Below are 115,343 nucleotides of genomic sequence, written 5' to 3' on the forward strand. Positions count from 1 at the left end.
TTCTTTCTTTCTTTCTTTCTTTCTTTCTTTCTTTCTTTCTTTCTTTCTTTCTTTCTTTCTTTCTTTCTTTCTTTCTTTCTTTCTTTCTTTCTTTCTTTGTGTCCAACTCTTACGAGACGCTGCGCGAATGCGGTTCGTTTTTCTTTCTTGTATTTAAATGTGGTTTAGTTTAGCGCATCTTCATACAGCATTGGTATTAATCAACTGAGAATCCTATATAAACCATATCTATCTTGAAACCTGTAGTTTTTCCCTGATGAAAAGGATTTGCCCTCATCCCCCAACCCCTTCTCCCATATCTGGGAGAAGGGGAGCCAGAATTTCAAAGTCCCTCTCCCAGACATGGGAGAGGGATTTAGGGTGAGGGCGAAAACTACGGTTCTCAACTTAGATGAGGTTTAGTATGGGCAATACCCGCTATTTTATATGGTAGATATTGCCCAAACACTAACTTTTACTCACCAGTAATCGACAGTTCATTAACCCAGATTTTTGGGCAAACTCCCCCTGGCGTTAATTCTGGCTCTTTTTCTACATAAATAATTGACTTCAAGAGTTCCAAGAAATCGCCAGCAACTGTTGCTGATTCAATACTGGTCCTCACACCCTTGTTAACTAGCCAACCATCAAAGGGCAAAGAAAACGAACCTTGCAAGGCTTTAACTCCAGCGTGAAGAGCTTGTAAATCATCGATAAAAATCACATTTTCAGCCGTTTCTAAGCTAAACTCTTGCTCAGGAGTTGCTGTTGAAAAAACGTGATAAAAATTGGGACTTACGCTGACTTTTGCACCGATACTAGCATTACCCGTTGGTTGGGTATTGAACCTTTTGGCAGTGCCTGCACTGTGGAGAAAGCTTGTTAAAACACCATTTTCAATCAGCGAAACCTGACGAGTGGGAGTTCCTTCACCATCAAAAGTTTCTGCGCCTATGTTAGCTGGGTGAAGGGCATCATCATAAACTGAAAGTAGAGGAGAAGCAATTTCTTTACCTAAATCATCAGGAGTAGATAAGCTTTGATTGTCCAAAATACTTTGGGCATTAAACAAGTTAGAAAAACCACCCAGCAGACTTAAGAAAGCTTCCGGTGAAAAAACAACTCGATATTTACCAGTTTTGATTTTTTCATAATTCAAGTGGCTGATAGTTTTATCGGCGGTTTCTTTGATGCAACCATTAATATCTAGATTATCTAAACTCTGGTTGATTCTAAAAGCGCCGGCACTGCGCGGTTTTTTCCCTTCTTCCTCAGTTTTGCTGTAAAGATAAACTGATGCCAAAGAGTGAGATTCAGTTCTCACCGCGCCGTCGCTATTGAGATAGAATCTGTCAACATCCCTTTGTGACAAACCGTTATAAGGTACACCTTTAATTGCTGGATGAGCGGACAATAATTCTTTTTCAGCTACCAACAATCTTTCTATGAGTTCAGCAACAGGTGCTTGGGGTGTCTTATCTTGAGGTTTATTTGGGATAGGAGTAGTAGCTTCTGGACTAAAATCAGGAACATTTTCTTTAACACCAAAGAAACTGGCTTCGTAAGCAGTTTTTAAAGCTAATTCTAGTCCTTTGGGGTCTACATCTGTGGTGCTGGTGACACCCATTGTATTCTCTTCATTCCAGACACGAACAGTAACACCAGAGCGATTTGAAGCTTTGACTTGTTTTGGCTCACCTTGGTCTACTTGTACGCTAGTATCATCTACTGTTGAGCCATAAATGTCGAATTTCTTAATACCAAGCTTATCAGCATTGTCTTTGGCAGAATTTGCAATCTCATTGATATTTGGCATAGTCAATTTTTGATTTTTGATTTTGGATTGGAAGCGATTGTATTTTGAATATTAGATTTTGGATTTTGGATGTTATTGCTTGTTCTTCTCTCGTGGAGTTCTGACTGAAGTAACAGTCAAAAAATTTGGTATTTTAGGTTTTAGATTGAACCCACGAAACAATCCCGGAAATTGAGCATTTTGGATTTTGAATATTGCAATCCAAAACCCAAAATCTAAAATTTTTATCGTCCACCTAGGGTAATAGAATCAACCTTGATGTGGGGTTGTCCTACTGTGGTGTAAATACTGCCACTGACGGAACCACAAAAGCCTGGTGCAATTTCCAAATCTTGGGAACACATAGAAATTTTGTTCATAATTTCCTTGGCTTCACCGATGAGAATTGCTCCCTTTAGTGGTTTGGTGATTTTGCCATTTTCAATTAAATAAGCTTCATCAACACTAAAGTTAAATTGACCTGTAGCACCAACGCTACCACCACCCATCTTTTTACAGTAAACACCTTTATCAATAGAGGCAAATAATTCATCAATGGTGTATTCGCCTGAATCAATATAGGTATTACGCATCCGGCTAGCGGCGGCATAGGTATAATCTTGGCGGCGTCCACTTCCAGTTCTAGGGTGTCCGGTGCGTGCAGAACCTGTTCTATCTGCTAAGAAGTTTTTGAGAACGCCTTTTTCTATTAATAGGGTTCTTTGAGCGGGCATACCTTCGTCATCCATGTCAATTGTGCCGAAGGCATTTTCAGAGCGCCCTTCATCCCAGGCTGTCAGACTTTCGTGGGCAATTTTTTCGCCTTTTTTGTCAGCAAAGGGAGTGGTATTGCGTTCAATTTGAGTGGTTTCTAGCAGGTGTCCGCAAGCTTCGTGGAAGATTACGCCGCCAAAGTGATTGGCCATAATGATGGGGTAAGTTCCCGATTCTACGTAATCTGCGTAGAGCATTTTCCCAGCCGATTCTGCTATTTTCTCTGCTGCTTGTTGAGAATCCCAAGTCCTCAAGAAGTTGGCATCGCTAGTGTTACCTGCGCGATCGCCAATTGAGGTACGATTAGCACCATCAGCACACAATAGGTTAAATCCTACTGACTGGGTGAGGCGAATATCACGAGCAAAAGTACCATCACTGGCGGCGATTAAAACTTCTTGCCAATCCCGGAAATAGCTAGCACGGCGCGATTGGACGTGGCTAGCTTTTTGCTTCAGGTTGGCAGTACCATCAAGGAGAACTTCTCCCATTTCTCGGATAGAGCTACACACTGGTAGCCATGCATCTTTACCTCTTTTGGTGGCGTAATCTCTCAGTAATTCCAGGTTAATTTCTGGGATGAAAGCTTTCGCGGTGGGTAGTTGCAATCCCAAGATAGAAAGACCTTTTTCTAAGGCTGCTTTCAAACCAGAAAAGGAAAGGTCATTGGTGCTAACGTAGCAATCGGCTTTGCCGCGAAATACTCTGACTCCCGCACCTGTAGACAGACTGGGTGAAATACTGGTGATGGAGTCGTCTTCTGCTAGACAACTAATATAGTTGCGACGCTCTAAAAATAATTCGATGAAGTCAGCACCGGCGGCGCGTCCTAGTCCCAGAAGGGTAGCCAGGGGAGCTTCCCAGGTTTCATCGAAACGCTCTGGTGTGGAGGAATATTGGAGAGTAGGAAGTTGATTCGAGAGAAGTAGCGTACTTGTAAGCATGGGTAGCCTCGTCTGCTGGCGTAGTTCAGAGATTTGACTGAAAAATCCTGGTGTGTGTCCAGTCTAACAAATGAGCGAAAGCCAGGGTTGCTAGAAAGGCGTGTGGATTTCCCTCCTCTTGGGCAAGGTTATACACCCTGTAACCACAAGTATAGTCTGTTACATTTTCTATACGGGCTGCAATTCTAAAAAGCCAGTGTGAGGCTTATGAGACTTCCAAATTAAAAAACATCCAAAAATCTCATCCAACCGTTAAAAATTCATTTACCGGAAACAGAGCTAAACAAAAACTTTGTAAAAAAATTACCAAGTCGGTATAGCAAGGGACTTGGAGGTTAGGACATTAAGCGATGATAAAACCTATATACAAACAGACTTTCAACCCAGTCCCCAGTCCCCAGTCCCCAGTCCCCTGCTATATCTGGAAAACCTCACTTCTATTTCTCTCTCTTAAGAGTCTACGGTGTACACACAAGTCTTCTAACATTATTCCCCAGGCTTATGATCCCCCCAACCCCCCTTAAAAAGCAGGGCTGATTCATTCCCCAAAAGACCTTAATTTACAAGCGTATCAGTCAAAAAAATCAGGTTTTTAAACACTCTAATTGGGTCAAAAACCAGGCGATCGCACTTAAATTTACCGATTGAAACAGTAATTTTTCGATTACCAACTCACTAAATTTTCTGGTTGATACTCTTGACAAAATTCTGATCTGAACGAATGAAACAGCCCTGCCTTAAAAAGGGGGGCAAAAACTTCTCAAAGTCCCCCAATTTATCGGGGTATTTAGGGGGATCTTCAACAGTTTTGGTTTTGTACAAAGATGTGTGTACACCGTAGCTCTTAAGAGTAGAGAGACTTGGAATTTTCCCCCTTCCCTCTCCAGCGAAGGGAGTTAGGGGGTTAGGTGAATCGTTAGCTTTTCCACATAACGTGAAAACTCAGGGATATTACTGGGTTAGCTCTGTCATAGTTTCCAGCAGTTTGAAGTTAAGAATAATTATTAGTTCGACGTGCTTGGATTATTCAGGTTCTCTAGATTGTTTTTCTATTGTTTGGACTGATTCTTTTGCAAAAGTCTGTTGGTAACAATAAAGACGAAGATTAACAATCCAAACTGGATTTGCCAAGGTGCTAAAACTAAACTTAAAATAAAGCTAATAGCTGCAAATACACCGGCAAGATATGAAATTTCATCAGTACTCTTTTTAAATAAGTAGCCAGTAGCTAAAGCCGTACATAGTGGTATCAAGAAAAACAAAGGCATTATAATAACCTCTGAACTAACTAAAAGTTGTTGTGGTGGTCAAACAAGTTGGAATTGTGGTTAATTCTACATCCAATAAGGTTTTAGCCACAACAGTCGATTGAAATAAATATTATACAAAATCTAGATTACGCAAGGTTGTATATTACAACAATTGGAATAATTCTGGCGACAGATGAAGGACTCAAAAGCTTAGTGAATAACTCCTTCTTCTGTGGTAAATGGTGCGCGTAGTCAGCTTTACTTGTTCCCCTACGCGGATTGAAACGCTTTAAAACTTGCGTAGATGGGTTTTGTCTATTTCGCCAAATGCCTTATTGTGAGCAATCATCTGGTAAATTAGTTTAAAACTTTCCCCTTGCGCCAGGATCAGGATCTAGCATATTACCTTTAGAAGTACATTTTCATTTTAGACACTCAATGCTGAACATTCCTCAACTACTGGCAACTGAAATAAACCTCAAACCCCATCAGGTGCAAAACGCGCTGGAACTTTTGGCGGAGGGTGCAACAATTCCCTTTATTGCACGTTACCGTAAAGAGCGCACCGATGAGATGAATGAAGTGCAACTACGTGAACTGGCTGAACGATATACTTATTTAACAGAACTGGAAGAACGAAAATCGGTAATTTTAAGTGCGATCGCCCAACAAGGTAAACTCACAGATGAACTCAAAGCCAAAATCTCATCCTGTTTACAAAAAACTGAACTTGAGGATTTATACTTACCCTATCGCCCAAAGCGACGCACCCGCGCCACCATCGCCAGAGAAAAAGGACTCGAACCATTGGCGGAGTTCATCAAGTCGTTAAACACCAAAAATACTGTAACTGCTTTATTAGAAGAAGAAGCGGCTAAGTATATTTCTGAAACCAAGGGAGTAAAAACAGCAGAAGAAGCGCTCAAAGGTGCTGCTGACATTTTAGCGGAAGAAGTGGCTGAAAAAGCGGAGTTACGCGCATATATCCGCGACTATCTTTTAGAAGAAGGGGTATTTGTCTCCCGCATTAAAGATGATTATCCCGAAGGTACAACGAAATTTGAGATGTACCGTAACTATCAAATTAGGGTAAAAAATATTGCACCTCATAATATGCTGGCGTTGTGTCGGGGTGAAACGGAAAAAATATTAAGCTTTGAAATCGCTTTTGATGAAGATACAGTGCTTTACTATCTGGAGTCGAAAGAAATTAAAACCAAAGTTCGGACAATTCGGGATTTTTATCAGGCGATGTTGAAGGATGCATTCAACCGTTTGATGAAAATCTCTCTCATGGGAGAGGTGATTTCGGAGAAGAAAGTTTACGCAGATGTTGAGTCAATCAAGACATTTGAAACTAATCTGCGAGAGTTGCTGCTATCTGCACCAGCCGGGATGAAACCAACGCTAGCCATAGACCCTGGTTTTAGAACTGGGTGTAAGGTTGCAGTCCTCGACCAAACAGGGAAATTTTTGGAATACCAAGCGGTATTTCCCCACCAAGCGGCTGAACAAAGACTCAAAGCTGCACAAACTGTCAAAAATCTGATTGAAAAGTACAAAATTGAGTTAATCGCCATCGGTAACGGTACCGCGTCCCGCGAGACTGAGGAATTTGTCACCCAAATATTGCAAAGTATAGAACGCAAACCAGTTAAGGTGATGGTAAATGAGTCGGGCGCATCTATATATTCTGCAAGTAAAGTAGCGCTAGAAGAGTTTCCCGATTTAGATATTACCGTGCGCGGTGCCATTAGCATCGGTCGCCGTTTGCAAGACCCTTTGGCGGAACTGGTGAAAATTGATCCCAAATCCATTGGTGTGGGACAATATCAGCACGATGTCGATCAGAAGTTGTTAAAAAAGAAATTGGATGACACCGTAGAAAGCTGCGTGAACTACGTAGGTGTAGACTTAAACACGGCCTCCAAAGAACTTCTGACTTCCGTCTCTGGGATTACGGCAACAGTTGCCAATAACATTGTCGCCCATCGCAACCAGAATGGAGCCTTTAAAAATCGCCGACAACTGTTGAAAGTTGCCAAGCTAGGGCCAAAAGCCTTTGAACAAGCAGCAGGTTTTTTGCGGATTCGCGGCGGTGACAACCCATTGGATAATACAGCAGTGCATCCAGAGAGTTATTCTGTAGTAGAAGCGATCGCATCTGATCTTAGTGTGCCATTAAATCAGGTGACACTAATTGCCGAAAAACTCAAAAAGACCAATCTGAAGAAATATGTTACCGATAGCGTCGGCGAACCCACACTGCGGGACATCCTCAGCGAACTGGAAAAACCAGGTAGAGATCCTCGTGCTGAGTTTAAGTATGCCACCTTCAGGGAAGGAATTAAAGAAATTAGGGACTTAAAGATGGGAATGGAACTAGAGGGAATCGTGACGAACGTCGCCAACTTCGGCGCATTTGTGGATATCGGCGTACATCAAGATGGCTTGGTGCATATATCCCAACTTGCTGATAGATTTGTAGACGATCCCAACAAAGTTGTCAAAGTCGGACAAGTAGTTAAAGTTGAGGTGTTAGAAATCAACGAAAAACTCAAGCGGATTAGTTTATCGATGAAAGCAGTTAAACAATAATTAGAGACAGCAGATGGCAGTTTATCAAGTTCGATTCATCAATCCTACACTTGGATTAGATCGTACTATTCCAGTACCAGACGATCAATATATTCTGGATATGGCGGAAGATGCTGGTATCCGCCTACCATCTGGGTGTAAACAAGGCGAATGTTCTGCTTGTGTCGCCAAACTTATTAGTGGTGAAGTTAATCAAAGTGAGCAAAAATTTCTACGTCCAAGTGAGATACAGGCGGGTTATGTTGTTACTTGTATAACTTATCCTTTGTCTGATTGCACTTTAGAAACCCATCAAGAACAAGTCTTATATAAGTCAGCCCTTTACTATAAGCCTGAGTCGGGAAAATCTGAGTGATTTTTGCCTTGTGACATTACTTGTGACATTAAATTAATTATAGCAATCCTAAATGAGTTGTGAAAATGCGCGATGTCCAGATCCCCGACTTGTCGAAGAAGTCGAGGATCTAATTTTTCACGAATGATTTAGGATTGCTATAGTTTGAGTTTGTCAATGAGACCTTTCCTGCGGAACGCTACGCGAACAACGCCCACCACTAGTTGTCCATAAGCTAACAGGACTTACGCACAGGTAACGGAAAATCGAACCACAGAGAAGCCAGTGCGCCCTTGCGGTACCCCTCCGGGGATCTTGCTACGCGCAGCGTCTCCCCCTGGGAGAAGCAACTGGCGCGACGCAGAGTACAGGGAGGAATAGGAGTTTAAGAAGTTTCTTGCGTAAGTCCTAACTAAGAAAGGAAAAAGGTATAGGATATTACATCAATTGTTGGGGATTTGAACAAATATCATATTTTAGTTGGCGATCGCTAAAATTAAGTAACCAGAAATCTCTTAACACGAGATAATGATAAACTCACACCACCCTCAGCTGTTCTCCCATCAACCATTACAGAACTTGTTCTAGCTTGGTTTAGGTAATTCAGTTCACAGTCACAGGGTCGAATTTTGCAAGCTGTTCTGAACCAAATCATGAAAACATCTACCAAATTGCTAACTCGCCTAGACTATTACTACCAGCAAATCAAAACGATCATCCTGACTCGGCAAAATCCGATTACTGGTTTACTACCTGCCAGTACAGCGATTACAGCCCACGGCGATTATACTGATGCGTGGGTGCGAGACAACGTTTACAGCATTTTGGCAGTTTGGGGTTTAGGACTTGCATACCGCAAAATTGACGACGACGAAGGACGCACTTATGAACTAGAACACAGTGTCATCAAATTGATGCGTGGGTTGCTTTTTGCGATGATGCGACAAGCTCATAAAGTAGAGACATTTAAACATACTCAGTCGCTACTAGATGGACTGCACGCCAAATATAATACAGCGACCGGTGACATTGTTGTTGGTGATGATGAATGGGGACATTTACAACTTGATGCCACATCTATATTTTTACTGATGTTGGGGCAAATGACTGCTGCGGGATTGCAAATAATTTATTCAATTGATGAAGTGAATTTCGTCCAAAATTTAGTTTATTACATTGGACGAGCTTACCGCACACCAGATTACGGCATTTGGGAACGTGGGAATAAAATTAATCGTGGTAGTGCTGAGTTAAACGCCAGTTCTGTAGGTATGGCAAAAGCGGCTTTAGAAGCTATCAACGGACTGGATTTATTTGGTGTACGTGGTAGTCAAGCATCGGTGATTCATGTGCTACCAGATGAAATCGCCCGCGCCCGGATTACCCTAGAATCACTATTACCGAGAGAATCTGGTTCCAAAGAAATTGATGCGGCGCTGTTGAGTATTATTAGTTATCCTGCCTTTGCAGTGGAAGATTTGGAATTACGCGATCGCACTTTAAACGATATTATCAATAAACTCGCAGGCAAATACGGCTGCAAACGCTTTCTGCGTGATGGACACCAAACCGTTTTAGAAGATCATCAGCGCTTGCACTACGAACCGTTAGAACTTAAGCAATTTGAGCATATCGAATGCGAATGGCCGTTATTTTTCACTTATTTAGTTCTAGATGGATTATTTCGCGGCGAACAAGAACAAGTTAAAAAATACCAAAATCTTTTAGAATCATTATTTATAGAACAAGATGGTTTGCGTTTATTGCCAGAACTTTATTATGTTCCCGCCGAAAACATAGAAGCTGAAAAGTTAGCACCTCAAACGCAACCACGTTTGCCTAATGAAAATATTCCCTTGGTGTGGGCGCAGAGTTTATATTTTCTCAGTCAAATGTTAAGTGAAGGTTTGCTAGCTGTTGGAGATATCGACCCTTTGGGAAGACATTTATGTGTGGGCAAACAGCGCGATTCATTGGTACAAATTGCCTTATTAGCAGAAGATGAAGATTTACAAAATAAATTAGAAGTTCACGGAATTGAAGCACAAACGCCTACCCAAGTAGAACCGATTCAGGTGAGAAAAGCTGGAGAAATTTCAGCTATTTATACCCAAATTGGACGTAACGATAAACTTGGTTTAACTGGGCGTCCAGTGCGGCGGCTGCGGAGTTTAACAACATCTAGAATCTTTCGGATTAGCGGTGAAACAATTGTATTTTTGCCTTCATTTTCCGACTCTCAGCAGTTTTACTTAACCCTTGATTACCATTTTCTGCTGGATCAAATTAGAAGTGAACTAGCTTACATTCAAAAATATTGGAGCGATTTAGGGCGTCCTACCTTGACTTTGATGTTGACGCACACCATGTTAGAAGTCGGTTCCGAAGCATTATTGGAATTGATGCAAGAACTGAAAGATGGTGTTTGTAACGGCGTGCGGGTGAAATTAGGGCGGCTAAATCAGCTAATGCTAACAGCCGGAATCCAAAGAATTGATTTTCTTCCAAATGCAGAATTTTGGCGATCGCCACTGAAAAATGCTAGCCCACGTTGCTATTATCTAGCTTATCATCCTGAGAAAAACTGGCGCTTAGGACATAGCCAAGAATTTCAAATGGAGTGTGAAACCAACTTTGGATCATTACTTTCTCGTTTGCGCTCATCAGAGAATATCTACGAGCAAATTGAGTTATTGCAAACTTTAACTCGCTTGCAGGGAATGCAATTTGATACGGGGTACGGTGGTCCAGGATATCCTGTCACCGTAGGCGATTTACTCGATGAAGTTTACACTAAAGCTGGAGATTTAGGTATTTGGGCAGTAGTACGTCGGGCTGCGGGGTTACGGCTGATGGTTGATATCAGCTTATCAGATGCAGTCACGAGTATTTTGGTGCGAGGTAAGCAAATTGCTGTGGGTAAAGCTTACAGTGAAGCGTCCTTGATTACCGTACCTATGTCTCACGATGAAATTGCCGATAAAATTAATCATTTTTGTCGTGAAGATATCCGCGATCGCGTCCTCACCCAAGAAATTTTAATCTATCTTGGCATCTTAATTCGCTCAGAACCCGAACTATTTCAGGGACTACTAACTCTGAGAGTCGGCTATCTTATTTTATTGATCACCAGCGAACTAGCGCGGGAATTATACGTTACTCAAGATGAAGCTTATGATTACTTAATGCAACTTTCACCCTTTGATGTGAAAATGCGCTTGCGTCAGGTATTAACTGGATATACTGGCATGAGTAACCTGTTACGCCAGCAAGAATCACTGCATGTCAAACAAAAAGAAAGTGATATTGCTTGGGTGGTGTTACCAGCAATAGCAGAAGGAATAGAAGTTCCTCCGGGCGGTTGGCGGCGGTTTCGTCAAGCTGAGGGTGCGACGGGGCGCGTACCAAAAGAATTTTTTAAGCAAGTTTGGCTATTAATGCAACATTGCAAAGGTTTAGTAATTGGCGATAAACTAGAGCGCCGCAATCGTTTAGATAGTGAGATAATGTTGTCAGAAATGACAGCAGGTGAAAGAAATTTTGCTCTGTTAGTTGAGCATTTGCTGAATAAAATCGAAGCTCCAGAATATCGCCAAGTTAATATTGAAGCATTAGTAGAATTAGCTGCGATCGCATCTAATAATCCCAACCTGCAAATTGAAGAATATATCGTGTTAGATGTGTTAGTCGGTCATGCAGTACGGTTAGCTTGGCTAGAAAACCATAGTCAACGCAGCGATCGCTATGATGAAGATAAGGCGAGTGCGTGGCGATCGTTTTACAACACCTCGCCTAGAGATTGCGCCAATTATATTTTGAAGGCATTCAGGTTCTTGACGGAATTTGTGAAGGATTTTTGACATCCTCCCCACCCTATAGAGGGATGGGGATTCCAAAGAATTACTTCTTGGATTTCCTGGTTTTTCCCTTTCGAGATTTCGACACTTGCCTAGCCATTACTGACCCCGGTAGTACGCCTGCACAGACAGTTTCCATTCCCCGATTGTCCACGGGTACTGTCTGGGAAAATCGCTCCTCTTGGGGGAACCCCATCGCTTTTAGCGTCTCCCCTTGGGAGAAGACCGCGTTTTCCGCTTGATTAAGTCCACGCAATAACACCATCTCAGCAGCCGCATGATCTCGATGAGTTTGATATCCACATTCAGGGCAATGATGTTCTCTTTCTGCCAAGGGTTTACGTACTGTTGCGCCACAATGCGGACAGGTTTGAGATGTGCCGTTTGGATTGACGCGCATAAAGAACGCGCCTCGTTGAGAGCAAATCCATTCCAGCAAACTCAGAAATTGTCCAAAGGAAGCATCAATACAATCTTTACGAAGCATTCCCCGGTTGAGTCCAACCGTGTTGAGGTCTTCAGCGAAGATTGTTTCTGCTTGGTCACACAGTCCCTTAACTCGCCAAGGCGATCGCGGCATTCTGTCCACCAAAGCCAAAACTCAAACATAATACCTGCCTAATTTTACTTAGACGGGCTGCTGTAACTATATCTAAATCAAACTCTGGCTCCTGCAATCCTATACAAGGTGGTAAAGTTTGATGCTTTAATGCCATAAGAGAAAAAGCTACACCTAAAGCTCCAGATGCTCCTAGTGTATGACCTGTGCTTCCCTTGGTGGAACTAAGCGCCACGCCTTGAGGAAACAAACGCTGGATTACCATACTCTCTATCTGGTCATTTAGCTGAGTTGCTGTGCCATGAGCATGAATGTAATCAATATCACTTGGTGTCAAACAACTACGTTCTAGACATTGTTTGATGGCTGCGATCGCACTTTTCCCTTCTGGTTCTGGTGAATTACTATGATATGCATCGTTAGTTAAGCCAAAACCGAGAATTTCACCATACACTTTTGCTTGACGCTGCTTTGCCAACTCTGCTGATTCTAAGACAAACACAGCTGCGCCTTCGCCCAACACTAAGCCTTCCCGGTGCAAATCAAAGGGATAAGCCCCAGTTTTTGCCAAAGCACCCATCTGCTGAAATCCAGCTAAAGTTAAGGGTGTAATTGGTGCTTCCACTGCACCTGCGATCGCTTGTTGACATTGCCCACTTTGGATCAGTAAAGCTGCTTGGGCAATAGACCAAATTCCAGTAGCACAAGCTGCCATCGGTGCCAAAACTATCCCCGATGCACCGATTTGTCGCGCAGCTGCGATCGCATTTATATGAGGTAATGTATCTAGCCAATTGCCAAAAGAGGACAGGGGTAAATTCTCCGCCTCAGTATACATTTGCCTTGCCAACTTCTCCCAAGACCCTTGATAAGAGCGACTCGATCCAATGACTACAGCACAATCAGCTAAAGGTGGAACTAACCCAGCATCTTGCAAAGCAGAAGCAACAACCATCTGAGTTAACATTGTCAACTCAGATGGTTGTTGAGCAATCAAACCTAGAGGAAGTGGTTTCAGTTCTGGAAATGGTTGATGTAACACAATTCCAGATTTACCCGCGATTAAATTTCGCCAACTATCCTCTAAGCTTCCACCCAAAGCGGAAATTAAACCAATACCAGTGACAACAACCTTTACCAATTTAGAAGTTAGGAGTTAGAAGTTAGTAGTTATTCTCCCCCTGCTCCCTGCTCCCTGCCCTCTTCCTCTACTTCCCTGGTATTTTTAGATTTTCAGCACCTTGGGTGACTTTAGCGGAGTCAATGCGATCGCCTTGCTGAATTTTGTTCACGACATCAAAGCCTTGAGTAACATTCCCAAAGACGGCGTAGTTACCATCTAAGAAGGGTAGATCCGCTAAAGCAAAGTAAAACTGGGCAGAAGCGGAATCTGGTGGTTGCGATCGCGCCATCGCTATTGCACCCTGCTTATGGGGCAATACAACGGGTTGAGCAGTGGCATCAAACGGTTTATTGTAAATCGGAGTATCTGAACCTTTTACCTTAACTTCTAAAGGTATATAACGAGCATTTCCCGTTTTTGGGTCAATATAACTACCTGTTCCCAGACTATCTACAGGAACTTTCGGGTCTTTACTTTTGGGATCTCCCCCTTGAACTACAAAGGGTTGGGGTTCGCGCACAACTCGATGGAAAGCCAGACCATCGTACACACCCTTTTGCACTAAATCTACGAAGTTGCCAGCTGTAATGGGGGCATCAGTACCGTCTACTTCGATAGTAATGGGCGAGCCTTTAACCGTCATTACCACAGTAGCCTTGCCATCGAGCCTTGGTAAATCTGTGATTCCAGGAATACTCTCACTACTAGTTTGAGATACAGAAGTTGCTTCAGTAGTTGTCTTGCTGCTTGCCTCGCTTGTAGTCGAGGTAGCTGTCGAGGTTGGAGAAGAAGTATTAGAAGCGGCTTGCTGTGTTGAACATCCTCCCAACATCAAGGCACTAATGAGCACAAGAGAAAGCAAAAATTGTGAAATTTTTAACTGCATTGTCACTTACTGATTCAACCAGAGTATCTTATCGTCTCAAGAGGGAATGGGGAATGGGGCATTGGGAATTGCGGATTGGGCATTGCGGATTAGGAAGTGGGAACAAGGAGGACAAACCAAGGGTTTTCCAACGCCCCATGCCCAATGCCCACTCCCTTACAATCCTTCTAAGGACACTCCCAAAAAGCGGGCTAACTTTGCGCCATCTGTTTCCAACTCTGTTAAAGATAAGGGTTGTCCAACCCGTGTTAAGGGTATATCTCGACGGCCTTTAATGCGTAGATAGAGGGCGCGACGGGGATTAAGACCTTCTTTGACATCTATTCGCACAGATTGCACATCTTCTATGCGGCTATCAATTTCAATTCGGCGATTTTTGCCAGGAAACCCCCAACGGAAGATTTTGATTGCGCCAGTTTCCTGATTAAATTCGTTGTAACCACCTCCAACATCTAATAAAATCACTAGCCAGAGGTATGTGGCTAATAGCAAACCAGCAGCGCCATATAACCCCATCACCAATCCTTGGGGAACGAATACCAGTTGAGTTGGATCGGAGACTATGAGTAAATTAACTTTTAGATAACTGGATATACCAGCCAATAAAAAGCCGCTTGCTCCCAGGGTAACGATAGTTGCCCACCAGTAGTTACTGAACCGACGAGAACCGAGAACATTTTGATGCAGGAGGCGATCGCCTTTGTTAACCGTTGTTGATGTCGTCATTAAACTACCTTGGCTCGTAACATACTCGCACACTGAATGTTTTTGCATTGAGTGGTGGCTCCTGTGTATTTTACCAAAGATTGTTGACAAAAACTCAACTGCGCTCCTCCCTGTTGCTGCTAACCATATAATTTTTTAACCGGTTACATCAAAATTCTTTCTACCCTGCCCCTCTGCCCCCTTGCTCCTCTCTCCCCGCCTCTTTTTAACCTCTTGGAAATAAATTACCTAGATACGTCCATCTACATTAAATTTTTTCAGATTTCTGAGAAAACTTGTGTCAAATTGTAAAATTTCTGATATTCATATTATTTATAAGGTTCGTGTTTCATACCTCATTTGCTTCTGCGTATCAGGCAAAAACCCTTACTAGTGTGATAAATTAAGAATCATTAAGTTACCACAAGCTAGATTACTAGCCGATGGTACGTGTAATGGCATAAAGAAAGAGAAATGGTGACTTCACTAGTCAGCAAGCTCTCAGAATCTCAACTGCTTTGATGCTATTGAGATTGTCAAAAAAACGTTAATTCCTCACGGCAGTCGGTTACATTGGCTCTCCGCACCGCCTTAGGAACGTTTGCAATTTTAGTAAAAAAAGAGGATTTTAGTCCGATGACCATCGCAGTTGGACGCGCCCCCAGTAGAGGGTGGTTTGACGTTCTCGACGACTGGCTCAAGCGCGATCGCTTCGTATTCGTAGGTTGGTCAGGGATACTATTATTTCCCTGCGCCTTCCTAGCACTAGGCGGTTGGCTGACCGGCACCACCTTCGTCACCTCTTGGTACACCCACGGATTAGCCTCCTCCTACCTAGAAGGCGCTAACTTCCTGACAGTGGCAGTATCCACCCCCGCCGACAGCATGGGACACTCCCTATTGCTGTTGTGGGGACCAGAAGCCCAAGGCGACCTCACCCGTTGGTTCCAATTGGGTGGTTTGTGGCCATTCGTGGCCCTACACGGAGCCTTCGGTTTGATTGGCTTCATGTTGCGGCAATTTGAAATTGCCCGTCTAGTAGGTATCCGTCCTTATAACGCTCTTGCCTTCTCCGCTCCCATCGCCGTATTCGTCAGCGTATTCCTGATGTACCCCTTGGGACAATCAAGCTGGTTCTTTGCACCCAGCTTTGGCGTAGCGGCAATTTTCCGGTTCCTGCTATTCCTGCAAGGCTTCCACAACTGGACACTCAACCCCTTCCACATGATGGGTGTTGCTGGTGTATTGGGTGGTGCTTTATTGTGTGCCATTCACGGTGCAACAGTCGAAAACACCTTGTTTGAAGACGGTGATGGTGCTAACACCTTCCGCGCCTTCAATCCCACCCAGTCGGAAGAAACCTACTCAATGGTGACGGCAAACCGTTTCTGGTCACAGATTTTCGGTATTGCTTTCTCTAACAAGCGCTGGTTACACTTCTTCATGTTGTTTGTGCCAGTTACAGGCTTGTGGATGAGCGCCGTCGGCATCGTCGGTTTAGCACTCAACCTGCGGGCTTATGATTTCGTTTCCCAAGAATTGCGGGCGGCGGAAGACCCAGAGTTTGAAACCTTCTATACCAAAAACATTTTGCTGAACGAGGGTATCCGCGCTTGGATGGCTCCTCAAGATCAACCCCACGAACAATTTGTATTCCCTGAGGAGGTATTACCACGTGGTAACGCTCTCTAATAGACCAACTATCTTAGGCGGCGCTGGACGCGACCAAGAATCCACTGGATTTGCTTGGTGGTCTGGTAACGCACGTTTAATCAACCTATCTGGCAAACTACTGGGTGCTCACGTTGCCCACGCTGGTTTGATTGTATTCTGGGCTGGAGCGATGACTTTGTTTGAAGTCGCTCACTTCGTTCCTGAAAAGCCCATGTACGAACAGGGCTTAATCCTGTTACCTCACCTCGCCGCTCAGGGTTGGGGTGTTGGTGCTGGTGGTGAAGTCATCGATACCTTCCCCTACTTTGTTGTCGGTGTACTCCACCTAATTTCCTCAGCCGTCCTTGGCTTTGGCGGTATCTATCATGCTGTCCGTGGCCCAGAAACCTTAGAAGAATACTCTTCTTTCTTTGGTTACGACTGGAAAGACAAGAACAAGATGACCAACATCATCGGGTTCCACCTGATTATTTTGGGATTCGGTGCATTGCTGTTGGTTCTAAAGGCAATGTTCTTTGGTGGGTTGTATGACACCTGGGCACCAGGCGGTGGTGATGTTCGGATTATTACCAATCCGACATTGAACCCAGCAGTTATCTTCGGTTATGTAATCAAGTCTCCCTTCGGTGGCGAAGGCTGGATTGTCAGCGTTGATAACTTGGAAGATGTCGTCGGCGGTCACATCTGGATTGCCTTTATCTTAATTGCTGGTGGTGTCTGGCACATCTTCACCAAGCCTTTTGCTTGGTCACGTCGTGCATCCATCTGGTCTGGTGAGGCTTACCTCTCCTACAGCTTGGGCGCTCTCTCCCTGATGGGCTTCATTGCCTCAATCTTTGTTTGGTTCAACAACACCGTTTACCCAAGCGAATTCTTTGGCCCTACCGGACCAGAAGCTTCTCAAGCTCAGGCTTTGACCTTCTTGATTCGTGACCAACGCTTGGGTGCTAACGTCGGTTCTGCCCAAGGCCCTACAGGTCTAGGTAAATACCTGATGCGCTCTCCAACTGGTGAAATCATCTTTGGTGGTGAAACCATGCGCTTCTGGGATTTCCGCGGCCCTTGGTTAGAGCCTCTACGTGGCCCCAATGGTCTTGACCTGGAAAAAATCAAGAATGATATTCAGCCTTGGCAAGCTCGTCGCGCTGCTGAATACATGACCCACGCTCCTCTCGGTTCTCTAAACTCCGTGGGTGGTGTGGCTACCGAAATTAACTCCTTCAACTACGTATCTCCTCGCGCTTGGTTGGCGACTTCTCACTTCGTACTAGGATTCTTTTTCCTAGTTGGTCACTTGTGGCACGCCGGTCGCGCACGGGCTGCGGCTGGTGGTTTTGAGAAAGGAATTAACCGTGATACTGAGCCAGTGATGTTTATGAATGACCTCGACTAGGTTGTAAAGTTTATTTCATCACTGATAATTAAATAGTTTAGAGGCTCTTGCATAAAAGCAAGGGCTTTTTTATTGATTGCGCTTACCCACAGGAAGTCTAGGCAACATCCTGGTAATTTTTTCCTGAAAATCACCTAAGCGTTTAAGATATTGGCTAAAATAAATTGACTTTTTCATCGTATTAGGTGTGGTAAAAAATCAGCTAAGTGACCTGAAGCGACAAGCGTGGAAACCGATTATTATAGATGGGGAAAGCACTTTAGACGCTTCCAAAACTTCGGGTAAAGTCTGGTTTTTTAATGGAGAGACTTGGCCTGTTTGTCATAATTGTCAAAACCCAATGAGGCTGGTTCTTCAGTTAAATCTTCATGAGTTACCTGGGAGCCTAGAAGAAAAGTTCGGCTCTGGTCTTCTTCAGCTTTTCTGCTGTGAAAGTAACTTTGAAATCAAAACTGGGAGCTTTACTTTAAGAGAGCCTATGGGAGGCTATTCTGATATAGTTATATCTGTAACTGCTTATGAAGATGAGTTTGGTGAGACAACAGTTATAGAAACATCAGAACTCTATGAGGAAGAATCAGAGTTAATTCTTGGCAATCCAGAACCGGAAGCGATCATTGAAGAGTTAATAGATACTTGCTGGATGCAAGCCTGTAAAGCATTTTCAACATCTCAGGTTATTAGGATCATTCAACCGAAGGGCGAAGTAAATCATGTTGAAGTTCCCGATATGGAAAAGACTTTTCCTACTAAGTTGATCGTAGGTTGGGAAGAAATTGAGGATTACCCCCATCCTGATGAAGTAGAACAATATGGGACTTTATTTAATGATAGGAAGAAGGTTTGGAGTGAATATATTTTATTAAACAATCTAGGAGACAAATTGGCAGGTTGGCCTTGCTGGGCACAAGATATTGAATATCCCAAATGTCCTGTCTGTAACCAAAAAATGGATCAGTTTATTTTTCAGCTTGAGGAGTGCGAAACTATAAATTTTCCTTACCCGCATTCTGGTCTGGGTGTAGGGTATATCGTGCAATGCTCAACTCACAAAAAACAAGTCGCTTTTTTTTGTCAATTCACCTAATGGGGTAAAACTATCGAGACTGCTTTTTGCCCTCATGCTAGATATTATCTTAGCTACGGTCGCGCATTTTAATAACGAACAATGTTTAAACTTTGTTTCGCCCACGAGGGGCAAGGTTTTAAACCAATATTCATCAAAGAACCGTACAGAACTCATGCTGAATTCTGACTCCTGAGTTCTGAATTCTTCTTTATAAAATATTCTGGAGGTCGTAACAATGACAGTCGCCAAGAATCGAGCAGACCGAGTAATACTTTACGACATTAGCTGGCAACAGTTTGAAAATCTTCTAAAAGACTTGGGAGAGCATCGGGCAGCAAGGTTAGCTTACGATCGCACTACTTTGGAAATTATGACACCTTTACCTGAACACGAACATTACAAAGAGGTAATTAGTATTGCAGTTCAAGACATCGCTGAAGAGTTGGCTATAGACTATGAAAGTTATGGCTCGACTACTTGGAAGCGAGAAAGCCGAATGGCAGGGGTAGAATCAGATAACTGCTTCTATTTCCAGAATGAAGCTGCGATTCGGGGTAGATTGGATCTGGACTTGAGACAAGATCCACCGCCTGATTTGGCACTGGAAATTGATGTTACCAGTAAGTCTCTAAATCGGTTTCCCATTTATGCACGCCTGGGAGTACCAGAACTCTGGTGTTATGACTCCGGTGAACTCAAAATTTACCAACTACAAGATGGGGAATATATCGAATCAGAGAACAGTTTAGTATTTCCTACTTTAGCAATTCGATATCTGCCGAAACTGATTGAGCAAAATCGGGCAAATGGCAGACGAGCAATTCGTCAGGCGGTTCGGGAATGGGTGAGAGAAGGCGGGAAGAGTAAAGATTGAACTACCTACTCAACCTAATTCATAATTACGAATTACGAATTAGTATCAACTTCCTCCCACATTCATTGCTGCTAAAAAAGACTTTTGACTCACATCTCTGTAAACTGTATTCAAAGACTTCATTACCACATCACTCGAAGTTGAATTTACTGTATTTTCCTCTTCCTTCGCTAGGGGGATTGCTCCTAATACATCTAAAACCATCTCATTAGTGGACGGTGCAATCACTACCAATGATGACTCTAGTGGCTCATTATATTGCCAGAAAGAGTCAATTTTTACTGAGTATTTGTTATTAGGAATTGACGGTTGAATATCGGGCGTTTCTGTGGTATTATGTTGAATTTTGGCACTACGTAACTGACGTAAATCACTGATGATTTGCTCTTTGGTACGTCCGCGCAATTGAAATAGTACAAAGGGGTCTTCACTGAAGCGATCGCCTAACTGATAGTATATCGCACCAATATGTTTACAGGGATTTGCTTTATCAGGACAAGAGCATTTACTCTGGACATCAGTCAGGGTAAAAGGAAATATAGAAAGACCATTAGCTGTGAACACTTCTTCTATATTTTGTGGCATTTCTCCTGCTAGTAGCTTGGCAGCAAAAATTGCCCTTTGGGACATGGTTTCAATTACATAACCCCACTGTTCATCACTAAAAGGTTCAAGGGAAAGGGAAACTTTATAAGGTTCAATTTCACTCCCTTGCACTCTAGCCAATACTTTCGCACCTTTAAATTCGATGCTCAAAACATTTCCTTGACGAGCATAATTTCTCGCACGTTCTAAGCGCTTTTTAAAGCGATAGGAATCTAGCAAATCTAGCCATTGTTGTGACCACCATTCTCGACTTGCTTGTAATGTGTAATTAGTCATAATCAATTCCAAATTCAAAATTAACAACGCACAACCTAATACGGTTCAGTTAAGGCTTAACTCTTTGTCAAAGTCAATTTTTTAACGTAGACGCTTCGGCTTCCCGCAGGGTACCGCATTCGCGCAGCATCTCGTCAGAGTTGGACGCAAAGGAAGAAATAATTATAGGTTTGTAGTGAGCGCTAAAGCACTCAAATCAAGGACTAAAGTCCTGACTACAAACTTATTCTGCATCATCGTCAATTACTGCACTACGATCGAGTAGTAGTAAGTTGCGAAGTTGATTTGTATCCATTTCAGTTAACCATTCTTCACCAGCACCCACAACTTGTTCAGCTAGTTGTTTCTTACTTTCAATCATGTCATGAATTTTTTCTTCTAAAGTGCCAGTGCAAACAAATTTATGTACTTGTACATTCCGGGTCTGGCCAATCCGAAATACTCTATCTGTGGCTTGATTTTCTACGGCTGGGTTCCACCATCTATCAAAGTGGAATACATGATTTGCTCGTGTTAAATTCAATCCTACACCACCCGCTTTCAGAGAAAGAATCATAATCGGTGGACCTTGGGGGTCGTGTTGGAAACGGTCGATCATTTCCTCACGTTGTTTTTTGCTGGTGCTGCCATATAAAAAGAATATTTCTCGCCCAAGCTGTTTTTCTAAATAGGGTTTAAGTAATTTACCCCACTCAGCAAATTGTGTGAAAATTAAAGCTCTATCGCCTTCTGCTAAAACTTCTTCTAACATTTCTTCTAGCCGCAGCAGTTTGGCTGAATTATGTTGCTCTAATGTCGCCTGTTTCAAATATTGGGCTGGGTGATTGCAGATTTGCTTGAGTTTTATTAGTAAAGCCAAAATCATCCCCCGACGTTGCAATCCTTCAGCAGATTCTATTTCTACTAAAGATTGTTCTACTACTTGTTGATAAAGTGCAGCTTGTTCACCAGTAAGACCACAAAATACGGTCATTTCTTGCTTATCTGGTAAATCTTGAATGATGTCGCGATCGCTTTTCAATCGCCGCAGTATAAATGGTTGCACTAATGAACGTAATTGAGTCAAAGAAGCAGTATCACCATACTTTTCTATTGGCATAGCAAACCGACGCTGGAAAAATTGCTTATTGCCTAAATATCCTGGATTGAGAAAATCCAAAATAGACCAGAGTTCTTGCAGTCTATTTTCTACTGGTGTCCCCGTCAACGCAATCCGAAACGTAGCTTCTAATTCACGCACTGCTTTTGACTGCTTCGCCTCTGGATTTTTCACATTTTGAGCTTCATCTAAAACTATTATCTGCCAAGATACACTTTGCAATGACTTGATATCTCGATGAAGAAGTGAGTAGCTGGTAACGATTAAATCGTGCTTTTTCACTGCTTCTAAAAATGCTTTCCCTTTTGGGCGTTTGTCACCGTGATATTGCAAAATTTTCAGGCTTGGTGCAAATTTATTTACTTCCCTTTCCCAGTTGCCTAAAACAGAAGTTGGACAAACCAATAGAGTTGGATTTTCGAGTGCATCCTGTTCTTTCAAGTGCAGCAGAAAAGCGATGAACTGGATAGTTTTACCGAGGCCCATATCGTCGGCGAGACACGCGCCTAAGCCCCAACGTTCTAAGAAGGACAGCCAAGCAGCACCACGTTCTTGATAAGGTCGCAACTGCCCTTTAAAGCCTGTTGGTGTGGGCAAAGGTGCGATCGCTTGATTATTGGTTAACGCCCCAATCAACTCTTGCAATGCCCCAGATGCCTCAAAGCTAACTACTGGTAACTTTTCAATTACCTGGGTATCCCCTGTACTGAAACGCAAGGCATCTTCCAAGGAAAGCGCCATTTGGTCTTTGCGAGTGGTAAAAAATGTTTGGGCTGTCTTGATGTCTTGGGGGCGCAATTCTACCCACTCGCCGTTAATTTCCACTAGTGGACTATTTAAAGCCACAAGTTTATCAAACTCAGCTTTAGAAATAGTTTGTCCGCCAATTGCTAACTGCCATTGGAAGTTTAGTAGACTTTGCAACCCCAAACGTCCCTGTTTTGTCTTTGGGGTTTCGGCGGTAATTTTCAAACCCAAACGGTTTGCCCATCCTTCGCGGTTGGCTAAACTGGGAGGCAAAATTACTCCCAAACCACTGTCTTCCAACCTCCAAGCTACAGCTTTGATAAACTCATAAGCTTGGATGGGGGTGATATTAGAAGATTGGGGATATTCGGTTTCAAAACTGGGTGCGATCGCTGGATATAATCGGGAAGCTAGCCCCAAACCTCGCAAAAATGTTTCCTGTGGTTGCTCAATTGTCCGATTTTCATAAACCAATCGTTCAACTGGATTGTTCCAAATAGTTGCCGCATCCACCAAAAACTCAGGATCATCAGCCGCTTGCAGGAAATACGCCAATGTCCAATCTGTTTCGCCAGACTCTGGAGAACGCAGTTGAAAACAAGTACGAAATAGAGTTTTAAGAGTTAATTGGTATTGTAGCGGCATAGTCCAAGCCTTCAGTGCCGCTTCTAGTCGTTCCACTTCAATGGTATCTGCATTAACTATATGAGATGCACTAGTTAAGGCTTGCAACCATTGTCGCACCGCAGATGGTAAAGATGCAATCACCTTAGCTTCAATTGGAGGTTGAGAACCCATCATTTCTCGCACTTGGGCATCTATCGTACTGTTGAGAAATCCCAAAAGTAATTCTTGAGGTTCGGTAGGGAAGTTTATATAAAGTAGGGATTGGGGATTAGGGATTAGGGATTGGGAAAACTCCTCTCCAGTCCCCAGCGATGCACTGAGCTTGTCGAAGTGTCCCCAGCGATGCACTGAGCTTGTCGAAGTGTCCCCAGCGATGCACTGAGCTTGTCGAAGTGTCCCCATTCCCTCTTGATAAGTACGACAAACCAACGGCATGTTTGCAGAAAATTTTTCTAGGCGGGTTCCATCTACTGCACTGTCTAGAAGTACTTGCCACTTAGCAGCAAATGCACCATCTGATTGTCGGTCAATTGTTGGTAAAAACTTACAGCGCGAGATTAAATCTAAACTCCAACGGGCAACCTGCGACCAAAAGCGTAAATCTCCACCCAAAAAGGCATCTTCCCCTTTAGCAGCATTTAAGGGAACAGCAGCGAGAAATTTTACTGCTTCACTGGGGTTAAGACAAAAACCCTCAACTCGCCAGGGTTGCAAATATTGCGGGGAGTCTGTATCTAGCCCCAAGCTGGCAGAATGTACAGGGAAAATCGCTGTTGTTCCTTCGCTATTAGCTTCTGGGATGTAAGTCGGTAGGGCAATAATTTGGGAGTGCGTTGGCAAACTGATCTCAGTGGCACTGGGGGCTTTCCGTGTTCGCCCAGTAGTAGCAATGGCAACTTGAGGCTGCTGGATGAAGTTGGTAATTGCCATGTTCTGCGAACGCAACCACTCACTCAACTCAACTGATGTCATTGCCAATGGATGTGGTGCTATATCTCCAGTTCCACTAAACTCGAAATTGACTCGTGGCGATCGCCAAGTTTCCCCCCAAATAAATAAACAACCATTTTGATTTTTTAGTAACCAATTACAGTGTAAGATCGCCATTTGCTAATTACTTATATATATTTTTACAAAACTCAAGAATTAAAATTGCAACCATTCTACTTTTTGCATCTTAAAAATTAGATTTATTAGCCCAATCTTGCATATAATAAACATTTAAGTAAATATTCAATACAAACATTGTAAATAATGATTTTTCCTCTAATTAAAGTTTTAAAAAATGGGATATTAGTAGAACTAGATTATATGAATCCTCAAGAACAGGAGGTTGTAAGAGCATTACTCAATGTTGTGATTATTGAAGGTAAAACCTATCCTCAAAAGCAACCTCTATCTCAAGCAGAATTTTCAGCTTACTGGTTAAGCAAGGATGCCTTTGTTGTCAGGACATCTGTTGTAGATCCTACACACAAGCCAAAAGAAATATTAGGGGCATTTTATTTAAAGCCAAACTTTCCCGGTCGGTGTAGCCATATTTGCAACGCTGGTTTTATTGTACAACCAGGGTTACGGGGTCAGGGGATAGGGCGGTTCATGGGAGAGGCGATGCTTTTGATCGCAGCAAATCTGGGCTACGAAGCAGTAATGTTTAATTTGGTCTTTGAAACTAATATACCTTCAATTACACTTTGGCAGTCGTTAGGATTTGAAATTATTGGGCGCATTCCGGGTGCGGCGAAGCTAGATCGCGGGCAGGTGGTAGACACGCTGATCGTGTATCACACTTTGGGTTGAACGACTTGTCTATCTTTGTATGTACTAGAAGTCAGCTATATGGCATAAATGTTAGGATTGCCACAGAAAGAGAATAGCGAAAGAGAAGGAAAAAGAACTGAATGGCAGAAGTTGATAAGTCAATATCCTTTGATGGAAGGGATATTCGACTGAAAGTAGGCTTACTAGCTCCCCAGGCAGGTGGGTCGGTTTTGATAGAATCAGGAGACACATCCGTTTTAGTAACGGCTACGCGATCGCAAGCCAGAGAAGGCATTGATTTTCTTCCCCTGACTGTAGATTACGAAGAAAGGTTATATGCCGCAGGTCGGATTCCCGGAGGGATCATGCGGCGGGAAGGTCGTCCACCAGAAAAAACAATTCTCACCAGCCGTCTTATAGACCGTCCCATGCGTCCCTTGTTCCCCTCATGGCTACGGGATGACCTGCAAATTATTGCCTTAACGCTGTCAATGGACGAGTTAGTGCCACCCGATGTGCTAGCAGTTACAGGTGCTTCCATTGCGACCCTGATTGCCCAAATTCCTTTTAATGGGCCGATGGCAGCAGTGCGGGTTGGTTTAGTGGGAGATGATTTCATTATCAACCCCACATACTCAGAAATTGAAGCCGGAGACTTGGATTTGGTAGTAGCAGGTTCACCAGATGGCGTAATCATGGTGGAGGCGGGAGCCAATCAGTTGCCAGAACGAGATATTCTTGAGGCGATTGATTTTGGTTATGAAGCAGTGCGGGACTTAATCAAAGCACAGCAAGATTTATTAGCAGAACTGGGTCTAGTAATAGTGCAAGAAGCACCACCACAAGTAGACCAAACGCTAGAAAATTATATCCGCGATCGCGCTAACAGTCAGATTAAGAAAATCCTGTCTCAATTTAGCTTGACCAAACCCGAACGCGATGCCGCTTTAGATGTCGTCAAGGATGAAATTGCCGCGACGATTACTGAACTGTCAGAAGAAGACCCAATTCGAGTTGCCGCAACTGCAAATAAGAAGGCACTTGGTAACACTTTTAAAGATATTACCAAATACTTCATGCGGCGACAAATCATCGAAGATAACGTCCGCGTTGATGGTCGTAAACTCGATCAAGTGCGTCCTGTTTCTTGTTTAGTTGATGTCTTACCAAAGCGAGTCCACGGTAGCGGTTTATTTAACCGGGAACTAACTCAGGTATTATCCGCTTGTACTCTGGGTACACCGGGGGATGCCCAAAACCTCAACGATGACATGCAGCTCGATCAACACAAGCGTTATCTGCATCATTACAACTTCCCGCCGTTCTCAGTCGGTGAAACCAAGCCAATGCGGGCCCCAGGAAGACGCGAAATTGGTCACGGGGCGTTGGCAGAACGAGCGCTCCTACCTGTGCTACCGTCAAAAGAACAATTTCCCTACGTCATTCGCATCGTATCGGAAGTACTTTCCTCCAACGGTTCCACCTCAATGGGTTCAGTGTGCGGTTCCACCCTTGCCCTGATGGATGCTGGTGTACCAATTCTCAAACCCGTCAGTGGCGCAGCAATGGGACTGATTAAGGATGGGGACGAAGTGCGAATCCTGACCGACATCCAAGGCATTGAAGACTTTTTGGGCGACATGGACTTCAAAGTTGCCGGCACGGATACCGGGATTACCGCCTTGCAAATGGATATGAAAATCTCCGGTTTGTCTTTGGAGGTTATAGCCCAAGCCGTCCACCAAGCCAAAGCAGCCCGATTGCACATTCTGGAGAAAATGCTCGCCTGCATTGACACGCCGCGTACTGAAACCTCACCTTATGCCCCACGTCTGTTAACAATCAAGATTGATTCAGACATGATTGGTTTGGTCATTGGCCCTGGAGGCAAGACTATTAAGGGGATCACAGAGGAAACTGGTGCAAAAATTGACATCGAAGATGATGGCACCGTGACGATTTCCGCCGTCGATGAGAACAAGGCCAAGAGAGCCAAAAACATCATCCAAGGCATGACTCGCAAGCTGCATGAAGGGGATGTCTATGCAGGACGCATCACTCGGATTATACCCATAGGTGCATTTGTGGAATTTCTGCCTGGAAAAGAAGGCATGATCCACATTTCTCAACTAGCCGACTACCGCGTTGGCAAAGTTGAAGATGAAGTAGCGGTGGGTGATGAAGTGATTATCAAAGTGCGCGAAATTGATAACAAAGGTCGGATTAATCTCACCCGCTTGGGTATCCACCCAGATCAAGCAGCAGCAGCGCGAGAAGCTGCGGCGGTAAATCGTTAAATCGATTTGGGATTTTAGATTAGATTAAATCTAAAATCCGCGATGCCTGTTGTGAAGGCATCGCCGTATGCTTCTCTAATTAACGCTTTTTCATCACTCTCAGCACAGTAAAAGAAGAAATATTCATATATATTAAATGTGAAATTATAAAGACCCTAAGCCCAGGTTTAAGTATGGAGAACCGCTATTCTTGTGAAAGAATATAGGAATTCGATTTGATTTTTGAAAAAATCTAAGTACCTGTAGGGTGTGTTATCGCGTAGCGGAACGCACCAAAAGCTTCGGGTGGTGCGTTAGCCAGAGGCATAACGCACCCTACGTATATTTCAAAAATTAAATATGAGTCCTATAGTAATAGTTAGAATTATTTATCCTAATCATATCTGCTAATAAAACTAAATAGTGTGAAAAATAAATCTGGGCTTATTTATATCAGTTGGATGATCGGCGTAAGTGCCTTAATCTTATTTATCTGTAGCAGCTTACGACATGAATTATTTCAATCAAATGCTTTGGATTTAGCTGTCTTCGATCAATGGGTATATTTAGCAAGTCAAGGACTACCGACAATTTCATCATTCTTTGGCTTTCAGATGATTGGAGATCATGCAGCTTTTATCTTATATCTAATTGTGCCACTTTACAAAATTTATCCCGATGTGCATTGGCTATTTGCAGTCCAAGCGATCGCTTTAGCACTAGGATGTTTACCCGTATATGCCTTAAGTTTACAAGCTGGCTTATCTATAAATTATGCACGAGCAATTTCTATTTCCTACCTACTCTATCCTTGTTTATTTAACACCAACTTTTTTACTGATTTCCGTCCAGAAGCGATTGCTGTCCCTGCCTTATTATGGGCAATGTGGGCAGGAATTAGTAATCGAACTTGGCAGTTAATTATAGCGATCGCTTTAGTCCTAAGTTGCAAAGATATTTTAAGTTTAACTGTAATTGCTTTCGGAGTTTGGCTGTGGTTTATCCAGCATCGACGTATCTATGGAATTGGTTGTATCGTCACAGGTGCGGTTTGGTACTTGATGACTGTTGGTTATCTCGTCCCGATGATTCGAGGTGGTAAAGCAGGTGGGGTTGTATTTTATAGTTCTCTAGGTGATTCTCCCAAAGAAATCATCTGGAATATTATTTTTAATCCTAGCTTGATTTTAGGAAAATTCTTTGCACCGGAAACACTATTTTATTATTTATTACTTCTGTTACCAGTAATTATTGGATTACACTGGCGACACGCAACGATGATAATACCAGCTTTACCAATGTTTTTGCTGAATATTATTTCTGATTATTCAGCACAGCGAGACTTAGTTCACCATTATTCTTTAACAATTTTCCCATTTTTAATTGTTTGGTTATTGTATTCAATATGGCAGTACCAGCAAGACAAAAAAAGACCTTGGCTAAAACCGCGTTTTTTAATAGTTTGGGCTATAATTGCATTTTTGGCACTGGCTAAGTATGAATTTTTCATAACACGTTATTTATCTAGTCTGTCAATTCTTAACTCTCTGCATACAGCAGTAAGTTTGGTTAAAACCCAAGGAAGCGTTTTAACAACATCAAGAATTGCTCCTCATTTGAGCCAACGCCAAATTATTAATCTAATTAGTACAGACAGTAAAATTGATGATATAAGTAGTGGAAATATTGAATATGTATTACTTGATGCCCGAACTAAAAATCGGGAAAATAAACTTGACTTCAATCCAGAATTGCCCTATGAACTCAAAAATAACCAAGCATTTAAATTGATTTATCAACAGGATGATGTTTATTTATTTAAAAAGCAGTAAGGTAATTAAAGGTATGTAGTGTAACCCTGTGGGTTACACTACATACTAATCTCAATGTTTTTTAGCTTATAGCTGTTCCCATTCAGATGAGGTACAACATTATATCGCAAGGTGTAGGGGCACGGCAGTGCCGTGCCACTACGGGTGTACCTTACTAGCTTGGGAAATGCTATACTTAACCTGCTTTTATTTAATCTCGCCTACTTAATCTTTGTATTTTAATAAAGTTAAATTATCTATTCAAGTAATAACAAAAATAGTTTTGGTTGAGCGATCGCTACTCAACCTACAATTATTTTTAACTTAAATGTAAGTTAATACAAATAAAACTAACTAATGAGGATTGTAATTTTTCATTGGTAATATAGGATTACTATTTGATTTTTGAACAACACGTAGGGTGTGTTATCACCGAGAGTACGGCACCATTTTCAAGGGTTTGGTGCGTTAGACTAAAGTCATAACGCACCCTACAAATACTTTAATTTTGAATTTTGAATTGTTAATCTTGCTGGCTTATATCATGTCCGCTAAATCACTTGCGATATGTCATTGCGAGCGCAACGAAGTGAAGCGAAGCAATCGCAAAGGTTTTGGGATTGCTTCACTACGCTAACGCTTCGTTCGCAATAACAAGCCGGACATGATATTACTTATTAGCTCAGATTTTATAACTATTCAAAAAACATTAAATTAGTCAAATATTCCGTATTAGTACACTAGCTTGATAGAGATTTAGTACTATTAGAATAACTAATTATATAACAATAAGCATTGCTATTAAATAGTAAATCTGTCATATTTAATAATCTAATTTGAAACTAAAGGCATTTACATCATGTTATCGACATCTATAAAGATTCTTAATGAGCATTACCAATCTTTGAATAATGAGGGTATAGATGTCATTCAAGGATTAACCCGAAATCAAAAAAACTTACCTCCAAAATATTTTTACGATGATTACGGTTCAGAATTATTTGAACAAATATGTGAATTACCAGAATATTATCCAACACGAACAGAAGCATGGATTTTGCACCAATATGCCGATGAAATCGCTCAGATAACGGGTGCTTGTGAACTTGTAGAATTAGGCAGTGGCAGTTCTACAAAAACTCTGTTTTTGTTAGATGCTTACCAAAAAGTTGCCAGTTACTGTAGGTATATACCCATTGATGTTAGTCAGGGAATCCTTAAATCTAGCGTACTAAAGCTACAGCATAAATATCCGACTTTCTTTATTGAGGGATTAATAGGAACTTATGAACAAGCATTAATAAAACTAGAATCGGCCTTTACAACATCACGGATGATTTTTTTCTTAGGCAGTTCTCTTGGTAATTTTAGTCCACAAGAATGTGATGATTTCTTAAAACAAGTTACTAGGACTTTACAGGTAGGCGATTACTTTCTTTTAGGGATTGATTTACAAAAACCCAAGGAAATTTTGGAGCCAGCTTATAACGATAGTAAAGGAGTAACGGCTGCTTTTAACTTGAATATGCTTTCTCATTTAAATTGGCGTTTCCAAGGCAATTTTGACATCAATTTATTTACTCATCAAGCTATTTACAATCAAACTGATGCTCAAATTGAGATGTATCTGCATTGCCAAAATAGTCATAAAGTATTTCTAAAAGCGTTAGATTTACAAGTGTTGTTTACAGATGGAGAAAGCATTCTTACCGAAATTTCTCGCAAGTTTGATTTAGTAATTATGCAAAAACAACTGGAGACACACGGACTTAAGACACTAAAGACTTGGACGGATACCAAGCATTCCTTTGGATTAATTCTTTGTCAAGCTTAATTTTCGCTCCTTCAAAGTTTAATTTCAATGTTTAAGTGACACTATGAACAATTTTCAATCTACTTACCCGCCAAAACTTGATAGTTGCAATAACCAAATTATCCTCGATTATTTTAACAATGCTTGGCAACTGGAAGATGTGTTGTTAAAAAGTCTGGTTGGGGAAAAGACATTTTATCTCAATCCTGATCCTTTGAGGAATCCACTAATTTTTTATCTGGGACATTCGGCTGTCTTCTACATCAATAAATTAATTAGGGTGGGTTTATTAGAAAAACGCATAAATCCAGACTATGAAATCATATTTGAAATTGGAGTTGATCCAGAAATACCAGAGGAATTGAATGAAGCGATCGCTCATCTGCAATGGCCGCAAGTTTCACAGACTTGGGAGTATCGAAAACAAGCATATTCCGTAATTTCCGAACTAATTAAGACAACCCCAATTACTCTGCCAATTGATCCCACTCATCCACTTTGGGCTTTAATGATGGGGATTGAACACCAGCGTATTCACATTGAAACCTCTTCAATGTTAATTCGCCAACTACCAATTGAGAGAGTGAAACGTCCGCAAAACTGGCAATATGCCCCTTTTAATGGTTACACTCCCCAGAACGAAATGATAGAAGTTACTGGTGGGGTAGTAAAACTTGGTAAAGCCTTTGATGATTCAACTTATGGATGGGATATTGATTATGGCGATCGCACTGTTGAAGTTGCACCTTTTTTCGCTACTAAATATCTAATTACCAATGGCGAATTTATCTATTTTATCAAAGCTGGTGGTTACGAAAATCAAGAATATTGGGATGAAGAATCTTGGAATTGGAAAACTCGGTACAATATTCAATGTCCCAAATTTTGGTTACATGAAAATAGTAGCTACAAATATCGAGCCATGTTTGATGAAATAGATTTACCCTTAGATTGGCCTGTAGAAGTCAATCATTATGAAGCAATGGCTTATTGTTGTTGGCAAGGTAAAGATACTCGTTTAATGAGTGAAGCCGAGTACCACTTAGCAACTTATGATAATGGTTTGATAGAAAACATAGACAATTTCAATCTTAACTTAAAGTTTGGCTCACCTAGTCCTGTCGGGATGTTAGAAAGTGCAAAAACTCACTCTGGATTGTACGATTTACGAGGTAATGTTTGGGAATGGTTGAATGATAATTTAACCCCGTTTACAGGATACGAACCTCATTTTCTTTATGAAGATAATTCTGCCATCTTTTTTGATGATAAACATCAAATGATGTTAGGAGGATGTTGGATAACTAATGGTACAGAAGCTTTAAAATATTACCGCAACTGGTTCCGTCCCAATTTTTATCAACACGCTGGTTTTCGCATTGTTCAAGATATCAAAGATTAACAGAATATGCCTCAGTCACATAATATAAGGTTACAGAGATGCAAAAAATTTTGAATTTCTGTTTTGAGATAAAATTTTATCTAAAGATCGGTATTGCTTGCACGATTGTTCAGCAAATATTCTATTTTCTGTTAAACAATATCGAGAGCAACTTTATAACACAGGTGCTGTTGTACTGGCTCGTTGGTTCTATCTCATTTTATAGTATTGGCATTCTCATTGAAAAAGGAATCAAAACCAACGATGTTTTGAGGGATAAGCTGACTGCAAGGGTCAATAAAGTCAGAAATCAACCATTTCCTTCCTTTAGTCTGAAAGGCATTATTATAGGAGAAATCAAAGCTTTTTTATCAGCATTAATAATTCTATATCTAGCTCCAGAGGTTCATAGAGGAAATAGCTTACTCCTAAACTTTGGATGGTTCTTGATGAGAATAGTTACTGCTGATTTCTGTTTTTATGTTGCTCATTGGCTCTTGCACACAAGATTCTTGCAGAAAATCCATCTTAAACATCATGAGTTTCGTGACTCATCAAGTTTTGTTGCTGGGCATAAGAGTTTTGTTGAATATATTATTGTTACCCTCACAGACGTTTTGCCTATTTTTATATTTGGATATGACATCACTCAACTATCTGCATGGAGCGTTATAGGCAATGCTTACAATCTAGAAGGTCATAGTTCTTTGTCAATATTTTTCATCCCATCAGATTTTCACGATCTTCATCACACTTGCTTCAATGGAAACTATGGCATTCAGGGATTTTGGGACAGAGTATTCAACACACTAAATCCTCCTACTAAGAAGCCGGGAATTATGTTTCCTGTGAGTCTTATCGAGTATATAACCATTAAGTCGCCTATTAGTAATGACACCAAAAATACATAACCCAGCTAAAGCGTATTCGAGGATGTTGTTGCCATATTGGAGTAGCGGGCAAGATGCCCACCACTCCTTCAAAATGAGTGAGTGACTTTAGTCATTAGGCTCCTTCTTTTGTTTAAGCCTTTTTTAGCCAGCTAAACATAGCGCGTAAATCTTTACCAACTTCCTCAATTTTATGTTCAGCTTCTTTCCGACGTAAAGCGGTAAATCCTGGTTTACCAGCTTGGTTTTCCAGAACAAATTCTCGTGCAAATTGCCCAGATTGAATTTCGCTGAGAATCTTCTGCATTTCAGCTTTGGTTTGTTCAGTCACAATCCGCGGACCACGGGTATAATCGCCATATTCAGCCGTATTAGAAATACTGTCGCGCATTTTGGCTAAACCACCTTCTACAACCAAGTCAACAATCAGCTTGACTTCATGCAGACATTCAAAATAAGCTAATTCTGGTTGATAACCAGCTTCTACCAAAGTTTCAAATCCGGCTTTGATTAAAGCACTCAAACCACCGCACAATACCGCTTGTTCGCCAAATAAATCAGTTTCGGTTTCTTCACGGAAAGTAGTTTCGAGAACACCAGCGCGTGTACCACCGATACCTTTAGCATAAGACATGGCGCGATCGCGTGCCTGACCACTGGCATCTTGATAAACTGCAAATAATGCTGGTACCCCTTCGCCCTGTTCATAAGTCCGGCGTACCAAATGCCCCGGTCCTTTGGGTGCTACCATCACCACATCTACGTTAGTTGGTGGTACAACTTGCCCAAAGTGAATATTGAAACCGTGGGCAAAAGCTAACACATTCCCTTCTTCTAGATTCGGTTCAATCTCGTTTTTGTAAATTGTTTTTTGCACTTCATCAGGTAACAAAATCATGATCAAGTCAGCAGCATTGGCAGCATCTGCAACATTTTTCACAGTTAACCCAGCAGCTTCAGCTTTTGCTACTGACTTACTACCCGGATATAGTCCCACAATCACATCCAAACCACTATCTTTTAAATTGAGAGCGTGGGCATGACCTTGAGAACCATAGCCGATAATAGCAATAGTTTTTCCAGCCAAAAGGTCTAAATTAGCATCTTCGTCATAATACATCCGGGCCATAGAAGCATCTCCTGTCAGCAAGCATCATCATTAATTAGCAGACTTATGATTTTACCCCAAATTGAGTAACAGATAAACTATTAGCCATTAGACATCTCCAGAAATTAAATATGCGTTACCCAGAACCCTTGTAGAGACCTAGCACTGCTACGTCAAAACAATTCTTTTTCACTCATATCTCTATTGAATTTATCCGTTTGAACTCAGGGGGAGTTAAAGAGATGGAACTACGCTACCTGAACACAATCAGACCCTTCAGCAAGTGCCCTCAGTCGCTTCCTTAATCAGTATCAATAGTTATCTTAGTGCCGTGCTACCTGCCCTGTACCAAGTTAGCGTTAAGTAAGTAGGCAAGAATAAATCAAAGTATATTAATTAATGTAACCCACATTCCACACCCTGAACTGGCACAAGTCAGAGAAAAGCCAAAAAGGGGGAGAAGATGCTTGTCCATCACCTCAAGTGTATATAGCAGTTATCATTTACGTGAGGTACACCCGTAGGGGCACGGCATTGCCGTGCCCCTACACCTCGTGATGTAACCTTGTACTGCATCTGAATGGGAACCGCTATAGTTATGCTCAAAGCCCTATTCTTGCGTATACTTAGTGTTACGAGCGACGCTAAGGCACATTCCTTTATAATCGCTGAAATCTTTTTACCGTATACATTTCTCATTTACGAATAAATCTAATATTTTTCTTCCATTGCAAACCATCTCTCAAAGTTTTAATTTTCAATGAAGATGTATTGAAAGTAACTACGATTTTGAGGAAATAGGTCAGAATGAAAGAACTAAATCTTAGAGTTAGTGCCATTGAACACTAACTGATAATAACTTGGCATAAATTCTTCGTTACTCACTTATCTTGGAACAAGAACGTACTCGATTTACATAGTTCAGTGGTTTATCCAAAAATCTATATCATTAATATACAAAAGTATCTTTCATGTGAATTTGGGAACAACCTTTAATATTTGTCTTCCAGTAATCATTCTGATTTTGTATATTTTAGTACTGACATTAACTGCATCCCTAGCCCATAAATTTATTCAGTTAAAAATGCAGCACTACTTAAAAAACACACGGATTGCAAAAAATATATTTTTTGCGGAAATTTAAGATGAAACCAATAACTGATTCATTGGCTGTAAATAAAAAAGAATTACTGGCATCTGAGTGTCAAACCTCATTATCAGAAAATAAATTAGAACAATATAATTTAACATTACCTATCTTGAAAGAATCTGAAAAACACCTACTGGTCGAGTGGAATCAGACTCAAACTGATTATCCTCAGCAAGCGTGTATTCATCAGTTATTTGAAGTACAAGTAGAGAAAACACCTGATGCTGTAGCACTAATTTTTAACAATCAGCATCTCACCTATCGAGATTTGAATTGTCGTGCTAATCAACTAGCACAACATCTGCAAACACTAGGGGTAGGTGCAGAAATTCTTGTAGGAATCTGCATAGAGCGCTCCTTAGAAATGGTTGTAGCACTTTTAGCAATCCTCAAAGCAGGTGGAGCTTATGTACCTCTAGATCCAGGGTATCCACAAGAACGTTTAGCTTTCATGTTGTCAGATACCCAGGTATCAGTACTATTAACTCAAAAAGAATTAGTTGCCAAATTACCCACTCATACCGCATTGGTAATTTGCCTAGATACAGATTGGAATGCAATTACCCAAAATAAAAAAGAGAACCTAAGCACTAGCGTCACTGCTGATAACTTGGCTTATGTCATGTATACCTCAGGTTCTACAGGTACACCCAAAGGTGTTAGTGTTATCCATCGTGGTGTCGTTAGATTAGTCAAAGAAACTAATTATGCTCACCTCACGCCTGAAGAAATAATTCTGCAACTTGCTCCTATTTCCTTCGATGCTTCAACTTTTGAAATTTGGGGTTGCTTACTTAACGGTGGGCGGCTAGTAATCTACCCTCCTCATACACCGTCTTTAGAAGAATTAGCGCAGATTATTCAACAATACCAAGTTACTACTCTTTGGCTAACAGCCGGCTTGTTCCACCTCATAGTGGATGAAAAAATTGATGCTTTAAAATCCTTGCGTCAACTTTTAGCGGGTGGCGATGTCTTATCTGTTCCTCATGTACAGAAGTTTCTCCAAACAGTAGATAACTGCCAGCTAATTAATGGTTATGGTCCAACTGAGAATACAACTTTTAGCTGCTGCCATCCGATAACAGCGCCACTACAACCAGATGTCTCTATTCCTATTGGTCGCCCAATTGCTAATACCCAAGTTTATATATTAGATCACAACCTTCAACGAGTATCAATTGGAGAAGCTGGCGAATTGTACATTGGTGGTGATGGATTAGCTAGAGGCTATTTGAACCGTCCCGACTTGACTGCCGAAAAATTTATTTTTCACTCCTTTGATAGCAATTTGGTAACGCGCCTTTACAAGACTGGAGATTTAGCTCGTTATCTTCCAGATGGCAAGATCGAGTTCTTAGGACGTATTGACAATCAGGTAAAAATTCGCGGTTTCCGAATTGAACTAGGGGAAATTGAACGGGAAATTGCACAGCATCCTGATGTTCGTGAAATTGTCGTTTTAGCTCGTCAAGATGAAATAGGTGAAAAGCAGTTGACAGCTTATATTGTTCCTCAGTATAACAGTAGTTATACACACAATAAATTGCGGAGTTTCTTACAACAACGACTACCTAATTACATGGTGCCATCAGCGTTTGTGATTTTAGAATCACTGCCTTTGACTGCAAATGGCAAAGTAGATAGACATAAATTGCCAGCACCAAGTAGAGAACGTCCGCAACTGGAACAAGCGTACATTGCTCCCCAAACCGATTCAGAGCGTCTGCTTGCAGGTATTTTGTCCGAACTGCTCAAAATCGATCGCGTTGGGATTGATGATAATTTCTTTGATTTGGGAGGAACTTCAATCTCAATTCTGCAAGTTGCTGTGCGAGTACAACAGGAACTTGGTATTGAGCTACCTGCTGTGAAGCTATTTCAGTATTCAACGATTGGCTCTTTAGCAAACTATTTGCATTCAAATCAGAACAGTCAACCATCTTCTGACAAGCTGCAAAATCGCGCCCAACGTCAACAAGCATCTCGTACTCGTCGCCGCAATCATCAGCAAGCTCTTTAAGCAATGGTAAATATGCAAGCATCCGATAACCAAGATCCTATTGATGGTGTTGCCATTATTGGCATGGTAGGGAGATTTCCTGGCGCTGGAAATGTCGATGAGTTTTGGCGCAATCTGTGTGAGGGATTAGAATCAACGACTTTCTTTCAAGATCAGGAGTTAGACCCTAGTATTGACCCGAACCTTTGCAAAGATCCGAGCTACGTGAAAGCTAGAGGAATCATTCCTGGGGGCGAAACCTTTGATGCTGACTTCTTTGGCATTAATCCACTGGAAGCTGTGGTTATGGACCCACAAGCCAGAGTTTTCCTAGAGTTGGTTTATGAAGCCCTAGAAAATGCCGGTTATGAATCAGAGTCTTTTGAGGGTTTGATAGGTTTGTATGCTGGTTGTGGTCAAAATACTTATTTTGCTAACCACATTTCTGGTCGTATGGAAATTGTCGATCGCATCGGTGAGTTTCAGACGATGCTAGCGAATGAAAAAGACTTTTTAACCACTCGTGCTGCTTACAAGCTCAACCTCAAAGGCCCAGCCGTCAGCGTCAATACAGCCTGTTCCACTTCTTTGGTAGCAGTCATTCAAGCTTGCCAAGCCTTAACCAGTTATCAGTGCGATTTGGCTTTGTCAGGTGGTGTTTCTATGACTACACCTCAAAATAGCGGTTATGTGGCTCAAGAAGGCAGTATGCTCTCTGGGGATGGGCATTGTCGTCCCTTTGATGCCAGCGCTCAGGGCACAATGTTTAACAGTGGTGCAGGAGTGGTTGTCCTCAAGCGTTTAGAAGATGCACTCAATGATGGCGATCGCATCTATGCTGTAATTCGGGGTTCTAGTATCAATAATGATGGCGCTGATAAGGTAAGCTTTACGGCTCCCAGTGTAGACGGACAAGCAGAGGCCGTTGCAATGGCGCAAGCTGATGCCAACTTTCACCCGGAAACTATCTCTTATATTGAAGCTCACGGTACAGCTACACCTTTGGGCGACCCAATTGAAATTGAAGCGCTGACCCAAGCATTTCGTGTACATACAGATGCTAAACAATTTTGTGCCATCGGCTCTCTTAAAAGCAATGTCGGACATTTAGTTGCGGCGGCTGGGGTAGCAGGGTTAATTAAAACTGCTCTCGCCCTGCATTATAAAAAGATTCCACCTAGTTTAAATTTTGAGGCTCCCAACCCCAAAATTGACTTTGCCAACAGCCCCTTTTATGTCAATACCAAACTAACTGAATGGTCAGAAGGTGGAACTTTGCGACGAGCCGGTGTGAGTTCTTTTGGTGTCGGCGGGACTAATGCTCATATAGTGCTAGAAGAAGCGCCACAAATCCCAAGTTCAGGTGCTTCGCGCCCACAGCAGCTATTGTTGCTCTCGGCAAAAACTAGTAAAGCTTTAGAGGCTGCAACAGCGAATTTACAGCAGTATTTACAGTACAATGCCGAAATTAACTTAGCTGATGTCGCTTATACTTTACACCGAGGGCGCAAAGCCTTCAACTACCGACGCAGTATAGTTTGTCACGACATAACAGATGCGATCGCAGCCCTCCAATCTTTAGATCCAAATCAAGTAAATAACCGCCACACAGAAATCCGCAATCCAGGCGTTGTTTTCATGTTCCCCGGACAAGGATCGCAATATGTGAACATGGGACTAAATCTCTACAACCGTGAACCGATATTTCAGGAAGTAGTAGATGAATGTGCTGAAATCCTTAAACCTTTATTGGGCAGGGATTTACGAGAAATCATGTATCCCGCACCGAGCGATGCCTACGGCGGGCTACGCCTACGCGAAACTGCGGCTATCTCCCTACAGCAAACCTGCTTTACTCAACCAGCATTATTTGTCATTGAATATGCTTTAGCGCAACTGTGGCAAAGTTGGGGAGTCAAGCCCCAAGCCATGATTGGCCACAGCATTGGCGAATTTGTCGCCGCCTGTATAGCGGGTGTATTTACCTTAGAAGATGCGCTGATGTTGGTTGCAAATCGCGGTCGCTTAATGTGGGAGTTACCAGAAGGGGCTATGCTCTCAGTGCGCCTACCAGCCAAAGAGGTAGAGCCGCGATTGAGTTCAGAACTAGCGATCGCCGCAATTAACGGCCCTTCCCTGTGTGTAGTTTCTGGCCCCACAGAGGCGATGGCGATTCTCCAAAAACAATTAGAAAGCGAAGAAGTTGTCTGTCGCCATTTACACACTTCCCACGCTTTCCATTCCCCAATGATGGATAGCATTATTGTCCCCTTTGCTGAGGTAGTTGGAAAGGTTAAATTATCGCCACCCCAAATCCCCTTTGTTTCCACAGTTACCGCCGACTGGATTACAGCCCAGCAAGCAACTGATCCGATGTATTGGGCTACACATCTACGCCAGACTGTGCGATTTGCCGAAGGCGTACAAACCTTATGGCAGCAGCGAGAACGCATACTGTTAGAAGTTGGGCCACGAATCACAACTACGACCTTAGCCCGCCAACAAGCAAAAGATATTAAACAACAGATAGCGATTCCTTCCCTAAGTGATAACGCAGAGAACGAAGCTGAATGGACGGCATTACTCAAAGCAGTAGGACAACTGTGGCTAACAGGAGTATCTATTGACTGGAGCAACTTCTATCAAAGGGAAACGCGACAACGAATTCCTCTACCTACTTATCCCTTTGAACGCCAACGCTTCTGGATTGATCCTCCACCTCATCCCAATCGCGCAGCAACTCCCAAACTTCCAAATCCCCAGTTATTAGAAAAGACCCAAACTATGACAACATTCCCTCAGCAAAAGCTCATTCCACTACTAAAAGAAATTATCGAAGAAACATCGGGATTGGAAATAGCTAGTATTGACAACTCGACAACATTTTTAGAAATGGGGTTAGATTCCTTATCTCTGACGCAAGTCGGGTTAGCTTTGAAGAAAAAATTTAAAGTCAAGGTAACACTTAGGCAGTTACTAGAAATTTGCCCGAATTTAGTAACGCTAGCTGACTTGATCAATCAAGCCTTGTCTCCCGAAACTTTATCCGCATTAGGATTAATAGAAACCGTCGCAGAACCAACTCCAGAAATACCATTACCAACACCTGTAATCACATCACCCACTTTGGTAGTGCATGAAGTTCATACAAATGGATCTGCACCTCAGATTTCTCCCCAAACTGCTGCATCCAGTTCCCTAGAAAATGTGATTAATCAGCAGCTACAAATCATGACTCAGCAATTGGCGCTATTGGGTAACAACAGTCAATCTGTAACAATCCCAGTTGTACCTGTAGCGACATCTCAAAATAATGGTGTCAAGCCAGAAAATATTGTATCCATCCCACCAACCCAAACTAGTAAAGAATCAGCATCGGTAGATCCAGAATCAAATGGTGTTAAAAAGGCGTTTGGTGCGGCGGCTCGAATTGAAAAGACTCAGACTAAAACTCTGACAGCACAACAACGCACTCATCTAGAAAAAATTATCCAAAGATATACAAAAAGGACTCAAAAATCCAAAGAATACACTCAATCTCATCGCCCTTATTTGGCAGATCCAAGAACTGTTTCTGGCTTTAACCCGACGATGAAAGAGATGGTTTACCCCATCGTTGTATCTCGTTCATCAGGTTCTAAACTTTGGGACGTTGATGGTAATGAATATGTCGATTTAAGCAATGGGTTTGGCTTGAATTTGTTTGGTTGGTCGCCACCTTTTATTACCGAAGCAATTGAAGCACAACTAAAACTCGGCATGGAAATTGGCCCGCAAACGCCCTTAGTTGGCGAAGTGGCGAAGCTGATGTGTGAGTTGACCAACTTTGACCGAGCAGCCTTTTGCAACACAGGTTCAGAAGCGGTTCTAGGAGCGATGCGGATGGCACGCACCATCACAGGGCGTAACTTAATCGCCATCTTTTCTGGAGCTTATCACGGTATTTTAGATGAAGTCATTGTTCGGGGTACAAAAAAACTCCGGTCAATTCCGGCTGCTCCTGGTATCCCACCAGAAATGGTAGAGAACATTTTGGTGGTGGACTATGATTCGCCTGAGTCTCTAGAAATCCTCAGAAGTCGGGCTGATGAGTTAGCAGCAGTGATGGTGGAATCTGTACAAAGCCGTCGCCCTGAATACCAGCCCAAGGAATTCCTTCAGCAATTGCGTGATTTCACTCAGGAAGCTGGTATTGCCCTGATTTTTGATGAAATCGTGACTGGATTCAGAATTCATCCAGGTGGCGCTCAGGCACATTTTGGTATACAGGCGGATATAGCAACCTACGGCAAGATTGTGGGCGGTGGGCTACCAATTGGAGTCATTGCCGGCAAATCACAATATATGGATGCTCTAGATGGTGGGTTTTGGCAGTTTGGCGATGACTCTGTTCCAGAGGTAGGCGTGACTTACTTTGCTGGTACCTTCGTCCGCCATCCTCTAGCGCTAGCAGCCGCCAAAGCAGTACTTCAGCATTTAAAGCAGAGTGGCCCTAGCTTACAGCAAAATCTCAATGCCAGAACCGATAAGTTTGTAGCGGAACTTATGGGTTATTTCCAACAAGTTCAGGCTCCGTTCACAGCTTATAATTTCGGCTCCCTCTTCATGGTGAAGTCTGCACCAGAGTTTCCCTACGGAGATTTGCTGTTTTACTTGCTGCGGGATAAGGGAGTACATACTTGGGATCATCGTCCTTGCTTCTTGACGACAGCCCATTCCGAAGCCGATCTAGCTTTCGTAATGGCAGCCTTGAAAGAAAGTATTGCTGAAATGCAGTCTGCTGGTTTCTTGTCTGCACCGTCTATAGAATTAACAAACCGCGAAGTTCCCAATAACAGCCTACGCAATCGTCCTCCGCAAGCTAATGCCAAATTAGGACGAGATCCTCAAGGGAACCCCGCCTGGTATATTCCCGATACTGAGCGACCCGGCAAATACCTACAAGTTGCCAGTGTTTCCTGAAACGGGGGTAGTAAATATTTACTAAAAAACTGATATGTCACTAGCAAATTCATCATCTAAGCAGCTAGATTTGCTTGCTTCCGCCCAGAAATTTCCTACTCCCATTATCGAGACAGAGATACCACAATTTCGTGAGGAATTCAATCTTTCATCTTTTATGTTTTCGCATAACCTTGCAGGACATCCCTTATTTGAGATTCCCCGCTTGGTCGAACTAGCTAATACCATTTTGAGTAAAGGTGAAGCTGGAAAGATTGCTTGTCAAGTCGGTCAAATCCCAGTCAACCTAAAATGGTCAGAAGTACCGCGTAAAAAGCAAGTTTTAGAAGCGATCGCACGCATTGAAGAATCAGGTTCTTGGATATTGCTGAAAAGCGCCCAGCTTGACCCCGAATACAACATCCTCCTAGAGCAGATTGTACTTGAACTGGAAGAACTGACGGGCGTACCCTTACGAAAAGAAATCACCTGGCTGGATGCCTACGTCTTTATCGCCTCTCCTTATTCAATTACTCCTTACCACATTGACCATGAATCAAATTTCCTATTTCAGATTCATGGCGATAAGGATATGAATCTCTTCAATCCACGCGATCGCTCAGTCCTAACGGAGAAACAGATTGAACAATATTACATTGGACAGTTGGATTCAGCGAACTACACAGAAGAAAAACAAACAAAAGCTAACGTTTATCATTTAACTCCAGGTAAAGCAGTTCACCATCCAGTCCTAGCACCTCATTGGGTTAAAAATGGTAGTAATGTTTCTGTTTCTTTCAGTATCAATTTCTGTATGCGGTCATTCGATTTACAAGCGAGGATTTATCAAATTAACCATTATCTCCGAAAGTTAGGTTTAGAACCAACCCCACCCGGTCAATCTGCAATCAAAGATTACGCCAAAATATTGGCACTGGGAATCTTATCTAAGCGTCAACCAAAAAACAAATTTGAATTACTACGTTCAGGAGTAAAAAGGCTGAATGTTTTAGAAAAATCAGCAATCAAGTTAAGCAATTTGTTTCATCGTTAATCGTATTCAGTTAAGATATCCGCATTTCTGAGCCATTTAAAAAAGACTAGAACATCAAAGGTTTTTATGAGTTTATTACCCTGGAATTCACAATCTGCATTAACATCTGTTGATTTCGATCCATTTTCAGATGGAGAATTATTATTAACTGCTCCCGCAACCGAATCTCAAAAAGAAATTTGGGCTTCTGTGCAAATGGGAGACAGTGCGAATTGTGCTTATAACGAATCCCAATCTTTGCGATTAAAAGGAAATCTGGATGTAGAATCTCTCCAGTCTGCTGTGCAACAATTAGTCCAACGTCATGAAGCGTTACGGACAACCTTTAGTACAGATGGCAATACACTCTGCATTGTTTCTTCCCTGAAAATAGAAATCCCCATCATCGATCTTTCTGGACTAGAGCCACAGGAGCAAGAGACAAAAATAGCTAGTATCTGGCAACAAGAGGTAGGGCAACCCTTTGATTTAGAACACGGCCCTCTATTTCGGGCAAAAATTGTCAAATTGCATCCCCAAGAGCATTTAGCCATTTTGACTGCCCATCATATTATTTGCGATGGTTGGTCATGGGCGGTGTTGATGCCAGATGTGGGTAAACTCTATTCTGGCTTGCAACAGGGTATTGTTGCTGAATTGGAAGAACCAGAACCCTTCAGTGAATATGCGACCTTACAAGAAGATGAAGCTCAAAGTTCAGAAGCGATCGCTATAGAACAATATTGGTTAGATCAATTCTCCGATTCTGTGCCGGTAGTCGATTTCCCCAGCGATCGCCCTCGTCCATTATTTAGAACCTTTAACGCCGCCCGCGAAGATTGGCGTTTAAATCCCGAACTAGTTGTCAACCTCAAACAACTAGGAACAAAACTTGGTTGTAGTTTTATGACTACCATCTTGTCAGGATTTGAGGTGTGGCTCCACCGTGTGACAGGACAGAACGACTTGGTTGTAGGTATTTCCGCCGCCGGACAAGCCGCTTTAGGTCAATATAATCTCGTAGGTCACTGCGTTAATTTACTACCATTGCGTAGCCGCATTGATGGGGAAAAATCCTTTAGTGACTACTTGCAAACGCGGCGATCGGCTGTATTAGATGCCTACGACCACCAACAATTTACCTTTGGTAGTCTAATCAAAAAATTAGTGTTTCCACGGGATTCTAGTCGTATTCCCTTAGTACCAATTACTTTCAATATCGATCAGGGCTTAGATGGAAACAGTTTGCCATTTGCAGGGCTGGAGGTAGAGTTTTTCTCCAATCCTCGCGCCTTCGAGAATTTTGAACTGTTTATTAATGCTACAGAATTGCGTGGTCAGCTTACCCTAGAATGTCAGTACAACACCAATTTATTTGATGCTGATACTATCCGTCGCCGGATGGCAGAGTTTGAGACTCTTTTAGCAGGTATAGTTGCTAATCCCAATCAAATTATTGCCAAATTGCCAATCTTGCCAACCACTGAGCAACAGTTGTTAGCAGCATGGAACAATACACAAACAGCTTATCCTGAAGAGAAATCCATTCACCAGTTGTTTGAAACTCAAGTTGAGCGAACACCAGATGCGATCGCTGTTGTGTTTCAAAATCAACAACTGACTTATCTGGAACTCAATCAGCGTGCCAATCAGCTTGCTCATTATCTCCAATCCTTGGGAGTCAAGCCGGGAGTGCTAGTTGGTATTTCTTTGGAACGGTCAACACAAATTGCGATCGCACTGCTAGGTCTACTCAAGGCAGGTGGTGCTTATGTCCCCTTAGACCCCACCTATCCCAAAGAACGCTTGACTTTCATGCTTGATGATGCTCAAGTATCCGTGTTACTTACCCAAGGCAACTTACTTGATTTGTTACCAGAGAGTCAAGTACAGGTGGTTTCTTTGGATACAGATGGAGAAAAAATTGCCCATTATCCAACTCACAAACCCACTTACCTAGCAACTGCTGAAAATCTCGCTTACATCATCTACACTTCCGGCTCCACAGGAAAGCCCAAGGGCGTAAAAGTTTCTCACCAAAATGTTGTCAACCTCCTGGGAAGTATGCGTGAGCAACCAGGGTTGACGCAGCAAGATGTTTTGCTATCTGTCACCACTCTCTCCTTTGATATTGCCGGTCTGGAAATATTCTTGCCGTTAATCGTGGGGGCAACTACTCTGATAGTCAGCCGTGAGGTGGCTATGGATGGGGAGAAACTGCTTAAAACTCTCAACTATTCAGGAGCAACAGTCATGCAGGCCACTCCTGCAACCTGGCGATTGCTGCTGGCGGCTGGCTGGCATGGTTCCAAACAACTCAAGATTCTCTGCGGTGGGGAAGCATTACCACCCACTTTAGCCAAGGAATTGGTGAATCGTGCCCACAGTGTTTGGAATATGTACGGGCCAACCGAAACAACAATTTGGTCTACCTGCTATCAGATTCAAGCAGACGGAATCCCCCTGATTGGTCAGCCCATTGCCAATACTGAAATTTATCTATTGGATGCTTACCAGCAGCCCGTGCCTGTGGGAGTTGCTGGTGAACTTTATATTGGTGGTGCAGGTGTAGCGCTGGGTTATTTAAATAGACCTGAGTTAACTACAGAAAGGTTTATTTCCAACCCATTCAGCCAAGAAGCTGATGCTCGACTCTATAGAACAGGTGATTTAGTTCGTTATCGCGCCGATGGCAACCTTGAGTATCTGCAACGAATTGACAATCAGTTGAAACTTCGCGGTTTTCGGATTGAATTGGGTGAAATTGAAACGGTGATAGGTCAACATCCAGGTGTGAAAGAAGCCGTTGTTGTTGTGCGGGAAGATATCTCAGATGAGAAAACTTTAGTCGCTTATCTAGTTCCAAAAACACCATCTGAAGTTGAGTCTTCATCGGAATCTGATAGCAGTATTCAACATATCCAAGCCTGGAATCAAAGGTGGGATTTACTATATGAATCAGGTTTAAAGAACACCTCACCAGAATCTTTACAAGACCAAACATTAGGCGATGCCGCCATTATCAAGCAGTTAAGTAATCAAGATAATTTTGAAGAGCAAGTCCAAGAATGGCTAGACCAAACTGTAGAACGAATTATCGGTCTGCAACCCAGTCGAGTGATGGAAATTGGTTGTGGAACAGGTCAAATTCTATTAGAAATTGCTTCAAATTGTACGTATTACTTTGGCACAGATTATGCTGCCTCAGCCTTGCAAGAATTAGAGAAGCAACTGCAAATATCTGAGAGAAAATTACCAGAAATTGTCCTTGACCACCGAGCAGCAGATAATTTTCAAGGAATTGAGCCAGATTCCTTTGATACGGTAATTATTCACTCAGTTGTGCAATATTTCCCAGATATTAATTATTTCCTGCAAGTCTTAAAAAATGCTGTTGAGGCAGTAAAATCAGGGGGTTGGATTTACGTCGGTGATGTCCAAAGCTATGGACTCTTGGAAGCTTATCATACTGCCGAGCAGCTAAAAAACTCATCCTCATCAATGTCAGTCGAAAAACTGAGAAACATTGCTGAAAATCGAGTTCGTAATGAAGATGAACTAGTTGTTGATCCAGATTTTTTTTATGCCCTGAAACAGTATATTCCGGCCATTGGACATATTGATATCAAGTTGCGTCGTGGTCATATTTGGAATGAGACAACCCAGTTTCACTATGATGTATTTCTGCACATTGAACCAGAAGCAACCACAGCTATTGAAGCAACATGGCATGACTGGCTAGATGAAAACTTGACAGTAGCGGATGTGCGGCAAGTTTTAGAAGAAACTCAGCCAGATTATTATTGCATTAAAAAAATTCCCAACGCTCGAATTCAGAAAGAAGTTCAAGCTTTGGCGTTACTGAAAGGCGATAGCCAATTAGAAACTGTTGCAGATGTAATCAAAGCATTGGAGAAGTTACCAGCAGGTATCGATCCAGAAAATCTCTGGGCATTGGGTGAAAGTTTACCCTACGACGTAGACATCAGATGCTCAAATGCTGCTAAAGATGGCTACTTTGAGGCTGTTTTTACACGAATTGCTCTCAAAGGGGCACACGCTGTTGTCATCGATTCGCAGACAGTTAATCAAGTAAGACCTCAGTCGTGGAGTGCTTATGCTAATAGCCCCATGCAAAAGCAGGCAGCAAATAATCAACTAATCCCACAGTTACGCCAGTTCTTGAAGGAAAAGCTACCAAATTATATGGTGCCTGCTACCTTTGTGACGCTGGATGTAATGCCCCTTACCCCGAATGGCAAGGTTGATCGGAAGGCTCTACCAATACCCGATTTTGCTCGTCCAGAACTCGCGGAGGGTTACGTTGCACCTCGCACCTTAGTTGAACAGCAGATTGCTGGCATTTGGTCACAAGTCCTCAACTTAGAAAATATCGGCATTCACGACAACTTCTTTGAGTTAGGTGGACATTCAGTACTGGCGATTCAAGTCACTTCCCGGTTGCGTCAAACATTTCAAGTAGAAATACCTTTACTCAACTTATTTGAAGTACCAACTGTAGCTGACTTAGCTGAACGAGTTGAAACACTGCAATGGGCAACGCAAAATTCCCAAGCTTCTCAGACTGAGACTATGAGCGACTACGAAGAGGGACAACTATGAAAACCATTCATGAGTTTTTATCAGAACTACGTCATCTAGATGTGAAATTATGGGTTGAAGGCGGTAGCCTGCGCTATCGAGCTGCTAAGGAAAGCTTGACACCAGCTTTGCTGGCGCAGATGCGAGAACGGAAAGCCGAAATCCTAGAATTTCTCCTCCAGGCTAACTCTGCTAGTAGTAACAATCTTCCCCGGATATTACCTCATATTAGAGATGGCAAACTCCCTCTTTCTTTTGCTCAACAACGCTTATGGATTTTAGAGCAATTCGATCCTCGTAACTCTGTCTACAACATACCGCTAGCCTATCGCCTCACCGGTTCACTGAATATTGCACTACTGGAGCAATGTCTAGTTGAAATTGTCCGCCGCCACGAAATCCTACGAGTTACTTTTAAATCCATAGATGGGGAACCCAGTCAAGTCATATCTCCAGATATAACCCTGAATCTGCCGCTTGTCGATTTGAGTCACTTACCTCTAGAAGTGCGGGAAATTGAAGACAAAAGATGGGCTGCCGAGGAAGCTCAACAAACCTTCGATCTGGTTAAAGGGCCATTGTTCCGTTTGAAACTGCTACGCCTAACCGAAAAAGAGCATGTGTTGCTGCTGATTCTGCATCATATTATTGCAGATGGCTGGTCTTCAGAGGTTTTCTTTCAGGAACTCACAGCACTTTATGAAGCCTTTGCTGCTGGCAAACCCTCGCCATTGCTGGAATTATCTATCCAGTATACTGACTTCGTTCACTGGCAGCGTGAGTGGCTGCAAGGTGCAGTCCTAGAATCTCAGCTTGATTATTGGAAGCAAAAGTTAAGTGGCAACCTGCCCATACTAGAACTGCCCAGCGATCGCCCACGGCCACCTGTTCAAACTTGCTCAGGCGAAATCTGTCGCCAGATGATACCACAGGTGTTGACTGATGCGCTCAAGGCTTTGAGTCAGCAGTCAGGGGTAACACTGTTCATGACTTTATTAGCAGCCTTCAAGATATTGCTCTATCGCTATACAGGACAAGAGGATATTCTTGTTGGCTCCCCAATTGCCGGTCGTAATCAGGTAGAAACCGAAGGATTGATGGGTTTATTTGTCAATACCTTAATCTTGCGGACTGACCTTTCCGGCAATCCCAGTTTTCGGGAAGTACTCGATCAAGTGCGTCAGGTTGCTTTAGGTGCTTATGAACACCAGGATTTCCCTTTTGAAAAATTGGTGGAAGAACTTAACCCGGAACGCGATCGCAGTCATTCACCACTATTTCAAGTAATGTTCGCCATGAATCCCCCTTGGACAAAGGGGGCGGAGCGAGAAGTAGCAGGTTTGAAAATTGCCTCGACCTTTGGTTACACCCACAGTGGCACGGCAAAATTTGATTTAACCCTGGTGATGCGGGATACGGGCAAAGGATTGAGAGCTTCCTTTGAATACAATACTGACTTATTCGATGAAGCCGCGATCGCTCGGATGCTTGGACATTTCCAAACAATGCTAGCAGGTATTCTTGCGAACCCAGAGCAACGTATCTCAGAGTTGCCCCTATTAACGCCAGCCGAACAGCAGCAGTTATTTCTTGACTGGAATAATACTCAAACCGACTATCCGAAACAGGCGTGTATTCATCAACTGATTGAGGCACAGGTCGAAAGTACACCTGATGCTGTAGCAGTTGTATTTGGAAACGAACAACTTACCTACCGTGAACTCAATAGTCGTGCTAATCAATTAGCTCATTATCTGCGATCGCTGGGAGTTCAACCTAACGAGCTAGTAGGAATTTGTCTAGACCGTTCTTTAGAAATGGTAGTGGGGGTATTAGGCATTCTCAAAGCTGGTGCAGCTTATCTGTCGCTAGATCCAAAGCATCCAGAAGCGCGTATAGCATTTATACTGGAAGACTCGCAAGCGAAGGTATTATTAACTCAACAACGGCTTGTAGAGTTTTTACCCAAACACACCGCTAAGTTAGTAGAAATTGATGCTGATTTTCAGTTTATTGTTGAGCAGGATCAGGAAAACCTGGTCTGTGACAAAGATATAACACCTGAAAACCTTGCTTATGTAATTTACACTTCCGGCTCTACAGGAATACCTAAAGGTGTAAAAGTTCCTCACCGAACCGTTGTTAACTTCCTAGCAAGTATGCGTGAGCGACCAGGCTTAACTCAGCAAGATATTCTGCTATCGGTCACTACACTCTCTTTTGATATTGCTGTTCTAGAAATATTCTTGCCGTTAATTGTGGGGGCAACTACTTTAATAGTCAGTCGTGAAGTCGCTACAGATGGAGAGAAACTGCTTACAACTCTCAACGATTCCAAAGCAACAGTTATGCAGGCTACTCCCGCAACCTGGCAACTACTGCTAGCTGCTGGATGGCAAGGTTCCCAACATCTAAAGATTCTATGTGGCGGGGAAGCTTTGTCACCAGCTTTAGCAAAGGAATTGGTGAATCGTACCCAGAGTGTCTGGAATATGTACGGACCTACCGAAACAACAGTCTGGTCTACCTGCTATTCGATTCCCAAAGATGGAATTCCTCTAATTGGTCAGCCCATTGCCAATACTGAAATTTATCTGTTGGATAGCTTTTTGCAGCCTGTGCCTGTGGGAGTTCCCGGTGAAATGTATATCGGTGGTGCGGGTGTAACGCTGGGTTATCTGAATCGACCTGAACTTACTAAAGAAAGATTTATCTCCAACCCATTTAGCCAAGAGCCGAATGCTCGACTCTACAAAACAGGGGATTTAGTTCGCTATCGCGCCGATGGGAACCTTGAGTATCTGGAACGGATTGATGACCAAGTAAAAATTCGCGGTTTCCGTATCGAACTGGGCGAGGTGGAGTTAGCCATAGCCCAATATCCTGGGGTAAAGCAGGCTATAGTCATAGCACCAGAAGTTGTTCCTGGAGAAAAACGCTTAGTTGGTTATGTAGTTCCTAATTCAGAGCAAGTAATTGCGATCGCAGAACTACGTAATTTCTTGCAGATGAAGCTACCGAATTACATGGTTCCCTCAGTCTTTGTCATCCTGGATACTTTGCCACTTAATACTAATGGCAAGGTTGATCGCAAAGCCTTACCTGTAGATAATTTAGCTAATGTTGAAATAGAAAAAACTTTTGCTACAGCAGAAGATCCATTACAACTTCAGTTAACTAAAATCTGGGAAAATGTTTTAAATATTAATCCTATTGGCATAAAAGATAATTTTTTTGATTTGGGAGGACATTCATTACTTGCAATACGTCTGTTTTCTCAAATTAATAGGATATTTGGTGAAAATCTACCTACAGCTATTCTCTTTCAATCTCCTACTATTGAACAACTAACTAATATTCTCCGCAAACAAGGATGCTCAACCCGTTGGTCTTCATTAATTCCCATTCAACTACAGGGATCTAAACTACCTTTTTTCTATATCCATTCACTATATGGAAATCTTTTCCACAGCCGTACACTACTGGGTAATTTAGATTTAGATCGGCCAGTCTATGGGCTACAAGCACAGGGTTTAGATAGAAAACAGGCTCCTTATACTCGCATAGAAGATATGGCAGCCCACTATATCAAAGAAATACGTACTATTCAACCTCAAGGCCCTTATTTCTTGGGTGGCTGGTGTATAGGAGGTACGGTAGCATTTGAAATGGCTAGACAACTAGAAACACAAGGGGAAAAGGTAGAATTGCTAGCTTTATTTGATTGTTATCCTCCCCAAGTAAAAACAGGTGGAAATATCAAACGGTCTTTCGTAGAGAAATTGAAAAAGCGTTTCAGTCATTTCCTAATTAATGGGCAAGACATAATAAAAAGGAATACTAGTCATATTGTTAGCTTAGAACCAAAACAGCAACTTATGTTTTTTGTTGATCGGGTCAATCAGAGATTGCAAAATTTTCTCAGGGAAATTATTTACAAACTTCATCTGAAGATGCAATTACCTTTACCTATTTCTGTGCTAGATTTAGCTGTTCGAGATGCTAATATTCAAGCGGAAAGAGCTTACATAGCAAAGGATTACAATGGAAAAATAACACTATTTTGGGCAATGGAAAGACCCGCCCAAGAGTATTATCTCATAGATAAATGGAAAGAACTAGCTGCGGGTGGAATAGAAATTTACAAAACTCCTGGTTCTCACGATAGCATCATGTCATTACCCCATGTCTTAATTTTATCTGAAAAATTAAATGATTGCCTGAATAGGGAACATCAAACTTTACAAAAATAAATAACCTCTTATTCGCAATTAAACATAGCGAATTAAAGGTTGTTTATCAAGTCAGGGGATCTGAATCTTACACTGATTCGTGTTCTTAATGCGATCGCACCATCAATTAGTAGCTGGATTGGCGGTTAGGATGGAGGCTGTGCCATTGAGGAGAGTGTAAGAGTTGTTGTTTGTTTTAGGAGCGACGAAGTTGTTGATAATTCCTACAGCCGTGATTTGGGTATTACTATTCTGGATCGGGTTATTAGGTAAAAGAAGTGTAAATGTTGTGAGGGTGTCAACTCCATTTGCGATCGTGACAGTTATTTGTTTGCCGATCGCTGAGGTGACTATGTTAATGTCTTTGGGTTGGAAGATCAGACCCTTGTAAGTAAAAGCACCATTTGTTGTGTACGTAATTCCTTCATTCGGGAAACTGTATGAGATAGTAGCTCCAGTTGGAGTTACAGTAGTTTGTGCTAGATTGCCAGTTTCGGCAAATACTGGAGGTGTCAAAATCCCCAGTGGGATGGGGAAAGTCAAACCCATCAGAATCATGAAACGGTAAAAATTATTTATGTACATACTTGATTCTCCTTGTGTTTAGCAATTATCTATTCACTTCAACTTAGAAAGTTTAATTATGTTTACATGAAACCTAATCTGTTTGGTTACATATAGGGCTTGACATTATGGGAGCAATGCTTTCAAGTGAGATCGGGTTTTGATGGCTATACCTACGCACTACTAGATAGGTGATTTATAGTCAGAGTTCTTAGAACATCACTTTGAAGCACTGCTCCCACTTGATAGCTAGATTTTAAGGGTACTGAAGAATGTTCGTACTCCTCGCTATGATATAGTACCATAGAGTACATTTCTCTGGGAAAATGTCGGTCAATTAATTATATTAAACATCCCTTTGAACTAGAAATATCTGACCGAGAAGCAATCGAGCTAGATTTTGTAGAGATGAGTTAGCTCAAAATGTTATGGGAGGATTTAATATCAATATTTCATATATAGCGTTTCTTACTTTACTGAGGTAGATAATAGCCCCCTCTCGAAGAGCGGGGAGGGGGTTGGGGGTGGGGTTCTTGTACCTCACTCAACTGGGAACTGCTATAAGAATGAATATTCATTAGTAAAGCCTTGATGTTAGAGTGGACGGCCATAGACTGGCGTTTAAAACCAACGGGTGAGTATGTCTTTTTAGAAGCAAATCCCAGCCCGATGTTTTTACACTTTGAGCAACAAACAAAATCTCCCATTACTGAAAGTTTAGTTAACCTTTTATCGTAAATAAAATGGTTTAATTTTGAATTTTGAATGGCTATTCTATTGTCCCTCAACTTTTTCAGTATTACCTGCTTTTACCCAACCTTCTTGTTCGGTACCTTCCAAACGGATCTTTTGCCAAGCTTTATCCTCGCTTTCTTCTAAAATAATAATTTTTTGATTAAAGCCAGCCCCACCAATACGTTCAGCTTCTTGATTTGGTTGCGATCGCAAGCTCAAGCCTTCAGCCCAACTAACACGCCCTCGGTAAGCTCCCGATGGCAATGGTTTTGGTGAGGGGGTAGCCTTTGGTGATTCCGTGGGAGTAGGGGTTGGGCTTGGAGACGATTGAGCCTGAGTTTGTGATGTAAGAGTGGGTTTACCTCCTCCAGGCTCAGTCGCTTTTGGGGCTTGGGCTTTCACCGAGTGACTATCGTTGGAAAAAACGGGTTTAGCAGGGGGTACGCCAGTGCGATTGATGAAATACAGTGCAACTGCAACGCCGCTACCTACTAGCACAGCGATCGCTAAGACAAACCCCAGTATAAACTTTGTGAAGCCAGACAACATAATTTAAAACCTGATTATCAACAGTCAAACAATTTTGGATTTGCGATTTTAGGTGGCGCTCAAGGGGAGCCAGTCACCTGCATTTTTCCCCCGTTGAGTGGAGTAGCGTTGAACTAGCTCTCAAGGGTTACAAGTTGAGAAGCAAGTAACCCATGCCGATAATAATCAATAGTCCATAATAATTGATCATTACAGCAGTTTTCGTGTATTTGAACCACATCTGTCGTAGGGGCACAGCAATGCTGTGCCCTTACCGCGTGGTCTATTTACCTGAAAATAGCTGTAACTATTGACTATGGACTTTTGACTAACTGATTATTGTAGCTACTGCTGAATGCTCTCACGTAGTGCGCCGGAGGCGATCGCTTAAAGGATTGTGTTTCGATGCTAAACGCGCTCTCCCAGCCGCCGCCCATTCTTGGAGTTGCTGAATTTGCTCTACGGCAGTTCGCGCCAAGGGTATAATCTGACTGGCTGCTTCTAAAATATCATCGGTAGCAAAGTCGCGGTTTTGGCTAAATCCAATATGCATCGCTTCAATTAAAGTTTGCTCAATTTCTGCCCCAGAAAAATCAGGCGTTTCATAAGCTAGCCTGTCGATGTCATAACTTTTCAAGTTATGGGGGCGCAATCGGGATAAATGAACGTCATAAATTGCTTTTCTCTCTTCTTGGGTAGGCAAACCCACAAAGAAAATTTCATCAAATCGCCCTTTGCGAAGCATTTCCGGCGGTAGGGCTTGGATGTCGTTGGCGGTAGCGACGACAAACACGGGTGAGGTTTTTTCGGCTAGCCAGTTAATAAAAGTGCCAAATACGCGGCTGGCTGTTCCGGCATCACCTTTGCTACCAACTCCGGCAAAGGCTTTATCTATTTCATCAATCCACAAAATACAGGGAGCGAGGGCTTCAGCTACTTGGATCATTTGGCGAGTCCGAGATTCTGATTCACCCACTAAACCACCAAATAACCTGCCCACATCCAGACGTAGTAAGGGTAAATGCCAGTGATGAGCGATCGCTTTGGCCGTTAACGATTTACCAGTTCCCTGAATACCCACCAACATTAAACCACGGGGGTGCGGTAATCCGTACTGTCGCGCCTTATCAGTAAAGGAGCCTCCCCGACGAATCAGCCAATCTTTCAAGTTATCTAGTCCGCCGATATCAGAAATTTGCTCAGTGGCGGGGTAGAAGTCCAGGATTTGGGTTTGGCGGATAGTTTGGCGTTTTTCCTCCAAAACGAGATCCACGTCTTCTGGTTGCAATTCTCCGTGGGTAGCGATCGCCTTTGCCAAAACCCGGCGAATCCGTTCCATCGAAAGTCCTTGACAGGATAGCACTAAGTCATCTAAAACTTTGCCAGACAGGGAGTTACCAGTATTTTGTAGTAAGCGTTCCACCTCAGTTTTAATTTCTGGGGCGGCGGGTAAGGGGAACTCAACGACTGTCAGCACTTCCATTAAGTCGTCAGGAATGGCGATGCGTGGCGACAGTAGGACAATATTTTTTGGTTGCGACTTGAGGAGTCGGGCGAGATTGCGGAGTTTGCGGGCGATCGCCACATCATCTAAAAAGCGATGATAATCTCGGAGAATTAATACCGCAGGTGCCGAAGCTGGTAATTTTTCGATAAATTCTAAAGCTTGCAACGGGTTACGCCGCCCAAACCCAGCATCATTGGGGTTTCCCTGATAGCCATCGACAAAATCCCAAGTATACACTGGGCGATTACCTTGGTTGGTGGCTTCTTCTCGGATTGCTGCTTCTACCCGTTCCTCCTCATAAGTGGGAATATAAATCAAGGGGTAGCGGGCGCGTAGCAGCAGTTTAAACTCTTCACGGAAGTTCATATTTAGCTGTAGTTATTAGTTCTTCTCTCATTGTTCAGGTTTGTATCACCTCTCACAACTAAAAAACCAACATCTACTGGTTCATCGCGGTTGCCAGTGCGATCGTTGGTTTTGCCTTCAGCAGATTTTTTGAGTCTAAGAGGTTGTTTGAAAAGTATTGGGCGAATAGAATGATGCCTTCCACACGCCAAGGGCGAATGCTACTACACAAACTAAGTGTGGACTAACGAAATTTTAACCCGCGTAGGCGGGTTTTGTTTGTGTAGCCGCGACTTCTAGTGGCCAGGGCTAGTTAGGCAAATTGGTTGGGCTAGGTTCAAGAAACCTCTTAGGCCAGCCCACCGATTATAAACAGGACTTACGCAAAATATCTCTCAAACTCTGATTTCTCCGTGTCCTCTGCGCCTCTGCGGTTCGCTATTCCGTAACTTGTGCGTAAGTCCTAATAAAGTCTCCGATTTCATTTTCACGCGATGTGATATTTGCCTTGCCATCCTTAATTTTTAGAATAATGGAGTTGGGAATTCTACTCAAATATTTCCAGTTTTCTTAAGTTGATTTGTCAAATATATATCAAATCACTATTCAGAAAAGTATTAATTATTTAATTAATGAGAACAATCTTTAAAACCTGAAATTAACTAAGGTTTTGTTGACAGTTTGCTTATATTGCCAAAATCCAATTGCAATTCCTAAGGGGGGATACTGATGTCTATGGATTACATGAGTAACAATTCCTTGTCTAATAACGGTCTAAATATTAATTCTCTCCCTTCATATAATTACTTAAACCTCAACAATAACTACGACTTGAACTTCAATAGTTATAGTAGTTTTAACCAAGGGACAAGTTATTTAGAGACGGACACTAATCAGAATCAGCAGTTTACTACGACTTCTCTTAGCACTAGTGGAACATATAACCCCATATCCGGTTATGGCTTAATTGATGCCGCAACATCCGTGGCTCAAGCTGCTGGTCAAAATACCTTTTCTGACGTTCCTAATATTGGTGGCAATAATTGGGGAGATAACCTGGTAAAAGCTCCAGAAGCTTGGGCAAAGGGATATACAGGTAAGGGTGTTGTCGTTGCCGTTCTGGATACTGGGGTAGATTATAATGATACACAGTTGAAAAATAATATCTGGACAAACCCCAATAATGATGCGGCACAAGGATATGCTAATGATGTTCACGGGTGGAACTTTGTGGACAACAATAATAATGTCCTAGACACATCCACAATCGGTCATGGCACTCATGTTTCTGGCATCATTGCTGGAGAAAACAACGGTTCTGGCATCACTGGTGTTGCTTATGATGCCAAGATTATGGCAGTTAAAGTTTTGGATAACTCTGGTGCTGGCTCTGACACTAGCATAACAGAAGGTATTTACTATGCCGTGAATCATGGAGCTAATGTAATTAACCTCAGCCTGGGTGGTGCTTATCCTAACATGGCTCTAGAGTCAGCTATTCAATATGCTAGTAGCAAAAATGTTGTTGTTGTCATGGCAGCTGGCAATGATAGTGCCGATACCCCCGATTATCCGGCAAGTTATGCCAAAAACTGGGGACTAACAGTAGGAGCGGTAGATCAGAATAACAATATAGCCGACTTCTCTAATCGTGCTGGATCTGATCCACTTGCCTACGTTACTGCACCTGGTGTGAATATTTCCTCTACAATTCCAGGTAATCAATATGCGACTTATAGTGGTACATCTATGGCAACACCTTTCGTTGCTGGTGTCGTTGCTCTCATGCTGAGTGCTAACCACAACTTGACTGATGGTGAAGTCCGTCAGATTGTCACACAGACAGCACAACATAGTACACAAGCTGCAACCGTAGAAAATATTGCCAGCCCTACGCTCAATAGCATGATTGCCAGCAATAGCTTCAGTAGTCAACTTGTAGCCGATAAGATGATTGAAATTTCTAGCTCAGAGGTTATGTCTATAATCAACAGTATGGTTGCTAGCCCTATAATTGAAAGCAACAATATTTTAATCAACTCAGATATTCAGTCACAATTATTGAGCAGTGACCAGAATAGTTTTGATGATAATAGTAGTCATGATAATAGTGATGCCGAAAATATTAACCTATTGGAGCAGTATCATAAACAGTTGGTTAACATCAGATCAAATATAAGTTATAGCGGTTCTCAATTGCATGAAGTACAGACCTAACCCCCAGCCCCTTCCCTGCGAGGGAAGGGGAGCAAGATTCAAAGCCTCTCTCCTTTTAGGAGAGAGGTTTGGAGAGAGGTCAAAATGTATTGCATACAAACGAAAAGCCCTATAGCGTGTTTAAATGTTTAATAAAATATAAAACAATTAGCCTGCGTAGGCAGGCTAAGTTCTTGTAGCCTCAGACTTGAGTCTGACGGAATTACCACATTACTATCCCGGAAGTTGCTTTTTCAGTGCTTCCAGAGAAGCCCAACGGTTATCAACTGGAGTTTCAGAACTATCAGGATTATCAACAGTACTTGCAAGAATACCGGGACAATTGCGATCGCACGGGCGGGAAATCACCTTGGTTAAGATGCTCTTAATGTTCTGTTACCAAACCTGGGAAGGTTTTAGATTTAGTAAGGTAGGATGTATATACTCAAGTAAGGAATCCTTACGTTTGATAGCAAAGGCTAGGAGGCAAGTCATGCTCGCCAAGTTAACTTCTAAAAATCAACTAACGCTGCCTAAAAGTATTACTCGTGAAATCGGTGAGGCTGAGTATTTTGAGGTAAAGGTGGAGGGGGGGCAAATTATTCTGACTCCTGTAAAAATTCATCGGGCTGATGCGGTTCGATCTAAGCTGGCGGATTTAGGACTGAGTGAGCAGGATGTGGCTGATGCAGTGGCTTGGGCGCGTCAATCGTAATGGTTTGTCCACGGGTGGTAATTGATACTAATATCATCATCTCGGCGCTGATATTTGGGGGCAGAGTATCTAGGCTTCGTTTGGCATGGCAGGACGATCTCTTCACTCCACTGGTTTCTAAAACGACAACAACTGAGTTAATCCGAGTGCTGGCTTATCCAAAGTTTAAGCTCACGCCAACTGAGCAAGAAGATTTACTATCGGATTACATAATCTTTTGTGAAGCTGTAGCGATGCCCGACCGCTTGCCTGTAATTCCTGAATGTCGCGATCCGTTTGATGTGCCTTTTTTACTTTTGGCTGTGGTCAGTGAGGCTGATTATCTCGTGACCGGCGATCGCGATTTACTCAGTCTAAAAGATAATTTTTCTTGCCCGATTATCACGGCTGAAGATTTTCTAAATGTTATTGATGGTCAGTCACCCTAATTTTTCCGGTGATGCCTTGTAAAAGTGGTATTTGTTGCCATAAGTTTTCCCACTGCTTACTAGAAGTCATCTACATCACAGAATATTTGTGTAATGTCGAGCCGAGATACAATCGTCAAGAATGGCGATGCGTGGCGAAAGTAGGACAATATTTTTTGGTTGCGACTTGAGGAGTCGGGCGAGATTGCGGAGTTTGCGGGCGCGTAGCAGCAGTTTAAATTCTTCACGGAAGTTCATATTTAGCTGTGGGTATTTGTTCTTCTCTCATTGTTCAGGTTTGTATCGCCTCTCACAACTAAAAAACTAACATCTACCAGTTCATAGCGGTTGCCAGTGCGATCGCTATATGTGAGATATTTCTCAAGGGTGAGCGATCACTCTGTTGTGGTAAGCATGATGAGATAATCAGTATCAAAATGACTACTGACTTTTATTTAAGGAATTTCCTAATTCTTCAGCTAGTTGAGACAAGAAATCAGGTTTATTTTCAACTAGCCATTCTGTAAGCTTATAAGAGTGTTTTGTTTTTCTAAATTCAAGTTTATTGTCACATAATTTTTGAAATATACTTTCAAGTATCTTTGCACCGTGAATCTTAGATAACCAATTATTATCTGAAACTTCTTCTCTTTTTGCGCCTTGAAGCAGATAAGAGTTGTCCTGTTTAATCTTGTCAAGATATTCCTGAACCTGAGTAATGCTGATAGGAGTTTCTAGCCATGTGGCTTCTTCATTCTAAAAAATCTCTAAATATTTCAAAATTATGCCTTAGCGAAATCTCATGACGTTCGCGTGGATTATCTTCGTCATTAAAGTATATTTCCGGTGATGCATGAATTCCAACTGGAGACGTACTTTGTTGTATGAAAGACCGTAATTCTTTTTTTCTAAGGTTAAATAAACCTCAATTATTGATTGCTCCTTTATTATTGAGGATTTATCTGGTAACGTTTCTAAACTTAAATGTGGTTGGTTATCAAAATTTAGTGTAAGTGCTTCAAGTAAAGAAGTTTTCCCTGAATTATTTTGTCCAACAATTATATTGATCCCTGGAGTAAATTCTATTAGACCAGAATCGAGATATGACTTATAATTAAATACTTTAAGCTTGTAAATAAACATTTTGTGTCAATTATCTTATGAATGCATTTTAGGATTTTACAATATTAAAAATTTCTTTTATAAAAAAATATTTAGATATACTAAATCTTATGCGAGAGAATTAGAAACCCGACTTCTTCAAGAAATCGGGTTCTATATAAATCTCATAAATTAACTGAGAAAAGTACTAGATTACGTTACTATCCCGGAAGTTGCTTTTTCAGTGCTTCCAGAGAAGCCCAACGGTTATCAACTGGAGTTTCAGAACTATCAGGATTATCAACAGTACTTGCAAGAATACCGGGACAATTGCGATCGCACAGTTGGCGTTGGGGTACTGCCAAGCACATCTGCTCATACAGCCATTCGTTGGCATAAAAATAACCATCGGGCGGTAGGGTTTCCAGCAAATCTTCCAGAACCACTTCCCTTTCTAAAGGCAAGTCATTTGCCTGATTTGCAGTTTCGTCCAACCAGATGATTTCTTTCGTATCAAGCCCTAAACGTCGATTGTATTGCTGCAAACAGCGATTACAGGTACAAGTAATAATCGTTTCTGCCTGACTAGACACTTCCAAGTAATTGCCATGATGCTGCACGCGCACATGACCACGAACTGGTGTCAACGTTTCCAGACCAGGCAGAAATTCCTCAACTTGAATTTCCTCTGTCCGCTCCGGGGCTTGAGTTAGCTGCGGAATATAAATTGCGTCCATAGGATTTGTGAGACATCCTCACTAAAATTTATCTTGATTATCAGCAATTATACTGATACTACATCTTTACTTTCTCTCTTAAGAACAAGAGAAATTTTGAAATTATATGGTTATGAGTTTTCAATTAACTCCAAACTCATAACTCCTAACGTACAGACGCGATTAATCGCGTCTAACTCCTAACTTCTTCCAACGAAGCTGGTCGCACAACTAGATGACGTTGCGGCTCTTTACCACGACTGAAGGTTTCCAAATCTCCAAAATCCTTCAAGAAGGTATGGACTTGACGACGTTCAGCAGAACTAAGAGATTTGATTTCCACTTCTCTACCAGAAAAGCGCACTTCATCGGCTGCTGCTTCTGCTAATGCGCGAATTTCGGCTTCTCTTTTGACGCGGTAGCCATTCAACTCAATGGTGTAAGAGGCTTGTTCCTCTGGGGGTTGGCTAAGATTAAGAACTGAATTTGCTAGATACTGAACCGCATCTAACACAGAACCATCAGCACCAATTAATACCTGGATTTGTTCTGAGGTGAAGTTAGTTTGGTCAATAGTCAACCAGTAATTATCTGGTTCTGGGGAATCGCCGTCTTGAGATTGAGCAGTTTCTAAATGACCCTGAATCTCAGCAGGTATTCCAGTGAGTTCTAGCAGTGTTTTTAACCACTCCTGACCTCGCTCCATCGCAATGTTACTCATGATCCCCCTGTCGCCTTTTTCTTAGCACTTTTTGGTTCAAAGGGCAGTGCCTTTTGTTCTGTCACTGCTGCTTCTTTCTCCTGAGTTGCTACGATTTTTTGTAGTTCTTCTGGTAGAGGTTCGCGGGAGAGAAGATAAGTTTGTGCGGTTTGGAAAATATTACCAATCACCATATACATCAACACCCCTGCTGGTAAGGGGAAGAACAAAAACATCCCAGAAAAGATAACTGGTGTGATTTTGTTAACTGTATCCTGCTGCGGATTGCCACCACTGGAATTTTGCCCAGAAAGCAATTGGCTAACATAAAGGCTGATCCCAAAGAAGACGATCATGGCGACGATATCCCAGTGGATTGTGCCATCTGGATCGTTTGCGCCAACCCTGCCTAAGGCATCAATGAATAGAAAGCCTTTATCTGCTGCTAGTCCAGGAATTGTACCTTGAATGGTGACATCTCCCGGTTGCAAGGCTTCTACATTACCCTCAGCATCAATTTTTATCTTATCTTCCCCTTTAGTGACTTTCCAATCAGGAATCAGCTTATTTTCTGGGTGTTCTGCTAAGAGTACCTGAAATGGTTTGCCCTCAACGGTTTGATATTGTATCTTGGTTTGTTCACCTACCGCTAGTTTGTTTCCACTAGGAAGGATAGCAGCTACTTTAACGTGTTCCCCATCCGCAACGTAAATATTTTGAGAAGCAGTGGCAAAGGCTTGCGGTTGAATTTGTTCGATTTGTTCTGCGGGAAATATTTGCAGGTTAACGCTGTAGTTTACACCTGCAAAAGGCGAACCCCGCAAAGTGGCGAACAGCGCTAACAAGACTGGCATTTGCACCAATAATGGAAAACAGCCTGCCAAAGGGTTGCCAAATTCTTTTTGAACATTGACCATTTCCTCCTGCTGCTTTTGCGGTTCATCCTTATAACGCTCTTTAATTTCTGCCATCCGCTTCTGCATCAGAGGTTGTACAATTCGCATTTTCCGCATGTTGCGAATTGAGCCAGCACTCAGGGGATAGAGCGCGAAGCGGACTATCAAGGTCAAAGCAACGATCGCTAATCCGTAGCTAGGCACTATACCATAGAAAAAATCTATGATTGGCAGCATCACGTTGTTCGAGAGAAAGCCGATACCAAAATCCATTATTCTGAATTAAACCTGAGGTACTGTAAACTGAATCTAATTTATCTAAATACATGATTTGTCGGCGACTATCTTTCGCTACGGATAGCCGCACATTTCAAAAAAGGGGAGTAGGGAGTGGGGAGTGGTATGTAGTTTTTAGTAAGTGAGAAGTTCGGAATTTTAGATTTGATGTGAGTAAATTTTGCATTCACTATTCCCTACTCCCCACTCCCCACTTCCATCACTTGTTGGCGGCGGCGCTATATTCAGGATTTTTCGCGGCAATTCTTTCGTTGATGTAGTCATAGACTTCCCGAAATTTGGGAATTGCACGCAATTCGAGACGACTGCCGTTTTTTAGGGTTATGGCCATATCTCCCCAAAAGCCAATACCACGAGGGACTTTGACTATTTTGACAATTTCTGAATAAATTATGTCAGTGCGATCGCGCCCTTGCCAACCTCCAATCACGGTAATTCGGCGATCGGTGATGCGGAAACGCAGCCACAATGCCCTGACAATCGCCCCAACTGTCAATGGTATCCCAACCACGGTTAGCCCAATCAGCAGGTTGATAATTAAATCCCCAACATGGGGTCCACCTTCATAATATACGTCTTCACGAATTCCCATCGAACACCTCAGCTTGTGCCAACAACTGCTCTAATTCTTGCAGAAATTGTGGGCTTACGCACTTAGATTCTGCTGCTGTGGGTTTGACAATGAACACTAACCGCCATCCTGGTAATAATTTGGGCAGTAAGCTGTGTAAAGCAGCAGTAATTTGCCGTTTGATTCGGTTGCGAACCACTGCCCTTTTACTAACTTTTGTGCTGATGGAAATGCCAATTCGCGTGCTGGCAATATCTACTGAGTCAGATGCTTGTCTAGTCTGGGTGGCACCGTCCAAAGAAGGTTTTGTTGGATATAACGGCTTTAAGGCTCTCAATGTTAAATAAGAGCCATTACGCCGAATTCCTTCCCGGAAAACTGCCTGGAAATCCTTGCGAGATTTTAGCCGATTTGCTTTGGACAAAGCCACAGATGCTCTTTTAGCTTAATATGCCCTAAACGCTCAAACGGTGACGTCCCTTTTTTCTCCTAGCGCTAATTACGTTTCTGCCATCTGGTGTCCGCATTCTGGCGCGAAAACCAGAGGTTCTTTTTCTCTTACGGCTAGTACCGCCCAGTGTTCTTTTCATACTCTTCTCCTCTTAGGTGATTTTTATAAAAACTCACAATCTCTAATTGTATCAGTTTCTTAGGGGAATGGGAATTTGCATTAGGGGAGAGGTGACAGGTGATAGGGAATAATCTGTACCCGTACTCTGTAACCTATTCCCTTCCTCACTCCCTACTCCTAATTGATGCTGATAATCCAGCTTCCCACGTAACGCAGTAGTGGCACATCACCAGGGGAGAGAACTTGACAGTTGAAATAGTAAACTCCGCCGAAGGCTGGGTTTTGCACGTTAGATAAGACTAACTCAACCTTAGTACCTGCTGGCACCGGGTCTTGGGGAAAAATATTAATCAGCTTACCTTCTTTGTCCCACTTCACCTCAGAAAGCGGAACTGCTTTGCCTTTGACTCGGACTTCAATTTGTTTCGGGTCAAAAGTTCCTTTGTAATAATCAGGGTAGGTAATGGCAAATTGACCAACTGCTAATTTCATTTTTTGGGCTGGAATCCTTAATATATAACGATCCCAACCATTAGCTTGTCCGCCAAAATCTAACCGCAAGGGCAGTTCATTTTCCCTTTTGATGCCGCTAAAGAGCGTCAATCCGTTTTGTGCCCAAGTCAGGGCTGGAAATCCAGTGACTAAAACGGTAGTCACGGCTAAAGCAGAAAGTAAACGTCGCATAATTGGGCTTCCTCAACCAAAATATAAATTTGTTATCTAAAATAACTGTTTGTTAGTATTCGTTACTAAACTTTACTACTGACTTCATGACAATGGACGTTTAATTGCAATAAAAAGTGCCATCTTCCGTGAAGTTTGGACGACCGTAAAATTACTTAGTAGCAAATTGGATGCATATTAAAATTACTTCATTCACGTTGTCAAGTCCTGATTTGATTAGTAAGTTGGTCAAATTTGAACTAGATAGAAACACAGTTGGGATGAGATTGTGTTTCTAAATATGTATAAGTGTATCTAAATTTGAGAATTTTGTTATAAAAATTGAGCCGCGCCATCAGCGATCGCTAGTTAACTTAGGCTAAATTGATTATAAATAAGTCGTAATCATTAAAATTTGATTGGGAAATTATCAAGCTTCAAAAATTTGGTCAATATTACTCTATAAGAAAGGAATACCAAAAATTTCTCAATCCCGAAAATAAGCGGAAGATAAAGATGCAAAACTTGGGAATCAATTTAGGATGTGCAATACATAACCCTGTTTGCAACTATCTGAAAATATGACATCTGCGGGCGGCAAAGTGAGGCTTTGCCTGGAGAGCCAAGAGTTGGAGAGGAAAATTTCAAGGTTCAATCTACTAGTAAAAGTCATGGCTGATATTGCTGTCTAAGTACTATGAGTGCGGGATACTCTCATCTAGACAATCGCTTACTTAGCAGAGATTAAGTATTTATCTTCAGGAGATTTCATGAGAATAGCAGTTGCTAAAGAAATTGAAGTTTGTGAACGTCGTGTGGCATTAATTCCTGACACCGTTGCCCGATTGGTAAAACAAGGCTTGGAAGTCTGGATAGAAACGGGTGCTGGAGAGGGAGCTTTTTTTAGCGATTCTGCTTATGAAGCAGCAGGAGCCACAATCATCAGCGATACTGCCAAATTATGGGGTGAAACAGATATCTTGCTGAAAGTCAGCCCACCGCAAGAACGAGAAGATGGACGTTCAGAAATTGATTTGTTAAAGGAAGGGGCTGTATTAGTTAGCTTCCTCAATCCCTTGGGAAATCCTGTTGTAGCGCAGCAACTAGCAAATCGGAAAGTCACAGCCTTGAGTATGGAAATGATTCCCCGTACTACCAGGGCACAAAGTATGGATGCTTTGTCTTCGCAAGCTTCATTAGCAGGTTACAAGGCTGTATTAATTGCCGCAGCTGCATTACCGAAATATTTCCCGATGTTAACCACAGCCGCAGGTACGATCGCACCAGCGAAAGTATTTATTATGGGCGCTGGTGTAGCCGGATTGCAAGCGATCGCCACAGCTAGACGCTTGGGAGCAGTGGTAGAAGCCTTTGATATTCGTCCCGCCGTTAAAGAAGAAGTGCAAAGCTTAGGGGCGAAATTCGTTGAAGTTAAATTAGAGGAAGAAACCGTCGCCGCAGGTGGTTACGCCAAGGAAATTTCTGAGGCTAGCAAACAACGTACCCAAGAAGTTGTCGCCGAACATGTCAAAAATTCTGATGTGGTGATTACTACTGCTCAAGTGCCTGGGAGACAAGCGCCACGGCTCGTCACAGAAGAAATGGTGGCACAAATGAAACCCGGTTCAGTGATTGTAGATTTGGCTGCTGAACAGGGTGGTAACTGCGCCTGCACTGAACCCGGTAAAGATATTGTGTGGAACGGCGTGACAATTATCGGCCCCATTAATCTCCCATCATCGATGCCAATTCACGCCAGCCAATTGTATGCCAAGAACGTAACATCGTTGATGCAACTGCTAATTAAAGATAAAGCTTTGCAGGTGGACTTTAGCGACGACATCGTTGATGCAGCTTGCGTTACCCATGCAGGTGAAATTCGCAATCAACGAGTGCGGGATGCGCTACAAGCTCTGAATACTCAACAACCGGCGGTTAATTAGGGAATGGGGAGTGGAGGCAAAATACGGTTCGGTTAAGGCAAGAGACGCGATAAATCGCCGTCTCTACAAAGGACTGATTCATCCACCTCGGAACTCCGTTCATCCACCTCAAAAACTCGTTCTTAATGCCCAACGCCCAATACCCATTTAAAGGAGTTTTCATTTCATGACAGAGGCATTAATTGCTGCTTTGTTTGTATTTGTTTTGGCATCTTTTATCGGTTTTGAAGTCATCAACAAAATACCACCGACTTTACACACACCCTTGATGTCAGGCTCAAACGCAATTTCTGGGATTGCGGTACTGGGAGCAATAGTTGCTGCTGGTGCCAGAGAAACGAATGTGTCCGTAATTCTCGGTTTGATTGCTGTGGTATTGGCAACAGTCAACGTTGTGGGTGGTTTTTTAGTGACAGACAGAATGTTGCAAATGTTCAAAAAGAAGGAGATTAAGGCGTGAGCGACTTTTTACCAACTGGCATTGAGCTGACGTACTTAGTCGCTGCATCGTTATTCATTCTGGGCTTGAAAAAGCTGGGATCACCTGCTACAGCAAGGAACGGTAATCTTGTCGCGGCTGTGGGGATGTTGCTGGCGATCGCAGCGACAATGTTAGATCAACATGTGTTGAACTACGAGATGATATTGTTGGGCTTGGCGATTGGATCGCTGATTGGTGCGATCGTTGCCTACAAAGTCCAAATGACCGAAATGCCCCAAATGGTGGGTTTACTCAACGGTTTGGGCGGTGCGGCTTCGGCGCTAGTCGCCGTTGCTGAATTCTGGCGGTTATTAGATAGTTCTCAGGCGATACCGCTAGATGTGAACATTTCCATGCTATTGGATGTGTTAATCGGTGGTGTTACCTTCACAGGTAGTTTTCTCGCCTTTGCCAAATTGCAAGGTTTAATTAGCGGTTCCCCGATTACATTTCCATTCCAGCAACCATTTAACCTCTTGCTTCTGGGTGCTTATATAGTAGGTAGTGCCTACTTAATCATCACACCAGATAGCTTACCCATATTCTTGGGAGTGGTTGGCGTTTCATTGGTGCTGGGTGTGATGTTCGTTATCCCCATTGGTGGCGGCGATATGCCAGTGGTAATCTCGCTGTTGAACTCGTTGTCAGGTGTGGCGGCGGCGGCGGCTGGGTTCGTGGTGATGAACAATATGTTAATCATCGCTGGGGCTTTGGTGGGAGCATCTGGCTTAATCCTCACCGAGATTATGTGTAAGGCGATGAACCGCTCCTTATTTAGTGTGCTGTTCAGCGCTTTTGGTACAGGTTCTAGTTCTGGTGGTGCTGCTGCTAGTGGTGGTGCAACTGATCAAACTGTCCGCAGCATCGATGCCGAAGAAGGGGCGATGATGTTGGGTTATGCCCGTTCTGTGGTAATTGTACCTGGTTATGGGATGGCAGTTGCCCAAGCGCAACATAGCGTCCGGGAATTGTCAGATCAGTTAGAACGGATGGGTGTTGATGTTAAGTATGCGATTCACCCTGTTGCTGGGAGAATGCCGGGGCACATGAATGTGTTGTTGGCGGAGGCAAATGTGCCTTATACGCAGTTGTACGACATGGATGATATTAATCCCCAGTTTGAGCAAGCAGATGTGGCTTTAGTAATTGGGGCAAATGATGTGGTAAATCCGGCGGCGCGGAGTGATGTTAATAGCCCGATTTATGGTATGCCGATTTTGGAAGTAGATCGGGCGAAGCAGACGATTGTGATTAAGCGCGGGATGAGTACGGGTTTTGCCGGTGTAGATAATGAGTTGTTCTACAAGGATAAGACGACGATGCTTTTTGGTGGCGCTAAAGATATGGTGTCGAAGTTGGTTTCGGAAGTGAAGCAACTTTAACGAACCGCAGAGGCGCAGAGAGCGCGGAGTAAAGAATTTAGAGAGTTAGCTTGCCTTGGGGGTGTGATTCTTCTGAGGCAAGTTTTTTTGTTGGGGAATTACCTCATGCAAAGGCGCAAAGAATAGAAAGTTTATTTATTATAGACTTGATAATTTAGGAAAATTTTCAGTTTGGTTATTTTACTTGACATTCCATGTATACTCAATTACTTTTGACTAACAAATTTTAATTTTCCAAGTAAAATAACAGAGTTATGTTAAGTCAAGATTTTTTTAATGATGAGTTTCTAGAAGAAAGAGTTGATACATTTTATGGATATGGTAATTATAAAGGAAATTATTGGTTTATTGGTATGGAAGAAAGAGGAGAAGATTTTCAAGATATTGAAAAAAGAATAAATATATGGTCAAACAGGGGCAGATGTGAAATAGATGATGTTGCAGAATATCATATAGATATGGGAACATGGGACGCAACAATACAACCAACATGGAATAAATTGATTCGCATTGTCTTAAGTGCTAAAGGAACAGGGAATATTGATATAGAAGATGTCCGTAAATATCAAAAAAACGAATTAGCTAGAAAAGATAAAGAGACTTGTTTATTAGAATTATTACCTTTACCCTCACAATCTCTTAAACATTCGATATATAGTGAATATTCTAAGCTTACTTTTTTATCTAATAGAGATACTTATGAAAATTATTGTCTTGAAAAGCGAATAAATCACATTAGTCAAAGAATAAAAGAACATCAACCTAAAGCTGTTGTTTTCTATGGTATAGGATATGAATCTTCTTGGAGAAGAATAACTGAAAAAATAACTGATGTTGAGTTTTCATCAACTTCAGAAGGTTTCTTAATTTGTCAAAATAGTCAGACTGTGTTTGTTATAGCTAAACATCCTGTAACTAGAGGTTTAACAAATGAATATTTCCATAATATTGGTAGATCAATTGCTGCTAAAATAGCGGAAAAATCATTATTTGCGTAGTTTGTGGTTCGTTTAAAAAAGCGATCGCCTGCAAAATCTCCAGTGTGCGTAGGCGAAGCCAGCCGAAGGCATCGCCCTTTTCTTTCTCTGTGTTCTCTGCGCCTCTGCGGTTCGTTAAAAAGAGCGATCGCCTGCAAAATATCCACAGTGCGATCGCATTAATCTTTCAGTTGAAAACTGAGCCGTATTCGTTCATCAAGTCAATTAGCGATAAAATTTGAATATAGTAAATTTAGTAGAATTATTTGTCATGAATATTTCCCTTAAACCTGAGCATGAGCAGTTTATTCAATCCCAAATTCAAACTGGGAGATATGCTAATGTAGAAGAATTGATGAACGAAGCATTGAAATTGCTACAAGCACGAGAACAACGTTTGGAAGAACTTCGGGGAAAAATAGTTATTGGAAAGGAACAAATTGCAAGAGGAGAGGTTACAGATGGTGAGATAGTATTTGCTCAATTACAAGAAAAAATCAATAAAATTGCTGAGTCTCAAAAATGAGTAACTACTCTTTTTCTGATGAAGCAGTCAAAGATTTAAATGCTATTTGTGAGTATATTGCTCAGAATAGTCCCAGTGCTGCTAGTGAACTTTTTGATGCAATTCGCCAGAAATGCAAATTAGTTGCTGGATTTCCCAACATGGGGAAGAGTTATGAGCAATTATCTCCCAATCTACGGGGATTTAACATTGAAGAATATATCATCTTATACTATCCCAGAGAAGATGGAATTGATATTACCCGTGTCATGAGTGGATATAGAGATTTGGAGTCACTATTTTTAGAATTAGAGTGATATAGCCATAGCCTAATTGTACTTTCACAACAAACGCGATCGCTCTCTTCTATTCTTCCTTGGTGTCTTGGCAGTTCGTTAAAAAGAGCGTAGGCGTTCGCGTAGCGTCTCGTAGAGAAGCCCGCCGTTCGCGTAGCGTCTCGTAGAGAAGGCATCGCCTGCAAAATCTTCAGCGTGCGTAGGCGTTCGCGTAGCGTCTCGTAGAGAAGCCCGCCGAAGGCATCGCCCCTTCTCTTCTGACTCTGCGCCTAATAAGGTTTGTTAAAAAGAGCGTAAGCGTTCGCGTAGCGTCTCGTAGAGAAGCCCGCCGTTCGCGTAGCGTCTCGTAGAGAAGGCATCGCCTGTAAAATCTTCAGCGTGCGTGGGCGTTCGCGTAGCGTCTCGTAGAGAAGCCAGCCGAAGGCATCGCTCTCTTCTTGCTCTGTGTCCTCTGTGCCTCTGTGGTTCGTTGAAAAAAGCGTAGGCGTTCGCGTAGCGTCTCGTAGAGAAGCCCGCCGAAGGCATCGCCTGCAAAATTTCCATTGTGCGTAGGCGAAGCCAGCCGAAGGCATCGCTCTCTTCTTCCTTTGAGCCTTTGCGTGAGATAAAAAAGCGATCGCCTGCAAAATCTCTAGTGTGCGTAGGCGTTCGCGTAGCGTCTCGTAGAGAAGCCCGCCAAAGGCATTGCTCTCTTCTTCCTCTGCGTCTAGAGTGGTTCGTTGAAAAAAGCGTAGGCGTTCGCGTAGCGTCTCGTAGAGAAGGCATCGCCTGTAAAATCTTCAGCGTGCGATTATGATTAATTTGGAAAGAAATCAGAATCTAAGGTTTCATCAACAGAAAAAGGATAGTCTTTGGGAAAAATAGACAGAGGAAGACCTGTTTCAATAGATGCTTCTTTTCTAGCGTGTTGATAACAAGTGTCAAAAACTTCCGTGTAATAGTATTTTAAACTAGGACTATCTACAAATGCTTCCTGTAATCTTTGACGATGTTCATAGATTGTATATAACCAGCTATTAGATCGGTTCTGGGGTTGAAATTTGTATTTGAGAAGGTGCATTAAAAGCACTCTAAGATTACTCCTTAAAGCATTTTTCTCACTTCTTCCCATACTTTCAATTTCTTCAATTAAATTTTCTAACTCTAATTCTAAAAACTTTTTGTTTTTTAATAAATCAACAGTGTATTCTAACCACAAGTGATAATCTTGTGCATAGAGACTATTTGTTTTAGGAACAGATTGATTGCTCATAATCTTCTCCTTTATGGATATATAATTTTAACATTGTTAGAGGATTTAGCCGAAGCCTTACTAGATTTCTCAATGCAAGCTGATTTAGTGGCTTCGTTGCAACATCAGCAATAAAATATGTATTCTACCAAGCGATCGCTCTCTTCGTCCTCTGTGTTCTCTGCGCCTAATAAGGTTTGTTAAAAAGAGCATAGGCGTTCGCGTAGCGTCTCGTAGAGAAGGCATCGCTCTCTTCTTCCCTCTGTGTACTCTGCGCCTCTGTGGTTGGTTAAAAAGAGCGATCGCCAAAACTCCACAGTGCGATCGCACAATTCCACAAAATAACTAATTTGACTTACTTTGGAAAATATCGATAAATATCTTGACGATGTAACACACGCTGAAAGATTAGTGTTTCACCGTCAAATACAATCCCGATCCGATAATCACCTATACGAATCCGATAAATATCATCATATCCTTGAAGCTTTTTGATATTAGTAATTTATTCAAAGTTAGCTATTTGTGGTATTTCATCAAAAGCAAGTACTTTAATCGTCTCATAGGCCGTATTCCTTCGTTAAGTCAATTAGCGATAAAATTTGAACCCTCTTTTAAACTAACTGTTCGTTTCATCGGAATTTCTATCCAGAACTCACAGCCTTTACCAGGTTCAGAAACACACTTGATATTACCGCCGTGTTTTTCGACAACAATTTGATAGCTAATAGATAACCCCAAGCCAATACCTTGACCAGGTTGTTTAGTGGTAAAGAAAGGTTCAAAAATGTGCGATCGCACAATCTCTGGAACCCCACAACCATTATCAGCAATCCAAATCAGAATAGTATTTCCTTCTATGACTGCTGTCCGAATCCAAATTTTAGGATTGTCAATTATTTTTCCATTAATTGCTGATTTTTCCAGTGCATCGATGGCATTGTTAAGAATATTCATAAATACCTGATTCATCTGGGCTGCATAGCAGACTACTGGAGGCAATTCACCATATTGCTTAACTACCTCAATGGCAAAAGAATTAGTCTGTGATTGCAGTCGATGTTGTAAAATTAGCAAGGTACTGTCGATGCCTTCATGAAGGTCAATGGGCTTTATTCCTGTTTCGTCAAGTCGAGAAAAAATTCGTAACGACAAGACTAGTTGAGAGATCCGCTCTGCCCCCATTTTCATTGAAATTATAATTTTGGGCAAGTCATCAGCAATAAAATCTAAATCTAATGCTGCTACTTGCTTTTGAATTTCTCCTGTTAGTTTGGGATACTGTTTTTGATAGAGACGCAGTAATTTAAATAAATTCTCGGTATGTTCATTAACATAGGTCATATTCCCGTAAATGAAACTAATGGGGTTATTAATTTCATGTGCTACACCAGCAACTAACTGCCCTAAGCCTGCCATTTTCTCACTTTGAATTAACTGGCTCTGAGTGTACTGTAATTCCTTAAGAGTCTGGGTGATTTCTTGTTTTTGACGTTGAGTTTGTTCGAGCAATTCCGCCTGCTGAAGTCCTACCCCTAATTGAGTACCAATCTGCATCAGCAAATCTACCTCATCTTCTTGCCAATCACGGGGTTTGATATTTTGATAAGCTGCTAGTAATCCCCAGAGTTTGTCACCCTGAAAAATCGGCACAATCATATATGCCCTAGCCTCCATTAGCTCAAGCAGGGCAATATGACACATAGAATAATTGGCACTATAAATATCTTTAATAACAAGATTTTTACCATTAGCAAAGTTTCCGCCTTGGGTTTCTTGCAAGTAATCATCTGCAACTATAGGTACAATTTCCTTTACTGGTCTCCAACCTTGGGCTAAAGACTCAGCAACAAATTCGCCACTCCAATCAAGCCCAAATCGATAGATTGTCACTCGGTCAACTTCCAATAGTCGCCGGACTTCTTCTGTACTTGTAGCAAAGATAGTGTCAATATCAAGAGACTGGCGAATTTTCTCCACCGTTGCGGCTAAAGCCTTCTCCCTTTGGGCTGCTTTCCGTTCTCGTTCGGCGGCTTTAGCCAGTTTTTGGGCTTGCACCTGCATCTGTTTCAAAGACTCAGCTTGCTGTAATGCTACCCCCAATTGGACACCAACTTGTGCTAACAAGTTCATTTCCTCATCTTGCCAATAACGAGGCTGGGAATTTTGATAAACTACTAGTAGTCCCCAGAGCTTTTCGCCTTGAGAAATTGGGACAAAAACTTCATTACGTGGATACTTACCCGCTTTTGTTCCCTGTACAAGAATGCGTTCGGTGATCGGCTGGGGCTTAACCATTGGTGTCCAGCCATCAACAATAGAATCAGCCACAAATTCACCACTCCAATCAGGATAAAAGCGATAAATTGCGACTCGTTCCACTTCTAATAGCCGACGGACTTCTTGAGTAGTAGTTTTAAAAATGGCTTCAATATCAAGTGACTGACGAATTTTTTCTACGGTGTTCGCCAACGCCCTTTGCCTTTCAGCAGCTTTGCTGATCTCTGCTGCTTGGATCTGCATTTGTTGGATAAATTCCGCTTGCTGCAAAGCCACACCTAGTTGGGTACCCACTTGGGTCAGCAAGTAAACCTCATCTTTTTGCCAATGACGGGTTCTGGCGTTTTGGTAAACTGCTATCAAGCCCCAGAGCTTCTCACCGTGATAAATGGCAATGATCACATAAGCTCTTGCTTGATATATCTCTAAGATTTTAATGTAGCAGTCGCTAAAGCCTGCACTGTAAATATCATTACAAACACGGTATACTTGACACTGGTTAAAGCTACCACCCTCTGTATCTTGTAAGTAAGTATCAGCAACTGGGGGTTTAGCTAAATCTTTGGCACTGCATTCGCTGACGTTCTCCAGCAATTCCGGTTGCTGTAACTGCTGTTCCATCAGGGAGATCCAACCCTCTGCCACTGATTCAAACACGAATTCACCACTCCAATCGGGATTGAAGCGATAAATAGCCACGCGGTCAGCATTTAGCAGCTGTCTAAGTTCTCCAGTGGTTGTGTGGAAAATGCTTGCCAAGTCTAGGGACTGGCGAATTTTCTCAATGGTGATGGCGATGGTTTTCTGCCATTGGGCTGCTTTTTCTCTGGCTTTTGCTTGTGCTAGTTGTGCCGATTGTAGTTTTACTTGTTCTAGGTAATCTGCTTGCTGTAAAGCAACTCCCAGATGTTCGGCGATTAATTGCACAAACTCAATTTCTGATACTTCCCATTGCCGAGGACTATTACACTGATGAATACACAACAATCCCCATAAATCTTTACCTTTGATCAAGGGGGCAGTTATATTGGCACGTACCTGAAATCTTTCCAGAATCTGGATGTAGCAATTACTGGCATTAATTTCATAAATATCAGCTATTGCTTTAATCCGACCTTGTTGATACAACCCTGCGAACTCTTCACTAAAACAGTGGTCACGCAGTTTGGCTGCTAGTGCTGAATCCCATTCTGTTGCCACATCTTCATAGATAAATTCCCCTTCCCATGCCAATTCTGGATAAAAACGAAACACACTGACCCGATCGCTTTTCAGAAGCTGACGTACTTCCGTGACTGTAATTTTGAAGATCACATCTATGTCTAGAGACTCGCGAATGCGGGCAATAACTCCAGACAAGGCTTTTTGTTGCTCATTCTGACGCAGGGAGTATGTCAAATCTGAATGAGATTCTTGCTGTTCTGAATTTGGTTGTGTGGTTTGACTAGTAGAGGCGTTTTCCATTCCCAATGGGACTTTAAATATTGAAAGTTTCTATCTCATAATTCCCTCAGCGATCGCAAAGGTAACAATTATTTCCTTGGAATGTCATAAAAAATAGTGTAGGGACACGATATTATCATGTCCCTACAATCAGATTTTTCAACCACAAACGAATCATCGCCGCTTGGGAGTGGCGCTGCGGGTGGTGCGTTTCTCTTCATCTCGACGACGGCGATCGCGCCAATCTGCCAGGGTCAAATAACCAATACCACCAGTGACTACTACGAGCAGCACTACAGCAAATAAAGCCAAAATACTCAAGAATGGACTTTCCACAATACCTCTACAGTCCGTTACGTCCCCAGACTACCATTGCAATCGACCAAGTAAACACAACTAACAATGATACCCAACCTAGTGTCAAAATCTCCATAGTCCCACTTTTCAAATAATTACAAAAGGCTTCTAATATTTATCATACAGGGATTGGGTAGGCTCAGATTTTTTTATCGGGAGCATCCACTTTTGGAAGAAACACCGGGCGATTTCCAATCGCGGCTACACAAACGTTCGCCCTTGGAGAACCCGCAGGGTAGGCCGCCTACACGGACTCTCTGAAATTTTGGCGGGCGATGTCTACGACGGGCTATGACGCTCGATGACTCGCTATCGGTGTCGCAAATCATATACCATCTTTTCTTGGTAGGCTAGTACTTTAAGCAATGATAAAGACGAATGTAAAAAAGTAGCGATCGCGCTTTTCCACTTGCTGCTTTGGGAATACTAGGGTTATAGGTATATATTTCACATCCAGTAATCCCTAGTATCATGCCGACATTTTTCAACCATCCTTTCCAATCTAACGGTTTTATTCCTCACGGACATTGTTATCTCTGGCAAACTGGATTAGTTTGGTTGCACATTATTTCTGATGCCGCGATCGCTTTTGCCTATTATTCGATTCCCTTCCTACTAATTTACTTTATTTCCAAGCGCAAAGACGTTCCTTTCAATGGAGTCTTTTTGTTATTTGGTGCTTTTATCATTGCCTGTGGTACTGGACACTTGATGGATATTTGGACGCTTTGGCATCCAGACTATTGGATTGCAGGTACCTTAAAAGCTCTAACTGCCATTATTTCTATATATACGGCATTTGCGTTATTTTTTCTCATGCCTCAAGCTCTGTCACTACCCAGCCCAGCCCAGCTAGAAGTTATCAATAGAGCGCTTTCAAGTGAGATTGTAGAGCGCAAGCGCATCGAGAAAGAACTACGCCTTGCAGAAGAAGTTGCTCAAAACTCCAACCAAGCCAAAAGTGAATTTCTGGCCAATATGAGTCATGAGCTACGTACACCCCTCAATGGCATTCTAGGCTTTACACAAATCCTCCAACGCACAGAATCTTTGAGTGAAAAAGGACGTAAAGGAGTCAGCATCATTTACCAATGTGGTTCCCATCTTTTAAACCTAATTAATGATGTTCTGGATTTCTCCAAAATAGAAGCTCGGAAACTGGAATTGTATCCTGTTGATTTCTACTTGCCTGCCTTTATAGATAGCGTTACTGAAATTTGCCGCATCCGTGCAGAACAAAAGGTGATCGCCTTTCACGTCCAACTCGATCCTAATTTGCCAACGGGCATTCATACTGACGAAAAACGCTTGCGGCAAGTACTGATTAACTTGCTTAGTAATGCCATTAAATTTACTCATCAAGGCAGTGTCACCTTCAAAGTTCAGGTCATTGCTCAAGAGTCAAATGCCAACGGACAGATTAACTACAAAATTCGCTTTGAGGTGATAGATACTGGCACAGGTATAATCCCTCAACAAGCTGATAAAATCTTCCAGCCTTTTGAGCAAGTGGGAAATCAGAAACGACAATCTGAAGGTACAGGCTTGGGATTAGCAATCAGCCAAAAAATTGTTTTGTTGATGGGTGGTCAAATTCAGGTGCAAAGTGAATTTGGTAAAGGTAGCACTTTCTGGTTTGAGGCAAAGTTGCCAGAATCTAAAGATTGGGCAAAGGTTTCTAGAGTGGTTGAGCAAGGAACTATTATTGGTTATCAAGGAGAAATGCGTACCATTTTGATTGCGGATGACAAATGGGAAAACCGATCGGTAATTGTAAATTTACTAGAGCCAGTTGGGTTTACTGTTGTCGAAGCTAGTCAAGGTCAGGAAGCGCTGCAACAGACTCTAGCTCACAAACCAGACTTGATTATCACCGATCTGGTGATGCCTATATTAGATGGATTTGAGTTGATTAGTCGTTTGCGTCAGTCTGAGCAATTTAAAGGGATTGCTGTCATTGCTTCATCCGCCAGTGTGTTTGCAGCCGATCAGTATAAGAGTATTGATCTAGGTGCAGATGCATTCTTACCAAAGCCTGTAGAAGCTGAAACACTGCTGGAAATGCTACGACAATTTTTACACCTGGAATGGATTTTTGACGGTCAGATAAACGCAATAAAAAAAATTGAGGCAAGTGGTTTGGAACAAACAAATGAGATGATTTATCCTGCTAAAGAGGTTTTAGAAAAGTTACTCGAACTCGTACAAGACGGCGATATTCAAAACATTTTAGACCTGGCTGAACAACTTTCTGCATCTGATGGACAGCTAAAAGTTTTTGTTCAGCAACTTGTCCAGCTTGCTAGTAATTTCCAACTCAAACGTTTGGAAATTTTTATTGAACAATACATCAATTAATTGGAGTTTAATTTTACTTTGAAATCCATCATGAATAAGAATATAAATACCGGATTTATTTTGATCGTAGATGATAATCCGACAAATTTATCTGTCCTGTGTGAAGCGCTCAATAGTGAGGGGTTTCGTTTTCGTGTTGCAGTCGATGGAGAAAGTGCGATCGCTCAAGCCGAACGCAATCAACCAGAGTTGATTTTGCTGGATGTACAAATGCCCGGTATTGACGGGTTTGAAACTTGTCGCCGCCTCAAAGCCAATCCTATTACCCAAAACATTCCGATTATTTTCACCACTGCTTTAGCAGATACGGAGAGCAAAACGAAAGGATTTTCCCTTGGTGCCGTAGACTATATCCCAAAACCCTTTGCACAAGAAGAAGTCATTGCTAGAGTCCGCGTGCATTTACAACTCAAACAATTGACTGAATTTTTGGAGCAACAAGTTAGCGATCGCACCAAGGCTTTGCAACAAGCCCAAGTCCAATTAGTGCAGCAAGAGAAACTATCAACACTCGGAGAGTTAGTCGCTGGTATTGGCCATGAAATGAATAACCCCATCAACTTTATTTCCAGCAATATTCCACCCTTGCAAGGGCACATTACAGCAGTAACCCAGTTGCTCGCACTGTATGAACAAGAGTATCCAAACCCAACGGCTCAAATTACCACTGCAATTGTAAAATTGGATATGAACTTTGTTCTCGAAGATATGCCAAAAATCTTGAACTCACTCCAGCTAGGAAGCGAACGAATTCAGAACCTTTCTGATTCACTCCGCAATTTCTCTCGCTCGGATACTGATGCCAAAATATCTGCTGATTTGCACCAAGGACTAGATAGTACATTAATGATTTTGCAACACCGCCTCAAAGCTAATGGCGATCGCCCCACCATTGAAGTTATTAAAAGTTATGGAGTATTACCACAGATATACTGCTATCTAGGGCAAATGAATCAAGTATTTATGAACATTCTAGCAAACGCAATTGATGCCCTTGATGAGGCTATAATACAAGGCAAAATTAGCAATGTAATTCCTCAGATTAAAATTGCAACAGAAATAGATTCTAAACAATTGGTTGTAATTAGGATTGCTGACAATGGAGTTGGGATTCCTGAACGGCTTAAAAAACGCTTGTTTGAGCCGTTGTTTACCACCAAAAACGTTGGTAAAGGCACTGGACTTGGCTTGTCAATCGCATATCAAATAGTTGTAGAGAAACACAAAGGTGTATTAGATGTGAATTCTCAACCAGGTGTGGGAACTGAGTTTATCATCAAAATTCCCATGTGATAACACCATTTAATTAATTACAATTAATTAAAATTGTTTGAGTAAATTTATTAAAGTAGTGAACGCAACTTTAGATCCTCAATTAATGGCAGAGCGCCTAGAATCTCTCAAGGCTGGAATAGTTGGAGGTTTTTCCCTATTTTTTATCTTTGCGATTACTAATCTTTTAAATACTTTAGTCCTGGCAAAATATTTTCAGACACTGGTAAGTCTGCAAAGTGATGTTAACTGGCACTTGTTGGTGAGTGGTGCCATCGCTATTTTCTCAGGGTTGCTATTTGGTGTCACCTACCGCTATATCATCCGCTCAGATCAAAATCCCCAACTCAAAGCTGGTGGTGTACTGGCCTTTGGATTGGTGCGAGGATTAACTCAGATAGAACTTGGATGGAATTCTCATAGCACAATTTGGCCTTTTTTGGTGTTGGCAGCAGAAAGTTTATTGTGGTTTGCGTTGGGTGCCATCGCTCTTAATATCGCTATTAAACTCCGTTGGGTTAAACCTTTTTCATCAATCTAATGACGAATCTCTATTACCTAAAGTGAAAACAAAAATATCCCACTATTATTTGATCATCGATCTTGAAGCTACGTGCTGTGACAGTGGGACTATTCCCCGTCACCAAATGGAAATCATTGAAATCGGTGCTGTGATGCTCAATAGAGCAACGTGGGAAATTGATTCAGAGTTTCAGCAATTCATCCAACCTGTGAGACATCCACAACTGACAGGTTTTTGCACCGCATTGACTAGTATTCGACAGCAAGATGTTGACGAAGCCCCAAAATTTTTAGAGGCAATTTCTCGCTTTCAAGAATGGATTTATTTATTTCCCAATCAGATATTTTGTTCTTGGGGCAATTATGACAAAAGGCAATTTATTCAAGATTGCGCGTTTCATAATTTCCCTTATCCTTTTACTTCAGAACACATAAATATTAAAGAGGAATTTTCAGAATATCTTGGCGTATCTAAAAAATTTGGCATGGCACAAGCTCTCAATGAGTTGGGGATAGAATTAAAAGGCACACATCATCGTGGCATTGATGACGCCCGCAACATTGCCGCTATCTACAGACAGATTAAAAAAAAATGAGGGACTAGGTAACTTGTTAAGTTGCCAATACCCTCACGTAGATCAACTAAATTTTTCCAGTAGCGTCTAAGTCTAAGTTAGTGCTTGAGCGACTACTGCTGAAACTGACTCGTTTACCGCTTGCTTCAACAATTCGGCTTTATCGGTCTGTTCCCAAGGCAAGTCTAAATCAGTCCGCCCAAAATGACCGTAAGCCGCGACGTCCTGATAAAAACGTCCGCCTCGTTCACTTGGTAAGTTGCGTAAATTGAAGGTATGGATGATCCCTGCTGGACGGAGTTCAAAGTGCTTGTTGATTAATTCCAGTAAGGTTTCTTCATCCACTTTGCCAGTGCCAAAGGTATCCACTAGGATACTTGTTGGCCGTGCTACGCCAATAGCATAGGATAACTGGATTTCAACTTTTTCTGCTAACCCGGCGGCAACAATATTTTTCGCCACATAGCGAGCTGCATAAGCAGCAGAACGGTCTACCTTCGTGGGGTCTTTGCCAGAAAAAGCGCCGCCACCATGCCGTGAGTAACCACCGTAGGTGTCAACGATTATTTTCCGTCCTGTCAAACCAGAATCTCCCTGAGGACCACCAACGACAAATTTGCCAGTGGGATTGACTAAAAAACGTGTTTCCTCATTAGGCTTAATGTCAATGTCCCCAAAAACAGGTTCGACTACTGCTGCCCAGAGGTCTTGTTTAATTTTGGCTTGTACCGCCGCTTCATCCGTAATTTCCCCAATGGTGGCTGTATGCTGGGTGGAAATCAGGATAGTATCAATGCCTACGGGGCGTCCATCTTCGTAGACCACAGTTACTTGGGTTTTACCGTCAGGACGCAGGTATGACAATTCGCCTGTTTTGCGGACTGCTGCCAATCGGCGAGCAATGCGGTGAGCAAGACTGATGGGTAAGGGCATCAGTTCTGGTGTTTCGTTGCTGGCAAAGCCGAACATTATACCTTGATCACCCGCACCAATTTTGTCGAATAGTTCATCACTATCTTGCTGGCGGGTTTCGTGGGCAGTGTTAACGCCTTGGGCAATATCGGGTGATTGTTCATCTATAGCCAGCAAAACGCTGGTGCTGTTAGCAGAAAAGCCATTATCGGCATTGGTATAGCCAATTTCGGCAATTTTCTTGCGGGCGAGATTGACGAAATTTACATTGGCTTTGGTGGTTATTTCACCAGTGATTAGCACCAAACCAGTATTAACTACTACTTCGGCGGCAACACGGCTGCTGGGGTCTTGTGTCAGTAAGGCATCCAGAATGGTATCAGAAATCTGATCGCAGATTTTATCTGGATGACCTTCGGTAACTGACTCAGAGGTAAATAGATATCGACGAGACAAAGGAAGTTCCTCCATCGAGAGTTTTTTTCGTTGACTAAATGTAGTATCCAGTTCAACTACTAATTTATGAAATCATAACAATATTTATACTTCAGTAGTGAGTATCTTCTTAATTTTGATAAAAACCACTAATCATAACGTAAGTAACCGTAAATAAGATAAATATATGCTAATTATTTTGTAGTTTAGATGTATTTAATAACACAAAAAAAGGGGGACACCCAGAAGCGCCCCCACAAGCTTTGACACAAACACTGGTGCTTTAAACCTGAACCGCTAACTTTGCTTCCGTAGCTGTTAGCCGTTCATAGGCAGCACGCATCTTCAAACCTGTAAGCACTTGGAAGAAACCAGTACCATTATTGGAACCTGGATACTCGCGGTGCTGGAGTAACAAGTGAGTCAATTCACCCTGGTATTTAGTGGATGTATTGCTGAGATGGGTTTCGATATAAATTACTTCTTCCAAGTTGTCAAATTGACCATCCACCTCTAGTACTGAGACATAGCGGCCGTAATAAACATCTGAACCGTAGTATAGTTGCATACCAGGGTAAGAACAGGTCAGCTTGCGTCCACAGGGAGTCCAATTAATTGTTGAACCTTCATCAAATAGGTAGGTTGGCTCAAAACCTTCCTTACCTTCGCGCTGGAGCATACGTACCCTTAAGACTCTACGCTCTGTGTCGTTTTTGATCAAGTTTGTGGGCAACACCTGAAGAACCACATCGGCAAATTCTCTTTGTGGTTCGATAAACTTATCAAAGTCAGGTTTGCGGGAATTGATTTGCGCTAAGACATCTTCGTAACGATGACCGCGTTCAGCCATATCTCGCTGAATTTTCCAGGCAATTTTGACTTCATCACTAATGTCAAAATAAACACTGAAGTCGATTAGCGATCGCACCCGCTCATCATATAAAGGATGCAGCCCTTCAACAACTATAATATGATTCGGCTCAACCCGCTCTGGCGGATCAATCAAGCCGGTTTCGTGGTTGTAAATCGGCTTATCAATGCCTTGACCACTTTTTAGCGCTTTAATTTGCTCATACATCAGGTCAAAATTGTTCGCCCTGGGGTCTAGTGCCGTTATCCCCGTTTCTTTGCGCTGTTTGCGATCGAGAGAGTGATAATCATCCAAACAGATGACTGTCATTAAATCTTCACCAAACAAATCTATCAAACGACGCAAAAACGTAGATTTACCGCACCCAGAGTCTCCGGCTACTCCAATCAGTACCACGCGTTCCGGCTTACTTGTCATAAATCTCCTCTAAAATACTAAAGTTGTGTCAATAATTTTTCGCACAGCAGATTCCGAAGCCAGGAGTTTACCCCTTTGGTTTATCCTGCGTTCTTGCTACCCAGCACATCTATAAGACACCAAACGCTTAGACAACAAAGTATTCAGGAGGGGGAAGAGGCAGTTATTGCTGGAGGCAGGAGTAACCCACGTTTAAAAGCGTAGGAGTTAGGCTGTAGATGGCTTGTATGTCGCGGCACTTTCCACTCAATACAATTCTTCGTTTTAAACTGGGTTTTTGACCCAGAACTAAAGTTTTCATTCATACTTCTTTCCTCCTGCCTCCTGCCCGACGCTCGCGGACTCGGTTGCCGCCGGCGCTATCTGCCTCCTGCCTTCTCTTATAAGTTGCTACTCGTCGGACTAGCCTGAATGTTGGTGCCGGTAAGTATTTAATCCTAGTGGTATATTTGATTTTAACAGAATGGGGTATCCCATACAATATTTGTCCTCAAGAAGAATTAGCCTGATTTCTCAATGATTTTGTTGATTTAGTTGTTAATTTAAAAATGGGGATCAGCATTGCCGTAAGTGTTGCGCCACTCTCATTCTGCTACTTATAACTCTATATAATCAAGTCTATAAGGTATAATTTATTCTGGCAGCCAATTTTTTGACCTTCCTAAAAAGTAAAAAACTATCTCCCTGATGGGGGTGGTAGTTAACGAAAAAAAGATTAAATTGACTCATTATTAACATTCTCCACAAGACTTATCCTTTACCTTAGAAGGTGAACAGGTGTGTTTTTTGCTATGGCTGCATGTCTTTGGTGAGTGTACTTAGCAAGGCATTAATTTAATGATGCCGTTTTTCCTTCAAGGCCAGTTTTGTGAAACGAAAATCCGGTAAACTAAAGCTGGCATAGGATGGGAATAGTTTTTTTTTGAAAAACGGTTAAGTAAATTATCGGAGTGCTAGAACGAATGTACAATCAAGGTGCTGTTGAGGGTGCTGCCAACACAGAATTAGGTAGCCGCGTCTTCGTCTATGAAGTGGTAGGTTTGCGTCAGAGCGAAGAAACCGATCAAACTAACTACCCAATTCGCAAAAGTGGCAGTGTGTTCATCAGAGTGCCTTACAACCGCATGAATCAAGAAATGCGACGTATCACTCGTCTAGGCGGCACAATTGTTAGCATCCACCCCGTAACTGCTCTAGAGCCAGTTAATGGTAAAGCCTCATTTGGGAATGCTACAAGCGTTGTCAGCAAGTTAGGTACATCTGGGGAAACTGCTAACAGTAAAGGGAATGGTAAAGCCACACCTGTAAATGCTCATAGTGAAGCCAAGGGTTTCGCTAAACCACCAGCTGAAGAACAGAACAAGGACAAGAAAGGCAACACCATGACTGAAGCGAAAGCCAAAAAAGACCAAGGTGACGTTCCTGTTAACACTTACCGTCCCAATGCTCCGTTTATTGGCAAGGTAATATCTAATGAACCCCTAGTCAAAGAAGGTGGTATTGGTATTGTTCAACACCTCAAATTTGATCTATCTGGCAGTAATTTGAAGTATATAGAAGGTCAAAGTATTGGCATTATTCCACCAGGATTAGACAAGAACGGCAAGCCGGAAAAACTTAGATTATATTCCATTGCTTCAACTCGTCATGGCGATGATGTAGATGATAAGACAGTATCACTGTGCGTCCGCCAGTTGGAGTACAAGCACCCGGAAACTGGCGAAACAGTTTACGGTGTTTGCTCTACACACCTTTGTTTCCTGGAACCAGGGGCAGACATCAAAATTACAGGGCCTGTGGGTAAGGAAATGTTGTTACCCCAAGAGCCTGATGCTAATGTCATCATGTTGGCAACGGGAACAGGTATTGCCCCGATGCGGGCTTATCTGTGGCGGCAGTTTAAAGATGCGGAAAGAGCAGCTAACCCAGAATACCAATTTAAAGGATTCTCTTGGCTAATATTTGGCGTGCCAACAACTCCAAACCTCTTGTACAAGGAAGAACTGGAAGAAATTCAACAAAAATATCCTGATAACTTCCGCCTCACTGGTGCCATCAGTCGCGAACAGAAAAATCCCCAAGGCGGTAGAATGTACATTCAAGACCGCGTAGCAGAACACGCTGATGAATTGTGGCAATTGATTAAAAATGAAAAAACCCACACCTACATCTGCGGTTTACGCGGTATGGAAGAAGGTATCGATGCAGCCTTAACAACTGCTGCTGCTAAGGAAGGCGTAACCTGGAGTGATTACCAGAAGCAACTCAAGAAAGCCCATCGCTGGCATGTAGAAACATACTAAGTTAGTCATTAGTCATTAGTCATTAGTCATTGGTCATTAGTCATTAGTTTTAGACAAAGGACGAACAACGAAGGACAAATGACAAAGGAAGCAGGATAATCAGTAGGTAGGGCAAATGCTCTACCTACAATTGTTATTGGTGAAATTGGGTGCAAAATTTGTGGGTGTGAAACTAGGAATACTGGGATTAGGCACCGTGGGAACGGGAACAGTGCAGTTGTTGCAAGATAGCGCTGGGCGTCACCCATTGTTGCAAGAGGTAGAAATCTATCGGGTGGGAGTCCGATCGCTAGATAAACCCCGTGCAGTAGAATTGTCTACGGAAGTCTTAACTACAGATTTAGAATCTGTTGTCAACGATCCGGTGGTAGATATAGTTGTCGAGGTAATGGGCGGATTGGAACCGGCGCGATCGCTAATTCTCAAAGCTTTAAGTAATGGCAAACACGTAGTTACCGCCAATAAAGCAGCCATCGCCCGCTTTGGGGCGGAAATTTTCACAACTGCCAATCAAGCTGGTGTATACGTCATGCTAGAAGCTGCTGTGGGTGGTGGGATTCCGGTGATTCAACCCCTAAAGCAGTCTTTAAGTGTTAACCGCATTCACACGATAACTGGCATCGTCAACGGTACAACTAACTACATCCTGACGCGGATGCAAACAGAAGGTAGCAACTTCAGCGATGTTTTAGCTGATGCCCAGCGCCTCGGTTATGCTGAGGCTGACCCGACAGCAGATGTCGATGGCTTAGATGCAGGTGATAAAATTGCTATCCTGGCGTCATTAGGCTTTGGTGGACGCATCAACTTACAAGATGTTTATACTGAGGGGATTCGGCAAGTCAGCAAAACAGATATTGCTTATGCTGAAAAATTGGGATTTGTGATTAAATTGTTAGCGATCGCTAAACGTGATACTCCTTCATCCCCTCTTTCCGTCAGAGTTCATCCTACCTTAGTACCCCAAGCTCACCCTTTGGCTAGCATCAACGGCGTTTACAATGCCATTCTTGTGGAAGGAGAACCAATTGGACAGGTAATGTTTTTTGGCCCCGGTGCTGGGGCTGGTGCAACCGCAAGTGCCGTGACATCGGATATTTTGAATTTAGTTGCTATCCTCAAAACCAATCCAGCAGTTGCAAATCCCCTATTAACTTGTGGACATCAGGAATACTGCCAAATTGCGCCGATGGCAGAATTGATCACTCGATTTTATGCCCGTTTCCTCACCAATGACCAACCTGGAGTTATCGGTAAATTGGGTACTTGCTTTGGTAACTATGGCGTTAGCTTAGAGTCAATTGTCCAAACTGGCTTTCAAGGGGAACTAGCAGAGATTGTGGTTGTTACCCATGATGTGCGAGAAGGTAATTTTCGGGAAGCTTTGGCAGAAATTCAGGATTTTTCAGCGATTGAAAGCATTCCTAGCTTACTGCGTGTACTTTGAGATGAATGCAAAGTGCGATCGCTCGGTGTCAGATGTTCCCGTAGGCTAGAATGCTTAGTTTTTCAGATTTCCCTTTACGTCTACCCTTGCTAAACTAAATAACAAACTGCCGCGTTGAACGCGAGGGTAGCCCTATGACTGCAACCAATCCAGCTACTAGCATCACACTCCCAGACCATACGCAACTTCCAGACTCTGATGGAACATTCGTGAAAAATTTTCAGGAACATCCCCAAAGCATTCTAATAACGGAGTCCATTAAACCAGTATTGCAAAAACGTCATCCTGACGGGCAATATTGCATAGGTCAAGATAGTGGGATTTATTGGCGGATTACTGACCCACCAGAACGAGGTGCAGAAGCTCCTGACTGGTTCTATGTCCCCAATGTGCCGCCTACACTCAATGGGCAAATGCGCCGTTCTTATGTGCTTTGGCAAGAACACATTGCTCCATTAATTGTATTGGAATTTGTCTCTGGGGATGGTAGCGAGGAGCGAGATAAAACCCCTTGGAAGGGCAAATTTTGGATTTATGAGCAGGTAATTCATCCGGCTTTTTACGGCATTTATGAAGTGAATAAAGCCAGTGTGGAAGTTTATCACCTGATTGAAGGACAATATCAGCTGTTAGCAGCAAATGAACGAGGACATTATACTATTGCACCTTTGGGAGTTGAGTTAGGTATTTTGCAAGGAGTTTATCAGAATGCGGAATTACCTTGGTTGCGCTGGTGGGATTTGCAAGGTAATTTGTTGTTGAGTGGTGAAGAAAGAGCGGAACAGGAAAGCCAAAGAGCGGAATTAGAAAGACAAAGAGCCGATCGCTTAACTGCTCAATTGCGATCGCTCGGCGTTGAACCAGAAGTCTAGCACTTGAGAAAGTCTTGGCAGCCTTAGTCTAATGGCAAGCTAAACTAAAAACAACCCTTACTCCTGCAAAGGTAGTCTTATGACCTCTGCAACCGATCCATCCACCGCCCTAACTCCTTTCCCCGATCATACGCAGCTACCAGAGTCCAACGGCACTTTCGTGAAAAACTGGCAAGAGCATCCTCAAAGCATCTTACTCACTGACTCCATTACACCTATCCTCAAAAAATTACACCCTGAAGGTCAATATTGTATCGGTCAAGACTTAGGTATTTACTGGCGCTTGACAGACCCCCTAGAAAAAGGTGCAGAAGCGCCAGATTGGTTTTATGTACCAAATGTACCGCCTTTGCTCGATGGACAAACGCGGAGGTCTTATGTATTGTGGCGAGAGTATATTGCCCCATTGGTTGCCTTGGAATTTGTCTCTGGGGATGGTAGTGATGAGCGAGACAAAACCCCTTGGAAGGGCAAATTTTGGATTTATGAGCAAGTAATTCATCCGGCTTTTTATGGCATTTATGAAGTGAATAAAGCCAGTGTGGAAGTTTATGAATTAATTGGTGGAAAATATCAGTTATTAACAGCAAATGAACGCGGACATTATACTATTGCACCTTTGGGAGTTGAGTTAGGTTTATGGCAAGGAGTTTATCAAAACGCAGAATTACCTTGGTTGCGCTGGTGGGATTTGCAAGGTAATTTGTTGTTAAGTGGTGAGGAAAGAGCCGATCGCTTAACTGCTCAATTGCGATCGCTCGGAGTGGAACCAGAAGCCTAATATTTTTGGACTGCGGGTTGAAAGTGCGTAGACGCGCAGTAGTTCGCTGTTAGACATCACCCGCTAAACTACCTTAAAATTGCAAATATAAGCCAATACAGTTCAGTTAAGCCAAAAACCCTCATGTAGAGACGCGATTCATCGCGTCTGAAAGACCAATTGTTCTATGCCAATAACCCTTAACTGAACCGTATTGAAATATAAGCAACTAAAAAATCACTCTCAGAATATGGCTCAAATCTTAGTTGAAGACTTAGATCCTGTGATTCTAGAAAAGCTAGAAACTCTTGCAAAACAGCATGGTAGGTCTTTGCAAGAAGAATTAAAGCACATCTTACAACAAGCATCTGAAAAAGCGATACATTATCACACTGGCGGTGACATAGAAAAAGTCAGAGAAGCTGTAGCACGCGCTCAAGTGAGATATACAGGAAAAATTTTCAGTGATAGTACTGAACTTATCCGCGAGGACAGAGAACGGTGAGTCAGTATGTTTTAGATGCTAGCATTGCCATCAAGTGGTTCATCCCCGAAGTCTACTCTCATGCAGCTAGGCGTTTAATAGCAAGTAACCATACTTTCTTAGTTCCAGATTTTTTCTTCCCAGAAGTGGGAAACGTCTTGTGGAAACGAGTACGTCGCGGTGAAGACACTGCTGAAAATGCCAGACAAATATTAGTAGATTTAAATGCAGTTCCTGTAGAAGTGTACTTATCTCAGCCATTGATGCCACTTGCTTTAGATATTGCCATTCAGACAGATCGCGCAGTGTATGACACTTTATACTTAGCTCTTGCCATTACGCAAAAATGCCAGATGGTGACAGCAGACGAAAAATTTTACAACGCTCTTAAAACCAGTAGCTACGCAAATAATCTTCTGTGGGTCGAGAATATTTAGATAGCGATCGCCTGAGTTTTACATAAATATGGCGTAGACGCGCAGAGGCTTGTCGTCAGAGATCCCTCGGCGTTGAACCAGAAGCGTAATATTTTTGGACTAGTGCGAGACGTGCAGCAGCTTGTCGTTAGACATCGCTGTAACTTTAGCGAAGGCGATCGCGCCTATTTTAGATTTGCCTGGGGAAGGTAAACAAGCAATAGACTAGGTACGTGGAGGCGCGAAATTTTGCGCCTTTATTATTTGTGGACATAGTAGGATTAAAGTACGCCAGTTAAACAGCCACATTTGCTGATGTAGTAGCACTAAACATCAAGAATAACTGAATTAATGGGTGTTAATAATAAGGAGTAAGCGCCGTGGTAAATTTGAATAATTATAACACAGAATTAGCTAATGAAGAAATTTTAGATGAAGAAGACAATGATGAAGAACAATATGAAAAAGTAACTTTTCAATACGACCCAGAAAAAATAAATATTGCTACAAGGGAGCCAACTATTGAGCAATTACTCAGAAGAATTGACGAAGAAGCCCTTGATTTAGCACCTGATTTTCAACGACAAGCCAATATATGGACTTTAGAAGCAAAAAGTAAATTAATTGAATCTATTTTGATTAGAATCCCATTACCTGCTTTTTATATTGATGCTACAAATGAAGAGACAGATGAAGATAAATGGGTAGTTGTAGATGGATTACAAAGATTGTCTGCCTTCAAGCAATTTGTAATTGATAAAAGTGATAATAGACTGAAATTAGTTGGATTAGAATATCTAAAAGACTTAAATAACAAAAACTATGATGAATTAGAACGGAGATACCAACGTCGTATTTTAGAAACTCAAGTGACAGTATATTTAATTGAGAAAGGTACGCCTTTAGAAGTCAAATATAATATATTTAAACGTATTAATACGGGAGGTGTGCCTCTTTCCAATCAAGAATTGCGCCATGCTTTAAATCCTGGGCAAGCTATAAAATTGGTAGCAAAACTAGCTTCTTTCTCAGAATTTAAACGTGTTGTTAATCTCAGTGACTCCAAGAAAAAGAGAATGGATGATAGGGAATTTGTACTAGGATTTCTTGCTTTTTATCTAATTTCTTATAAAGAATATCAAGAGGAAACTAGAGATTCTTTCTTCAGTAAAGCTTTATCGAAAATAAATAGTCTTTCTAGTGAGGAAATAACAAATATAGAAGAAAATTTTAAGAAAGCGATGATAGCAGCCTTTGACATTTTTAACAATGACGCTTTTCGCAAGATTTCTAATAAAAACAAAAGAAAGTTCCCCCTTAATAAATCTTTGTTTGAAGTTTGGGCTGTAAATTTTGGAAGACTAAATATAGCAAATATTCAAATCTTAAAAGATAGAAAACGAAAGCTCATAGATACTTTTGTTAGATATGTAGATAACGATGCAGATTTTCTAGTATCAATATCTCAGGTAAAAAATAAAATCGAGCATAGGTTTGAAACGGTAGAGAAAATTATCCAAGAAGTATTATTATGATTAATTCTCTGAAATTGACCAATTACAAAGCATTTGAAAATCAGTTAATCGAATTTAAGCCACTAACTTTACTTTCTGGTCTAAATAGTACAGGAAAATCTTCTATATTACAATCGCTACTTTTGCTGCGTCAATCTTATCAACAAGAATTATTGCCAAATGTCGGTTTAGCATTGAATGGTGAATTAGTACGCATTGGTACTGCTCAAGATGCATTTTGTGAAAGAGCCAAAGAGGATTACCTTGGTTTTGAAATTATTTGGATTGATAAATGGCCTGATGGTTTCTTCGATGAATGGGAAAAAAGTTTAGATGTTTTACTTGAGCCTGCGGGAGAGTAAAAGGTGGATTTTAACTTAATATTAAATGAGTTATCTCTGCAACATCCAGCTCCAAATGAACAAGTAGCACAGCAAAGAATGTCTGAGCTAATTAAGACCATAAAGCCAGTCAAAGGTCAAGGGTTAAAGGTAATCCTCCGCGATGAGGATGGAGAGATAATCAGCGAAATTGTAGAAATTATCCATGCTAGCCGTAGCAGCCATGTACAAGAACACGCTAGTCTGATTCAACAACACCAAGAGCGCATTTATCAAAATGTTAGCGATGGTTTAGAAGTTTGGAATCGCAGAGAGGAATTATTTCCTAACCTAGAATTCTGCGATGCTGTTAGAAGGCAGTTAGAAGATATCCGTACTGGACAGTTGGAATTACAGTCTGTTGTGAGCATATTATTTGAGCTTCACAAATGCAGTAAAAACTGGGAGAATGGCTATTTAAATCTCGACGGGTATCCTATTGAGGAATCGGGGGAAAGTAAACCAACCCTTGATAAATATTTTAAAGAAAGAACTTTTCGTTGTCCTGATGGTGAAGAACGTCTATTTGAGCGGCATGTTAAATTGAGGTTCTGCAACTGGCGAATTCATTTTTTTCCAGTAAAACCAGGACAAGTCATTATTGGCTATGTTGGTCGCCATCTTCCTACAGTGAAGTATAGAACTTAACAGAAATATTGCGATCGCCCTTCTCCCTTCTTCCACTGCTAAACTAAAAAATAACCCTTACTCCTGCAAAGGTAATCTTATGACCTCTGCAACCGATCCATCCACTGCCCTCACCCCGTTCCCAGACCATACGCAACTTCCTGAGTCTGACGGTACATTCGTGAAAAATTTTCAGGAACATCCCCAAAGCATTCTCCTAACCGACTCAATTAAACCGATATTGCAAAAACGTCATCCTGATGGGCAATACTGTATTGGTCAAGATAGCGGTATCTACTGGCGCATCACTGACCCGCCAGAAAAAGGCGCAGAAGCTCCTGACTGGTTCTATGTAGGCAATGTACCACCTACTCTGGATGGACAAACGCGCAGGTCTTATGTCCTCTGGCGAGAATTTATTGCCCCATTAATTGTATTAGAATTTGTCTCTGGCGATGGTAGTGAGGAGCGAGATAAAACTCCGTGGAAGGGGAAATTTTGGATTTATGAGCAGGTGATTCGTCCTCCCTTTTACGGCATTTATGAAGTGAATAAAGCCAGTGTGGAAGTTTATGAATTAATTGGTGGACAATATCAGTTATTAACCGCAAATGAACGCGGACATTATACTATTGAACCTTTGGAAGTTGAGTTAGGTCTCTGGCAAGGACAATATTACAATATGGAATTACCTTGGCTACGCTGGTGGGATTTGCAAGGTAATTTGTTGTTGACTGGTGAAGAAAGAGCCGATCGCTTAACTGCTCAATTGCGATCGCTAGGCATCGAACCAGAAGCATAATCCTGACCAAAAATCAACTATTTATTCACATCTAGCAACCGCGAAGTTTGTAACCGACTCATCCACTTCTCTAAATAAACTCGATTACCTTTTTCCTCATTTGGATCTTTAGTATCTAAAGGATGAGGCATCAGTCCCAAAATCGTTGCTGTGGTCACGCAAAACATCGATTTTTGGAAACTTATGCAAATTTGTACCCGCAAATCATCTTCACCCCGAAGACTGCGACGATAAATTTCGTGCAAATACTCTGGAAGGTAATGACGCATATCCTGCATCAGCAAGGTGGGAGGAATACCCGCGCCGCCAATGGGCAAAGGATCTGCATACAATGCGCCATATTGAAATCGAGTTTGATCGGGGGGAATTTGATATCCTTGGGCGTTGTATGAAACTGTTCCGTGGAAAGGAGTTCCCCGGAAGAATACTGCTTCTACATAAGGTACTGCTGTATCTGCTAAGAAGGTTAAACCAACGCTTTTAGGAATGATTTCATAGACTTCATCCCGAATTTTGACGGCGTAGGTAATTGGGTTTGAGGCATTTGCCACTAGCGCTGTTTTAATGTGGTCTACAACTTGGGGAATCGATTTGATTTCGCCCTGGTCGTAGCGGTCTGATAAACTGAGGAACATATCAGCCATTACTCGCCAGAATTGACCTAAACCGGTATAGTAAGCAGAGACGCGCAAGTGTTCTGTTAAGAAATCTGGAAACAGTTGGTTAATACCTGGAATGAAGGGATTATTTTTAAATTTTGCGGCGATAACGGCTTGCGCTCTTTCTTTAAATTCTGTTGTATCTAAATATGTATCTAGTCCGCCGCCACCGTGCCACATCATGGCTTTCAGGCAATATTCAGCATATTCAAAATTAATGCGATCGTGCCACCAGTGACGGAGCAATTTTTGAAAATAAACCTCTCCATTAAAGTATTTAAAAAATGGGAAAAATACTAAAAACTGATGCTCGGCAATATAGTTAAGATTGGTTGAATAAGCATCTAAAACTACACCATAGCTTTTAAGAATACCAACAACTTCCAGCACATTTTCTGGACTGTCGGGGAGTAATGCTTCTCCTTTTTGCAGACGTTGAATATACTCAGCTAAGGGGTTGTGAGTAGCTTTCTTTTTAATAGTTACCATTGCGATCTCTCCAGAAAGTTTAGGGATTGGGTACTGGGGATTGGGTACTGGGGATTGGGTACTGGGGATTAGGCATTGGGTATTATGTATTAAGAAAACTTTTCCCCAGTCCCTAGTCCCTAATCCCTAATCTCTAGTCTGCATTGCTTTATCCAAGGACACTGTTGCTACTACGTTTTGGGTATTCACCATTGCTGTAATTGTTGGTTCAGTCCAGCGCACTAACCAACCAGGTTGAATGCCGAAAATCACAATCAGCGCCGCTAAAATTGCAGCTGGGGCGCGATCGCTCCAATACACACGCGGTAAGTTGGTAACTTGTGCAGACAAGCGGCCAAAAAAGGCGCGGTTGACGAGTATTAAGAAATAAACCGCCGTTAAACCAGTACCAAGCATACATAGCAAGGTTTGCACCGGAAAAACTGGAAAACTCCCCCGATAAACTACGAATTCGGAAATAAACCCGACCATTCCCGGTATACCAGCGCTGGCCATTACTCCCACAATCATCAAGCTACCGATTACTGGCATACCCCGTTCTGGGTTTAGCAATCCTTGAATGACTTCTAAATCGCGGCTTCCGGCTTTTTTATAGACAACCCCAACCAGCAAAAACAGCATTGCGGAAATCAAGCCGTGGCTAATCATTTGCATCACAGCACCCAAGACACTTAAAGGTGTGGCCGCCGCCGCCGCTAAAAGTACATACCCCATGTGTCCAATAGAACTGTATGCGACCATTTTTTTCATATCGGTTTGGGCGATCGCACAGGATGAACCATACAATACACTTACCACTGCCCAAGTGGCCAACCAAGGAGCCACATAAGCCCAAGCTTCTGGTAACAAGTTCATGCCAAATCGCAGTAAGCCGTAACTCCCCAACTTCAATAGTACCCCAGCCAACAGCACTGAAATCGGTGTGGAAGCTTCAACGTGAGCATCTGGCAACCAAGTATGGAAGGGAACTAAGGGGATTTTAATCCCAAAACCGATCAAAATTCCCGCTAGCAATAAAAGCTGTGTTGCTAGAGGTAAAGTTGTAGCGTTCAAGGTTGCTAGTGCAAAGTTAGAGGAACCACTCAGCCAAACCATACCGAGGAAACTTGCTAAAATAAAGATTCCCGAAACGGCTGTATAAATGAGAAATTTCGTAGCAGCATAACCCCGCTTGATGCCACCCCAAATGGCTATTAATAAATATAGAGGAATTAGTTCTAATTCGTAAAACAGGAAAAATAGCAGTAAATCCTGTGCCAGAAAAGCTCCAGTTACCCCAACACTTAATAGTAGTATCAAAGAGTAATAAAATTTAGGACGCTGTAGAGATTCATCGCTGCTGTAAATGGCAATGCAAGTTAACAATCCATTCAAAACCAGCAACGGCAAAGATAAACCATCAATCCCAAGGTTATAGTTCAAACCTAAAACATCTACCCAAGGGATAGACTCGGCAAACTGTTGAGTAATTTCTCCTGGATGAAACTGAATTGCTAATACGATTGTCCACAAGAAAGCGATACTGGCAAAGACCAAAGCCACCCCACGGGCAAATTTCCCACTGATGCCAGAGGGTGAGAAACCAATGAAAGCTGCGCCGATTAACGGCACTAGAATTAGAACACTAAGCATAAGTAGGTATGGAATGGGGAATGGGGACTGGGGACTGGTAAAAAACTCTTAGGGACTGACAAGAAATAAATTATCCAAATAAACGAACCACTGAGACAATAGAGTTGCCAGTGCGTTGGGCGGGTTCCCCGACTTGAAGCAACTGGCGCGACACAGAGAAAGGAGAAATAGAGAGGGTTTTTGGGTCAGTTTTGGGACATTTTTTATTTGGAAGTCCCTTACCCAATCACAAATGACAAATGACCAATGACAATATCTTTAAAAAGGCAATTTATCCAGTAAACCCAATGACCAGCTGATGAAAAAACCCAGGACGCTGACAACTGCTAGGATGGTCAACATATAGCCCTGAGATTGCCCAGAAATGCTGTACTTTAAAGTTTGTCCACCGAGAATTGTCGCAAATCCAACCAAGTTTACTAAACCATCAACCAAGTAGCGATCGCTCCAAGCTGAAACTCTAGATAGAAATGCTACTGCACTTACCACCGTTACAAGATAAACTCGGTCAATATAAAAATCATAACCTAACAAGTCTTGCACAAATCTCCACGCCAAGATTCTTGATCTTGACCAAGCTTTGTGCAGATGAACTGTACACCCTGCACCTACGCCCACTAAGGTAGAACCAAACAACGCTAACGCCACATACCAATTAATACTTTCCCAATTGGGTAGCAAATACCATTGCTGTAGCATCAGGGGTAGAAGCAGAGTCAAGACTGTCAGAGTAACCATTGGCAAGGCCATCTGCCAACCCACTTCGGGGGTGCGACGGGTCTTTTGTTGCGGTTTACCCCAAAAGACTAATCTAAATACTCTGGTCAAATTTAATGCTGTCAAACCATTGACTAATATTAAAACCCCAATTACCCAAGGGCTAATATTCACAAAGCCGTCAGCCCATGCTAGCATTGCCCAGAAGCTTCCCAAGGGTAGCACTGTTACCATCCCGGCGGAACCGACAACGAAGGCAGTAGTAGTAGCTGGCATCCGTGACCACAAACCGCCCATTTCTGTTAAGTCTTGGCTTTGGGTAGTCAAGATGACTGAACCAGAACTCATAAATAATAATGCTTTAGCGATCGCATGAGTTAACAGCAACATCAAGGCCACGCCCCCTTGCTGCAACCCCACTGCCAAAAACACTAAGCCCATGTATGCACTGGTAGAATGAGATAGCGATCGCTTAATGTCAATTTGAGCTATGGATACTAACGTCGCCCCAATCGCTGTCACCGTGCCCATAACTACCAAGGCATTCAAGGCAACTGGCGACAAAGCTAACAATGGTTGAAATCTATACAGTAGATAAGCACCACCAGCTACTACCAGCGAGTTCCGCATTACCGAGGCGGGGTTTGGCCCTTCCATAGCCTCGTCTAACCACAGGTGCAGGGGAAATTGGGCACATTTACCAGCAGGCCCAGCAATTAATGCCAACCCCAACAACGTCGATGTCATTGGACTTAAATTAGCTGTTTGCGCCCACTCATATAAATCCGAAAAGTTCAAACTCCCCGCTAAGGTGGAAAGTGTCACCACACCCATCAACAGCAACAAGTCTCCCACCCGTTTAGTCCAAAACGCATCTCGCGCCGCCGTCACTACTAACGGTTGAGCATACCAGAACCCCACCAGCAAGTAAGTTGAAAGCGTTAATACTTCCAAAAGGGCATAGCTGAGAAACAAAGAATCACTGATTGCTAGACCACTCAACGCTGCTTCAAAAAATCCCAGCAGCGCAAAAAAACGCGCCAACGACCAGTCCTTTTCCATGTAACCCAGAGCGTAAACTTGTGCCAGTAAGCTTAACCCCGTAATTAAAACTATTGCCCCAATACTGACTGGCGACAGTTCCAAGGCAAAAGATAAGTCTAAATCCGCAGCTTTGAACCAATTGACCAGTAAGTTTTCTGGTTCTCTATCCCAGATATTTTTAAATACAAACAGGCTATGAGCAAAAGCGACAACGGTCGTCAACAAATTGATATATGCCGCAGGTCTTGGTCCTGTTCGCTGAATTATTCCTATTCCCCACGGCAAGGTCAAAATCGCGCCTAATAAGCTATAAAAAGGCACAAACCAACTTGTTGAAAATAGAAATTGATCCATTTAAATTTCCCTTGACGATTCAGCCTTGATTAAAAAAAAGCTCTAAAACAATTATTTATTTATATATAATTAATTTACCAAAATACCGATGTTTTTTTAATATTGTTTCAGCTACATTCCAGCGAGTACTTTTACCTAACCTCACCCTATTTAGCATAAGTAAAATATAACTTTACATAAGCAAAAGCATTTACTTAGCTTAACCTCACCCACCTTTTTACATTTGTATTTCTACTTTGAGCGAAGTACTTTATAGGATATATTTGAAAAAATTATCTGTTTTTCACCTAGTCGTTGTACCTCTAGCGATATTCGACGAAAGATAGATACAGTAAAACATGTAGCAGATGCTTGTACCTCGCCAGATAGAATTAGCCTTGGTTATGAATGTCGTTTTGTGAATGTAATAAAGAAATTATAAAGCATAAGCGGCTACTCTAGGAATCAGTAAACTTTAATTGCCCAGAAGCATAAATAAACTTATGTTAAGTTTTTTAAAACTTTCTTATCATAAACTATTATAGTAATTTATATTGCCAGGGATGCCAACCTTTCCTATGCTTAAGTTGGAAGTGTTTTCTTAGCTCTAAGATCAAGCCCTCCCCGTCAAAAATTTCAAACAACAGTACTGATTAGATTCATTTTGTAGGAGTTCTGCGATGCCAATTGCAGTTGGTATGATTGAAACGAAGGGCTTTCCGGCAGTGGTGGAAGCTGCTGATGCGATGGTGAAAGCCGCCCGTGTCACTTTAGTAGGCTATGAAAAAATTGGTAGCGCTCGTGTCACCGTAATCGTTAGGGGAGATGTATCGGAAGTTCAAGCTTCTGTAGCAGCTGGGGTTGAAGCGGCGAAAAGAGTCAATGGTGGTGAAGTGTTATCCACTCATATCATTGCTCGTCCTCACGAAAACCTGGAATACGTCTTGCCGATACGTTACACAGAAGCAGTGGAACAATTTCGTACTTAAAAGCTTTTTAAACAAAGTAATTAACGCTCTTTATCTGATTGAGCATCACTTTTGTCCAAGGCTACAAACTTTGAAATAGGGATTAAAACTAATGTCAATTGCAGTCGGAATGGTTGAAACGCTGGGCTTTCCAGCAGTAGTGGAAGCTGCTGATGCGATGGTGAAAGCTGCCCGCGTCACTTTAGTCGGCTATGAAAAAATCGGTAGTGGTCGAGTTACGGTAATTGTTCGGGGTGACGTTTCGGAAGTGCAAGCTTCTGTGGCCGCAGGTGTTGAATCCGTGAAACGAGTCAACGGCGGACAAGTGCTATCTACTCATATCATTGCTCGTCCTCACGAAAACTTAGAATACGTTCTCCCAATTCGTTATACCGAAGATGTAGAGCAGTTCCGGGAAAATGTGAATGCAATTCGTCCTTTCGGTAGAAGACCGTAATTTGTAATGCAAATTGCCAAAGTTCGCGGCACAGTAGTTAGCACCCAAAAAGATCCGAGTCTTAGAGGTGTGAAACTACTGTTGTTACAATTAGTAGATGAAAACGGCAATATCCTACCAGAGTATGAAGTAGCAGCAGATATTGTGGGAGCAGGAGTAGATGAGTGGGTACTCATCACTCGTGGTAGTGCCGCTCGTCAAGTTGTTGGCAATGAACAGCGTCCATTGGATGCAGCAGTGGTGGCGATCATAGATACTATTTACGTTGAAGATCGCCTAATTTACAGCAAAAAAGATCAATATTGATAGTCATTGGTCATTAGTCATTAGTCATTAGTTTTCGACAAATGACAAAAGACAAATGACTAATGACAATACAGGAGGAGTCTCGCAATGGCAGTTCGCAGCACGGCGGCACCCCCAACCCCGTGGTCAAGAAATTTAGCTGAACCCCAAATCCATGAAACTTCCTTTGTACATGCATTCTCCAATCTGATTGGGGATGTACGAATAGGTGCAAATGTAATCGTTGCTCCGGGGACTACGATTAGAGCGGATGAAGGCACACCTTTTTATCTTGGTGAAAACACCAATATTCAAGATGGTGTTGTCATTCATGGGTTGGAGCAAGGACGAGTAATTGGTGATGACCAAAATAAATACTCAGTATGGATTGGTAAAAACACTTGCATTACCCACATGGCTCTGATTCACGGGCCAGCTTATGTAGGGGATAATTCCTTCATTGGCTTTCGCTCGACGGTATTTAATGCCAGGGTGGGTGCAGGTTGCATCGTGATGATGCACGCTTTAATTCAAGACGTAGAGATTCCCCCTGGGAAGTATGTACCTTCGGGAGCGATAATTACCAGCCAGCAGCAAGCTGACCGCTTGCCAGATGTGCAAGATCAGGATAATGAATTTGCCCATCATGTGGTTGGGATTAATCAGGCATTACGAGCTGGTTATCTCTGTGCTGCGGATAGCAAATGTATAGCACCCATTCGGGACGAGAACGCTAAATCTTATACAGGTAATGGTATCACTGTTTTAGAGCTAGAAAGGAGTAGTGACGTGTCGAGCAATAGTTTGGGTGCAGAAACAATAGATCAGTTGCGGTATCTATTGCAGCAAGGGCATAAGATTGGTACGGAACACGTAGACCAAAGACGTTTCCGCACGGGTTCTTGGACTAGTTGCCAACCAATTGAACCGCGATCGCTCGGTGAAGCGATCGCCGCATTAGAAAGCTGTCTAAAAGACCATAGCGGCGAATATGTCCGACTGTTTGGCATTGACAAAGGTAGACGGCGGGTGCTAGAAAACATCATCCAACGTCCAGATGGTGATGCTAAACCAGCTACCAGCTTTAAGGCTCCGGCTAGTAGTCATAGCAATGGCAGCTACAGCAGCAGTAACGGTAACGGCTCTAGCAGTGGCAAAGTCAGTGGCGAAACTCTAGATCAAATCCGCCAACTTCTGGCAGGTGGTTATAAAATCGGTATGGAACATGTAGACGAGCGTCGTTTCCGAACTGGTTCCTGGACTAGTTGCAAGCCAATTGAAGCAACTTCCATAAATCAAGTCATCTCCGCCTTAGAAGAATGTATAGCAAGCCATCAAGGTGAGTATGTACGTTTAATCGGCATTGATGCCAAAGCCAAACGGCGGGTATTAGAAAGCATTATCCAACGTCCCAATGGTCAAGTAGCCTCCTCTGGTAGTGGTAGTCAGAAATCATTTACTAGCAGTGGATCTTCTGCTACGGCAACAGCTACCAGTACCCGCTTGAGTACTGAAGTAGTAGACCAACTCCGGCAATTATTGGCTGGTGGGTATAAAATTAGCATTGAACATGTAGATGAGCGCCGCTTCCGTACAGGTTCCTGGACTAGTACCGGTCAAATTCAAACCTCCTCAGAAAGAGAAGCGATCGCCGCCGTAGAAAAGCACCTCGGCGAATACCAAGGAGAATATGTGCGCTTAATTGGTATTGACCCCAAAGCCAAGCGTCGGGTATTAGAAACAATTATCCAACGTCCAAATGGTCAAGTAGCCTCTTCTGCTAGTCAGAAATCATTTACTACTAGTGCAGCACCCTCTGCTACAGCAACAGCAACAGCTACCAGTACCCGCTTGAGTACAGAAGTAGTAGACCAACTCCGGCAATTATTGGCTGGCGGCTCTAAAATTAGCATTGAACACGTAGATCAGCGACGGTTCCGTACAGGTTCCTGGACTAGTACCGGTCAAATTCAAGCCTCCTCAGAAAGAGAAGCGATCGCCGCCGTAGAAGGACACCTCGGCCAATACCAAGGGGAATATGTGCGCTTAATTGGTGTTGACCCCAAAGCCAAGCGTCGGGTATTAGAAACGATTATTCAACGACCATAGAAATGAGTGGGGAGTGGGGAGTGGAGAGTAGGGAATTTTAATATACACCACTCACTACTCCTCATAATAGGGAGTAGGAAATAGGAAATTTTAATATCCACCATTCCCCAGTCCCCATTCCCCATTCCCCACTCCCCACTCCCCACTCCGGCTTCCGAGGTTAAAATTTCCATGTCTGTGCCGCCACTGCGCCTCAGCAACAACTTTGATTCTTACATTAGTGGCGAGGTGACTATTCATCCAAGCGCGGTACTTGCACCTGGGGTGATCCTCCAAGCGGCTGTAAACAGCAAGATCATCATTGGGCCAGGGGTCTGTATTGGTATGGGATCAATCCTCCAAGTCCATGAAGGCATCCTAGAGGTAGAAACAGGTGCCAACCTGGGAGCCGGTTTTTTGATGGTTGGCAAGGGCAAAATTGGAGCAAATGCTTGTATTGGTTCAGCGACAACCGTTTTTAACTACTCAGTTGAACCTGGAGAAGTAGTAGCACCTGGTTCGATTTTAGGAGACACCAGTCGTCAGATTGCCCAAACAAAGCAACTGGAACCATCTACAGATAACCCAACTTCTACAAATGCACCACCGCCGAAGGAAGAGGAAAATGGCTCAGGGGGAGTTAAGGAAAAGGTAATTTCCTCAACTAGCTTCTCAACTTCGGGTTTTTTAGATTTAAAACATCGGTCGATTTCTTTCTTTAAATCTTCCACCACTCCAGAAAGTCAATCTCCTCCCTTGGAGGAATCGGCTAATGATGCTGAATCCAAGGTGGAGTCAGCCGCCCAAGCGTCTGAAGAACACCACTCAGACTCCCATGAGTTAGCCACAGAATCCCCTAACAGCTTCGGGACTCAAATTTATGGGCAAGGCAGCATAAGCAGACTGTTGACCACATTGTTTCCTCATAGACAATCCTTGAGCAACCCAAACTCTGACGATTAGTTCGAGTAAGTGTTAATTGTAAGTTGTCGGCTTTTTCCGTATTTTGGAGAATTCATCATGGAAACATCTAATCAACGGTCTATTCGTACCATCCAGGGAGCGAGTAATCAAGAAACCTTTCAGGATACTGCTTTGGGTTTAGTTTCTACCCGCAGCTTTCCCGCGATCGTTGGTACAGCAGATATGATGCTGAAATCGGCGGGAGTTCACCTCGTTGGCTATGAAAAAATTGGTAGTGGCCATTGTACTGCCATCGTTCGGGGTGGAATTGCTGATGTACGTCTGGCGGTAGAATCAGGTGTGCAAACGGCTGAACAGTTTGGTCAGTTAATTTCTAGTTTGGTGATTCCCCGACCTTATCCCAACCTAGATATAGTACTTCCCATCACAACCCGTTTCACTAAATTGATGGAAGAGGGCAATTACAGCCGTCTGAGTAACCAAGCAATTGGTTTGGTAGAAACGCGAGGATTTCCCGCAATGGTAGGAGCGTGTGATGCCATGCTCAAAGCTGCTGATGTTCATTTGGCAGCTTATGAAAAAATTGGTGCGGGTTTGTGTACAGCCATTATTCGCGGTTCTGTTGCAAATGTGGCGGTAGCAGTGGAAGCGGGAATGTTTGAGGCAGAACGCATTGGGGAATTGAATGCAGTGATGGTAATTCCTCGGCCTCTAGACGAAATGGAGCTAACCTTGCCATTAGCAAGTTGCTGGATAGAAAAACACCAAGCGTTAAACTTGCCAGTGAATATTAAAGAACAAGTTGCTGAAATCGAGGTACTAAGATTACCAGATTTAACCAAGCTACCGACAAAAGTTACAGAAGAATTATGGAATGATGAATGATGATAGATGAATTTTTGAAAATCATCATTCAGCATTCATCGTTAGATGGAAGGCATTTTACGCTTTTGCTGTTCTGATAATAGCTTCTCCAATCCATAAGTAAAATACCTTTATTTTAATATAGATAGTAGAGTTTTATCTATGGTAAAACTCGTAACTTTCTGTGAGAATCACTGTATCATTTGCCAGTGTTCAGCAATACTAGTTTTATATCAATTAATCGCCATATACAGGAGAATCACCCTTGAAGCAAGCGACGCTACACCAGTTAAAGGTGTTCGAGGCGGCGGCACGGCACAGTAGCTTTACTCGTGCTGCTGAGGAATTGTTTCTCACCCAACCTACCGTTTCTATGCAGATCAAGCAACTAACAAAATCGGTAGGATTGCCATTATTTGAGCAAGTGGGGAAGCGGTTGTATCTGACGGAAGCCGGACGGGAATTATTTGCCACTTGTCGGCAGATTTTTCACAATATAGCCCAGTATGAAATGAAGGTGGCAGATTTAAAAGGGTTAAAGCAGGGACAATTACGCTTGGCAGTGATTACAACAGCAAAATATTTTATTCCCCGTTTGTTAGGGCCGTTTTGCGAACTTTATCCAGGGATTGATATCTCGCTGCAAGTAACAAATCATGAACAAATTTTGGAACGGATGAGTCAAAATCTGGATGACTTATATATTATGAGTCAAATACCAGATAACATCGATGTGACTTGTGAACCATTTTTAGAAAACCCTTTGATAGTCTTTGCACCGAGTAATCATCCGTTATCCCAGGAAAAAAATATTCCTATACAACGCCTGTCTAACGAACCTTTTATTATGCGAGAACCTGGTTCAGGAACTCGTCGCGCCGTCCAGAAGCTATTTGAAGAACAAGGAGTAACAGTAAAAGTCAAGCTAGAATTGGGAAGTAACGAAGCAATTAAACAAGCGATCGCAGGTGGTTTAGGAATTTCTGTTTTATCCCGTCATACCTTACTATTAGATACCTCAGAGTTTAGCATTCTAGATGTACAACACTTTCCCATTCAGCGACATTGGTACATGGTTTACCCATCTGGCAAGCAGCTATCTATCGTGGCTCGTGCCTATTATGAGTATCTCCTAGCTGCGGCAAAAAATATTGTAGACCAAAATGCTGATCCGGCTTTTAGTACTTTTGAACCAACTCACAGTTAAAATAATTCATAATTACGAATTGCGTTAGCGTAGCGGTAGCAAGTCTACGTTCGCGCAGTGTCTCGTAGAGAGCGTCATTACGAATTACGTAAAGGGGGGGTTGACGGTTAGACCGGGAAGCATTGACAATTAACCAGCATAATCATTAAAAATGGGGGAAAACTGGCAGTGGTTAACCCGGAAATACCGTCTTGGCGCAAAACAGTGCAAAGCGAGATTGTAGCTGTTACTGTGTATTCTGACATAGCATTAGTTACACGGCGAGGTGTAGTTGATTTAACCGGAATTGAACAGGAATTAGTAATTACCCCAGTGCCACTGACTCTGGAAACTGACTCTGTCAGGGTTAGCGGTACAGGTACGGTAGGGGTGCGCTTGGTGGGAGTTAGTAGCGATCGCACCTACACTACTGAACCGGTAGCGGAGCGAGTAGCACATTTGACAAGGCAGATTCAGCAACTAGAAGCAGAAAAACGCCACCTCCAAGCCCAAGTGGATGCTTTAGCATTGCAGTCTAGTTTTATCGCCGGCTTACGTGAAAAAACAGAAGAACCCTTTTCACAGAGTTTGTCTCGGAAAAATCTTAGCCTCAGCGAAACTTTGGATTTCCTCAACTTTCTGGGAAGCCAGTATAGTGAATATGCGATCGCCTCTGGAGAGTGCAAAACCCAACAGCAAGAATTAGACAAACAACTGCAAGCACTTCACACATCATTGCAAAAAATCCAAACAACCCATCCTCAAGAGAGTTTTAGCTTAGTTATCGCAGTTGAAGTAGCGGGTGAAGGCAAATTTGAATTAGAGGTATCCTACATAGTAAATCGCGCTAGTTGGACTCCCTTTTATGACTTGCGCTTTAGCACCACCAGCGATATTGTGCATCTGAGCTACCTTGCAGAAATCACCCAAAGCACTGGTGAAGATTGGATTGGTGCAAATCTTACCCTTTCTACCGCCAAACCGGGATTAGGTACACTTCCACCCAAACTTGAACCTTGGTATATTGATGCCCCACGTCCACAACTGTTACAACGACATCGATTTACTGCCCAGCCACCACTGCTACCTACCATACCAGAGCCGCCTGCTTCTGCTGCCAGAGCAGATTGGCAAGAAGAAGACGAAGTTGTAGAGGATAGTCTCATTCCAGCAGAAACCGTTACAGCAGAAGTATCCAAAGAAGGGAGTGTAGTTACCTTTAAACTGAATGGTGGTGGTAATATTCCCAGTGATGGCGCACCCCATAAAACTACAATTTTCAACGATGATTATCCTTGTAGTTTTGATTATGTGGCAATGCCACGTTTGGTTAGCTTTGCTTATCTACAAGCTAACGTGAAAAATAGTCCCAACGGTGCGACTTTGTTACCAGGTAAAGCGAATATTTTCCGCGATAACGTTTTTGTCGGCACTACTGGGTTAGAGAATATTGCACCAGGGCAAGAATTCAAACTGAACTTAGGAATTGACGAGGGTTTAAAAATTGAGCGCGATTTAGTTGAGCGGCTGGTAGACAAAAGATTAATTAGCAACCAGCGCCGTATTACTTATAGTCATCGGTTGATAATTACTAACTTATTCGACAAAGAAGTAAATCTAAAACTAACTGAACAATTACCAGTTAGCCGCAACGAGCAAATTAAAGTCCGCCTCAGTCGCAGCAACCCACAAATTCAACTTGGTGAAATGGGGATTTTAGAATGGCAGTTAACTCTTCCACCTCAAGAGCGACGAGAGATATATTACCAGTTTAATGTTGAACATCCACCTGACTTGATGCTAGTTGGGTTAGATATTTAGGGAATCTCAAAAAATAAATGTACCACTGGAGTCACCAATGATTTTACCAGCATCATCGATGGCGTGGTTAAGAAGTAAAAAGTAAAAAGTAAAAAGATAATCCCCATAAATAAATTGAGGGGATTTAATAATGACACCTTATTTCTCTCTACGAGACGCAATCATGCGAACGCGCTGCGCCACGACGCTCGATGACTCGCTTGCCGCCGCCGCTATCGTTATAAATGTTTTTATTTCATTCCATAAATAAATTTAGTTGCTCTCAAACCATTTTTCTTTTTCTTTCAATACCTTTGCCAAAATAAGAGCCTACCAAAATTTTGGCAAAACTGGCAAAATTACCTATACATAAGCGTTTCGCTTCAAAGGTAGTTTGTCATCTCAAACCCTTATACTGCGGTCAATACGTTAAAAAAACCTTGTGGTAAACCTGAAAGGAATTTTTAGGACTTATTGTTTTTGCCAAACCTCAGAGAAAAGGGACTTAATAGTTCAAGCACCATCAACTCACCCTCGTAAATTGGCGAAGGTATTGTCTTTATGAGTGCCTTTTTACTTTTTACTTTTGCCTTGTTCGGTGATTTACACGGCATTAGATTTATTGAAACCGAGGAAGCCTACACCTCAAAATCAAGCTATACAGCATAACAGCGATCGCCTTACCGGTCGTAGATATCGCCTGCGACGGGTAAGGCGACGCACTCATAAACAGCACTTTTATTCAACTAACTGTAATAACTGTTCCCACACTCTCATTGGCCAATCTATCCACCGCACACACCGCATAGGTTCCCGCTAGTTGGACGGTAGCGAAGGTTGTACCAGCAGACAAAATTCGTTGAATTGTCCAAGTATCGCCACTCAGTCGATAAAGTGTCCAAGAACGAACCGGCTGATTATCTCCAGGCTGCCAACTCAGTTTGCGGTTATTGACTTGTAATCCAATTGGTGCAGGGAGTGGGGTTGTATTCTGCCAGGGCAAAGTTGGAGGTAGCGCAGGTTTGTTATAAAGCAGACTTTGGAATTTATCAGCAATGCCCTGACTATTTTCTGTCAAAACACTGAGATTAAAGAAGATATTCCCCAGTGATAACTGTCCAGCTTGGCTACGACTAATTTTCACCTGCTTTTCAATCTCATCACTCTCCCGACTCTTGTTGCTTGGTTCTGTCAAATTGTTACCAGCGTAAACGTGTCTTTGCTTTGTGTTTACCTGTGTCCACCACTTTAGCAACGCCGGATAACTTTGTTGTGGTTGATCTGTGCGCCAGTAAAGTTGAGGCGCGATATAATCAATCCAGCCTTCTTCTAACCATTTTTTCGAGTCTGCATATAACACGTTATAAGCATCTAATCCAGTAATCCCAGTGGGTTGTCCGGGGCGATAAATTCCAAAGGGACTGATACCAAATTTAACGTCGGGTTTGGTGGCTTTAATTCCCTGGTAGAGGCGCTGTACCATTTTGTTAACATTGTCCCGTCGCCAGTCGCCAAGGCTGAGTGTACCACCGGTTGCCTTATATGCAGCGTAGGTTTTGTCATCGGGGAAAGACTGCCCCTCGATGGGATATGGATAGAAATAATCATCTAAGTGAATGCCATCAACATCGTAGCGCTTCACTACGTCGATAATTACGTTGTAAGCTCTGTCCTGAACTATTTTCAGTCCTGGGTCCATCCAGCGTTGAGTTTTCCACAAATAAACGCTTTCGGGATTGGTAGCGGCGATGTGGGGACGGACTGTTTTTGCTGGGTTGGTGGATGTGCTGGCGCGGTAGGGGTTAAACCAAGCATGGAGTTCAATATTGCGCTTGTGACATTCTGCGATCGCAAACGCTAAAGGATCATAAAATGGTTCTGGTGCTTGACCCTGAGTTCCCGTAATCCAAGCACTCCAAGGCTCTAATTGCGATTCATACAAAGCGTCACCCTCCGGTCGCACCTGAAAAATCAGGGCATTGAAGTTTAGCGCTTGTAATTTAGTAATAATCTCGGTGAGTTCAGCTTTTTGTTGGGCAACAGGAAGTCCCGCTTTAGAAGGCCAATCACCATTCCACACAGATACTACCCATGCCCCCCGGAATTCCCGGCTATGATTTACCCTAACACTACCGATAGGTGTAGGTGTAGGTGTCGGCGTTGGTATTGGTGTTGGTATTGGTGCTGGTGCGGGCGTTAATATTGGCGGCTGCACTAGGTAAGTAGAGGCAATTTTTTCTGCCTGACCTAAATACACCAAAGCTTGATAAATAATCACTGCCACATCTGCACGAGTGGCTGCGAGATTGGGATTGAGTAATTTGATATTTGGGAAACTAACCACTAATCCAGCACTGGTGGCAATAGCTACCTGATTTCTGCCATACCCAGGAATCTGAACAGAATCTTGATAAATTTGTGGGAGTTGTGAGAGGAGGTCAGATTTTACCTTGGTGGCAATTTCTAAGCCTCCCACCAAAGAAACTAAGACTTCTATTCTAGTAATTCGGTTAGCCGAACGGAAGGTATTATCAGGAAACCCGCTAATAAATGCTTTTTCGTAAGCTGTTTGAATGGCGGCTGCTGCCCAATAATTAGTGGGCACATCAACAAAGGGGACATACTGCCGCTTCTTGGTAACTGTCCCAAATGCGTTGGTGACGATGGTGGCAAATTCAGCGCGGGTGAGTGAGTTATCGGGGCGATAAACGCCATTCGGCAACCCACTGACAATACCACGTTGGGCTAAGGCTGTAATAAATAAGCGTGCCCAATGGTTTTGGATATCCGAGAAGGGAGTAGCAGTAGATACCATTGTTGATTGCAGCTAGCTGGCCTTGATTTTGATTTCCTTAGTTAATTTAGCAATTCAAAGGCGATCGCTGCTGCAACGTATTATAAAGTTTGGGAATGGGGTATTGGGTATTGGGCATTGGTTTTTTCTCCCTCATTTCCCTGATCTCACCTATTCCCCACTCCCATCTACTAAGTAGCATTCGTAGCTTGGTCAGAAGGATTCGAGGTAGAACGCGCATTCAATGAGAACATCACGCGTGAAATGCCAGTGAAGAGAATACTGATACCAACTAGTGTCCCAAGAAGCCAGGGCGCATTGAAAGGCCACTCGAACCAAATCATTCCGCCCAAGACTAGGGTAATAATGCTATCAAGTAGTACCCATATCCAGTTATTTTGGGGACGTAACTTGAAGGCTAAAATTAACTCAAATGTACCTTCAGTTAGCAAAAAAGTACCAAGTAACAGAGTCAGTGTCAGAACACCAGTAAAAGGGTAAACAAACAGCATTATACCCGTTGCAATATAAAGTCCGCTCAATAGAAGTTTCCAAATAAAACCTCCTTGTTGGCGGGTTTGAGTGGCATAAACTAGTTTTGTAAATCCGGCGAAAATCAAAATCACCGCAATCCAGCTTTCGGCAAATAGGGTGGTGAAATTAGGTGCTGCGATCGCAATAACCCCCAAAACACTCAGGATAATACCACTGATCAGCGATCCATTAACATCCTTGTTAGTATCTCTAGAAACATCGGTTGTCATAAAAATCTTTTCCCTGTGCTTAAACTAAACTCTATAATTACGTTAGGGAATTTTTGAGTAATAGGCTACAACCCATAGGTAGAGCCATCGGTATTAACTTACAAAAGTGCTGCAAGATTGCTTAGGCGCTCATAAACAGAGATGAGGCGATCGCCTTCAAGTTCAACAGAAGTATTAGGATAATTCTGAATAGCTCCAAGTAGTGTAACTTCACCCTTTTGTTTAATAGATGCACTTAAAGCGCTTCGCAGAGCCTGCTGATCGAGTTGTCCTGTGGGAGGGTGAACTACCTCACCAATTTGGTTCACTAAAATTGGCCCAGCCCAACTAGACAGTAGGTTATCTAAAAAGGCGGGATCGGCTTTTATTGGTGCTTTTAGTGCCTTTCGAGCTAATGCGGGGTCTTGTTTAGCAGCTTGCAAATAAGCTGTTAATGTCGGGGTAGTCTTGCCTGTTTCTGTAAACTGACTTAATTCTTCAACAGATATTTGCCCCTGAAAATTACCATACTTTAAAACAACTTGCTCGGCAGCATAAGCATTAGTAGTTGAGAGTAGAACAAAACCGCCTACGCCTAAAGCTACTGTTTGAGTCAGGAACTTAGTAAATTTGCTATTGTTTAATCGATTGAAAATTTGATAAATCTGCATTTTGTCGAACTTCCTAATGGTATGGAGTGTACATAGTACTAGATATACATAATTAGGGGTGTACATCTGTACGCCCCTATAGCCAGTTTATTTATTTGTTGCAAAAATTTTTGGAAATGGTGTTATTAAACTTGTTCATTAGGCGAACCCGCATGAGGTAGTATTGACTTCTCTTCGTCTAAAGTCGGTGCAGGTATGCCCAAATGCTTCCTTGCAGATTCTTCAGCAAGCTTTCGGTCTTGCTCGTTCCCGAACTGACTCTCATCTAACAAATGAGGGTTTTTTGCCGCTTCATCTCGGCTTGGTTTATAGCCATTTTTCCACCTGTACTTCCAGTCCATAATTTGAAAGGCAGATATACTGCAATTTTATTACCTAGTTCTTGATAGTAGGCGGTTAATGGAACATCACACTCCTGCTATAGGTTGAAGAGGCTCATTCAGAGGGTACAAATTTAACATAATTTTTGAGTAAGAATATTCTATTGAGCAGGACTTGATAGATTAGCACGCCCAGAAGAAATCATGAGTGGTTCGCAAGTATGATAACTATGGTGATTAATGGCGATCGCTGCTGGGTGTTACAGCACTTCCTGCTGTTATAAGGTACAGTTAGTAACAATAAAAAATATTATCTTTTTATGAAAGCATATTCAATATATCTCCGCTAAAAAATAGTTGCAGGTATAATCTGTAACGATGGTATTCGCTCATGTTGCAGCTTGTCCAATAGTCTACACTCGTCGCATTGATTTGAGCGTTATGAAGGTTTTGTTAGCCTGCAATCCCAATGTAGAAGGTTCCCGCATCGTTATTCGGATCTGGGGTGGGGGAGGATGTGGCAAGATTAAACTAGGGGTATGAGAATTGGTACTCGTCGAATAAGTGTGTTAGGATTTGTGTAAAAATAACCTAAACAATTTTTGTGTGAAAGCTAGATTTAGCAAGCTATTCCAAACAAATTTTGTACAACTTATTTTTACATGATGCCTAGGTGTAAGAGCAGATGGCAGTTAATAATGGATTGATTATTACGCTTTTTATTCTGATTACAACCCTCCTAGCTATTGGCTATGGTTTTGGCGTGAAAGCTCGACGTTTACCCTTTACGGCAGAAATTGGGTTTAACCAGAAGCAATGGCAATTTCTGCGATGGTGGGTCAAGTTAGCCTTGGTTGCTGGAGTTTTGTTACCAATCTGCTTGTTAGTTCCGGCTTGGAGGCAAACATCTTCATGGGTATTCTGGGGGAGTTACCTATTGATAGTAGCCGTGCAACTCCTGAGCGAACGTGTCTTTAGTCGCTGGCTGGTGCCAAGTATTGTTGTACCCATTGGTTTTTTCTACACAGCTTTTCGGTTGTGGCAACTGCTGGATGGATTCACGCAATTAACATTTTCCTATAAGACAATGGTGGGTTTTGGCGTTGTTGTGTTGTTTTGGGTTGCTAACTTAGTAATGTTGATGGTGATGGCCATTCCAACGGTCTTTGTTGGTGAGGAGTCAATTTCACAATCTTGATTTCGGTGTCGGCTTAATACCTATAGGAATCCGGTTTGGTTTCTGAAAAAAAATTAAGTATTTGTAGGGTGTGTTATGACTTTAGTCTAACGCACCAAACCCTTGAAAATGGTGCCGTACTCTCGGCGATAACACACCCTACGTGTTGTTCAAAAATCAAATAGTAATCCTATATAATTTTACCGAAAATTTGGGTAAAAGCCTCGTCCTTCCAGGACGGCTTTATATCGAAAGATGGAAAGCATGGGGAGAAGACCGCCAATACTATTGATGGGAAACTTGATATAGCAAGCAGATTTCTGTGAACCATGAATTAGAATCCCCGTGCGTTCACGCCGGGGAGTATGTCAATAGCCAATCTGTTTGTGATATCTATGCTATTCAAACCAGGCTCATACTCACTCACTTATATGTACCTACTTATGAGAACGATCGCTGCTGGATGTAGTATAAATAAAATTTCACAGTTACAAAATCTGTTTGATTTTATATTTGTATTCAAAAAAACATCGGCGATCGCATCACTGAATCTGAATCGCAAATGCCATGCCTACAATTCATGCAGAGATCCAGCAGTGGCTCTGAAGTAATATCTCTATAGATATAACTAAATGAGATAATTTTCAGAGAATTACACCTCTAGGCTCACGCAATTGCAACTAAAAAGGTGAATACTGAGAAATAAGTTTACCAGCCTTAAACCTGGTTGTAATTAAAAATTTACAGCCTAGAAAAAGGAAATAGATAAAAAATAGAAACAATGGCAACTTCTACAGACAGCAATCAGCAGATTACCAAGCTGCGTGAACTAATCAAAGATATTGATTATGGTATGTTTACCACAGTCGATGATGACGGCAACTTGCATAGTTACCCGATGTCCAAGAGTGGCGAGATTACCTCTGATGCCACACTCTGGTTTTTTACTTATGCGGCCTCCCATAAGGTGACTGAGATTGAACACCATGAGCAGGTCAATGTTAGTTTCTCGTCATCCCAACAGCAGCGATACGTTTCTATCTCAGGTACAGCACAACTCGTGGAAGACCGGAACAAGTTGCGAGAGCTATGGAAGCCGGAACTTCAAACCTGGTTTCCTAAAGGACTGGACGAACCCGACATTGCTTTGCTGAAGGTGAATATTAACCAGGTGAATTATTGGGATAGTGCATCGAGTTTTAAACCACAAACAATTAGTTTGTTGACACCATCATACGTTTAACTAATTTGTAATTCGTAATTCGTAGTTAAGAATTTAATTAGGAATTACGAATTATTTTGAGCTGTGTAATTTTTGGACAAAAAAATTGGCACTCAGGCAAAAAAAAATGTAGCCATTGCGCGATCGCTTCCTCTATTTTTACTAAAAAAGGCTACAGTATTTATATTGTAGCCTTTTTTAGCGCAAAGGTACGCAGAGTCCTTTTGAAGAGAATTAGTTACAAATTTCTGCAATGTTGTATTTAGGAAGTCTTAGATGTCGCACAAACAATTTATTTATTGCTGGCAAAAATTGTTACTTCCCATCTTGATACCTGCTGCTGTGCGAGTAGTGGTAATAATTTCTCTAACAGCAGGGGTTTTGGGCATCTGGGGAAGTACTGCTTCTATGAGTTATGCTCATGCTCAACTAGTAAGTTCCAATAGAGGCATCCAGGATCAACAGATCCGATTAAAATCAACAACGCTAAATGCCACTGTATATCACAGTCCCGATTGTAACTGTTGTGGTGGGTGGATTGATCACTTAAAGGCACAGGGTTTTAAAATTACAGACTTCTCTACGCCTGATATCGAAACAGTTAAACAAAAGTACAAAGTACCAGATAACTTGTCATCTTGCCACACAGCAATTGTGAATGGATATGTCATTGAAGGACACGTCCCAGCAGATGACATCAAACGTCTACTTCAAGAAAAGCCAAATGTTGTTGGTTTATCTGTTCCCCAAATGCCTGTAGGTACTCCTGGGATGGAGATAGGGAATCGAAAAGACCCGTTTTCTGTATTTTCCTTTGATCGCAACAACTCAGTTGCAGTATTTAATAGACATCTCCAGAATTTAAATATCCGTTACCCAGAACCCTTGTAGAGACGTAGCACTGCTACGTCTCTACATTCTTTTTCACCAGATATCTATTTGTTGGAAATCCCTAAATGACTTAACCATCTTCCAAACCAGAAGCCAGATGCTACGTTTGCAACATTTTGAGAAAGAACCTCAATGGCATGGTTACAATCTTGCAGACTTGCATCAAGTCCCATTGCGTGATAAATTTTGCGAGCATTGCAAAAGGCATCCATCGCTTCTGATTTTCGATTGATTTTTTCTAACACCAAACCCAAATTAAACCAGGCGTTTGCTTCCCCATTTCGGTCATCGAGATCCTTTCTAATCTGTAATGAATGGTGATGGAACTCAAAGGCCTTTTGGTACTGTCCCAAAGCCTTATAAGCACTGCCCAAGGCACTCAAGGACATAGCTTCGCCGTAGGCATCGCTGATGAATCTTGCTAAATCTAACCATTGCTGGTAAAACTCAATTGCCAGTTGGTAATGCCCTAATGATTCATAAGTATTGCCCAAACTTCCCAAGCAAATACATTCCCCAGTCCAATCGCCTATTTTCTTGGTTATACTCAACCACTGCTGATAAAATTCAATCGCTTGCTCATACTTACCCAGATATTCATAAGTATTCCCCAAACTTGCCAAGCTGATGCCTTCTCCAGTGCGATCGCCTATTTTTCTGGTGATACTCAACCACTGCTGATAAAATTCAATCGCTCGCTGGTATTTGCCTAGTGATTGGTAAGCGTTACCCAACCCCGACAAAGATTTGGCTTCCCCGTTGCGATCGCCTATTTCTCTAGCTATATCCAACCACTGCTGATAAAATTCAATTGCCAGGTCGTACTCGCCTAGTGACTCGTAAGTATTGCCCAAATTTCCTAAAGAAATGACTTCCTCGTTAAGTTGGCAAAGGCTCTCCTCTGGAGAATCGCCTATTTCTCTAGCTTCTTCTAAGGACTGCTCTTCAAACTCAATGGACTCAATGTTATTTCCGCTCCCCGATCTAATTACTTCTGTCATTCTCTATAGAAAACGAAATTTTTGCTCAATAAGCTGTCGATTATACAATTTTCTGAGCTTTTAGCACACCAGAAGTGCAACTTATCTCAAAATCTATAAATTGTTCTTGAATATCAAACTTTATTTGATACACAGGGATCGCTGTGTATAACAAGCTTTTATTTATCTTTGGTAATAAGCGCAGGAATATAGTAGAATTACAAACTTAGATTTCTAAAAAGATATAATGAAAACCAAATCAATCAGCAGCAGCATAATCGGGCAATGCGTTAAGTTGTAAATTAACAGCACTTAGATAATTTTGGTCGTTTAAAAGTTGTGATGGTAATTTATCTGCATTCACAGCAGCCTTAACCAAATCTTTCGCAATAATATTTTTTTTCTGAGTCTCTAATATTAGCGTGTCTCCGCTAGGAATACCGTGTTTTTTCAGACCTCCCTGATAGGCAAAAGTAACTAGATTGAAAGGCTGTAAGTAACTGGCAGAAGTTGAGTTACTGGGCAAATTGTTAGAGTTAATAGCGATTGTTTCGCT

95 protein-coding genes and 1 pseudogene (1 of these 96 running past the window's edge) are annotated in these 115,343 nt (G+C 42.3%); 56 read left to right on the forward strand and 40 right to left on the reverse strand.

Annotation, left to right across the window (positions count from 1 at the left end; translation table 11 throughout):
* Nucleotides 1-454: 454 nt before the first annotated feature.
* From V7K97_RS04475 to V7K97_RS04485, 3 genes are all read right to left on the reverse strand, one after another.
* Nucleotides 455-1,795, reverse strand: a complete 1,341-nt coding sequence (locus V7K97_RS04475) for a TldD/PmbA family protein (RefSeq protein WP_334799486.1) — start codon at nucleotides 1,793-1,795, stop codon at nucleotides 455-457.
* Nucleotides 1,796-2,019: 224 nt separating this feature from the next.
* Nucleotides 2,020-3,492, reverse strand: a complete 1,473-nt coding sequence (locus tag V7K97_RS04480; protein WP_334799487.1) for a TldD/PmbA family protein — start codon at nucleotides 3,490-3,492, stop codon at nucleotides 2,020-2,022.
* Nucleotides 3,493-4,541: 1,049 nt separating this feature from the next.
* On the reverse strand, nucleotides 4,542-4,760 hold the full coding sequence (locus V7K97_RS04485) for a hypothetical protein (RefSeq protein ID WP_334799488.1): 219 nt from the start codon (nucleotides 4,758-4,760) through the stop codon (nucleotides 4,542-4,544).
* Nucleotides 4,761-5,180: 420 nt separating this feature from the next.
* Here V7K97_RS04485 and V7K97_RS04490 point away from each other — a divergent pair, with 420 nt between their 5' ends.
* The 3 genes from V7K97_RS04490 (at nucleotide 5,181) to V7K97_RS04500 (ending at nucleotide 11,534) form a co-directional block, all read left to right on the forward strand.
* Entirely contained in the window at nucleotides 5,181-7,340 is a 2,160-nt protein-coding gene (locus V7K97_RS04490; protein ID WP_334799489.1) for a Tex family protein, read from the forward strand.
* A 13-nt stretch (nucleotides 7,341-7,353) separates the two neighbouring features.
* A complete protein-coding gene (locus V7K97_RS04495; RefSeq protein WP_334799490.1) occupies nucleotides 7,354-7,695 on the forward strand; it encodes a 2Fe-2S iron-sulfur cluster-binding protein in 342 nt (113 codons plus the stop codon).
* A 632-nt stretch (nucleotides 7,696-8,327) separates the two neighbouring features.
* Nucleotides 8,328-11,534: a glycoside hydrolase family 15 protein gene (locus V7K97_RS04500; RefSeq protein ID WP_334799491.1), complete on the forward strand. Its 3,207-nt coding sequence runs from the start codon at nucleotides 8,328-8,330 to the stop codon at nucleotides 11,532-11,534.
* A 40-nt stretch (nucleotides 11,535-11,574) separates the two neighbouring features.
* Here the strand turns inward: V7K97_RS04500 and V7K97_RS04505 are convergent, their stop codons facing one another.
* From V7K97_RS04505 to V7K97_RS04520, 4 genes are all read right to left on the reverse strand, one after another.
* Entirely contained in the window at nucleotides 11,575-12,120 is a 546-nt protein-coding gene (locus V7K97_RS04505) for an RNA-guided endonuclease InsQ/TnpB family protein (RefSeq protein ID WP_334799681.1), read from the reverse strand.
* On the reverse strand, nucleotides 12,086-13,231 hold the full coding sequence (locus tag V7K97_RS04510) for a beta-ketoacyl-ACP synthase (RefSeq protein ID WP_334799492.1): 1,146 nt from the start codon (nucleotides 13,229-13,231) through the stop codon (nucleotides 12,086-12,088). The genes V7K97_RS04505 and V7K97_RS04510 overlap by 35 nt, the downstream gene beginning before the upstream one ends.
* 67 nt (nucleotides 13,232-13,298) lie before the next feature.
* Nucleotides 13,299-14,099, reverse strand: a complete 801-nt coding sequence (locus V7K97_RS04515) for a peptidylprolyl isomerase (protein WP_334799493.1) — start codon at nucleotides 14,097-14,099, stop codon at nucleotides 13,299-13,301.
* Nucleotides 14,100-14,255: 156 nt separating this feature from the next.
* Nucleotides 14,256-14,825, reverse strand: coding sequence for a photosystem I assembly protein Ycf4 (locus tag V7K97_RS04520; protein ID WP_334799494.1), 570 nt, complete (start codon nucleotides 14,823-14,825; stop codon nucleotides 14,256-14,258).
* Between the two features lie 615 nt (nucleotides 14,826-15,440).
* On the opposite strand from V7K97_RS04520, the gene psbD reads away from it, so the two are divergent.
* The 4 genes from psbD (at nucleotide 15,441) to V7K97_RS04540 (ending at nucleotide 19,814) form a co-directional block, all read left to right on the forward strand.
* On the forward strand, nucleotides 15,441-16,496 hold the full coding sequence (gene psbD / locus V7K97_RS04525) for a photosystem II D2 protein (photosystem q(a) protein) (RefSeq protein ID WP_012409998.1): 1,056 nt from the start codon (nucleotides 15,441-15,443) through the stop codon (nucleotides 16,494-16,496).
* Nucleotides 16,480-17,871 carry a photosystem II reaction center protein CP43 gene (psbC, locus tag V7K97_RS04530; protein ID WP_334799495.1) on the forward strand — a complete coding sequence of 464 codons (1,392 nt, stop codon included), beginning with the start codon at nucleotides 16,480-16,482 and terminating at the stop codon, nucleotides 17,869-17,871. Before psbD ends, psbC begins: the two co-directional genes overlap by 17 nt.
* A gap of 187 nt (nucleotides 17,872-18,058) precedes the next feature.
* Nucleotides 18,059-18,958, forward strand: a complete 900-nt coding sequence (locus tag V7K97_RS04535; RefSeq protein ID WP_334799496.1) for a DUF1963 domain-containing protein — start codon at nucleotides 18,059-18,061, stop codon at nucleotides 18,956-18,958.
* A 217-nt stretch (nucleotides 18,959-19,175) separates the two neighbouring features.
* Entirely contained in the window at nucleotides 19,176-19,814 is a 639-nt protein-coding gene (locus V7K97_RS04540; RefSeq protein WP_334799497.1) for a Uma2 family endonuclease, read from the forward strand.
* Between the two features lie 45 nt (nucleotides 19,815-19,859).
* Here the strand turns inward: V7K97_RS04540 and V7K97_RS04545 are convergent, their stop codons facing one another.
* Together V7K97_RS04545 and V7K97_RS04550 are read right to left on the reverse strand one after the other, a co-directional pair.
* Nucleotides 19,860-20,696: an SWIM zinc finger family protein gene (locus V7K97_RS04545; RefSeq protein WP_334799498.1), complete on the reverse strand. Its 837-nt coding sequence runs from the start codon at nucleotides 20,694-20,696 to the stop codon at nucleotides 19,860-19,862.
* Between the two features lie 223 nt (nucleotides 20,697-20,919).
* The gene (locus V7K97_RS04550) at nucleotides 20,920-24,276 is read right to left on the reverse strand and encodes a DEAD/DEAH box helicase (RefSeq protein WP_334799499.1); all 3,357 of its coding nucleotides are present in this window, start codon (nucleotides 24,274-24,276) and stop codon (nucleotides 20,920-20,922) included.
* Nucleotides 24,277-24,423: 147 nt separating this feature from the next.
* Between V7K97_RS04550 and V7K97_RS04555 the strand changes: the two genes are divergently transcribed.
* The 6 genes from V7K97_RS04555 to V7K97_RS04580 all read left to right on the forward strand — a co-directional run bounded on the left by V7K97_RS04555 (nucleotide 24,424) and on the right by V7K97_RS04580 (nucleotide 33,122).
* Entirely contained in the window at nucleotides 24,424-24,969 is a 546-nt protein-coding gene (locus V7K97_RS04555; protein ID WP_334799500.1) for a GNAT family N-acetyltransferase, read from the forward strand.
* 101 nt (nucleotides 24,970-25,070) lie between these two features.
* Nucleotides 25,071-27,227 (forward strand): polyribonucleotide nucleotidyltransferase, encoded by a 2,157-nt coding sequence (locus tag V7K97_RS04560; RefSeq protein WP_334799501.1) that lies wholly within the window; start codon nucleotides 25,071-25,073, stop codon nucleotides 27,225-27,227.
* 404 nt (nucleotides 27,228-27,631) lie between these two features.
* Nucleotides 27,632-29,038, forward strand: a complete 1,407-nt coding sequence (locus tag V7K97_RS04565) for a DUF2079 domain-containing protein (RefSeq protein WP_334799502.1) — start codon at nucleotides 27,632-27,634, stop codon at nucleotides 29,036-29,038.
* Nucleotides 29,039-29,876: 838 nt separating this feature from the next.
* The gene (egtD, locus tag V7K97_RS04570; protein ID WP_334799503.1) at nucleotides 29,877-30,851 is read left to right on the forward strand and encodes an L-histidine N(alpha)-methyltransferase; all 975 of its coding nucleotides are present in this window, start codon (nucleotides 29,877-29,879) and stop codon (nucleotides 30,849-30,851) included.
* A 43-nt stretch (nucleotides 30,852-30,894) separates the two neighbouring features.
* Nucleotides 30,895-32,232: a 5-histidylcysteine sulfoxide synthase gene (ovoA, locus tag V7K97_RS04575; protein WP_334799504.1), complete on the forward strand. Its 1,338-nt coding sequence runs from the start codon at nucleotides 30,895-30,897 to the stop codon at nucleotides 32,230-32,232.
* Between the two features lie 38 nt (nucleotides 32,233-32,270).
* Nucleotides 32,271-33,122, forward strand: a complete 852-nt coding sequence (locus V7K97_RS04580) for a sterol desaturase family protein (protein ID WP_334799505.1) — start codon at nucleotides 32,271-32,273, stop codon at nucleotides 33,120-33,122.
* A 112-nt stretch (nucleotides 33,123-33,234) separates the two neighbouring features.
* Here the strand turns inward: V7K97_RS04580 and ilvC are convergent, their stop codons facing one another.
* Nucleotides 33,235-34,230: a ketol-acid reductoisomerase gene (gene ilvC, locus V7K97_RS04585; RefSeq protein ID WP_334799506.1), complete on the reverse strand. Its 996-nt coding sequence runs from the start codon at nucleotides 34,228-34,230 to the stop codon at nucleotides 33,235-33,237.
* Nucleotides 34,231-35,354: 1,124 nt separating this feature from the next.
* On the opposite strand from ilvC, the gene V7K97_RS04590 reads away from it, so the two are divergent.
* From V7K97_RS04590 to V7K97_RS04610, 5 genes are all read left to right on the forward strand, one after another.
* Entirely contained in the window at nucleotides 35,355-37,382 is a 2,028-nt protein-coding gene (locus V7K97_RS04590) for a non-ribosomal peptide synthetase (RefSeq protein ID WP_334799507.1), read from the forward strand.
* A 3-nt stretch (nucleotides 37,383-37,385) separates the two neighbouring features.
* The gene (locus V7K97_RS04595) at nucleotides 37,386-42,323 is read left to right on the forward strand and encodes an aminotransferase class III-fold pyridoxal phosphate-dependent enzyme (RefSeq protein ID WP_334799508.1); all 4,938 of its coding nucleotides are present in this window, start codon (nucleotides 37,386-37,388) and stop codon (nucleotides 42,321-42,323) included.
* A gap of 34 nt (nucleotides 42,324-42,357) precedes the next feature.
* Nucleotides 42,358-43,356 (forward strand): cupin-like domain-containing protein, encoded by a 999-nt coding sequence (locus tag V7K97_RS04600; protein ID WP_334799509.1) that lies wholly within the window; start codon nucleotides 42,358-42,360, stop codon nucleotides 43,354-43,356.
* A 66-nt stretch (nucleotides 43,357-43,422) separates the two neighbouring features.
* Entirely contained in the window at nucleotides 43,423-47,958 is a 4,536-nt protein-coding gene (locus tag V7K97_RS04605; protein ID WP_334799510.1) for an amino acid adenylation domain-containing protein, read from the forward strand.
* Nucleotides 47,955-52,190: a non-ribosomal peptide synthetase gene (locus V7K97_RS04610; RefSeq protein ID WP_334799511.1), complete on the forward strand. Its 4,236-nt coding sequence runs from the start codon at nucleotides 47,955-47,957 to the stop codon at nucleotides 52,188-52,190. The genes V7K97_RS04605 and V7K97_RS04610 overlap by 4 nt, the downstream gene beginning before the upstream one ends.
* A 102-nt stretch (nucleotides 52,191-52,292) precedes the next feature.
* Here the strand turns inward: V7K97_RS04610 and V7K97_RS04615 are convergent, their stop codons facing one another.
* A complete protein-coding gene (locus V7K97_RS04615; protein ID WP_334799512.1) occupies nucleotides 52,293-52,754 on the reverse strand; it encodes a hypothetical protein in 462 nt (153 codons plus the stop codon).
* Nucleotides 52,755-53,324: 570 nt separating this feature from the next.
* Here V7K97_RS04615 and V7K97_RS04620 point away from each other — a divergent pair.
* Nucleotides 53,325-53,471 (forward strand): hypothetical protein, encoded by a 147-nt coding sequence (locus tag V7K97_RS04620; RefSeq protein WP_334799513.1) that lies wholly within the window; start codon nucleotides 53,325-53,327, stop codon nucleotides 53,469-53,471.
* A 36-nt stretch (nucleotides 53,472-53,507) separates the two neighbouring features.
* Here the strand turns inward: V7K97_RS04620 and V7K97_RS04625 are convergent, their stop codons facing one another.
* Nucleotides 53,508-54,017, reverse strand: coding sequence for an SH3 domain-containing protein (locus V7K97_RS04625; protein ID WP_334799514.1), 510 nt, complete (start codon nucleotides 54,015-54,017; stop codon nucleotides 53,508-53,510).
* A 340-nt stretch (nucleotides 54,018-54,357) separates the two neighbouring features.
* Entirely contained in the window at nucleotides 54,358-55,869 is a 1,512-nt protein-coding gene (locus V7K97_RS04630; protein WP_334799515.1) for an AAA family ATPase, read from the reverse strand.
* 708 nt (nucleotides 55,870-56,577) lie between these two features.
* On the opposite strand from V7K97_RS04630, the gene V7K97_RS04635 reads away from it, so the two are divergent.
* The 3 genes from V7K97_RS04635 (at nucleotide 56,578) to V7K97_RS04650 (ending at nucleotide 59,187) form a co-directional block, all read left to right on the forward strand.
* A complete protein-coding gene (locus tag V7K97_RS04635) occupies nucleotides 56,578-58,065 on the forward strand; it encodes a S8 family serine peptidase (RefSeq protein ID WP_334799516.1) in 1,488 nt (495 codons plus the stop codon).
* 187 nt (nucleotides 58,066-58,252) lie between these two features.
* Complete coding sequence (locus V7K97_RS31905; protein WP_442936852.1) at nucleotides 58,253-58,759, forward strand: AbrB/MazE/SpoVT family DNA-binding domain-containing protein; 507 nt, start codon at nucleotides 58,253-58,255, stop codon at nucleotides 58,757-58,759.
* Nucleotides 58,759-59,187: a putative toxin-antitoxin system toxin component, PIN family gene (locus V7K97_RS04650; RefSeq protein WP_442936856.1), complete on the forward strand. Its 429-nt coding sequence runs from the start codon at nucleotides 58,759-58,761 to the stop codon at nucleotides 59,185-59,187. Before V7K97_RS31905 ends, V7K97_RS04650 begins: the two co-directional genes overlap by 1 nt.
* Here the strand turns inward: V7K97_RS04650 and V7K97_RS31910 are convergent.
* The 10 genes and pseudogenes from V7K97_RS31910 to V7K97_RS04695 all read right to left on the reverse strand — a co-directional run.
* Nucleotides 59,177-59,306, reverse strand: a pseudogene (locus V7K97_RS31910) (IS982 family transposase); the annotation flags it as partial. The gene V7K97_RS04650 and the pseudogene V7K97_RS31910 overlap by 11 nt on opposite strands.
* Entirely contained in the window at nucleotides 59,263-59,424 is a 162-nt protein-coding gene (locus tag V7K97_RS04655) for a hypothetical protein (protein ID WP_334799518.1), read from the reverse strand. The pseudogene V7K97_RS31910 and the gene V7K97_RS04655, both read right to left, overlap by 44 nt.
* Before the next feature lie 531 nt (nucleotides 59,425-59,955).
* Nucleotides 59,956-60,309, reverse strand: coding sequence for an AAA family ATPase (locus V7K97_RS04660; protein WP_334799519.1), 354 nt, complete (start codon nucleotides 60,307-60,309; stop codon nucleotides 59,956-59,958).
* Between the two features lie 179 nt (nucleotides 60,310-60,488).
* A complete protein-coding gene (locus V7K97_RS04665) occupies nucleotides 60,489-61,004 on the reverse strand; it encodes a YceD family protein (RefSeq protein ID WP_334799520.1) in 516 nt (171 codons plus the stop codon).
* A 172-nt stretch (nucleotides 61,005-61,176) separates the two neighbouring features.
* Nucleotides 61,177-61,704: a Jag family protein gene (locus V7K97_RS04670; protein WP_334799521.1), complete on the reverse strand. Its 528-nt coding sequence runs from the start codon at nucleotides 61,702-61,704 to the stop codon at nucleotides 61,177-61,179.
* Nucleotides 61,701-62,852, reverse strand: coding sequence for a membrane protein insertase YidC (gene yidC / locus V7K97_RS04675; protein ID WP_334799522.1), 1,152 nt, complete (start codon nucleotides 62,850-62,852; stop codon nucleotides 61,701-61,703). The genes V7K97_RS04670 and yidC overlap by 4 nt, the downstream gene beginning before the upstream one ends.
* A gap of 223 nt (nucleotides 62,853-63,075) precedes the next feature.
* Nucleotides 63,076-63,468 carry a PH domain-containing protein gene (locus tag V7K97_RS04680; RefSeq protein ID WP_334799523.1) on the reverse strand — a complete coding sequence of 131 codons (393 nt, stop codon included), beginning with the start codon at nucleotides 63,466-63,468 and terminating at the stop codon, nucleotides 63,076-63,078.
* Nucleotides 63,455-63,877, reverse strand: coding sequence for a ribonuclease P protein component (rnpA, locus tag V7K97_RS04685; protein ID WP_334799524.1), 423 nt, complete (start codon nucleotides 63,875-63,877; stop codon nucleotides 63,455-63,457). The genes V7K97_RS04680 and rnpA overlap by 14 nt, the downstream gene beginning before the upstream one ends.
* 25 nt (nucleotides 63,878-63,902) lie before the next feature.
* Nucleotides 63,903-64,037, reverse strand: a complete 135-nt coding sequence (gene rpmH / locus V7K97_RS04690; RefSeq protein ID WP_099102484.1) for a 50S ribosomal protein L34 — start codon at nucleotides 64,035-64,037, stop codon at nucleotides 63,903-63,905.
* A gap of 158 nt (nucleotides 64,038-64,195) precedes the next feature.
* Entirely contained in the window at nucleotides 64,196-64,702 is a 507-nt protein-coding gene (locus V7K97_RS04695; protein ID WP_334799525.1) for a DUF2808 domain-containing protein, read from the reverse strand.
* 749 nt (nucleotides 64,703-65,451) lie between these two features.
* Between V7K97_RS04695 and V7K97_RS04700 the strand changes: the two genes are divergently transcribed.
* From V7K97_RS04700 to V7K97_RS04735, 8 genes are all read left to right on the forward strand, one after another.
* Nucleotides 65,452-66,624, forward strand: coding sequence for a Re/Si-specific NAD(P)(+) transhydrogenase subunit alpha (locus V7K97_RS04700; protein ID WP_334799526.1), 1,173 nt, complete (start codon nucleotides 65,452-65,454; stop codon nucleotides 66,622-66,624).
* 10 nt (nucleotides 66,625-66,634) lie between these two features.
* Nucleotides 66,635-66,775, forward strand: coding sequence for a hypothetical protein (locus tag V7K97_RS04705; RefSeq protein WP_334799527.1), 141 nt, complete (start codon nucleotides 66,635-66,637; stop codon nucleotides 66,773-66,775).
* Nucleotides 66,776-66,790: 15 nt separating this feature from the next.
* Nucleotides 66,791-67,084, forward strand: coding sequence for an NAD(P) transhydrogenase subunit alpha (locus V7K97_RS04710; RefSeq protein ID WP_196515093.1), 294 nt, complete (start codon nucleotides 66,791-66,793; stop codon nucleotides 67,082-67,084).
* Entirely contained in the window at nucleotides 67,081-68,487 is a 1,407-nt protein-coding gene (locus tag V7K97_RS04715; protein ID WP_334799528.1) for an NAD(P)(+) transhydrogenase (Re/Si-specific) subunit beta, read from the forward strand. The genes V7K97_RS04710 and V7K97_RS04715 overlap by 4 nt, the downstream gene beginning before the upstream one ends.
* A 254-nt stretch (nucleotides 68,488-68,741) precedes the next feature.
* Nucleotides 68,742-69,485, forward strand: a complete 744-nt coding sequence (locus V7K97_RS04720) for a hypothetical protein (protein WP_334799529.1) — start codon at nucleotides 68,742-68,744, stop codon at nucleotides 69,483-69,485.
* A gap of 3 nt (nucleotides 69,486-69,488) precedes the next feature.
* Nucleotides 69,489-69,647, forward strand: coding sequence for a hypothetical protein (locus tag V7K97_RS04725; protein WP_334799530.1), 159 nt, complete (start codon nucleotides 69,489-69,491; stop codon nucleotides 69,645-69,647).
* A gap of 55 nt (nucleotides 69,648-69,702) precedes the next feature.
* Entirely contained in the window at nucleotides 69,703-69,990 is a 288-nt protein-coding gene (locus V7K97_RS04730) for a type II toxin-antitoxin system ParD family antitoxin (protein ID WP_334799531.1), read from the forward strand.
* Nucleotides 69,987-70,286: a type II toxin-antitoxin system RelE/ParE family toxin gene (locus V7K97_RS04735; protein ID WP_334799532.1), complete on the forward strand. Its 300-nt coding sequence runs from the start codon at nucleotides 69,987-69,989 to the stop codon at nucleotides 70,284-70,286. Before V7K97_RS04730 ends, V7K97_RS04735 begins: the two co-directional genes overlap by 4 nt.
* A gap of 261 nt (nucleotides 70,287-70,547) precedes the next feature.
* Here V7K97_RS04735 and V7K97_RS04740 read toward each other — a convergent pair whose 3' ends face one another.
* The 6 genes from V7K97_RS04740 to petN all read right to left on the reverse strand — a co-directional run bounded on the left by V7K97_RS04740 (nucleotide 70,548) and on the right by petN (nucleotide 75,652).
* Complete coding sequence (locus V7K97_RS04740) at nucleotides 70,548-71,030, reverse strand: hypothetical protein (RefSeq protein ID WP_334799533.1); 483 nt, start codon at nucleotides 71,028-71,030, stop codon at nucleotides 70,548-70,550.
* A gap of 31 nt (nucleotides 71,031-71,061) precedes the next feature.
* Nucleotides 71,062-71,517, reverse strand: coding sequence for a DUF29 domain-containing protein (locus V7K97_RS04745; RefSeq protein ID WP_334799534.1), 456 nt, complete (start codon nucleotides 71,515-71,517; stop codon nucleotides 71,062-71,064).
* A gap of 334 nt (nucleotides 71,518-71,851) precedes the next feature.
* The gene (locus V7K97_RS04750; RefSeq protein WP_334799683.1) at nucleotides 71,852-72,001 is read right to left on the reverse strand and encodes a type II toxin-antitoxin system RelE family toxin; all 150 of its coding nucleotides are present in this window, start codon (nucleotides 71,999-72,001) and stop codon (nucleotides 71,852-71,854) included.
* A gap of 80 nt (nucleotides 72,002-72,081) precedes the next feature.
* Nucleotides 72,082-75,240 (reverse strand): GAF domain-containing sensor histidine kinase, encoded by a 3,159-nt coding sequence (locus V7K97_RS04755; RefSeq protein ID WP_334799535.1) that lies wholly within the window; start codon nucleotides 75,238-75,240, stop codon nucleotides 72,082-72,084.
* A 153-nt stretch (nucleotides 75,241-75,393) separates the two neighbouring features.
* Complete coding sequence (locus tag V7K97_RS04760) at nucleotides 75,394-75,555, reverse strand: hypothetical protein (protein ID WP_094350864.1); 162 nt, start codon at nucleotides 75,553-75,555, stop codon at nucleotides 75,394-75,396.
* A gap of 7 nt (nucleotides 75,556-75,562) precedes the next feature.
* A complete protein-coding gene (gene petN, locus V7K97_RS04765; RefSeq protein WP_012408302.1) occupies nucleotides 75,563-75,652 on the reverse strand; it encodes a cytochrome b6-f complex subunit PetN in 90 nt (29 codons plus the stop codon).
* Between the two features lie 395 nt (nucleotides 75,653-76,047).
* Between petN and V7K97_RS04770 the strand changes: the two genes are divergently transcribed.
* The 4 genes from V7K97_RS04770 (at nucleotide 76,048) to V7K97_RS04785 (ending at nucleotide 80,324) form a co-directional block, all read left to right on the forward strand.
* Nucleotides 76,048-77,934 carry an ATP-binding protein gene (locus V7K97_RS04770; RefSeq protein ID WP_334799536.1) on the forward strand — a complete coding sequence of 629 codons (1,887 nt, stop codon included), beginning with the start codon at nucleotides 76,048-76,050 and terminating at the stop codon, nucleotides 77,932-77,934.
* A 30-nt stretch (nucleotides 77,935-77,964) separates the two neighbouring features.
* A complete protein-coding gene (locus tag V7K97_RS04775; RefSeq protein WP_334799537.1) occupies nucleotides 77,965-79,227 on the forward strand; it encodes a hybrid sensor histidine kinase/response regulator in 1,263 nt (420 codons plus the stop codon).
* Nucleotides 79,228-79,312: 85 nt separating this feature from the next.
* Entirely contained in the window at nucleotides 79,313-79,747 is a 435-nt protein-coding gene (locus tag V7K97_RS04780) for a hypothetical protein (protein WP_334799685.1), read from the forward strand.
* Nucleotides 79,748-79,781: 34 nt separating this feature from the next.
* A complete protein-coding gene (locus V7K97_RS04785; RefSeq protein ID WP_334799686.1) occupies nucleotides 79,782-80,324 on the forward strand; it encodes a 3'-5' exonuclease in 543 nt (180 codons plus the stop codon).
* A gap of 72 nt (nucleotides 80,325-80,396) precedes the next feature.
* On the opposite strand, the gene metK is transcribed toward V7K97_RS04785, so the two are convergent.
* Both metK and V7K97_RS04795 read right to left on the reverse strand, forming a co-directional pair.
* Nucleotides 80,397-81,671, reverse strand: coding sequence for a methionine adenosyltransferase (gene metK / locus V7K97_RS04790; protein WP_334799538.1), 1,275 nt, complete (start codon nucleotides 81,669-81,671; stop codon nucleotides 80,397-80,399).
* A 262-nt stretch (nucleotides 81,672-81,933) separates the two neighbouring features.
* A complete protein-coding gene (locus V7K97_RS04795; protein ID WP_334799539.1) occupies nucleotides 81,934-82,938 on the reverse strand; it encodes a phosphoribulokinase in 1,005 nt (334 codons plus the stop codon).
* Between the two features lie 962 nt (nucleotides 82,939-83,900).
* Here V7K97_RS04795 and petH point away from each other — a divergent pair.
* The 10 genes from petH (at nucleotide 83,901) to V7K97_RS04845 (ending at nucleotide 92,543) form a co-directional block, all read left to right on the forward strand.
* The gene (petH, locus tag V7K97_RS04800) at nucleotides 83,901-85,241 is read left to right on the forward strand and encodes a ferredoxin--NADP reductase (protein ID WP_334799687.1); all 1,341 of its coding nucleotides are present in this window, start codon (nucleotides 83,901-83,903) and stop codon (nucleotides 85,239-85,241) included.
* 160 nt (nucleotides 85,242-85,401) lie between these two features.
* The gene (locus tag V7K97_RS04805; protein ID WP_334799689.1) at nucleotides 85,402-86,688 is read left to right on the forward strand and encodes a homoserine dehydrogenase; all 1,287 of its coding nucleotides are present in this window, start codon (nucleotides 85,402-85,404) and stop codon (nucleotides 86,686-86,688) included.
* 134 nt (nucleotides 86,689-86,822) lie between these two features.
* A complete protein-coding gene (locus V7K97_RS04810; protein ID WP_334799540.1) occupies nucleotides 86,823-87,560 on the forward strand; it encodes a Uma2 family endonuclease in 738 nt (245 codons plus the stop codon).
* A gap of 79 nt (nucleotides 87,561-87,639) precedes the next feature.
* The gene (locus tag V7K97_RS04815; protein ID WP_334799541.1) at nucleotides 87,640-88,341 is read left to right on the forward strand and encodes a Uma2 family endonuclease; all 702 of its coding nucleotides are present in this window, start codon (nucleotides 87,640-87,642) and stop codon (nucleotides 88,339-88,341) included.
* Between the two features lie 229 nt (nucleotides 88,342-88,570).
* Complete coding sequence (locus V7K97_RS04820) at nucleotides 88,571-88,825, forward strand: FitA-like ribbon-helix-helix domain-containing protein (RefSeq protein WP_334799543.1); 255 nt, start codon at nucleotides 88,571-88,573, stop codon at nucleotides 88,823-88,825.
* Complete coding sequence (locus V7K97_RS04825; RefSeq protein WP_334799544.1) at nucleotides 88,822-89,241, forward strand: type II toxin-antitoxin system VapC family toxin; 420 nt, start codon at nucleotides 88,822-88,824, stop codon at nucleotides 89,239-89,241. The genes V7K97_RS04820 and V7K97_RS04825 overlap by 4 nt, the downstream gene beginning before the upstream one ends.
* A gap of 359 nt (nucleotides 89,242-89,600) precedes the next feature.
* A complete protein-coding gene (locus tag V7K97_RS04830) occupies nucleotides 89,601-90,755 on the forward strand; it encodes a DUF262 domain-containing protein (protein ID WP_334799546.1) in 1,155 nt (384 codons plus the stop codon).
* Nucleotides 90,752-91,096 (forward strand): DUF3696 domain-containing protein, encoded by a 345-nt coding sequence (locus V7K97_RS04835; protein WP_442936855.1) that lies wholly within the window; start codon nucleotides 90,752-90,754, stop codon nucleotides 91,094-91,096. Before V7K97_RS04830 ends, V7K97_RS04835 begins: the two co-directional genes overlap by 4 nt.
* 3 nt (nucleotides 91,097-91,099) lie before the next feature.
* On the forward strand, nucleotides 91,100-91,762 hold the full coding sequence (locus V7K97_RS04840) for a hypothetical protein (protein WP_334799547.1): 663 nt from the start codon (nucleotides 91,100-91,102) through the stop codon (nucleotides 91,760-91,762).
* A 79-nt stretch (nucleotides 91,763-91,841) separates the two neighbouring features.
* A complete protein-coding gene (locus V7K97_RS04845; RefSeq protein ID WP_334799548.1) occupies nucleotides 91,842-92,543 on the forward strand; it encodes a Uma2 family endonuclease in 702 nt (233 codons plus the stop codon).
* A gap of 17 nt (nucleotides 92,544-92,560) precedes the next feature.
* Here V7K97_RS04845 and V7K97_RS04850 read toward each other — a convergent pair whose 3' ends face one another.
* From V7K97_RS04850 to V7K97_RS04860, 3 genes are all read right to left on the reverse strand, one after another.
* Entirely contained in the window at nucleotides 92,561-93,691 is a 1,131-nt protein-coding gene (locus tag V7K97_RS04850; protein WP_334799549.1) for a CO2 hydration protein, read from the reverse strand.
* A 126-nt stretch (nucleotides 93,692-93,817) separates the two neighbouring features.
* Entirely contained in the window at nucleotides 93,818-95,323 is a 1,506-nt protein-coding gene (locus tag V7K97_RS04855; RefSeq protein WP_334799551.1) for an NADH-quinone oxidoreductase subunit M, read from the reverse strand.
* Nucleotides 95,324-95,581: 258 nt separating this feature from the next.
* Nucleotides 95,582-97,438 carry an NAD(P)H-quinone oxidoreductase subunit F gene (locus V7K97_RS04860; RefSeq protein ID WP_334799552.1) on the reverse strand — a complete coding sequence of 619 codons (1,857 nt, stop codon included), beginning with the start codon at nucleotides 97,436-97,438 and terminating at the stop codon, nucleotides 95,582-95,584.
* 659 nt (nucleotides 97,439-98,097) lie between these two features.
* Between V7K97_RS04860 and V7K97_RS04865 the strand changes: the two genes are divergently transcribed.
* The 8 genes from V7K97_RS04865 to V7K97_RS04900 all read left to right on the forward strand — a co-directional run bounded on the left by V7K97_RS04865 (nucleotide 98,098) and on the right by V7K97_RS04900 (nucleotide 106,010).
* On the forward strand, nucleotides 98,098-98,406 hold the full coding sequence (locus tag V7K97_RS04865) for a carbon dioxide-concentrating mechanism protein CcmK (RefSeq protein ID WP_190891121.1): 309 nt from the start codon (nucleotides 98,098-98,100) through the stop codon (nucleotides 98,404-98,406).
* A gap of 91 nt (nucleotides 98,407-98,497) precedes the next feature.
* Complete coding sequence (locus V7K97_RS04870; protein WP_010995041.1) at nucleotides 98,498-98,842, forward strand: carbon dioxide-concentrating mechanism protein CcmK; 345 nt, start codon at nucleotides 98,498-98,500, stop codon at nucleotides 98,840-98,842.
* A gap of 6 nt (nucleotides 98,843-98,848) precedes the next feature.
* Nucleotides 98,849-99,148: a EutN/CcmL family microcompartment protein gene (locus V7K97_RS04875; RefSeq protein ID WP_334799553.1), complete on the forward strand. Its 300-nt coding sequence runs from the start codon at nucleotides 98,849-98,851 to the stop codon at nucleotides 99,146-99,148.
* A gap of 87 nt (nucleotides 99,149-99,235) precedes the next feature.
* On the forward strand, nucleotides 99,236-101,236 hold the full coding sequence (locus V7K97_RS04880) for a ribulose bisphosphate carboxylase small subunit (protein WP_334799554.1): 2,001 nt from the start codon (nucleotides 99,236-99,238) through the stop codon (nucleotides 101,234-101,236).
* A 171-nt stretch (nucleotides 101,237-101,407) separates the two neighbouring features.
* Nucleotides 101,408-102,178, forward strand: a complete 771-nt coding sequence (locus V7K97_RS04885; RefSeq protein WP_334799555.1) for a transferase — start codon at nucleotides 101,408-101,410, stop codon at nucleotides 102,176-102,178.
* Nucleotides 102,179-102,235: 57 nt separating this feature from the next.
* Nucleotides 102,236-103,024: a BMC domain-containing protein gene (locus V7K97_RS04890; RefSeq protein WP_334799556.1), complete on the forward strand. Its 789-nt coding sequence runs from the start codon at nucleotides 102,236-102,238 to the stop codon at nucleotides 103,022-103,024.
* Between the two features lie 244 nt (nucleotides 103,025-103,268).
* Nucleotides 103,269-104,210, forward strand: coding sequence for a LysR family transcriptional regulator (locus tag V7K97_RS04895; protein ID WP_334799557.1), 942 nt, complete (start codon nucleotides 103,269-103,271; stop codon nucleotides 104,208-104,210).
* A 168-nt stretch (nucleotides 104,211-104,378) separates the two neighbouring features.
* Nucleotides 104,379-106,010, forward strand: coding sequence for a mucoidy inhibitor MuiA family protein (locus tag V7K97_RS04900; RefSeq protein WP_334799558.1), 1,632 nt, complete (start codon nucleotides 104,379-104,381; stop codon nucleotides 106,008-106,010).
* Nucleotides 106,011-106,731: 721 nt separating this feature from the next.
* Here V7K97_RS04900 and V7K97_RS04905 read toward each other — a convergent pair.
* The 4 genes from V7K97_RS04905 to V7K97_RS04920 form a co-directional block, all read right to left on the reverse strand.
* A complete protein-coding gene (locus V7K97_RS04905; protein ID WP_334799559.1) occupies nucleotides 106,732-108,804 on the reverse strand; it encodes a glycoside hydrolase family 10 protein in 2,073 nt (690 codons plus the stop codon).
* A gap of 170 nt (nucleotides 108,805-108,974) precedes the next feature.
* Nucleotides 108,975-109,547, reverse strand: coding sequence for an HdeD family acid-resistance protein (locus tag V7K97_RS04910; RefSeq protein WP_334799560.1), 573 nt, complete (start codon nucleotides 109,545-109,547; stop codon nucleotides 108,975-108,977).
* A 98-nt stretch (nucleotides 109,548-109,645) separates the two neighbouring features.
* On the reverse strand, nucleotides 109,646-110,197 hold the full coding sequence (locus V7K97_RS04915; protein WP_334799561.1) for an alpha/beta hydrolase: 552 nt from the start codon (nucleotides 110,195-110,197) through the stop codon (nucleotides 109,646-109,648).
* Nucleotides 110,198-110,322: 125 nt separating this feature from the next.
* Nucleotides 110,323-110,538 carry a bromodomain-containing protein gene (locus V7K97_RS04920; RefSeq protein ID WP_334799562.1) on the reverse strand — a complete coding sequence of 72 codons (216 nt, stop codon included), beginning with the start codon at nucleotides 110,536-110,538 and terminating at the stop codon, nucleotides 110,323-110,325.
* A 357-nt stretch (nucleotides 110,539-110,895) separates the two neighbouring features.
* On the opposite strand from V7K97_RS04920, the gene V7K97_RS04925 reads away from it, so the two are divergent.
* The 4 genes from V7K97_RS04925 to V7K97_RS04940 all read left to right on the forward strand — a co-directional run bounded on the left by V7K97_RS04925 (nucleotide 110,896) and on the right by V7K97_RS04940 (nucleotide 113,807).
* Nucleotides 110,896-111,060, forward strand: a complete 165-nt coding sequence (locus V7K97_RS04925) for a hypothetical protein (protein ID WP_334799563.1) — start codon at nucleotides 110,896-110,898, stop codon at nucleotides 111,058-111,060.
* A 142-nt stretch (nucleotides 111,061-111,202) separates the two neighbouring features.
* Nucleotides 111,203-111,715 carry a hypothetical protein gene (locus V7K97_RS04930; RefSeq protein WP_334799564.1) on the forward strand — a complete coding sequence of 171 codons (513 nt, stop codon included), beginning with the start codon at nucleotides 111,203-111,205 and terminating at the stop codon, nucleotides 111,713-111,715.
* Between the two features lie 760 nt (nucleotides 111,716-112,475).
* Complete coding sequence (locus V7K97_RS04935; RefSeq protein ID WP_334799565.1) at nucleotides 112,476-112,937, forward strand: pyridoxamine 5'-phosphate oxidase family protein; 462 nt, start codon at nucleotides 112,476-112,478, stop codon at nucleotides 112,935-112,937.
* Nucleotides 112,938-113,192: 255 nt separating this feature from the next.
* On the forward strand, nucleotides 113,193-113,807 hold the full coding sequence (locus V7K97_RS04940; protein WP_334799566.1) for a DUF411 domain-containing protein: 615 nt from the start codon (nucleotides 113,193-113,195) through the stop codon (nucleotides 113,805-113,807).
* A 44-nt stretch (nucleotides 113,808-113,851) separates the two neighbouring features.
* On the opposite strand, the gene V7K97_RS04945 is transcribed toward V7K97_RS04940, so the two are convergent.
* Both V7K97_RS04945 and V7K97_RS04950 read right to left on the reverse strand, forming a co-directional pair.
* Nucleotides 113,852-114,808 (reverse strand): tetratricopeptide repeat protein, encoded by a 957-nt coding sequence (locus tag V7K97_RS04945; RefSeq protein ID WP_334799567.1) that lies wholly within the window; start codon nucleotides 114,806-114,808, stop codon nucleotides 113,852-113,854.
* A 238-nt stretch (nucleotides 114,809-115,046) separates the two neighbouring features.
* Nucleotides 115,047-115,343 carry the 3' portion of a hypothetical protein gene (locus V7K97_RS04950; protein ID WP_334799568.1) on the reverse strand. The gene runs 96 nt beyond the window's last position, so only the last 297 of its 393 coding nucleotides appear in the window; the start codon falls outside the window, past its right edge; its stop codon occupies nucleotides 115,047-115,049.

The sequence above is a fragment of the Nostoc sp. genome, from assembly GCF_036917815.1.
Classification (GTDB): Bacteria; Cyanobacteriota; Cyanobacteriia; order Cyanobacteriales; family Nostocaceae; genus Nostoc.

Excerpts from the sequence above, each read along its gene's own strand:
- V7K97_RS04580 (WP_334799505.1), top strand. The coding sequence starts at position 32,271 with ATGCAAAAAATTTTGAATTTCTGTTTTGAGATAAAATTTTATCTAAAG.
- V7K97_RS04710 (WP_196515093.1), top strand. The coding sequence starts at position 66,791 with ATGACAGAGGCATTAATTGCTGCTTTGTTTGTATTTGTTTTGGCATCT.
- V7K97_RS04770 (WP_334799536.1), top strand. The coding sequence starts at position 76,048 with ATGCCGACATTTTTCAACCATCCTTTCCAATCTAACGGTTTTATTCCT.
- V7K97_RS04920 (WP_334799562.1), bottom strand. The coding sequence starts at position 110,538 with ATGGACTGGAAGTACAGGTGGAAAAATGGCTATAAACCAAGCCGAGAT.
- V7K97_RS04860 (WP_334799552.1), bottom strand. The coding sequence starts at position 97,438 with ATGGATCAATTTCTATTTTCAACAAGTTGGTTTGTGCCTTTTTATAGC.
- V7K97_RS04650 (WP_442936856.1), top strand. The coding sequence starts at position 58,759 with ATGGTTTGTCCACGGGTGGTAATTGATACTAATATCATCATCTCGGCG.
- V7K97_RS04870 (WP_010995041.1), top strand. The coding sequence starts at position 98,498 with ATGTCAATTGCAGTCGGAATGGTTGAAACGCTGGGCTTTCCAGCAGTA.
- V7K97_RS04745 (WP_334799534.1), bottom strand. The coding sequence starts at position 71,517 with ATGAGCAATCAATCTGTTCCTAAAACAAATAGTCTCTATGCACAAGAT.
- V7K97_RS04775 (WP_334799537.1), top strand. The coding sequence starts at position 77,965 with ATGAATAAGAATATAAATACCGGATTTATTTTGATCGTAGATGATAAT.
- V7K97_RS04655 (WP_334799518.1), bottom strand. The coding sequence starts at position 59,424 with ATGAACTTCCGTGAAGAATTTAAACTGCTGCTACGCGCCCGCAAACTC.
- V7K97_RS04880 (WP_334799554.1), top strand. The coding sequence starts at position 99,236 with ATGGCAGTTCGCAGCACGGCGGCACCCCCAACCCCGTGGTCAAGAAAT.
- V7K97_RS04740 (WP_334799533.1), bottom strand. The coding sequence starts at position 71,030 with ATGCCTTCTCTACGAGACGCTACGCGAACGCCTACGCTTTTTTCAACG.
- V7K97_RS04885 (WP_334799555.1), top strand. The coding sequence starts at position 101,408 with ATGTCTGTGCCGCCACTGCGCCTCAGCAACAACTTTGATTCTTACATT.
- V7K97_RS04480 (WP_334799487.1), bottom strand. The coding sequence starts at position 3,492 with ATGCTTACAAGTACGCTACTTCTCTCGAATCAACTTCCTACTCTCCAA.
- V7K97_RS04595 (WP_334799508.1), top strand. The coding sequence starts at position 37,386 with ATGGTAAATATGCAAGCATCCGATAACCAAGATCCTATTGATGGTGTT.
- V7K97_RS04945 (WP_334799567.1), bottom strand. The coding sequence starts at position 114,808 with ATGACAGAAGTAATTAGATCGGGGAGCGGAAATAACATTGAGTCCATT.
- V7K97_RS04540 (WP_334799497.1), top strand. The coding sequence starts at position 19,176 with ATGACAGTCGCCAAGAATCGAGCAGACCGAGTAATACTTTACGACATT.
- V7K97_RS04520 (WP_334799494.1), bottom strand. The coding sequence starts at position 14,825 with ATGACGACATCAACAACGGTTAACAAAGGCGATCGCCTCCTGCATCAA.
- psbD (WP_012409998.1), top strand. The coding sequence starts at position 15,441 with ATGACCATCGCAGTTGGACGCGCCCCCAGTAGAGGGTGGTTTGACGTT.
- ovoA (WP_334799504.1), top strand. The coding sequence starts at position 30,895 with ATGAACAATTTTCAATCTACTTACCCGCCAAAACTTGATAGTTGCAAT.
- V7K97_RS04695 (WP_334799525.1), bottom strand. The coding sequence starts at position 64,702 with ATGCGACGTTTACTTTCTGCTTTAGCCGTGACTACCGTTTTAGTCACT.
- rpmH (WP_099102484.1), bottom strand. The coding sequence starts at position 64,037 with ATGAAAAGAACACTGGGCGGTACTAGCCGTAAGAGAAAAAGAACCTCT.
- V7K97_RS04780 (WP_334799685.1), top strand. The coding sequence starts at position 79,313 with ATGGCAGAGCGCCTAGAATCTCTCAAGGCTGGAATAGTTGGAGGTTTT.
- V7K97_RS04665 (WP_334799520.1), bottom strand. The coding sequence starts at position 61,004 with ATGGACGCAATTTATATTCCGCAGCTAACTCAAGCCCCGGAGCGGACA.
- V7K97_RS04855 (WP_334799551.1), bottom strand. The coding sequence starts at position 95,323 with ATGCTTAGTGTTCTAATTCTAGTGCCGTTAATCGGCGCAGCTTTCATT.
- V7K97_RS04845 (WP_334799548.1), top strand. The coding sequence starts at position 91,842 with ATGACCTCTGCAACCGATCCATCCACTGCCCTCACCCCGTTCCCAGAC.
- V7K97_RS04910 (WP_334799560.1), bottom strand. The coding sequence starts at position 109,547 with ATGACAACCGATGTTTCTAGAGATACTAACAAGGATGTTAATGGATCG.
- V7K97_RS04620 (WP_334799513.1), top strand. The coding sequence starts at position 53,325 with ATGTTAGAGTGGACGGCCATAGACTGGCGTTTAAAACCAACGGGTGAG.
- V7K97_RS04635 (WP_334799516.1), top strand. The coding sequence starts at position 56,578 with ATGTCTATGGATTACATGAGTAACAATTCCTTGTCTAATAACGGTCTA.
- V7K97_RS04905 (WP_334799559.1), bottom strand. The coding sequence starts at position 108,804 with ATGGTATCTACTGCTACTCCCTTCTCGGATATCCAAAACCATTGGGCA.
- V7K97_RS04475 (WP_334799486.1), bottom strand. The coding sequence starts at position 1,795 with ATGCCAAATATCAATGAGATTGCAAATTCTGCCAAAGACAATGCTGAT.
- V7K97_RS04835 (WP_442936855.1), top strand. The coding sequence starts at position 90,752 with ATGATTAATTCTCTGAAATTGACCAATTACAAAGCATTTGAAAATCAG.
- V7K97_RS04610 (WP_334799511.1), top strand. The coding sequence starts at position 47,955 with ATGAAAACCATTCATGAGTTTTTATCAGAACTACGTCATCTAGATGTG.
- V7K97_RS04930 (WP_334799564.1), top strand. The coding sequence starts at position 111,203 with ATGGCAGTTAATAATGGATTGATTATTACGCTTTTTATTCTGATTACA.
- V7K97_RS04515 (WP_334799493.1), bottom strand. The coding sequence starts at position 14,099 with ATGCAGTTAAAAATTTCACAATTTTTGCTTTCTCTTGTGCTCATTAGT.
- V7K97_RS04720 (WP_334799529.1), top strand. The coding sequence starts at position 68,742 with ATGTTAAGTCAAGATTTTTTTAATGATGAGTTTCTAGAAGAAAGAGTT.
- V7K97_RS04815 (WP_334799541.1), top strand. The coding sequence starts at position 87,640 with ATGACCTCTGCAACCGATCCATCCACCGCCCTAACTCCTTTCCCCGAT.
- V7K97_RS04625 (WP_334799514.1), bottom strand. The coding sequence starts at position 54,017 with ATGTTGTCTGGCTTCACAAAGTTTATACTGGGGTTTGTCTTAGCGATC.
- V7K97_RS04865 (WP_190891121.1), top strand. The coding sequence starts at position 98,098 with ATGCCAATTGCAGTTGGTATGATTGAAACGAAGGGCTTTCCGGCAGTG.
- V7K97_RS04700 (WP_334799526.1), top strand. The coding sequence starts at position 65,452 with ATGAGAATAGCAGTTGCTAAAGAAATTGAAGTTTGTGAACGTCGTGTG.
- V7K97_RS04560 (WP_334799501.1), top strand. The coding sequence starts at position 25,071 with ATGGCAGAAGTTGATAAGTCAATATCCTTTGATGGAAGGGATATTCGA.
- yidC (WP_334799522.1), bottom strand. The coding sequence starts at position 62,852 with ATGGATTTTGGTATCGGCTTTCTCTCGAACAACGTGATGCTGCCAATC.
- ilvC (WP_334799506.1), bottom strand. The coding sequence starts at position 34,230 with ATGGCCCGGATGTATTATGACGAAGATGCTAATTTAGACCTTTTGGCT.
- V7K97_RS04660 (WP_334799519.1), bottom strand. The coding sequence starts at position 60,309 with ATGTTTATTTACAAGCTTAAAGTATTTAATTATAAGTCATATCTCGAT.
- V7K97_RS04630 (WP_334799515.1), bottom strand. The coding sequence starts at position 55,869 with ATGAACTTCCGTGAAGAGTTTAAACTGCTGCTACGCGCCCGCTACCCC.
- V7K97_RS04545 (WP_334799498.1), bottom strand. The coding sequence starts at position 20,696 with ATGACTAATTACACATTACAAGCAAGTCGAGAATGGTGGTCACAACAA.
- V7K97_RS04735 (WP_334799532.1), top strand. The coding sequence starts at position 69,987 with ATGAGTAACTACTCTTTTTCTGATGAAGCAGTCAAAGATTTAAATGCT.
- V7K97_RS04925 (WP_334799563.1), top strand. The coding sequence starts at position 110,896 with ATGGTATTCGCTCATGTTGCAGCTTGTCCAATAGTCTACACTCGTCGC.
- V7K97_RS04915 (WP_334799561.1), bottom strand. The coding sequence starts at position 110,197 with ATGCAGATTTATCAAATTTTCAATCGATTAAACAATAGCAAATTTACT.
- V7K97_RS04550 (WP_334799499.1), bottom strand. The coding sequence starts at position 24,276 with ATGGCGATCTTACACTGTAATTGGTTACTAAAAAATCAAAATGGTTGT.
- V7K97_RS04875 (WP_334799553.1), top strand. The coding sequence starts at position 98,849 with ATGCAAATTGCCAAAGTTCGCGGCACAGTAGTTAGCACCCAAAAAGAT.
- V7K97_RS04490 (WP_334799489.1), top strand. The coding sequence starts at position 5,181 with ATGCTGAACATTCCTCAACTACTGGCAACTGAAATAAACCTCAAACCC.
- V7K97_RS04605 (WP_334799510.1), top strand. The coding sequence starts at position 43,423 with ATGAGTTTATTACCCTGGAATTCACAATCTGCATTAACATCTGTTGAT.
- V7K97_RS04755 (WP_334799535.1), bottom strand. The coding sequence starts at position 75,240 with ATGGAAAACGCCTCTACTAGTCAAACCACACAACCAAATTCAGAACAG.
- petN (WP_012408302.1), bottom strand. The coding sequence starts at position 75,652 with ATGGAGATTTTGACACTAGGTTGGGTATCATTGTTAGTTGTGTTTACT.
- V7K97_RS04485 (WP_334799488.1), bottom strand. The coding sequence starts at position 4,760 with ATGCCTTTGTTTTTCTTGATACCACTATGTACGGCTTTAGCTACTGGC.
- V7K97_RS04590 (WP_334799507.1), top strand. The coding sequence starts at position 35,355 with ATGAAACCAATAACTGATTCATTGGCTGTAAATAAAAAAGAATTACTG.
- V7K97_RS04795 (WP_334799539.1), bottom strand. The coding sequence starts at position 82,938 with ATGACAAGTAAGCCGGAACGCGTGGTACTGATTGGAGTAGCCGGAGAC.
- petH (WP_334799687.1), top strand. The coding sequence starts at position 83,901 with ATGTACAATCAAGGTGCTGTTGAGGGTGCTGCCAACACAGAATTAGGT.
- V7K97_RS04810 (WP_334799540.1), top strand. The coding sequence starts at position 86,823 with ATGACTGCAACCAATCCAGCTACTAGCATCACACTCCCAGACCATACG.
- V7K97_RS04600 (WP_334799509.1), top strand. The coding sequence starts at position 42,358 with ATGTCACTAGCAAATTCATCATCTAAGCAGCTAGATTTGCTTGCTTCC.
- V7K97_RS04890 (WP_334799556.1), top strand. The coding sequence starts at position 102,236 with ATGGAAACATCTAATCAACGGTCTATTCGTACCATCCAGGGAGCGAGT.
- V7K97_RS04670 (WP_334799521.1), bottom strand. The coding sequence starts at position 61,704 with ATGAGTAACATTGCGATGGAGCGAGGTCAGGAGTGGTTAAAAACACTG.
- V7K97_RS04555 (WP_334799500.1), top strand. The coding sequence starts at position 24,424 with ATGATTTTTCCTCTAATTAAAGTTTTAAAAAATGGGATATTAGTAGAA.
- V7K97_RS04680 (WP_334799523.1), bottom strand. The coding sequence starts at position 63,468 with ATGGGAATTCGTGAAGACGTATATTATGAAGGTGGACCCCATGTTGGG.
- V7K97_RS04495 (WP_334799490.1), top strand. The coding sequence starts at position 7,354 with ATGGCAGTTTATCAAGTTCGATTCATCAATCCTACACTTGGATTAGAT.
- V7K97_RS04820 (WP_334799543.1), top strand. The coding sequence starts at position 88,571 with ATGGCTCAAATCTTAGTTGAAGACTTAGATCCTGTGATTCTAGAAAAG.
- egtD (WP_334799503.1), top strand. The coding sequence starts at position 29,877 with ATGTTATCGACATCTATAAAGATTCTTAATGAGCATTACCAATCTTTG.
- V7K97_RS04615 (WP_334799512.1), bottom strand. The coding sequence starts at position 52,754 with ATGTACATAAATAATTTTTACCGTTTCATGATTCTGATGGGTTTGACT.
- V7K97_RS04500 (WP_334799491.1), top strand. The coding sequence starts at position 8,328 with ATGAAAACATCTACCAAATTGCTAACTCGCCTAGACTATTACTACCAG.
- V7K97_RS04935 (WP_334799565.1), top strand. The coding sequence starts at position 112,476 with ATGGCAACTTCTACAGACAGCAATCAGCAGATTACCAAGCTGCGTGAA.
- V7K97_RS04850 (WP_334799549.1), bottom strand. The coding sequence starts at position 93,691 with ATGGTAACTATTAAAAAGAAAGCTACTCACAACCCCTTAGCTGAGTAT.
- V7K97_RS04940 (WP_334799566.1), top strand. The coding sequence starts at position 113,193 with ATGTCGCACAAACAATTTATTTATTGCTGGCAAAAATTGTTACTTCCC.